General features: G+C 60.8%; 82 protein-coding genes and 1 other RNA gene (2 of these 83 cut by a window edge). 29 read left to right on the top strand and 54 right to left on the bottom strand.

Annotation, left to right across the window (positions count from 1 at the left end):
• Positions 1 to 3853, top strand: the 3' portion of a protein-coding gene (locus tag U1A53_RS09230) for a PVC-type heme-binding CxxCH protein (protein ID WP_322280371.1). Its footprint begins 302 nt before the window's first position; 3853 of the gene's 4155 nt are visible here — the last part of the coding sequence; its start codon lies off the left edge, out of view; the stop codon is at positions 3851 to 3853.
• 25 nt (positions 3854 to 3878) lie between these two features.
• Entirely contained in the window at positions 3879 to 4394 is a 516-nt protein-coding gene (locus tag U1A53_RS09225; RefSeq protein ID WP_322280370.1) for a hypothetical protein, read from the top strand.
• A 106-nt stretch (positions 4395 to 4500) separates the two neighbouring features.
• Here the strand turns inward: U1A53_RS09225 and U1A53_RS09220 are convergent, their stop codons facing one another.
• The 3 genes from U1A53_RS09220 to U1A53_RS09210 all read right to left on the bottom strand — a co-directional run bounded on the left by U1A53_RS09220 (position 4501) and on the right by U1A53_RS09210 (position 9632).
• On the bottom strand, positions 4501 to 6528 hold the full coding sequence (locus U1A53_RS09220) for a hypothetical protein (protein WP_322280369.1): 2028 nt from the start codon (positions 6526 to 6528) through the stop codon (positions 4501 to 4503).
• 93 nt (positions 6529 to 6621) lie between these two features.
• Entirely contained in the window at positions 6622 to 8817 is a 2196-nt protein-coding gene (locus tag U1A53_RS09215) for a DUF1549 domain-containing protein (RefSeq protein ID WP_322280368.1), read from the bottom strand.
• Positions 8818 to 8921: 104 nt separating this feature from the next.
• Positions 8922 to 9632: a hypothetical protein gene (locus U1A53_RS09210; protein WP_322280367.1), complete on the bottom strand. Its 711-nt coding sequence runs from the start codon at positions 9630 to 9632 to the stop codon at positions 8922 to 8924.
• Here U1A53_RS09210 and U1A53_RS09205 point away from each other — a divergent pair.
• Positions 9625 to 9777 (top strand): hypothetical protein, encoded by a 153-nt coding sequence (locus U1A53_RS09205; RefSeq protein ID WP_322280366.1) that lies wholly within the window; start codon positions 9625 to 9627, stop codon positions 9775 to 9777. The genes U1A53_RS09210 and U1A53_RS09205 overlap by 8 nt on opposite strands.
• Positions 9778 to 9804: 27 nt before the next feature.
• Here the strand turns inward: U1A53_RS09205 and U1A53_RS09200 are convergent, their stop codons facing one another.
• Positions 9805 to 11145 carry a DUF1501 domain-containing protein gene (locus tag U1A53_RS09200; RefSeq protein ID WP_322280365.1) on the bottom strand — a complete coding sequence of 447 codons (1341 nt, stop codon included), beginning with the start codon at positions 11143 to 11145 and terminating at the stop codon, positions 9805 to 9807.
• Between the two features lie 73 nt (positions 11146 to 11218).
• Here U1A53_RS09200 and U1A53_RS09195 point away from each other — a divergent pair, with 73 nt between their 5' ends.
• Positions 11219 to 12235 (top strand): hypothetical protein, encoded by a 1017-nt coding sequence (locus U1A53_RS09195; protein WP_322280364.1) that lies wholly within the window; start codon positions 11219 to 11221, stop codon positions 12233 to 12235.
• 104 nt (positions 12236 to 12339) lie between these two features.
• Here the strand turns inward: U1A53_RS09195 and U1A53_RS09190 are convergent, their stop codons facing one another.
• Genes U1A53_RS09190 through U1A53_RS09180 form a run of 3 tightly spaced genes read right to left on the bottom strand, consistent with a single transcriptional unit; the run spans position 12340 to position 15415 of the window.
• Positions 12340 to 13779, bottom strand: a complete 1440-nt coding sequence (locus U1A53_RS09190) for a DUF1501 domain-containing protein (protein WP_322280363.1) — start codon at positions 13777 to 13779, stop codon at positions 12340 to 12342.
• Positions 13780 to 13824: 45 nt separating this feature from the next.
• The gene (locus U1A53_RS09185) at positions 13825 to 14004 is read right to left on the bottom strand and encodes a hypothetical protein (RefSeq protein WP_322280362.1); all 180 of its coding nucleotides are present in this window, start codon (positions 14002 to 14004) and stop codon (positions 13825 to 13827) included.
• Between the two features lie 49 nt (positions 14005 to 14053).
• Positions 14054 to 15415 carry a DUF1501 domain-containing protein gene (locus U1A53_RS09180; RefSeq protein ID WP_322280361.1) on the bottom strand — a complete coding sequence of 454 codons (1362 nt, stop codon included), beginning with the start codon at positions 15413 to 15415 and terminating at the stop codon, positions 14054 to 14056.
• Between the two features lie 64 nt (positions 15416 to 15479).
• Here U1A53_RS09180 and U1A53_RS09175 point away from each other — a divergent pair, with 64 nt between their 5' ends.
• From U1A53_RS09175 to U1A53_RS09155, 5 genes are read left to right on the top strand one after another with little or no spacing between them, the layout of a single operon-like run.
• Positions 15480 to 16499: a hypothetical protein gene (locus U1A53_RS09175; protein ID WP_322280360.1), complete on the top strand. Its 1020-nt coding sequence runs from the start codon at positions 15480 to 15482 to the stop codon at positions 16497 to 16499.
• Between the two features lie 24 nt (positions 16500 to 16523).
• Positions 16524 to 17252 carry an SDR family NAD(P)-dependent oxidoreductase gene (locus U1A53_RS09170; RefSeq protein ID WP_322280359.1) on the top strand — a complete coding sequence of 243 codons (729 nt, stop codon included), beginning with the start codon at positions 16524 to 16526 and terminating at the stop codon, positions 17250 to 17252.
• Between the two features lie 36 nt (positions 17253 to 17288).
• Entirely contained in the window at positions 17289 to 17543 is a 255-nt protein-coding gene (locus U1A53_RS09165) for a phosphopantetheine-binding protein (RefSeq protein ID WP_322280358.1), read from the top strand.
• An 18-nt stretch (positions 17544 to 17561) separates the two neighbouring features.
• On the top strand, positions 17562 to 18572 hold the full coding sequence (locus tag U1A53_RS09160; protein ID WP_322280357.1) for a lysylphosphatidylglycerol synthase transmembrane domain-containing protein: 1011 nt from the start codon (positions 17562 to 17564) through the stop codon (positions 18570 to 18572).
• Positions 18569 to 19411, top strand: a complete 843-nt coding sequence (locus tag U1A53_RS09155) for a patatin-like phospholipase family protein (protein WP_322280356.1) — start codon at positions 18569 to 18571, stop codon at positions 19409 to 19411. The genes U1A53_RS09160 and U1A53_RS09155 overlap by 4 nt, the downstream gene beginning before the upstream one ends.
• On the opposite strand, the gene mfd is transcribed toward U1A53_RS09155, so the two are convergent.
• Positions 19412 to 22621 (bottom strand): transcription-repair coupling factor, encoded by a 3210-nt coding sequence (gene mfd, locus U1A53_RS09150; RefSeq protein ID WP_322280355.1) that lies wholly within the window; start codon positions 22619 to 22621, stop codon positions 19412 to 19414.
• A gap of 113 nt (positions 22622 to 22734) precedes the next feature.
• Positions 22735 to 23442, bottom strand: coding sequence for a hypothetical protein (locus tag U1A53_RS09145; RefSeq protein WP_322280354.1), 708 nt, complete (start codon positions 23440 to 23442; stop codon positions 22735 to 22737).
• Between the two features lie 213 nt (positions 23443 to 23655).
• Between U1A53_RS09145 and U1A53_RS09140 the strand changes: the two genes are divergently transcribed.
• Both U1A53_RS09140 and U1A53_RS09135 read left to right on the top strand, forming a co-directional pair.
• Complete coding sequence (locus U1A53_RS09140) at positions 23656 to 24393, top strand: sigma-70 family RNA polymerase sigma factor (protein ID WP_322280353.1); 738 nt, start codon at positions 23656 to 23658, stop codon at positions 24391 to 24393.
• Positions 24394 to 24446: 53 nt separating this feature from the next.
• Positions 24447 to 29285: a serine/threonine-protein kinase gene (locus U1A53_RS09135; protein WP_322280352.1), complete on the top strand. Its 4839-nt coding sequence runs from the start codon at positions 24447 to 24449 to the stop codon at positions 29283 to 29285.
• Positions 29286 to 29331: 46 nt separating this feature from the next.
• On the opposite strand, the gene U1A53_RS09130 is transcribed toward U1A53_RS09135, so the two are convergent.
• The 7 genes from U1A53_RS09130 to U1A53_RS09100 form a co-directional block, all read right to left on the bottom strand.
• Positions 29332 to 29586 (bottom strand): hypothetical protein, encoded by a 255-nt coding sequence (locus U1A53_RS09130; RefSeq protein ID WP_322280351.1) that lies wholly within the window; start codon positions 29584 to 29586, stop codon positions 29332 to 29334.
• A 48-nt stretch (positions 29587 to 29634) separates the two neighbouring features.
• Positions 29635 to 30015, bottom strand: a complete 381-nt coding sequence (locus tag U1A53_RS09125; RefSeq protein ID WP_322280350.1) for a hypothetical protein — start codon at positions 30013 to 30015, stop codon at positions 29635 to 29637.
• Between the two features lie 32 nt (positions 30016 to 30047).
• Positions 30048 to 30803 (bottom strand): sulfite exporter TauE/SafE family protein, encoded by a 756-nt coding sequence (locus tag U1A53_RS09120; RefSeq protein ID WP_322280349.1) that lies wholly within the window; start codon positions 30801 to 30803, stop codon positions 30048 to 30050.
• A gap of 64 nt (positions 30804 to 30867) precedes the next feature.
• Positions 30868 to 32799, bottom strand: a complete 1932-nt coding sequence (locus tag U1A53_RS09115) for a VCBS repeat-containing protein (RefSeq protein ID WP_322280348.1) — start codon at positions 32797 to 32799, stop codon at positions 30868 to 30870.
• Positions 32800 to 32898: 99 nt separating this feature from the next.
• Positions 32899 to 34503: a fucose isomerase gene (locus tag U1A53_RS09110; RefSeq protein WP_345786484.1), complete on the bottom strand. Its 1605-nt coding sequence runs from the start codon at positions 34501 to 34503 to the stop codon at positions 32899 to 32901.
• Positions 34504 to 34606: 103 nt separating this feature from the next.
• On the bottom strand, positions 34607 to 36721 hold the full coding sequence (locus U1A53_RS09105; protein ID WP_322280346.1) for a beta-galactosidase: 2115 nt from the start codon (positions 36719 to 36721) through the stop codon (positions 34607 to 34609).
• A 59-nt stretch (positions 36722 to 36780) separates the two neighbouring features.
• The gene (locus U1A53_RS09100) at positions 36781 to 38643 is read right to left on the bottom strand and encodes an FAD-dependent oxidoreductase (RefSeq protein WP_322280345.1); all 1863 of its coding nucleotides are present in this window, start codon (positions 38641 to 38643) and stop codon (positions 36781 to 36783) included.
• Positions 38644 to 38751: 108 nt separating this feature from the next.
• Here U1A53_RS09100 and U1A53_RS09095 point away from each other — a divergent pair, with 108 nt between their 5' ends.
• The gene (locus U1A53_RS09095) at positions 38752 to 40614 is read left to right on the top strand and encodes an acetylxylan esterase (RefSeq protein ID WP_322280344.1); all 1863 of its coding nucleotides are present in this window, start codon (positions 38752 to 38754) and stop codon (positions 40612 to 40614) included.
• A 168-nt stretch (positions 40615 to 40782) separates the two neighbouring features.
• Positions 40783 to 42324, top strand: a complete 1542-nt coding sequence (locus U1A53_RS09090; protein WP_322280343.1) for a sialidase family protein — start codon at positions 40783 to 40785, stop codon at positions 42322 to 42324.
• A 5-nt stretch (positions 42325 to 42329) separates the two neighbouring features.
• Here U1A53_RS09090 and U1A53_RS09085 read toward each other — a convergent pair whose 3' ends face one another.
• Genes U1A53_RS09085 through U1A53_RS09060 form a run of 6 tightly spaced genes read right to left on the bottom strand, consistent with a single transcriptional unit; the run spans position 42330 to position 49721 of the window.
• Positions 42330 to 43598, bottom strand: coding sequence for a hypothetical protein (locus U1A53_RS09085; RefSeq protein WP_322280342.1), 1269 nt, complete (start codon positions 43596 to 43598; stop codon positions 42330 to 42332).
• A 16-nt stretch (positions 43599 to 43614) separates the two neighbouring features.
• Positions 43615 to 45021, bottom strand: a complete 1407-nt coding sequence (locus U1A53_RS09080; protein WP_322280341.1) for an MATE family efflux transporter — start codon at positions 45019 to 45021, stop codon at positions 43615 to 43617.
• Positions 45022 to 45459: a DUF5069 domain-containing protein gene (locus tag U1A53_RS09075; RefSeq protein ID WP_322280340.1), complete on the bottom strand. Its 438-nt coding sequence runs from the start codon at positions 45457 to 45459 to the stop codon at positions 45022 to 45024.
• A 31-nt stretch (positions 45460 to 45490) separates the two neighbouring features.
• The gene (locus U1A53_RS09070) at positions 45491 to 46921 is read right to left on the bottom strand and encodes a DUF1080 domain-containing protein (RefSeq protein WP_322280339.1); all 1431 of its coding nucleotides are present in this window, start codon (positions 46919 to 46921) and stop codon (positions 45491 to 45493) included.
• Positions 46918 to 47790, bottom strand: a complete 873-nt coding sequence (locus U1A53_RS09065) for a metallophosphoesterase (RefSeq protein ID WP_322280338.1) — start codon at positions 47788 to 47790, stop codon at positions 46918 to 46920. The genes U1A53_RS09070 and U1A53_RS09065 overlap by 4 nt, the downstream gene beginning before the upstream one ends.
• Positions 47790 to 49721, bottom strand: coding sequence for a DUF4838 domain-containing protein (locus tag U1A53_RS09060; RefSeq protein WP_322280337.1), 1932 nt, complete (start codon positions 49719 to 49721; stop codon positions 47790 to 47792). Before U1A53_RS09060 ends, U1A53_RS09065 begins: the two co-directional genes overlap by 1 nt.
• 310 nt (positions 49722 to 50031) lie before the next feature.
• Here U1A53_RS09060 and U1A53_RS09055 point away from each other — a divergent pair, with 310 nt between their 5' ends.
• Positions 50032 to 51474 carry a hypothetical protein gene (locus tag U1A53_RS09055; protein ID WP_322280336.1) on the top strand — a complete coding sequence of 481 codons (1443 nt, stop codon included), beginning with the start codon at positions 50032 to 50034 and terminating at the stop codon, positions 51472 to 51474.
• A gap of 50 nt (positions 51475 to 51524) precedes the next feature.
• Here the strand turns inward: U1A53_RS09055 and U1A53_RS09050 are convergent, their stop codons facing one another.
• The 10 genes from U1A53_RS09050 to U1A53_RS09005 form a co-directional block, all read right to left on the bottom strand.
• Positions 51525 to 52793, bottom strand: coding sequence for a polysaccharide pyruvyl transferase family protein (locus U1A53_RS09050; protein ID WP_322280335.1), 1269 nt, complete (start codon positions 52791 to 52793; stop codon positions 51525 to 51527).
• Between the two features lie 88 nt (positions 52794 to 52881).
• The gene (locus U1A53_RS09045) at positions 52882 to 53775 is read right to left on the bottom strand and encodes an alpha/beta hydrolase (RefSeq protein ID WP_322280334.1); all 894 of its coding nucleotides are present in this window, start codon (positions 53773 to 53775) and stop codon (positions 52882 to 52884) included.
• A gap of 203 nt (positions 53776 to 53978) precedes the next feature.
• Positions 53979 to 55004 (bottom strand): glycosyl hydrolase, encoded by a 1026-nt coding sequence (locus U1A53_RS09040; RefSeq protein WP_322280333.1) that lies wholly within the window; start codon positions 55002 to 55004, stop codon positions 53979 to 53981.
• A gap of 7 nt (positions 55005 to 55011) precedes the next feature.
• On the bottom strand, positions 55012 to 57057 hold the full coding sequence (locus U1A53_RS09035) for an FAD-dependent oxidoreductase (RefSeq protein WP_322280332.1): 2046 nt from the start codon (positions 57055 to 57057) through the stop codon (positions 55012 to 55014).
• Between the two features lie 36 nt (positions 57058 to 57093).
• Positions 57094 to 57996, bottom strand: a complete 903-nt coding sequence (locus U1A53_RS09030) for a DUF4886 domain-containing protein (protein WP_322280331.1) — start codon at positions 57994 to 57996, stop codon at positions 57094 to 57096.
• 13 nt (positions 57997 to 58009) lie between these two features.
• Positions 58010 to 58411 carry a YlbF family regulator gene (locus U1A53_RS09025; RefSeq protein WP_322280330.1) on the bottom strand — a complete coding sequence of 134 codons (402 nt, stop codon included), beginning with the start codon at positions 58409 to 58411 and terminating at the stop codon, positions 58010 to 58012.
• Between the two features lie 49 nt (positions 58412 to 58460).
• Positions 58461 to 59171, bottom strand: coding sequence for an aldolase/citrate lyase family protein (locus U1A53_RS09020; protein WP_322280329.1), 711 nt, complete (start codon positions 59169 to 59171; stop codon positions 58461 to 58463).
• The gene (locus U1A53_RS09015; RefSeq protein ID WP_322280328.1) at positions 59168 to 60286 is read right to left on the bottom strand and encodes a phosphotransferase; all 1119 of its coding nucleotides are present in this window, start codon (positions 60284 to 60286) and stop codon (positions 59168 to 59170) included. Before U1A53_RS09015 ends, U1A53_RS09020 begins: the two co-directional genes overlap by 4 nt.
• The gene (locus tag U1A53_RS09010; RefSeq protein WP_322280327.1) at positions 60283 to 61215 is read right to left on the bottom strand and encodes a bile acid:sodium symporter family protein; all 933 of its coding nucleotides are present in this window, start codon (positions 61213 to 61215) and stop codon (positions 60283 to 60285) included. Before U1A53_RS09010 ends, U1A53_RS09015 begins: the two co-directional genes overlap by 4 nt.
• Positions 61216 to 61219: 4 nt before the next feature.
• Positions 61220 to 65443: a sialidase family protein gene (locus U1A53_RS09005; protein WP_322280326.1), complete on the bottom strand. Its 4224-nt coding sequence runs from the start codon at positions 65441 to 65443 to the stop codon at positions 61220 to 61222.
• Between the two features lie 71 nt (positions 65444 to 65514).
• On the opposite strand from U1A53_RS09005, the gene U1A53_RS09000 reads away from it, so the two are divergent.
• Both U1A53_RS09000 and U1A53_RS08995 read left to right on the top strand, forming a co-directional pair.
• Positions 65515 to 66552 carry a LacI family DNA-binding transcriptional regulator gene (locus U1A53_RS09000; RefSeq protein ID WP_322280325.1) on the top strand — a complete coding sequence of 346 codons (1038 nt, stop codon included), beginning with the start codon at positions 65515 to 65517 and terminating at the stop codon, positions 66550 to 66552.
• A 64-nt stretch (positions 66553 to 66616) separates the two neighbouring features.
• The gene (locus U1A53_RS08995) at positions 66617 to 68083 is read left to right on the top strand and encodes an aminoacyl-histidine dipeptidase (RefSeq protein ID WP_322280324.1); all 1467 of its coding nucleotides are present in this window, start codon (positions 66617 to 66619) and stop codon (positions 68081 to 68083) included.
• 71 nt (positions 68084 to 68154) lie between these two features.
• On the opposite strand, the gene U1A53_RS08990 is transcribed toward U1A53_RS08995, so the two are convergent.
• The 7 genes from U1A53_RS08990 to U1A53_RS08960 form a co-directional block, all read right to left on the bottom strand.
• A complete protein-coding gene (locus U1A53_RS08990; protein ID WP_322280323.1) occupies positions 68155 to 68703 on the bottom strand; it encodes a hypothetical protein in 549 nt (182 codons plus the stop codon).
• 189 nt (positions 68704 to 68892) lie between these two features.
• Positions 68893 to 70626 carry a LamG-like jellyroll fold domain-containing protein gene (locus tag U1A53_RS08985; protein ID WP_322280322.1) on the bottom strand — a complete coding sequence of 578 codons (1734 nt, stop codon included), beginning with the start codon at positions 70624 to 70626 and terminating at the stop codon, positions 68893 to 68895.
• An 11-nt stretch (positions 70627 to 70637) separates the two neighbouring features.
• Positions 70638 to 72050: an FAD-dependent oxidoreductase gene (locus U1A53_RS08980; protein WP_322280321.1), complete on the bottom strand. Its 1413-nt coding sequence runs from the start codon at positions 72048 to 72050 to the stop codon at positions 70638 to 70640.
• Positions 72051 to 72086: 36 nt separating this feature from the next.
• Positions 72087 to 73493 (bottom strand): right-handed parallel beta-helix repeat-containing protein, encoded by a 1407-nt coding sequence (locus tag U1A53_RS08975; protein ID WP_322280320.1) that lies wholly within the window; start codon positions 73491 to 73493, stop codon positions 72087 to 72089.
• 16 nt (positions 73494 to 73509) lie between these two features.
• Positions 73510 to 74355 (bottom strand): hypothetical protein, encoded by an 846-nt coding sequence (locus tag U1A53_RS08970; RefSeq protein WP_322280319.1) that lies wholly within the window; start codon positions 74353 to 74355, stop codon positions 73510 to 73512.
• 35 nt (positions 74356 to 74390) lie between these two features.
• Positions 74391 to 75299 (bottom strand): alpha/beta hydrolase, encoded by a 909-nt coding sequence (locus U1A53_RS08965; RefSeq protein WP_322280318.1) that lies wholly within the window; start codon positions 75297 to 75299, stop codon positions 74391 to 74393.
• 17 nt (positions 75300 to 75316) lie between these two features.
• The gene (locus U1A53_RS08960) at positions 75317 to 77485 is read right to left on the bottom strand and encodes a DUF1549 domain-containing protein (protein WP_322280317.1); all 2169 of its coding nucleotides are present in this window, start codon (positions 77483 to 77485) and stop codon (positions 75317 to 75319) included.
• 120 nt (positions 77486 to 77605) lie between these two features.
• Between U1A53_RS08960 and U1A53_RS08955 the strand changes: the two genes are divergently transcribed.
• Genes U1A53_RS08955 through U1A53_RS08940 form a run of 4 tightly spaced genes read left to right on the top strand, consistent with a single transcriptional unit; the run spans position 77606 to position 83078 of the window.
• The gene (locus tag U1A53_RS08955; protein ID WP_322280316.1) at positions 77606 to 80332 is read left to right on the top strand and encodes a PQQ-dependent sugar dehydrogenase; all 2727 of its coding nucleotides are present in this window, start codon (positions 77606 to 77608) and stop codon (positions 80330 to 80332) included.
• Positions 80333 to 80368: 36 nt separating this feature from the next.
• Positions 80369 to 80998 (top strand): SHD1 domain-containing protein, encoded by a 630-nt coding sequence (locus U1A53_RS08950; RefSeq protein WP_322280315.1) that lies wholly within the window; start codon positions 80369 to 80371, stop codon positions 80996 to 80998.
• Positions 80999 to 81015: 17 nt separating this feature from the next.
• Positions 81016 to 81687: a response regulator transcription factor gene (locus U1A53_RS08945; RefSeq protein WP_322280314.1), complete on the top strand. Its 672-nt coding sequence runs from the start codon at positions 81016 to 81018 to the stop codon at positions 81685 to 81687.
• Positions 81684 to 83078, top strand: a complete 1395-nt coding sequence (locus U1A53_RS08940) for a heavy metal sensor histidine kinase (protein ID WP_322280313.1) — start codon at positions 81684 to 81686, stop codon at positions 83076 to 83078. Before U1A53_RS08945 ends, U1A53_RS08940 begins: the two co-directional genes overlap by 4 nt.
• A gap of 53 nt (positions 83079 to 83131) precedes the next feature.
• Here U1A53_RS08940 and U1A53_RS08935 read toward each other — a convergent pair whose 3' ends face one another.
• Positions 83132 to 84928 carry a M3 family oligoendopeptidase gene (locus U1A53_RS08935; RefSeq protein ID WP_322280312.1) on the bottom strand — a complete coding sequence of 599 codons (1797 nt, stop codon included), beginning with the start codon at positions 84926 to 84928 and terminating at the stop codon, positions 83132 to 83134.
• A 70-nt stretch (positions 84929 to 84998) separates the two neighbouring features.
• Between U1A53_RS08935 and U1A53_RS08930 the strand changes: the two genes are divergently transcribed.
• Entirely contained in the window at positions 84999 to 85820 is an 822-nt protein-coding gene (locus U1A53_RS08930) for a dimethylarginine dimethylaminohydrolase family protein (protein WP_322280311.1), read from the top strand.
• A gap of 105 nt (positions 85821 to 85925) precedes the next feature.
• Positions 85926 to 86387: a YbaK/EbsC family protein gene (locus tag U1A53_RS08925; RefSeq protein ID WP_322280310.1), complete on the top strand. Its 462-nt coding sequence runs from the start codon at positions 85926 to 85928 to the stop codon at positions 86385 to 86387.
• 21 nt (positions 86388 to 86408) lie between these two features.
• Here U1A53_RS08925 and U1A53_RS08920 read toward each other — a convergent pair whose 3' ends face one another.
• From U1A53_RS08920 to U1A53_RS08890, 7 genes are all read right to left on the bottom strand, one after another.
• Positions 86409 to 87782, bottom strand: a complete 1374-nt coding sequence (locus U1A53_RS08920; RefSeq protein ID WP_322280309.1) for a hypothetical protein — start codon at positions 87780 to 87782, stop codon at positions 86409 to 86411.
• A gap of 6 nt (positions 87783 to 87788) precedes the next feature.
• The gene (locus U1A53_RS08915; protein ID WP_322280308.1) at positions 87789 to 89396 is read right to left on the bottom strand and encodes an aldehyde dehydrogenase family protein; all 1608 of its coding nucleotides are present in this window, start codon (positions 89394 to 89396) and stop codon (positions 87789 to 87791) included.
• Positions 89397 to 89408: 12 nt separating this feature from the next.
• Positions 89409 to 90746, bottom strand: a complete 1338-nt coding sequence (gene lat, locus U1A53_RS08910) for an L-lysine 6-transaminase (RefSeq protein ID WP_322280307.1) — start codon at positions 90744 to 90746, stop codon at positions 89409 to 89411.
• Between the two features lie 79 nt (positions 90747 to 90825).
• A complete protein-coding gene (locus U1A53_RS08905) occupies positions 90826 to 91857 on the bottom strand; it encodes a sugar kinase (protein ID WP_322280306.1) in 1032 nt (343 codons plus the stop codon).
• Positions 91854 to 92513 carry a bifunctional 4-hydroxy-2-oxoglutarate aldolase/2-dehydro-3-deoxy-phosphogluconate aldolase gene (gene eda / locus U1A53_RS08900; protein ID WP_322280305.1) on the bottom strand — a complete coding sequence of 220 codons (660 nt, stop codon included), beginning with the start codon at positions 92511 to 92513 and terminating at the stop codon, positions 91854 to 91856. Before eda ends, U1A53_RS08905 begins: the two co-directional genes overlap by 4 nt.
• 53 nt (positions 92514 to 92566) lie before the next feature.
• The gene (locus U1A53_RS08895; RefSeq protein WP_322280304.1) at positions 92567 to 93949 is read right to left on the bottom strand and encodes an SGNH/GDSL hydrolase family protein; all 1383 of its coding nucleotides are present in this window, start codon (positions 93947 to 93949) and stop codon (positions 92567 to 92569) included.
• Positions 93946 to 95838, bottom strand: a complete 1893-nt coding sequence (locus U1A53_RS08890; RefSeq protein WP_322280303.1) for a sulfatase-like hydrolase/transferase — start codon at positions 95836 to 95838, stop codon at positions 93946 to 93948. Before U1A53_RS08890 ends, U1A53_RS08895 begins: the two co-directional genes overlap by 4 nt.
• A gap of 114 nt (positions 95839 to 95952) precedes the next feature.
• Here U1A53_RS08890 and U1A53_RS08885 point away from each other — a divergent pair, with 114 nt between their 5' ends.
• Together U1A53_RS08885 and U1A53_RS08880 are read left to right on the top strand one after the other, a co-directional pair.
• Positions 95953 to 97257, top strand: coding sequence for an ATP-dependent 6-phosphofructokinase (locus U1A53_RS08885; protein ID WP_322280302.1), 1305 nt, complete (start codon positions 95953 to 95955; stop codon positions 97255 to 97257).
• 8 nt (positions 97258 to 97265) lie between these two features.
• Positions 97266 to 97910, top strand: a complete 645-nt coding sequence (locus tag U1A53_RS08880; protein ID WP_322280301.1) for a DUF2490 domain-containing protein — start codon at positions 97266 to 97268, stop codon at positions 97908 to 97910.
• 3 nt (positions 97911 to 97913) lie between these two features.
• Here the strand turns inward: U1A53_RS08880 and U1A53_RS08875 are convergent, their stop codons facing one another.
• Positions 97914 to 100355, bottom strand: a complete 2442-nt coding sequence (locus U1A53_RS08875) for a sialidase family protein (protein ID WP_322280300.1) — start codon at positions 100353 to 100355, stop codon at positions 97914 to 97916.
• 203 nt (positions 100356 to 100558) lie between these two features.
• Between U1A53_RS08875 and U1A53_RS08870 the strand changes: the two genes are divergently transcribed.
• The 4 genes from U1A53_RS08870 to ssrS all read left to right on the top strand — a co-directional run bounded on the left by U1A53_RS08870 (position 100559) and on the right by ssrS (position 104786).
• Complete coding sequence (locus U1A53_RS08870) at positions 100559 to 101305, top strand: sigma-70 family RNA polymerase sigma factor (RefSeq protein WP_322280299.1); 747 nt, start codon at positions 100559 to 100561, stop codon at positions 101303 to 101305.
• Positions 101306 to 101391: 86 nt separating this feature from the next.
• Entirely contained in the window at positions 101392 to 102141 is a 750-nt protein-coding gene (locus U1A53_RS08865; protein ID WP_322280298.1) for a PEP-CTERM sorting domain-containing protein, read from the top strand.
• A gap of 60 nt (positions 102142 to 102201) precedes the next feature.
• The gene (locus U1A53_RS08860; RefSeq protein WP_322280297.1) at positions 102202 to 104463 is read left to right on the top strand and encodes a serine/threonine-protein kinase; all 2262 of its coding nucleotides are present in this window, start codon (positions 102202 to 102204) and stop codon (positions 104461 to 104463) included.
• A gap of 141 nt (positions 104464 to 104604) precedes the next feature.
• A non-coding RNA gene (gene ssrS, locus U1A53_RS08855) (6S RNA) lies at positions 104605 to 104786 on the top strand.
• A gap of 54 nt (positions 104787 to 104840) precedes the next feature.
• On the opposite strand, the gene U1A53_RS08850 is transcribed toward ssrS, so the two are convergent.
• From U1A53_RS08850 to U1A53_RS08830, 5 genes are all read right to left on the bottom strand, one after another.
• Entirely contained in the window at positions 104841 to 105740 is a 900-nt protein-coding gene (locus U1A53_RS08850) for a polysaccharide deacetylase family protein (protein WP_322280296.1), read from the bottom strand.
• Between the two features lie 84 nt (positions 105741 to 105824).
• Positions 105825 to 106529 carry a pseudouridine synthase gene (locus U1A53_RS08845; protein ID WP_322280295.1) on the bottom strand — a complete coding sequence of 235 codons (705 nt, stop codon included), beginning with the start codon at positions 106527 to 106529 and terminating at the stop codon, positions 105825 to 105827.
• A 33-nt stretch (positions 106530 to 106562) separates the two neighbouring features.
• Positions 106563 to 106889 (bottom strand): hypothetical protein, encoded by a 327-nt coding sequence (locus tag U1A53_RS08840; RefSeq protein ID WP_322280294.1) that lies wholly within the window; start codon positions 106887 to 106889, stop codon positions 106563 to 106565.
• Between the two features lie 31 nt (positions 106890 to 106920).
• Positions 106921 to 108411, bottom strand: a complete 1491-nt coding sequence (locus U1A53_RS08835; protein WP_322280293.1) for an Hsp70 family protein — start codon at positions 108409 to 108411, stop codon at positions 106921 to 106923.
• A gap of 37 nt (positions 108412 to 108448) precedes the next feature.
• Complete coding sequence (locus U1A53_RS08830) at positions 108449 to 113995, bottom strand: FHA domain-containing protein (protein ID WP_322280292.1); 5547 nt, start codon at positions 113993 to 113995, stop codon at positions 108449 to 108451.
• Between the two features lie 278 nt (positions 113996 to 114273).
• Here U1A53_RS08830 and U1A53_RS08825 point away from each other — a divergent pair, with 278 nt between their 5' ends.
• The gene (locus U1A53_RS08825) at positions 114274 to 114975 is read left to right on the top strand and encodes a hypothetical protein (protein WP_322281233.1); all 702 of its coding nucleotides are present in this window, start codon (positions 114274 to 114276) and stop codon (positions 114973 to 114975) included.
• A 6-nt stretch (positions 114976 to 114981) separates the two neighbouring features.
• On the opposite strand, the gene U1A53_RS08820 is transcribed toward U1A53_RS08825, so the two are convergent.
• Positions 114982 to 115343, bottom strand: the 3' portion of a protein-coding gene (locus U1A53_RS08820) for an FHA domain-containing protein (protein ID WP_322280291.1). It continues 286 nt past the right edge of the window; 362 of the gene's 648 nt are visible here — the last part of the coding sequence; its start codon lies off the right edge, out of view — the gene reads right to left on this strand; its stop codon occupies positions 114982 to 114984.

Raw genomic sequence — 115343 nt, 5'->3', positions numbered from 1 at the left:
CGGCACGCGCTTCCGTCAGCTCCCGGACGAGCATCTGGCGAACTTTGCGAAGTTTCTCAATGCCGGGAAGTCGGTGATCGGCTTCCGCACGGCCACGCATGCCTTCAGCGGCGGCGCGAAGACGGGCGACTTCAAGTGGAGCGAGTTCGGGTTGAAAATCCTCGGTGAGAAGTGGGTGGCGCATCACGGCGCGCACAAAAAGGAAGGCACGCGCAGTGTCTTTGAGACCGCGAACATGAAGCATCCGGTGCTGCGCGGTGTGGAGGAGATTTTTGGCACCACGGATGTCTATGCGGTGAAAAATCTGGACCTGAGCAAAGCGACCGTCCTGCTGCGTGGCGCGGTGACCGAGAGCCTGCATGACCGCTCCTACCCCGTCAAAGGACCGAAGAACGATCCCATGCAGGCGCTGGCCTGGTTGTTCGAGTACATCGCGCCAGATGGCAAAACGACGGGCAAATCCTTCTGCACCACCTTGGGTGCGTCCGTGGACTTCGTGGATGAAGACCTGCGTCGCCTCATCGTGAACGCCGCGCATCAACTCCTGGGCTTGGAAGTGCCCGCCAAGGCGGATGTGGCCTTTGTCGATCCCTTCAAGCCGACGAACTACTCGGCGCTCAAGAGCGATTACTACAAGCAGATCAATCTCAAGCCCGGCGACTTTGCCACGGGCAAGAGTCCGTCCACCGGCTTGCCCGGAGACAAAAAACCAGCCGCTGCTGCCAGCGAGCAGCCACCGCATGCGCCGAACGCCGAACCTCCTGCCGCGACGACCGCTCGCGCGCAAAACGTCGCGCCGCCGAGCAAGGGCGAGCGCATCGTGCTAGTGGGCAATGGCCTGGCCGAGCGTGACACCTGGTACAGCCGCATCGAGACGGAGCTGCAGCTTCGTTATCCGAGCCAAGACCTGTTCTTCCGCAACATGGGCCATGTGGGCGACACGCCGGGCTTCAGGCCGCATCCGGCACGCGTTTCGCAGTGGGCCTTCCCTGGCGCGGAGAAATTTCATCCCGACAAGCAGATCCACAACGGCAAGGGCTTCTACCCCACGCCCGACCAGTGGCTCACACATCTGAAGGCGGACACGATTGTCGGCTTCTTCGGCTACAACGAGTCTTTCGACGGCGCGAGCAAGGTGGGTAACTTTGAGGCTGAACTCGACGCCTGGGTCACGCACACGCTCAGCAAAGCCTACAACGGCAAGACCGCGCCGCGTGTCGTGCTCGTCAGCCCCATCGCGTATGAAGATCAGAGCGCGAAACGCGATCTGCCGAAGGGTGACAACGAAAACGCGAACCTGCTGCTCTACGCGGCCTCCATCGAGAAGGTCGCGAAGAAGCACAACCTCACATACATCGACCTCTTTTCGCCGACGAAGGCGTTTTATGCCAAGGGCGGCGACGCCTTCACCACGGGCGGTTTTGTGCCGACGGACGCTGGTTACGCTGAAGTCGCCAAAATGCTCGCCACCGGCATCTATGGCCACGCCAGCTATGAATCGAAGGCTGATCCGAAGCTTGTCCACGAGGCAGTGAAGGCGAAGGACTGGTTCTGGAACAACGACTACAACATCCTCAACGGCGTCCACACCCACGGCCAGCGCTACAATCCATATGGCCCGCAGAATTACCCGGATGAAGTGAAGAAGACCCGCGAGATGGCCGCGCTGCGCGATGATCTCGTCCGCGCGGTCGCCAGCGGCAAAACGACCGAATTGAAGGTCGATGACAGCAAGACGCACCCGCTTCCCGCCGTGCCGACGAATTACCAGCCGAGCGTGAAGAACGGCAGCGAGAAGTATCTGTATGGTGAGGAGGCGCTGAAGTCTCTCAGCGTGCCGGAAGGCTACAAAGTGGAGATGTTTGCCAGCGAGAAGGAATTCCCAAACCTCGCGAACCCGATGCAGATGAGCTTTGACAACAAGGGCCGCCTGTGGGTCGCCACGATGCCAACGTATCCGCACTATCGCCCCGGCGATGCATTGCCGAATGACATGCTGCTCATTTATGAAGACACGAATGGCGACGGCAAAGCGGACAAGGAAACCGTCTTTGCTGACAAGCTGCATCTGCCCATCGGCTTCGAGTTCGCGCCGGAGGGAGTCTATGTCTCGCAGGAGCCGAATCTCGTGCTCATCCGCGATACGAACGGCGACGACAAGGCCGACAGCACGGAGATCGTCCTCGGCGGCTTCGACACGCATGACACGCATCACGCCATCAGCGCCTACACCGCTGATCCGAGTGGTGCCTTTATGTTGTGCGAGGGCGTCTTCCTTCACACCAATGTCGAGACGCCCTACGGCCCCGTGCGCTGCGTGGATGGCGGCTTCTACCGCTACAGCCCGCAACGCGGCCACCTGGAGCGCACCATCCAGATGAGCATCCCGAATCCATGGGGCTTCGTGTTTGACCAGTGGGGTCAGGATTTCTTCCTCCACACCTCCGGCACCAGCATGAACTGGGGCCTGCCCGTCTCCGTGAAGCCCACCTTCGGCAGCAAGACGCCCTCCACCGCCGATCTCGTGCCGAAAGACCACAACGTGCGTCCGACGAGCGGCCTCGAAATCGTGAGCAGCCGCCATTTCCCCGACGAGGTGCAAGGCGACATCATTTATGCCAACGCCATCGGCTTCCTCGGCATCAAGCAGGTGAAAATCGAAGACGAAGGCACCGGCTGGAAGACCGCGCATCGCCACGATCTGCTCAAGAGCACCGACGGCAACTTCCGCCCCGTCGATCTCGAATTCGCGCCCGATGGCAGCCTCTACGTCATCGACTGGCACAACGTGCTCATCGGCCACATGCAGCACAACGCCCGTGATCCTCTGCGCGATCATGTGCATGGCCGCATCTACCGCATCACCTACCCGAGCCGTCCGCTCGTGAAAGCCGCGCCCGTCGCCGGAGCACCTGTGGCGGCTCTTTTGGAAAACCTCAAAGCTCCTGAGTTGCGCCAGCGCTACCGTACGCGTCGTGAGCTGCGCGCTCATCCAGCCAGCGAAGTCCTGCCCGCCGTCAAAGCCTGGGCCGCTGAACAAAAAGACACGCACGCCAAACTCGAAGCCCTCTGGACCACCTGGGGCCTCAATCAGACCGACGAAGGCCTGCTGCGTGAAATGCTCGCCTCCAGCGACTTCCACGCCCGCGCCGCCGCCGTGCGTGTGCTGCGCTACAACACGCACCGCATCGCCGATCACGTCGCCTTGCTGGAAAAGGCCGCGCAGGACGAACACGGTCGCGTGCGCCTCGAAGCCATCGTCGCCGCCTCATGGCTGCCAAACATCCCCGCCGCGAAAAACATCGTCGCCATCGCCTCGAAGCTCCCGCTCGACGATTGGAACACGAACGCCGCCAAAACGGCCGCTGACCGCCTCGCCGGCATCGCCGAAATCGTGAAGCCCGAGCATCCCGTCGTCCCCGCGCCCGCTCATCTGAGCGCCGAGGCGAAAAAACAGTTCACCGCAGGACAAGAAGTCTATTTCCGCGAAGGCCACTGCGTCACCTGCCATCAACCGAACGGTGCTGGCATCGATCCTGCCTTCCCGAGCATCGTGAGCAGCCCCTGGGTCACCGACGACCGCGACCGCCTCATCAAGATCGTCATGTACGGCCTCATGGGCCCCATCAAAGTCGGCGGCAAAGAATACAACGGCCAAGTGCCGATGACACCCTTCGCCGGCATGCTCAAAGATGACGAAATCGCCAACGTCCTCACCTTCGTCCGCAACCACTTCGGCAACAAAGCCGACCCCGTGACTCCCGCGCACATCAAGGCTATCCGCGATGCGAATCCGGGCCGCATGATGCTTTACACAACGGACCAGCTCCTCAAGGAGCATCCGATGAAGTAGAAAGACCACACAACGAACTTTCTGCATGCTGAAACTCGATGATCCACGTTGGGATACCCTTGAAGGTGGCTACCACATTCCCTACAACCCGGTGCCTGCACTGAAACGGCTCCAAGTTGCCAAATCTGCTGCGGCACAAAGCAAGGTGTACAAAGAGTTCTGGGAGGAACTACATCACCAGGGTGATCTGGGGGTTTGCTCATACGCATGCGTTCCTCAGCTAGTTCGAATAGCGCGGGTGAATCCGCCGAAGACATACGACTTCTTTGCTTTGATCACCGTGATCGAAGTCGAACGCCACGAGAAGGGCAACCCACGTATGCCCAGCTACCTCAAAGCGGAATACACGGAGGCGTGGAGCATTGTGTCCCAGTTGATCTCTTCCACGCCAGCATCGAGTTGGGATGTCACGGTTACACAAACAGCCTGCGCTGCATTGGCGGCCTCAAAAGGGCAACGAATTCTCGCCCGTGCTTATCTGGAGATGAATACAGATGGAGCTCTCCGTTTTCTCCGTGAGGAAACCGGATACGAGCCTTAGCCGGCCGCATGATGCTGACCATCTCCTCAAGGAGCATCCGATGAAGAAGCTTCCTGCGCATTTGCTTCAGGCGGAACTCACATGAGTTCCGCCACGAGAATCCGAATCACTTCTTTGCCACTTCCTTCACGCGAATGCGAATGGGGTTGGAATAGACGGCGAAGATGGCTTCTTTGGGAGCAGCCTTGGCCGTGAGGTCTTTGACGAGCTTGTCTGCGGCAGCTTTGGCGGCATCGGCAGCTTTGAGAGCAGTCGTAGCAGTTTTAACAAGCTCGGCCTTTTTCGGTGTGGCGTCGGCGTTGGCAACGTCGAGCTGCTTTTTGGCAACTGCTTGGGCTTCGATAGCTTTTTTGGCATCGGACTCAGCAGTGGTGAGCTCTTCGACGTTACGACGGACTTTCATCTTCGCGGGGCCTTGGAGGATGAAGCCGTAGTCGCCGGGGGCGAGCTTGAGGGCTTTCACATCGAGCGTGAATTTGCCTGCGACGGCTTTGGCGGCGATGTCGGCCTCGGGGGCTTTGGTGGCGTCTGCGATGAGGCCGAGGGCTTTGAACTTGAGCGCATCGGTGAACTCGGCGTGGCGGGTGACTTTGAGAGGGATCTCGAGTTTGGCGTCGGCAGCGACTTCGAGGATGTCGGTTTTCTCGGTCTGGACGAACGCGGGGGCGGTTTGCGCGCTCACACCGAGGGCGGGAGCGCCGGTGATGCGGTAGAGCGGGCTTTCCTTGGTCATGTCAGTCACGTTGTAGCTGACGAACTGGCTCTTGGTGATGCCGCTGAGCACACTGGCACCTGCTGGAGCATCGGCGGCAGCTTGAAACGCGATGTAGCCGAGTGACTGGCCTTTGCCGATGAAGCCGCCGAGGCAGGTGACGCCTGCGGGAAGGTTTTCGGCCTTCAATTCGATGGGTTCACTCAAGGCGTTGCGATTCGGCGCGACGACTTCGAGCGCGGCGATGCCGTTGCGCGGGACGTTGGAGCTGCCGGACTCGGCGGTCTTGGTTTTGGCTCCGGGCAGCACGGGATTGATGGCGATGAGCGCCGGAGGTTTCGGTGCTTCCTTGAGGATGCGCAGCTCAAACGGATGCGTGGTGCCGAAGGCGTCGTTCACTGTGAGGCGGAAGGTGCCGTCGGCCTTGGCCTCGTAAGCGTAGGAGGGATCGCGGTTGAGCACGGTGAGACTCGGCGCGGGTGTGATGGCGGGCGCGTCGGCCACCTCGGCTTGCGCGGTGAGTGTGCCGTCGGCCTTGAGGTTTTCGATGACGAGTTGCGGATCGGTGGGATGGCCGAGCTGATGCGAATGGACCTCGATGATGAACTTCTCGCCGGTTTTGAAGGCGAGATCGAAGCTGTGAGCAGCACCGAGCGGCAGGAAGGCGTCTTGAATGGTCTGGCCAATCTGAACGGGACGCACGGGGCCTGCTTTGCTGGCGAGACGAGCCGGAGGCGGCGTGGTGCTGAGCGTGACGCGATAGCTGTAGTCATCGCCGGGACGGAACATGAGTTCGTTCAAGCGGAGGCGGTAGGTTGAATCGGCCTTGGCGGTGAAAGTGAGCACGCCATCGCGCATGCGGGCGAGTTCACGGCCGGTGGGAGCGCTGACGGCGGCGAGAAGCTCCGTGCGCGTGTCGAAGCGGCGACCGCTGAAGGTGGCGGTGATCGTCTGGCCGTTTTTCGCGTCGAAGGTGAACCAATGCGGCGCGGCGGACTTGAAGACGCCTTGGATAACCGAGTTTAGAGCGACCTTGTGCGCCTTGTCGGCCTTGGTGTTCGTGCCGGGTGATTCGATGGTGTCGAGCGTGCTGATTTCAAACACGCGCGGATTGGAGACGCCGTAGCGACCGACGAAACGAAGATCGTAGAGCGCGGGCTTCAGATCGGCAGGCAGCGCGAGGCTGATGACGTTTGGCTTGGGGCTTTTGACGGGAATCGAGCGCTCATTGAGCAGAACGGCGATGGGCGCATCGAGATCCGTGCCGCGAAGCGTGAGTTCGACGGTCGTTCCGGCTTTGGAGCCGAGTGGAGCGATGCCGATGAGCGCGGGCGTGGGGAATGTGGCCTGGGAGAACGCTGAAGCAGCGCAAGCGACGAGGATGAACGGAACGATATGAAATGCAGAATGGCAGCGAGACATGGAACGAGTGTTCATGGGCATTTGGCAGGTCCTGAGTTGGATTTTGGAAGGCGGATGAGGGCATCCGCGCTCCGCATGAAGAAGCGCTCTCGATCAATGATTGAAGAGGAACTCCTTCGTGTTCAGCAGCGCCCACAAGATGTCCTCATAAGCCTCTTTTTTGCCTTTAAAGGCTTCGTCGCCGGTTTTGCCGGTGGTTTTCTTGTCGAGATGCGCATGGGCGAATTTCACTTCGTCAGCGTTGGGTTCGCGGCTGAGGGCGATGTGGTAGAGATCGGTGATCTTGTCGTCGTCGGGGCGGGCGTCCTTCGTCAGCATGTCGGCGCGGCCATTGCCACGAGAGAGCTGGGTTTGGATGTCCGCGGCATTCAGCAGGTGGAGGCTCTGCGCGAGGCTGGCCTCTTGTGTGCGCTCGCATTCGCAGGCGCTGGATGAATCGGGGCGACCGAAGACGCTGAGGAAGTAGGTGCTTTGGTTGTAGCTGTTGTCAGGCAGCGCGACGGCGCGGGTTCCAGGAGCCTGACCGGCGAAATTGCTTTCGACATCAAGCAGCGTGTTGACAGCGTCGTAGAGGACCTCGGCATTGAGACGCTTCGGATAGTAGCGGCTGAAATTTTGACGGTCCTTGGCGTTGTGCGTGTTCGGCACGGCGCTGAGCTGATACGTCGTGCTCGTGACGATGGTGCGAATGAGTTTTTTCATGTCGTAGCCGCTTTTCACGAAGTCGGCGGCGAGGGCGCTGAGCAGCTCAGGATTCACAGGCGGATTCGTTTCACGCATGTCGTCCTCGGGCTCGACGAGGCCGCGATTGAAGAAGTGCTTCCAGTAACGGTTCACCAGCGTGTGGGCGAAGAAGGGATTGTCCTTCGCGCTCATCCACTCGGCGAGGGCGTGACGCGGATCTTGCTCGGGTTTCAGCTTCAAAGCGCTGCCGCCGAGGCTGGTGGGCATGACATTTTCCTTCGTGCGGATGTTCTGCGTCTGCGCGATGCCGCGTTTGTGGAAGATGGTCTCCTCGCCGATGAAGGTGGAGGGCTTGCGTGACACGTTGCTGAAGAAGGCGGCGAAGCCGTAGTAGTCCTGCTGGCTCCATTTCTCGAAGGGATGATGGTGGCACTGGGCACACTGCATGCGCGTGCCGAGGAAGAGCTGCGCCACGTCCTCCATCTGCTGCTTCTGCTCCTTCACCTGACGATACCAAGCAACGGGCGGGTTCTGTTCGAGATCGCCTGCGGCGGCGACGACTTCGCGCACGAACTGGTCGTAGGGTTTGTTGTCCGCGATGCTATCGCGAATCCACGAGTAGAAGAGGTAACTGCCACGCGCAAAGGTGGGCTGCGTGCGCTGGTTGCGCAGCAGGGCGCTCCACTTGTTGGCGAAGTATTCGGCGTATTCCGGGCTGTCGAGCAGGCGGTCGGTGAGCGCGGCACGCTTGTTGGCATCTTTGGAGGCCATGAAGTCCTTCATCTCTGCGGCGGTGGGCAGACGGCCGGTGAGATCGAGCGTGAGGCGGCGGACGAAAGTGCCGTCATCGGCGATGTCGGACGGCGGCATGCCGATGGTCTTCAGCTTCGCGAAGACGAGATCGTCCACGAAATTGCTGACTGCGGGAAGTTGATCGACTGGAGCACCGAGCGGCACCGTCGCGCGGAAGGTTGAGACTTTGCCCTGATAGCGCACCATCACGGCGACATCGCCCGGCAGATCAAAGAGCTGCACGCGGCCGGTTTCGGTCGTCTCGGCCATCGCTTTTTCGTTCGCCTCATACAGGGCGCGTTTGGTGACATCGCGCGTGCTGCCGTCGGTGTAATGGGCGGTCACTTTGAGCTGCTGCGCGCCTTTGAGCGGCATGGTGAGCTTTGAGGGTTCGACGCTGATGCTGGCCATCTTCGGATCGGTGTCCTTGCCATAGGGCATGCCCTCGCGAATCCAGCGGGTGATGTCGGCGTAGTCCTCGGAGTTCGGATCGAGCTTCTTGCCGCCGCCGTGGGGCAACTGAGCGGTGCCTTTGGTCAAAAGCAGGCTCTGCTCCGGCGATCCCGGAAACACACGACGGCCACGCGCTTCCTTCACGATGTGCTCATAGTCTTCCTGCGGCTCAAAGCCGAGCAGCGAGAGCTTGAAGCCATTCTGCCCGCCCGATTTGCCATGGCAGCCGCCCGAGTTGCAACTGCCCTTCGTGAGGATGGGAACGATGTCGTTCGCGAAATTCAGCGGACGCGGTGCATCGGCAGCAAAAGCCGAGGAAGACGCGAGGGCGGCGAGGAGGGTGAGGCGTGGCAGGTTCATGACGGCGAGAACCTACGGGCTGAGAATGGGAATCTTGTCGGCGGAAGAACAGTCCTGTGTTCAGTCTGAGGAATGTTTGAGTTTGTTTGGACGGCTCAACCCGGTCACGAGTCGAATGTAGCCGTGCGCTCCCAAGACAACGCGGCAAGGAAGGCCTCCACGGAATCTGCCAGGATCACGATTCGTTCTGGCTCCTCGGGGTCCGCCATGAGCACCTGATTTGTCTCGTTCTCACCCGGTTTCAGGAAGACCCAGCTTTCATCATCGGCGGTGGCAAAAGGCACAATGTCGTAAGGCAGGTCGCTCTTCCCGGCTGGCACCAGGTAGTCGCGTTGCAAAGGTTCTAAGCATTGGAGCTCCGCGACGGCATCCTTCTCCGGAAAATCAGCAATAGCCTGCACCCTCTGCTCATCCTGGTAGAGCTTTTGCAGTGCGTCAGGAACCGGGCGGCGCAGATGCTCCGCGTAAAACGCCCAGTCTGGATGCAGCAGTGCTTCTTGACGGGCCTGCTCGGCTTTCTCGATTTCACGCCTCGTCTGTCCCTCGCCCATCAGCGCCTGTCGCAGGACGAACACTCCAAAAGCGGTCATTCCCGCAAAGACCAGCAGTCCCGGCACATTCTTGAGCATGGCGAAGTCCGCTTTCACCACGGCTGACCAGACCGCCAGCGCGATCACAGCCAGGCCGGTGACCATACAGAGAATGCCAAAACAACCCAGAGGAGAGATCACCAGCACGCGCACCACCATGCCGATGATGCCACGCGGATTTTCAAAATGGATCTCCTCACGCGCAAGCCTCGCGGTGATGAACAACGCCACCGGTCCGATCAGAAACATCCAAGCGCAGGCCGCGATGGACAGCCATTCGGGGAAGGCCTTGCCGAAACGGAACCACAGGGCCGAGATCGTGATGAACAGCGTCAAAACGCCGAGAAATGCTTTGGTGCGTGGCATGTAGGCCTCGGTAGCACATGCGCAAGTCTGGTCAAACCAGCTCCGCCATCGGCAGATTGCCATCCACGAGATACTGCGGCCGGCCGGTCAGATCGGTAAGCGTGGCTTTCGTCACGTCGATGCCCATCTGCTTGTACAGCGTGGCGAAGACCTCGCCGAAGGCGACGGGACGGTCGGTGGGTTCGCCGGCGTGCTTGTCGGTTGCGCCAATGACTTGTCCGTGGCGCATGCCGCCGCAAGCGAGCAGCGCGGAGGCGACACGCGGCCAGTGATCGCGGCCGCCTTTGTCGTTGATCTTCGGTGTGCGGCCGAATTCGCCCCAAACGACGACAGAGACATCTTTGTCGAGGCCGCGCTCGTGCAGATCGGTGATGAGTGCGGTAAGCCCGGCGTCGAGCAGCGGCAGATCTTCGCGAAGCTGGCCGAAGTTGTTCGAATGATAGTCCCAGCGGCTGAAAGCGAGCGTCACGACGCGTGCACCGGCTTCCACAAGGCGACGCGCCATCAAGAAGTGGCTGGTGAGGCGCGGGCCGCCGTCGTCGCGGTTGCGGTTCTCGCCCTTCCCGTAGCGCTCGACGATGCGCGGGTCTTCGCGGCTCAAATCGAGGGCGTGGAGCAGCTTGGGACTCGTGAGTACATTGAGCGCCTGCTCATTGAAGACATCCACGCCGCCCATGAGGCCGGTGGCGTCGAGATCGCGGCGCAGATTGTCGAAACTGCTCAGTAGTGTCTTGCGATCGCCAAGGCGGTCGAGCGTGATGCCATTGAGCGACATGTCCTCCGTGCCGCCGCCGCGATTCGGCTGGAAAGGCGCGTGCGCGACGCCGAGGTAACCCGGCTCGCCGGTGCGTGCCCAAGGCATGTGACCCATCTTGGGCGCGAGGCCGACAAACGCGGGCATCGCGGGATTCACGCTGCCTTCGAGCTTGGAGACGATGGAACCCATCGACGGCCAGCCACCGGGCGGCTGACGTTTCGCACTGCGGCCGGTGAGACACTGGAAGGCATCATGACCACTGTCGCAGTCGGCCAGCGAGCGGATGAGCGTGCATTTGTCCATCATCTTGGCGAGACGCGGCAGGTGCTCACAAATTTGGATGCCAGGGACGTTGGTGGAGATGGGTTTGAACTCGCCGCGAATCTCGCTCGGCGCGTCCGGCTTCAAATCAAACATGTCCTGGTGCGACGGGCCGCCCGGCAGGAAGACCATGATCACCGCCTTGTGCGACTTGCCCGCCTTCTGCGCCGCTTCGGCACGCAGCACATCATTCAACGACATCCCGCCCATGGCGAGTCCGCCGATCTTGAGGAAGTTTCGACGCGACACGCCATCGCAGAAACCGCCGCTGGATTTGGAATAGATGGAGAGCATGGCCGCTAACCTACGGCGGCAGGGTCACGTCTCTTGCCAGACCGGTGACATGGCCCGCGTTTGCTCCCGAGTCATGAGCGGACTGATCGGACACACCATGTATGGCATCCTCGCGGCGAAAGCGGCGAAGGGTCGCGGGCTGCCGATCACACCGATCATCGAGCGGCATCTGCCGAGCTTCCTGTGCGGTGCCTATCTTGGTTGTGACATCCAAGTGATGCCAGAAGCCGTCTGTGTCGATACCGGCCGTGAAGTTGGCTTTGGCACCGTTCCTCTGGAGAAAAGTCCGCTCACTGGCGGTGTGGTGAGGCCGTGGGTGCTCGTGCAGGACGGGCAAATGTATCGACCCAAGCAGATCCACGAGCTGTTCTATGGCCGTGCGCATCTCGTCTTCGGCTGGGCCAAGCCAGACGTAAGCCTGCGCGTGCCGTGGGATCATCTCGCGGACTACTGCGCGCTCGCGATTCGCGATGACATGACCTCCGAGCGTGGTCTCGCGTATGCCTTGGGCTGGATGGTTCACATCGTCGGCGATTCGCTCATCAAATCGGTCCAGCCCGGCATTCGCATGCATTTGCTCGACGGCGTTTACACACCGCGAAACCGCATCGTTCAGGACCAGTTCACGTTTCACACGATTGGCGGTGAACTGGGTGTCGATTGGCCCAAAACTTTCCGTGACATGGCCGCGACGCCCGTGGAGGCGATCCAGCCGCACTACATGCGCATCGGCGAGAAGCTTGGAGATCTCGGCAAACTGTTCGATGAGGGCTGGAAGCCCGAGTTGCAGCCGCTGCTGGCCGCCGTGCTGACCGAGAACCGCCGCTGGCTGCAGCATCACACCGAAGATGTGCTGCGTGTGGCGCAGCGTGACAGTGAAGAGGCAAAACGCGTCAGCGGTGGCCTGGATCATGCAAAAATGATCCAAATCGCCGAAGCAGCGGGCATGCGCCGCACGTTGGTAACGATTGCCGAGCAGTGCGCTGATTTGATCGAGCAGGTGGTGATGCAGGTGCCGGAATGGCGTGGACTGCCGCGCAAGCCGTCGAACGAATGGAGCGAGTTGAAAAGCCAATGGCGTGTCGAATGAGCGCGGCAGCGGCTTGGAGTGCTCCAGCCCTCTGGAGCTTTTCGCAGGCCATGAGGCGCTCGAAAGCGGCGGAGGGCCGCCGCACTCCAAAACGCTGCCGCGAATCAGGTCAGCCCGTTGATCGGCGAGCCCATGTAGAGCGTGTGCGGCCGGCCGGTGAAGTCTTTCCAGATCGTCTCGCGGGGCAGGCCGAGGGCTTCGTAGATGGTGGCGGCGAAGTTTTCGGGCGTCTGGGCGTCGCTGATGGGATAGCCGCCGATTTTGTCGGTCTCGCCGATGACGCGGCCTCCTTGGATGCCGCCCCCCGCGAGCAAGATGCTCTGCGCGTGGCCCCAGTGATCCCGCCCTGGCAGCGCGGTGGCGGAGATGCTCTTGATTTTCGGCGTGCGGCCAAATTCGCCGCCCATGACGATGAGTGTTTCATCAAGCTGGCCGCTGGCGTCGAGATCTTCGATCAAGGCGCTCACGGCCTGGTCCATCGGAGGCAGCAGGTAGTTCTTGAGGTTGCCCCATGCGGCCTGATGCGTGTCCCAAGTCTCGTTGTTGCCCAGATTCACCTGCACCATGCGCACACCGCTCTGCACGAGATTTTTGGCCATGAGCAGCGACCAGCCGTAGCTGTGGCGACCATAACGGTCGAGCAGCTTGGGATCGACTTTCTCCAGACTGAAGGCGTCATGCACCTTGCGATTACTCAGCAGGCCGATGGCGGCCTGGCGTGTGGAATCAAAGGCTTCATCGCCCGCCAGCTCGGTGAGGTTCTGCGTCTGCTTTTCGAGCGAGTCTCGCAGCGAAACTCGATCCATCACACGGTCGAGTGTCAAACCCTGTGGCAGGGAGAGATGCGGCGCTTGAAAGCGCAGCTTGTCGTCGGTTTCAAAGCCACGCTCATGATGAAACAGATACTGCGGATAGGCCCCATAGTGCTTTGGATGATACGGCGACATTTCCAAGAACCACGGATCATGCTGCGCACCGAGCGTGCCTGCAAACTGACCTGCGAGCGTGCGTCCTTCGCGATGCACGAGTTTATCCGGCAGCACGATGGCGGGCGGAAGGTTGTCTCGGCGTTTCGGCAGCAGTGCCGTGGCGAGCGCGGCGATGCTCGGGTGATCCGATTTTTGCGGCTTGGCAGGACTGAAGCCCAGCGGCGCGTCCGTGCGGCCTGTGAGCATGATGTGATGCCCAAGCGAGTGATCGCTGCTGCCATGCGTGAGCGAGCGCACGAGGGACCACTTTTTTGAAATCCGTGCGAGATTCGGCATGTGCTCGCAGATGTGCAGGCCTGGCGTGCGCGTGCGGATGGGTTTGAACTCACCGCGATACTCCATGGGCGCGTCCGGCTTCATGTCGAAGCTGTCCTGCTGCGCCAGGCCACCGCTGAGGAAGATGTAAATCACTGACTTGGCCCGCGCAGGCTGCGTCGCCGCAGTCATGGCCTGCAAAGCCGTGAGATGATTCATCCCGAGGCCCAGCAAACCGACCGCGCCAGCCTGAATCATATCACGGCGGCTGACGGGATGGGCTGGATGCGGGAATGACATGCGCATCGAAATACGCCCGGCTTCCGCCCAGCCTTTCCGAGCACGTTACTTTCGGTTCCACGCACCCAGCTTGACCTTGTAGTCGGCAGCAGAGGATTCCGCGCTCTTTTGCCGCAAAATCTTGGTCACCACAATCACGCCGTCTTGAATGACCACTCGAAGATCGGCTTCATCGCCTTCTTTGAGCGCCAATCCTTCTGGGATGGTCGTTTTGATCGGATACATGCAACATTCATAAGCCCTGCAAACGTCGCGGGCAAGCCACGTCTCCGCCTCAAATCAGCTCCGGCATCGGCTGCCAGCCATCGACGAGATACTGCGGACGACCGGTCAGGTCGTTGAGCGTGGTCTTCACGGTGTCGATGCCCATGTGCTTGTAGAGCGTGGCGAAAACCTCGCCGAAATGCACGGGGCGCTCGGTGGGTTCGCCGCCGAGTTTGTCGGTGGCACCGATGACCTGGCCGGTGCGCAAACCGCCACCGGCAAGCAACGCGCCGCCGACACGCGGCCAGTGATCACGACCGCCGTCTTTGTTCACGATTGGCGTGCGGCCAAACTCGCCCCAGGCGACGACGGCCACGTCTTTGTCGAGTCCGCGCTCGTGCAGATCCTCAACGAGGGCACTCATGCCTTGATCGAAGAGCGGCAGGTGGCGAAGGAGCTGCGGGTAATTGTTGTCGTGGAAGTCCCAGCGGCCGAAATTCAGCGTCACCACACGCGCACCGGCTTCGACGAGGCGGCGGGCGAGAAGGAAGTGCTCCAGATTCATCGGCGCACCGTCGCCGTAGTTTTTCGGATCGCCTTTGCCGTAACGTTCGCGCGTTTTGACGGTCTCCTTGCTCAAATCGAGCGCGTTGAGCAGCTTGCTACTGGTGAGAACGTTCAACGCCTGCTGGTTGAAGGCGTCCATGCTGCTCACGAGTCCGCTGGCGTCGATTTCGCGACGGAATTGGTCAAAACCCATGAGCAGCGAGCGGCGGTCCTCGAGGCGGTCGAGCGTGATGCCGTTGAGCTGGAGATCCTCCACACCCGCACCATTCGGACGGAAGGCGGAGTGCGTGTTGCCGCAGTAACCTGGATGCCCCGGCGAGCCGTAGGGCGGATGACCGGCCTTGGGCGCGAGGCCGACGAAGGCAGGGATCGCGGGATCAGCCTGGCCATTGAGCTTGGAAATGACTGAGCCGAAGGAAGGCGGATCGGAAAGGCGGCCGGTGGGAGCATTGCCACCGTTCGGAGGCGGCGCTTTGCCGGTGTAGCAGATGAAGCTGTCATGCGCGCCATTCGGCGAGCCCCACATGCTGCGGATCGGCACCAGCTTGTCCATGATCTTCGCCAGACGCGGCGCGTGCTCGGAGATGTGGATGCCGGGGACGGCGGTCTTGATGGGTTTGTAGGGGCCGCGAATCTCCAGCGGCGCGTCCATCTTCAAATCATACATGTCCTGATGCGGTGGAGCGCCGCACATGTAAATCATGATCACGGACTTGAAACTGCGTCCGGTACGTGCCTCCGCCTCGGCCTTGAGCAACTCCGGCAACGACAAGCCGCCCATGGCGAGACCACCGATGCGCAGGAAGTCGCGACGCGAGACGCCGTCGCAGAGTTTGCCGTGGGATTTGCCGGAGAGGGTGAGCATGGGGACGCCAAAATAAGCACCGAACGTGCCGGAACTATCAGCAAAACCGCGTTAAGTGCCGGTCATGCGCCGCACGCTTCTTTTCTTCATGTTTCTCACCGTTGCCGCCTCCGCCACTGATTTGAAATGGTCACAACTGCCGCCGCTGCCTGATGAACGAGGCTTCGCGGGTTCCTTCGCCGGTGTGAGCGGCGGATCGCTCATCGTGGCCGGGGGCACGCATTTCATCGACAAAATGCCGTGGGAAGGCGGAACGAAGCTCTGGTATGACACCGTCTTCGCACTCGACAAACCAGACGGCTCATGGCGCATCCTCGGCAAGCTGCCGAAACCGAATGGCTATGGTGTGAGCATCACCACGCCGGAAGGACTCGTCATCGCGGGCGGTGGGAATGCGACGGAGCATTTTCGCGAGGTGTTCTGGCTCGACAACAACGTGGCGCTACCACCCCTGCCGAAGCCTTGCGCGTTCATGGCGGGCGGCGTGCTGGATGATGTGATCTACATCGCCGGTGGCATCGAAACACCCACGGCAACGAGTGCGCTGAACACATTCTGGTCGCTGCATTTGAAGAAACTCGGCGCCCAATGGCAGGAACTGCTCCCCTGCCCCGGCAAACCGCGCATTTTGAGCTGCATGGCCGCTGCGAACGGCGCGGTGCATCTGTTTAGCGGCGCGGCACTGAAGCCCGGACCTGACGGCAAACCGGAGCGCGAGTGGCTGAACGATGCGTGGGCCTACAAACCGGACGCAGGCTGGAAAAAACTGCCCGACATGCCCCGCGTGGCCGTGGCCGCGCCGAATCCAGCTCCGGTGGTCGATGACAAAATTCTGATCATCGGCGGTGATGATGGCGCGAACGTGAATTTCGAGCCGAAATCGAAGCATCCGGGCTTTCCGCGTGATGTGTTGGTTTTTGACCTGAAAACGCATTCCTGGTCAAAATCGGCCCAAGTGCCGTTCTCGCTCGTCACCACGAATGCCGTGCTCTGGAACGATCAAATCGTGATTCCAGGCGGCGAAGCGCGGCCGGGGGTTAGATCGCCGCAGGTTTGGGGCGCATCTCTTCGCTTGAAACCTTGAGCGTGAAACTCCAATGCAAGAAGCATGAGCCGCAACATCCTGATCACTGGCGCGAATGGGGCGCTGGGCCTCGCCATCGCTGAATATTTCCTCACGAAGGAGGCGGACTGCCGCGTGTTTTTGGGCGTGCGTGAGCGCCGTGAGAAGGCGCAGGAGCTTGCCGGGCGATTTCCGGGACGTACGGATCTGATCACGCTCGAAATCACCTCACCGGAAGCGTGGCAGGCTGCCCTGACAGAAATCGAGGGCAAAGGAGCGCCGCTCGGCGTTTTGATCAACAACGCCGGCTTCCACGAAGACGCGCTGCTGGCGAACATGTCGCAAGATCAATGGTCGCGCGTGCTGGATGCGAACCTGAACGCGGTCTTTCACGGCTGCCAGGCGGTGCTGCCGGGGATGATGCGCCAGCGGCAGGGGCGCATCGTCAACATCGCCTCGCTCAGCGCCATCTCCTCACCTGCCGGGCAGACAAACTACGCGGCGGCGAAGGCAGGTGTGATCGGCCTGACGCAAAGTTTGGCGAAGGAATCCGCCCGCATGGGCATCACGGTGAACGCGGTCTGCCCAGGCTACATTGAGGGGGGCCTGCCCGCCGACTGGACGCCGGAGCACCTGAAAGCGCTCAAAATGCAGCTCCCGATGCGCCGTTTTGCGAAACCTGCCGAGGTGGCGGCGGCGGTTTTCTTTCTTGCCAGCGCAGAGGCGAGCTATATCACTGGAACAAGCCTCAAAATCGACGGCGGCATGCTTTAAGCTCTCCCCGTCGCCTCCCAAAACGTAATCCCCAGCATGCCCACCCGCCAGCGCCTCAAGGAACTCATGATCAGCGAGCTGATGCTCGACATGTCGGCAGATGACATCGGCGATGACACCCCGCTCTTCGGCCCTGCGGGAGTCGGGTTGGACTCCGTGGATGCCCTTCAGCTCGTGGTGATGATCGAGAAGCACTTCGGTTTCAAAATGGCCGACCAGGAGCAGGCGAAGCGCATCCTGCACAGTGTGAACACGATCGCCGAGGCCGTGGACCAGAAAGCGGCGGCCTGATTTCCCTGCCCCAGCTTTTTGAAACGCCTGATCTCCATCTCCCTTCGTCTGCTCATCAGCGGCGTGCTGCTCGCGCTGTTGTTTCGCGAGCATGATCTCATCGCCGACATAGCGCCGCGTTTTCGCGCCCTGCTGACAAACTGGCCGTGGATGCTCGCCGGGATCGTGTTCGCGTTCCTTTCGCTCTTTCTGACCGCCACGCGCTGGCACATTCTCCTGCGCGGCCTGGTACCGCATCTGCCGTTTGGCATGGTCTTGCGCGCGGAGATCGTCAGCGCCTTTTTCAACATCAGCTCCGTCGGCGTGGTCGGCGGGGACACTTACAAGATCATGTCTCTCTCGCGGCGTCTGCCGGGAAAAGCGATACCGGTGAGCGTGTCGCTGGTGCTGGATCATCTCGCGGGGCTGGTCTCTGTGGCGCTGCTCTTTCTCGGTTGCATGCTGGCGGTGCATTCACGCTGGCAGGAGTTCGGCCAGGATGTGCGGCTGCTTTTCACGGGCTATGGCATGTATGTCGGCGGTGGGGTCGGCGGGATGGCGCTCACGTGGATTTCCTTCAAACCAAACGTGCTCGCCTGGGGAAAACGCACCTTCCCCCGCACGTTCGGCCATCCCAAGTTTGCCCGCATCCTCACCCGCATGGGGCAGGTGAACGAGGTCTTCACGCTGCTCTGGCGGCGCATGCTCTCCGCCACGGTGGTTTCCACCGGCATGCATGTGGCGTTTTTCATGAGCTTCTACTGCGGCCTGCGTGCCGTCGGAGGCGCGGCTCCGCTTCTCGATGTGCTCACCGCGATGCCGATTGTGGACGCGGCCGCGTCGTTGCCGGTCTCCATCTCGGGCCTCGGTGTGCGCGAGCGCACCTTCGAGGCGCTGCTCGCAGGACTGGCGGGCGTGCCCGAAGCGGTGGGCATTTCCGCCTCGCTCGCCGGCTGGATGTTCAATCTGTTCTGGGGAGTCGTGGGTGGAGTGCTGTTCCTGCGTTCCAAGCACACGCAAATCATCGCACCTGAGGCGCGAACTGCATGAGTTCACCACCGCGCATCGCCATCTCACTCGGCGCGTCCTTCATGGGCTACGCCACGCATGCGGGGTTCATGGCGCGTCTCCATGCTCTCGGGGTGCGTCCTGTCGCCCTGGCAGGGGCTTCCGCAGGCGCGATCACCAGCGGCCTGTATGCCGCAGGACTGGAGCAGGAGGCGATCCGGCAGACGGTGCTCAGCCCGCGTCTGTATCTCGCCTTTGCCAGCCGCACCAAATGGATCTGGCATCAGTTCGTGAATGTGTTCAAGCATCGCCATCCCGGCTTTCTCGATCCCAAAGGCGCCATCGCCCATTTTGAATCGCTCGTCGGCACGCGAAGCATCGAATCGCTCACCGATCCGAAGCTCATGATCACCCTCAGCGACCTCTCCAAGAACGAGACCCTCTTCGCCAGCCGCGGACCGCTCGCCACCGCCATGGCCGCCAGCTCATGTGTGCCCATGCTTTTTTCTCCGTTGGAGTTCGATGGTCGCATGTGTACTGACGGCGGCGTGGCCCATGAAACACCGGTCGATCCGTGGTTCAAAGATGAATCCATCGATCACATCGTCATGCACCGCATCACACAGCCTCAGGGAAAGCCTCCACTGATGCTCCCCGGGCGTCTGCTTGACACCATTGCCGCCTCCCATGAGTCCATGACCCGTCAAATCCTGGCCGACCGCATCGAGCTTGCCCGCCTGCACGGCAAGAAGCTCACGCTCATCACCACCACGCATCCACGCCCGTCACCGCTGTTTCCGGGTCGATTGAAAAACTGCTACCAGTTGGGCGAGGACACGGCGCAGAAGCTGTTCGACACGGAGCTGTCCCAACTCCTCTGATTAAAGCGTGCGCAGCATCGCCAGCGTTTCGGCGAGCTGCTTGTGGCCTTCCTTGGCACTGAGGCGCGGAAACTTGCCCTGGATCATGACGAACTTGCCGTTGCGCGTGAGCATGAGCTTGCGGTCCTTGATTTCGATCTCGCTGATGCCGGCGTGCGCGGCGGCGAGGCGCATGGAGGCGCAGGTGAGGAGGTTCTGCACGGCGTGGGGCAGTTTTTCGCCAAACTGATCGCGCCATTGCGCTTCGAGCTCGTCGAGTTCTTTGCGCGTCATGATCTCGCCAAGCTGGCGATACGCGGTGATGCGCAGTTTGAGATCCTCGATGAAGGATGAAGGCAGGAAGGCGGGCGTAGCCGTTTTTTCGGCCTGGAGCATCAAGGCCTCGCTCATCACGAGGAAATCAGCGCGCAGGCCGACCTCGACAGGACGCGCCACGCGGCGTCCCTGCATGCGAGCAACGCTTTGCTTGAGCATCTGGCAGTACAGATCAAATCCGACGGCGGCGATGTGCCCGCTCTGCTCGGTGCCGAGCAGATTGCCCGCACCTCGAATCTCCAGGTCACGCAACGCGATCTTGAAGCCGCTACCAAGGCCGGCGTATTGCTTGATCGCGTTCACACGCTTGCGCGCATCACCCGCGGTCACGGCGTCGCGTGGAAGAAGCAAATAGGCGTGTGCTTGAACACCGCCACGGCCCACACGACCGCGAAGCTGATACAAATCGGCCAGGCCGAAGCGATCCGCGCGGTCGATGATGATCGTGTTCGCGTTCGGGATATCGACGCCGCTCTCGATGATGGTGGTGCAGACGAGCACATCCGCGTCGCCATCAACAAAGGTGTGCATCACGTCTTCGAGCATCTCCTCGTGCATCTGGCCGTGGCCGACGATCACGCGCGCGCGCGGACACAGCTCGCGAATGCGTTGTGCCGTCTTCTCGATGGTCATCACACGGTTGTGAAGGAAGAAAACCTGCCCGCCGCGGTCGATTTCGATCTCGACGGCCTCTTTAATGATACGGTCGTCATACGGACAGATCATTGTCTGCACGGCCTGCTTGTTCGGCGGCGGCGTCTCGATGGTGCTCATGTCACGCATGCCCATGAGAGCGAGATACAGCGTGCGTGGAATCGGCGTGGCGCTGAGCGTGAGCACATCGACGAGGCGGAACAGGTCTTTGAATCGCTCCTTGTGCTTCACACCGAAGCGCTGCTCCTCGTCGATCACCGCGAGGCCCAGGTTCTTGAACTGAACGTCTTTGGAGATCACACGATGCGTGCCGATGACGATATCGACCGTGCCTTCGGCGATTCCGCGCACAATTTCGCGTTCGCGGTTGGCCGGTGTGAGACGGCAGAGCATTTCCACGGTCACGGGGAACTCGCTCATGCGCTGGCGGATGTTTTCCGTGTGCTGGCGGGCCAGCACGGTTGTGGGCACGAGGATCGCCACCTGACGACCGCCCATCACAGCTTTGAACGCGGCACGGATCGCCACTTCCGTCTTGCCAAAGCCGACATCGGCGCACAGCAGGCGGTCCATCGGCTTCTCCGCCTCCATGTCGCGTTTGATCTCCTCCGCGCAGTGGAGCTGGTCCGGTGTTTCGCGGTAGAGGAATGATTCCTCGAACTCGACCTGCCATTTCGTGTCCGGCGGATGCGAGTACGCCTTCAGCGTCTGCCGCTCCGCCGCCACGCTGAGCATGCGTGCGGCGAAATCTTCCACGCTCTTCTCCGCGTTCTTGCGCGTCTTCTGCCAGCGTGCCTCGCTGAGCTTGCTCAAGGCCGGCGCCTTGCCGCCGACACCCACGTAACGCGTGACCATGTGCGCATGCGCCACCGGCACAAACAGCTTCGCACTATCCGCGTAATGCAGCACGAGCACTTCCTCCCGCTTGCCCGAATCACGCACTTCGACACCGCCGTAGCGCGCCACACCGTGCTCCGAATGCACCACGGTGTCGCCTTCACGCAGATCGCGCATGACATCCCGCGCTTTGCGCAGCACCTCGGCCTCATCCAACTTCGAGCCACGCACGCGGCGGATCTGCTGATGCCTTCCAAAAATCTCCGCGCCGGTCAGGACGGCCAGTTTTACCGCTGGAACAGTGAAACCGCGATAGAGCAGGCCCAGCTTTGTCTCCAACGAGGACGGCAGCCCGCTTTGCAACTCGGCGAAACGCTCACGCTCAGCCTCGTTGTGGAAGAAAATCACCGAGCGCCAGCCCGCCTCGTGCCATTCGCGAATCTGCCGGGAGAAATGCTCTCGCCTCGCTTCATGCAGAACGAAATCAGACGCATCGAAGACGCCGAGCGGATTCTCGTGAATCGCCGTGGAGAAGTCCTCCAGCCCCTCCACTGGCGCGGCGGAGCTGAGAATGCTCGCATGCACCGTCACATCGCCCTCGCAGTCGATGGTGACGATGAAATCGTCCTGCCGCAGATGCTCGCGCACCAGCGCCGCATCCTCCGCATTCTCATTCATCTGCACCATCACCCCCACACGGTCGAGACGCTTGATGGAGGATTGATTGTGCAGGTCAAAGGCACGGATGGATTCGATCTCGTCATCGAAAAACTCCAGCCGCAGTGGCTCCTCCGCCTGCCAGGTGAAAAAATCCACGATGCCGCCGCGCCGGGCGAATTGACCGCGTTCGGTCACCACAGGCACACGTTCGTAACCAGCCTCACCCAATTGACGTAGCAGCGCCTCCACATCGAGCTTGGCACCGACCTCCAGCGTCTGGCGCTGCGTCTCGATCTCCGCCAGCGCAGGCACCTGCTCGTCGAGACTGTCGGCGCACAACACCATCACAGGCGAATCGCCCTCCATCATGCGCCCCAGCACCCCCGCACGCTCCGCCAGCAGTTCGGGATCTGCCAGAGCGTCATTCACGACATGCCCGAGACGCGGAAAATATAACGCCGGGCACTGCCACACACCGAGCTCGGCATGCACATGATCCTGCGTCTTCACATCCGCGCAGAGAATCCACACGCGGCGGCCAGGGTGCGCCTTTTCCGCATGCCGCACCATCAACGCAGCCGCAAAGCCGAAGGCCTGCGGCGTCACATGATCCAGAACAAGTTTTTCCTCACCCAGCCTGCGCTGAAACTCCGCCACAGCCAGTGTCATATCCACGAGGCCGAGCGCATCCCCCCGCGCACGCCCGGACGGGGGTGGTGGTTGACGATTCGCAGCCTTCTTCACGCCGCGGGGTTTGGGGGCACGCTTGACGGGATCCAAAACAAAGCGCCGGGTGGTGACACCCGGCGCTGCAATCAGCGGATAATGCTGGAAAGATCAATCGCGAAGAAGCGCGGCTATTTGTTGTTCGTGCTGGAGCCATTCGCACTCGGTTTGCCCACGGCTGCGGCTAGGAGGTCGTCCTTGGTGGCGTATTTGTGTACTTCGCGGTCATTCTTGTCAAAGATGCGCACCACGAGGCCGCCCATGCCATCCGCCTGCCGGTTCTTGTTGCCGCCGATATAGTAGTAATCACCTCGGAGCTCTTCTTTGTGGAGCACGATCTCGGTCGTATCCACCGTGGCGCTTGAGGAGCCAGGAATGGCGCTCACTTTGGAACTGCCGGAGGTTTCAATGCGTGCGCCACCTTTGCCCGTACCGCCGTCTTCTCTGCGGAAACACCAGTAGTCCACACGCAGGTCACCGACAGCCACGGGCATCCGGTTCTTGATCTCGATTTTGTAAATCCAACGCTCATCCTCCACCGTGACGACACCCTGCTTCTGCTTGGTCTCGCCCATTTTCTTCTTCGTGTACTTCACTTCAAAATTGTACTTGGCGTTTTGATCGGCCCAGTCCTTCATGAATTTCTGGTCGTCCGCCGAGAAGGAGGCGGCCGGGACGGTAAAGCTGCGTCCATCACTGGCACGCTTCAAAGTGGCCTGGCCTCCAGCAACGGCCACCAGCTCGGCATCGAGCTTGCGCCCCTGCAGGTCGGTGAATTCGCGGGCGGAGAGAGTGGTGGCAGCAATCAGGCACAGACTGGCGAGGAGGTGTGTTTTCATGGCGCGTTTTTTGATTTGGTGTGATAAACGGACGCAGGCTAGTATTTTTTGCCAGTCAACGTCAAGAATGATTTTCAGCCCAAGGCTCAACTATTCCGTGACATGATGGGCGAAAGGCTCTGTTCGAGCGCGATGCGTCCCAGGCGCGGATCGTGGCAGTTGGTGTGATTCCGGTGTAACAGGCGGCAGCGTTCCTTGAAGAAACAGCACCACATGTCTCGAAACGACTCCTCCGCAGCGCCAGCACCGCTTTTCGCGACCACGCGGTGGTCCATCGTACTGGCGGCGAAGCACGAGAATGCACCGGAATCGAAACAGGCGATGGAAACGCTGTGCCGGGCCTACTGGTATCCGCTCTACGCGTATGTGCGGCGTGACGGGCATGCGCCGCATGACGCGCAGGATCTGACGCAGGAGTTTTTTGCGCGATTGCTGGAAAAGGACTGGCTCCAGGCGGCAGGGCCAGAGCACGGCCGCTTCCGCACCTTCCTGCTCGTGGCGATGAAGCGCTTCCTGATTAACGAGTGGCACAAGAATGCCTCGCTGAAACGCGGCGGGCACATCACGCATGTGCCGCTCGACGCAGAAGATGCGGAACGCCGGTTTGCCAACGAACCTGAACTCGCGCCGGATGCGATGTTTGAGCGAAGATGGGCCATGACGCTGCTGGAGCAGACGTTGGCGACTTTGGAGGCCGAGTTCACCTCCGCAGGCAAAGCGGATGATTTTCAGGCCATGAAACACTGCCTCACACTGGATCGCGGCAGCATCTCGTATGCGGAACTGGCGGCAAAAACGAACTCCAGTGAAGGCGCTGCACGCGTGGCGGTGCATCGGCTGCGAAAGCGCTTCCGCGAGCTGTTTCGCGCAAACATCGCCGCGACGCTGGCGGAAGGTGAGGACGTGGAAACGGAAATGCGGCACATCGTGACGGTGCTGGGCGGAGATTGATGGGAAATCGCTTGTAACAGACCTGCGAAATCCCTGAACTACCCGTGGAAGCGATGAATTCCGAATCCACCCCATGCCCCAAATGCGGCTGCGAGCTGCCGAGTGATGCGCCGCAAGGTTTGTGCCCGCGTTGTCTCGCCGCGTTGAACTTCGCGACCGAAACGATGCCGCCGGATGCCGCGCCGGTCGCTACACAAACGCCGTTAACGCCGGAGGAACTAGCTCCGCACTTCCCGCAGCTCGAAATTCTGGAGTGCCTTGGTCGTGGCGGCATGGGCGTGGTCTATAAAGCACGGCAGAAGTCCCTGAACCGTCTTGTGGCGTTGAAGCTGCTCGCGCCGGAGCGTGCGGACGATGCGAAATTCGCCGCGCGCTTTGAAAAGGAGGCGCAGGCGCTCGCGGCGCTGAATCATCCCCACATCGTCACGATTCACGACTTCGGCCAGGCAGGCGGCTTCTATTTCCTGCTGATGGAATTCATCGACGGTGTGAATCTGCGCCAGGCGATGACGGCGGGACGTTTCACGCCGGAGCAGGCGCTGGCCATCGTGCCGCCAGTCTGCGAGGCGCTGCAATACGCGCACGAGCACGGCATCGTGCATCGTGACATCAAGCCGGAGAATCTGCTGATGGACAAGGAGGGACGCGTGAAGATCGCGGACTTTGGCATCGCGAAGATCGTAGCCCGCGAGTCCTCTCGCGGATCAGGGGACGAAGAGCCGCGAGAAGACTCGCGGACTACGGCTCTCGGCACACCGACGTATGCCGCGCCGGAGCAGCAGAGCGATCCGCGCCACGCGGATCATCGCGTGGACATATATTCACTCGGCGTGGTGCTGTATGAACTGCTGACTGGCGAACTGCCGCAGACGAATCTCGAACCGCCGTCGAAGCGTGTGCAGATCGACGTGCGGCTCGATGAGATCGTGCTGCGCGCGCTGGAAACGAAGCCGGAGATGCGTTTTGCGACAGCGGCGGAGTTTCGCACACAGGTGGAGGCGGCGATTGGAACTTCCGGCAACAGCCGACGTGAGGAGGCTCACGTTGGAACCCCGTCGCGCTTCCTCAAAATCGGCACCAGCACCCTCGTCACCCCGGAGAAGATCGCCACCGCAAGCGGACAGTTCTCGTGCCACCGCACGCGCGGGCAGCTCATCCTCGACGACCACCAGCTCACGCACTCGCGCGCCGGGACGACCACCGTCATCCCGCTCACCGCCATCCGTGACCTGAGCATCGGCCGGTATCCGCGCACGATGAATCCGGTGGGCCTCGACCTCCTCAGCGTGACTTACGAGGAGGACGCTCAGTGCAAACAAGTCCTGCTGTCGCCGATGGAAGGCATCTTCGACTTCCCCTCCATCTGGAACGCGCGCGTCGCCGAGTGGTTCACCGCGATCCGCGATGCCGTCACCGCCGCCACGGGCCGTGCGCCGGGGAACACGCCCGCCGAACGACTCGGCGTGCCCTCTGGTTCCAAGTTGATTTACGCCTTGTATCTGCTCCCGGTGGTCATCGGCATCACAATTGTACTGGTGTTGGCAATGCCTCTGATCGGCGGGAGCACCAGCGGCGGGGGCGGAGACGTGCTCGTGTTTGCCCTCGGCCTGCTGCTGCTGATTTTCGCGTTGCCTTTCATCATCGGCCGGCTGTTCCGTCGCCGGAGCAGCCCGGTTGAGCCGCAGGGTGCCCTGCGCCGCCCGTGGCGGTGGGCGGGTGTGGCTGGACTCAGCCTCGGCACCGCCCTGCTGCTGGGCGCGCCGGTGTTGAACGAGATCGTGGATGATTTTGGCCTCACGGTGACGGCGAGAAAGCACCTTGTCGCCCGCCAGCGTGCCGGGCAGCAGGCCATCGAAGCGAGGAGGATGGCAGCAGACAAACAGGCGGAATTGAACACCGTTCGTACCAAGCAACAAGCCGCCACTGAGCCGGAGCAGCAGGAACGGATTCGTCTTGAAGCTGCGACACTGACGAAAGACTCGCAGCGTCTTCAACTGCGGGCGATGCAGGCGGATTTGGCGCTGAATCACGCCGCGCTCGCCAAAGAACGCACGGAGCAGCAGCGCATAGCCCTCTTCTATCTGATCGCCGGTGCGCTGCTGATGGCTGGAGTGGTGGCGCTCTTTCACCGTGCCCGTGACGGCGATGGCTCTGCGCAGCCTCGGCGGCGTGGCGCAGCCATCGTGATTCTTGGACTCCTGGCTGTCGGGGGAGCAGCGGTGATGCTGGCGGTCTGGAGCTATCGTCTGGTTGGCCATTTCGGTGGCGGGCAGATCATGGTGAAGAGCGCGGCGGCGCAACTGGTCGGCGTGGAGGGGAACGTAGTGACGGTGGATCTGCACGTTCAGGTGGAAGGCGGCATCGCTGAAGTGCGGACCGAACTCACAGGCCATTACCCGCCGGCTGACAAGCGGCGCAAGCTGGTCGATGCGGACCGCAACACGGGACAAAGCTCGCTCGTGATGCCAGGCGCTCCCGCAGGCAACCAGCCGTGGCGCGCTTTCCCGCCCGGGCTGCACGCGTGGCGGCTGAATTTTGTGCTGCCCACACCCGAGCTCGCCCAGCAGGCCTCGAAGAACTTGCGCCCGATTGGCGAGCTGCCCGTCATCGCTGGAAAAACCTACGCTGGCACCATCTTTGACCTGGAAGACACGGGCAGCACGGAGCAGCGAGCTTCCCTCAAGGTCTCCGAGGTCATGACCTCGGCCCATCCGCGCTGGGTGAGCCTCTACGGACAGCGCTCTTGGAACGAATCGCACACGGAGGCCGTCTGGTTCGTCAGCGCCAGCCAGCCGGGCATGGTGCATCTGGGCGACGACGAGGGAAATCAACGCACGTCACTCCAACGCGATGCCAAAACGAAACTGCATGCGGTCAAAGCGCGAATCGAACTCTCCAAGGTCGGCGCTGACCGTGTGCGCATCGTCCGCGCCATCGGCGGCGCAACGGCGACGAGCGAAATCACAGGCGACTATCTGCTGCTGCGTGATGAACTGCTCGACACCGCCCTCAACTCCGCTAAAACCGAGCAGGGCGCGCGCGTGGAGCTGTGCCGTCTGAACGGCAGGCCGTTGCTGTTGGAAGTGCCGGTGATTCAGCAGACGCCCCATGAGCAGACACAGCCAGCCGCCGTCAGGAATGAGCATGTGACGCTTTTCCCCTTCATCGCGCTGGCCGTTGTGGCGATCATCGTCGGGGGTCTGATATTGCTCATTCTCTCGGCTCGCAAGAAAGGGAACACGGGCTGCATGGTGGTTTTGCTCATCCTTCTGGTCGGCGGTCTCCTGTTCGTCACTGCCGCCGCTGTTTACATGCTCAGCTATCGCGCGGTTGCACCTCGGTCCGCTGCGAGCATGTCCAGTCAGGTGGAATTGAGTTCGAACGGCAGCCATCGCGAATACCCAGGCGGCCTGGTGCATCAGGCATCCAATTTTCTGAACGTCCGCGTGCCTGAGGACCAGCTCGCCGTGCTGGAGGTCTTCATGCGTCAGGGCGACGACAGCCGCGTGCTGGTGCCGGAGCTTTCCGCCATCATCGGCGCAGGAAAAAACGCCGCCTACAACGGCGAGGTGTTCTGGACGGCCAAACGTGATGATGATAATGCAGCGGCCGACCAGCTCTGGTTCTGGGCCGTCAACGCATCCAAACCGGACGGCACCCGCACCGTGCCAAACCGCGACGTGGAGGCGCACTTTAGCCACCACATCGAGCATGATGAGCTGCTGAACTGGTGGCCGCTCGAAACACCCGCGCAAACCTTCCTTCCCCCGGGTTCCATGCGTGAAATCACCCTCTTCCGCACCCATGGCAGTGCCACCATCCACCCGGAGCATCCGAAGGAGATGATTCTACGTGTGCGCACGATGAAACTGCCCCCAGGCATCACCATCCTGCCCGGACAAGCTCTGTCTCAGGCAGGAACCGCCGCAGACACGCTGATCCAGGCGCTGCCGCAACCCGCGGCGTCCACAGCGCCGCAGATCCCGATGGCGATCGACTTCAACATGCTACGCGTCGAAAACCCGCCTGGCAGCCGCGACATCTGCGTCTTCTTTGAGCGCGACTCGAACCATGGCCTCGGCATCGAGCTCTGGCAGGATGTGACACGCGCTCCCGATGGCAAAGTGCCTGCCGCTGATGATCCCTTCTGGCTGCGCAAGCACTGGATCGGCCTGCATGACACGCGTGTGCTGAACTGGACGCTGCCGGATGATTTCACACCGGCGGAAGTGAGTGTAGCCACCCGGCAAATCGAACAGGAACTGATGCAAAGGCCTCGGTTGTCGCTGCCCGACGGCGCTGTCCCGGAGATCGGCCACATAAAGCACCGCGACGGCTGGACGTACACCATGGCATTGCGGATTCTGCGCGAACCGGGAGTGCCGCGTCCGCCAGCGCCGGAGGGCGCGCTGTTCACCTGCGAGAAGGACATCGTGCTGCCCGACCACGCCGTCATGCGCGTGCAGTTGCAGAAATCAGCCAAAGACGGCAGGAGAATCGCGGACGGCGAACCGCTGACCTTCCAAACAGCCAACACCGCCAAAGGCTTCGTCCTGCGCTGGCACGCGTACAAGCCAACTCTGCCGAACGGCGGCCCGAACTACCTGCTCGACTTCGTCGATCCTAACACGGGTGCCATTTTCCACCGGATTGAAGGCGGCTTTCCTCCTGGCACCGATTTGAGTTCGCCAGACGTCGTCCCACTCCCTGATACGCGGAAGAATATCCAGTTCACGGATCCTGGCATCACCACCCACCTCCGACTTCTGCGCGCCAGCATGCGGGCCGCCCCGGGTGCTGTGGTCTCTGCGTGGTGGGATGTGTATCTCGAGGTGGCGTATCTCAGCCCGAAAGACAAACCTGTGCCTCAGTTCCAATTGCCAGAGCTTTGAGGCGGCGGCCCGGTGGCATCAATGACGCCGCCAGGCACCGCAGGATTCACCGCTGCACAGGCTCCGCAGGTCGCACCTCGAGATAGGAGGTCGGAGGCTTTTGCAATTCCTCCTCTTTTTTTGCATCAGGTTCGGATGCCTCCCTGCTCCTGCCCACCGCATCAAACGGTGCCGTCACGATGTCACCGGTCGTTTTGACGGTCGTCGTCACGATGCTGCCGGCTGTTTTCACCGGCACGGTGATGAGGGAGCAGCCTGTGGCTGCAAAGGATGCGAGAAGCAGAACAAGGCTAGTTTTCATGGATGAAATTTTAGACCGTGTGGAGAATTTGTCATCCGAACCGATGGCTCATCTCACCGGCTGCGGTGGGTAGGGATACCAGCGTCCTTGATACCACTGGCCCTGCGGCTGCTGAGGCGGATACGGGTAAGCCTGCGGCTGTTGGGGATAAACAGGAGCGTATGGCTGCTGCGTATAACCCTGCTGAGGTGGATAATACTGCGCTGGGTAAGGGTGCTGAGGGTAACCTTGGGGTGGATAATACGGCTGCTGGGGCTGTGGTGCAGGCTGACGATGGCTGCCCATCGCCTGCACGCCCGCTTTGGCGACTCCGCCCGTGGCTTTGACCGTGGCACCCGCCACCGTGCCAGCCGCTCCCAGCGGCACGGTGATCAGCGAACAACTGGCAAGACCGCAACTGAGCAAGATGGAAGCGAGGAGGAAACGCATGTGGCGGCAGATAGCCGTGATCCGTCCCTTTGTCATGCAAACTGCCGCCAGAACATCACGATGGAGATGACCAGCCCAATCGCTGTGATCAAATGCCGCACACGCCTCGGCTCGATGCGCTGCGAGTAGTGGGCGCCGAAATAGTAGCCGACCAGTGCTCCGCCAGTCAGTGCCAGCGCCTGCGGCCAGTTCACCATGCCTGCGGCGATGAACCACACGGCTGCCACGACATTGATGAGCGAGCCGAGCAGGTTCTTGAGCGCGTTCATCTCATGAATGTTCGTCATGCCCATGAATCCAAACGACGCCAGCATCAGAATGCCGATGCCCGCGCCGAAAAATGCGCCGTAGATCGCCACCGGCAGTTGCAGAGCCAGCGAGAACCAGAGCGTATTCCGCCGTGATGTTGCGTGCGGCTTGCGCAGGAATCCCTGAAGAAAAAACAGCACCGTGGCGAACAGCACGAGGAACGGCACCAGTTTCGAGAACTGGTCATCGCTCGTCTGCGTCAGCAGCCAGCTCCCGATGCCTGCGCCGAGCACACCCACCGGGATGAACCACGCCAGCCAGTGACGGATCGCCTTCAAATGACCACGAAAGCTCACGATGCTCCCCGCCGTGCCGATCACGAGCCCCACGGTGCTCGTTGCATTCGCCAGCACCGGTGGCGTGCCAAACATCAGCAGCACCGGAAACGTCACCAGCGTCCCGCCACCCGCGATGGCATTGATCGCGCCAGCGGTGCAGCCTGCGGCGCTAAGGACGAGGATTTCAAGGGTGGTCATCATGTGCCACTAAAGTAGTCCTGTTGCTGTGCAACAGGCTTGTGGCTCCAGTTGCACAGCAACTGGGCTACTTCGCCTGCGGATTCTTCAGGAAATACAGGCGGCCATCCTCGGCACCGATGAGTAGATCGGGCAATTCATTCGCATCCCAATCCACTGGCGTAGGACTGGTGTCGTGGCCTTCGATGTTGCGGTCGCTGACGTTGCCGCTGTCGGTGAAGAGGATGATGCCGTCTTTTTCGCCGGACTGGCGCAGGTACTGGGCGTTCTGGCTGTTGAGGAGGATGTCAAGCTTGCCGTCGCCATCCCAATCCATGAGGCAGAGTTTGCGGCGGCCGCTCTTGCCGGCGGTGCTGGCGTTGAGTTGGAGAAGTTTACCGTCTTTGTCGGCAAAGATGCGCTGCGGCGGCTGGAGGCCGGTTTTGGTGCGCTGGAAAAAGCTCAGAAAGCCTTCGTGGTCGAGCATGACGAGGTCGGTGAGGCCGTCCTTGTTCCAATCAATCGCGACAGGCGTGGTGCGCCATTGGGTGAGCAGGCCTTTGCCTTCGGGACGCAGCCAGCCCCACGCGAGCTTGGGTTGTTCGCCGTTCCATTCGACTTCCACGGGTTTTTCAGCGGCGAGTTCGGGCTTCGTTTTGTTGCCGGTGTTTTCAAACCACACCACTTTGCCGAGGATGCTGTTCGCCACGATGTCGAGATCTCCATCGTGATCCCAATCAGCGACGGTTTGTGTGGTGTAGCCCCACTTGGCCTCGGCAGGTCCTTGAATGCTGCCGTTTTTGCCTGCCATGATGCGCAGCGTCTTGCCACCGGCTTTGAGCTTCGCGGGTGCGGCCCACTTCGGCTCGGCGACACCGGGGCCGCTGAGGTTTTCGATGAAGGCGATGTAACCGGCGGTGTTCCCCGCGATGACATCAGTGTCCTTGTCGCCATCCCAATCGCAGCCAAAGAGCGTGACGAGCGCGCCGAAATTGATCTCGTCGGCCTCCTGCTTGAAGTAGCGTGGCTTTTCAAACACGGGCGATTTGTTGATGCTGAGCTTGCCGGTGTTTTCGATAAAAGCGACGCGGCCATCCTCATCACCGCAGATGAGATCGAAGTCGCCGTCCTTGTCCCAATCGAAGGCCACGGGGTCGATCATCTCGAGATCCATGCGAAGAAACTTCCCGGCAGGATCGAACACACGGCGGCCCTTGGCATATTTCGGCTCGGTGCGCGTGCCGATGTTTTCAAAGTAGGTGAACTTGTCGAGGAACTCGCCGCACAGCAGGTCGAGATCACCGTCCTTGTCGAAATCCTCAAAGTTCGGAGACGGGCAGCCAAAGGTATCCACCGGTTGCACGCGGAACTCCTTGTCATACTTCGGCTCCGCGTCCGTTCCGTTGTTGCGGAAGATGAAGACGAAGCCGTGCAGCGGGCCGTTCATCCACTCGCCTTTTTCGTTCCAGGCGTCGTCCCAGCCATAGTAGCTCCAGTCTTCGATGCCTACACAGAGGTCGGTTTTGCCGTCGCCATCGTAATCCACGTAGCGCCATTGGTTGTGCCGCACCTTCGGGCCTTTCGGCTGCGTGCCCTTCGGCTTGTACCATTTCGCAGCGATGGGCAGTTTCACTTTTTCATCAAGGCCGGTCTTGAGGAAGTTCGGATGTTCAGTGCCGGGCGTGAGCACACGAAGCTGGCCGTTCACATAGCTGGGCAGGACGTAGTGCGCGGTCTTGCTGATGAACTTGCCCGGTTTGAAGACGGGCATCTTGTTCTTCGCGGTGTCACCGGTCGTATTCTCGAAGAGATAGACGCCGTTGTGCGGCTTGTCCGGGCAGGAGATCATCAAATCGAAATCGCCGTCACCATCCGCATCACAGGGCACCGGCCAGGCCCACAAACCAACCTCCAGATCGACGACAAGGCCGGGATGATTGTATTTGATGGGATGCAGGCCCTCGGCGGCGAGGAGATGACCGCAAAAAGACGCAAACAGGAGGAGGTTGGAAAGCTTCATGATGAACGAATGAGTTAACGCGTGGCGGACATGGATGCTTCGACGTATGGCGGCGCTTTCTTGCCCTATCTTTGACGATCTCTGACCTCAGAACAGCGATCAACGCGACAGCGTGCCGCACACATTCACCTGCATGCCAAGTCCACGCGCCATGGCCGCTTTGGCGAACATGCATTCGTCCGCTGCCTTGGCGTCCAAAGCGTAGGCAACCTGGATGTGATTGGCCTGATGCTTCGCCATGAGCTGATCACGGCTCACACCATACGTCACCGCGCTCATGATCGGCCACTGCGGCGTGGTTAGCTGCCAGCGGCGCTCCGTTTCCTCACGCGGCAGATCGACAACACCGCCGCGACCGATGTCCATGTGCAGCGCTTCATCCTGCACGTAGATGCGCGACCAGACGATCTCGCCCGGCTTGGAAATACCCCGCAGTGTAGAGCCGCCGCTCGGGAAATACATCGGCGGCTGCCGGAAGCCTTCGGCGCTCTTCCAGCCTTCGACAAAATGCGCCGGAGGAGCCGCGCCGCTGATGAGAAACACCCAGACGTAGTCCTTGCCAAATTTTTCGCCCCAGCGCACGTCATGCAGCGTCGTTTCAACCGGCTGTTGCAACGCGCGATGCACGCGGTGCGTGAGCATGCCGTCCAGACCGGCGCATTCATCGACTTCGTTGAAATGCAGCATCGGCAGGCCTTCAAACAACGTGCGCTTGCGATCTCGTGACTTCACCGGCGGACGGTCCGTGTTGTTGAGCATGCCTTCGACGAGATCACTCGCCGGCAGCAGATCCTTCAGGCCCTGCTGATACTGGATGCCGATGGCATCGCAGCCAAAATCATCTGCGATGCGCAGAGCCGCCGCGTACATTTTGCACTGAAGCCGCACCTGATCGCGCGTGAGCTGCATCGCGTGATTGTCGCCAAGCTGGAAGGTCATGCCGTGCTTCACCAGCCAGGTATGAATCGCCAGCGCGTCCGAATCGCTCACCTGCATCGCTTCATGATACAGCGCCGACTGGCTCAGCCGCTCCTTGAACACACCGCAGGCATGCAGTGCATGGTCAGGGATGATCGCGTTGAACATGCCCATGCAGCCTTCATCAAAGATGCCCATGATCGCCTTGTCGGTGACAAGCTGTGCCGCCAGTTCCTTGCCCAGCGCTGCCGCCTTCGTCGGCACCTTCACCTTCTCCAGCGGCTTCACATGACTGAGGTCATGCGTGATGCTGCCCGACTTCAGCCACTGCTTCAGCTTGGTCTTGAAAAACGTGTCTGTGAAGTCGTCGCTCCACAGCGTCGAGTATTTTACACCTGCCTTCGTGAGCGAGCCGTTCAGATTCAGCATGCCCACCAGACCCGGCCACTGGCCGCTCCAGTTCGCCACTGTCAAAATCGGTCCGCGATGCGTGGTCAACCCGGCCAGCACATGATGCGAATACTGCCACACCGCCTCCGCCACGATCAGTGGTGCCTCGGGATCAATGCCACGAAACACCTCGATGCCCATTTTCTGTGAGTCGATGAAGCCATGCTTCTTCGCGGGATCGACCGCGTGCGCACGTTTGACCTGCCAGTCCTCGGCTTTGAGCGCGGCCTCCAGCGCCGCCTCCATGGACTGCTGAGCCGGCCAGCACGTTTGGTTGGCGGACAGGCGCAAATCTCCACTGGCAACGAGCTGAACGATTTTTTGTTTGGAAGGCATAAACCGCACCATAGCGGGGAGTTTCATAGACCGCCAGCACGAGTCACAAACTTACGCCTGATGCGCATCCTTGGCATGGGGCTGACGATTCTTGATCTTGCCGCTACTTCGCGGACGGCACTATGAGCAGCGAACCGTCCCACTTGAACGGGGGACGTTTGCCAAGCAGGAGGTCGTAGATCGTGTGATTGGTCTTCATCATCTCGGCCAGCATATCCTTCCATGGACGATCCGCCACGCTGATAAGACCGGTGTTGTAGCTCTCACCGTTGTATTTGCTGAACCAGCGGCCCGTGGTGGCCTGATCGATGAGTGTGAACCATTCGATTCCGACGACAAAACCCAGCGCTGCGCTTTGCTCGACATAGTTGCGATACGCGAGGCCGCGTTCCTGCTGGCTGCTTAACGCGCGGCCGCCGATGAGACCGCTGTCCCTCGGCGAGGACCAGAAAAACTCGCTCAGCATCATCGGTTTGCCGCCGGTCCATTCGTGGTAACGCTTCAACGCCGCCGTATCGACGTCGAAGGTGTAGTAGTTGTAGCTCACCACATCGAGGTGCTTGCCCATGATGCGGCAGAGCAGCTCGTCCTTGATCGTGATCGGCTGGAGGCGGCTGCCGATGAGCATGTGGTTCGTGTCGTGCTGACGGAACGCTTTTTCGATCTGCGCGAAATACGTCTCCATGAATTCGCCGACAAAGGCTTTCACGTCCGCCTTGGCCGTGTCGGTGATCACGGCGAGTCCGGGCTCGACCAAATCATCAAATGAAGCGGCTTTCGCCTGCCACGCAGCGTTGAAAGCATCGGCAGTCTTGTATCTCTCCTTCAAGAACGCCACGAGACGCTGCTTGCACGCATGCTTGCCGGGCAGTGACGGAATCACACGTGGCAGTTCGTCGTAGCGCGGCTCGTTGACGATGAAATAGCCGATGAGCAGCGGATCATTCGCGCGCGCAGGCAGTCCGGCGGCGAGTTTCGCGGCGATCATCTTTTCTGTGGCGGCATCATACGGATCCCACACCTCATGCGCACCGGGAATGCGCGGCACGCCTTCCCATTCGTTGATCGGCAGATGTGCCACATACGGAAAATCGGCCTTCACATGCGCAGTCTCCGGCACGGGGCTGAACGCGCCGATGGAGTTGAAGCCCCACTTGCGCACCCGCTCGATCATACGTGTGGCGTGTGATTCGTAATCGTAGGCCGCGCCAAACTTCCGGATCACGTTCGCGAGGTAGAACGAGAAATGCGCGTCGCCATCACCGGGGCGAAACGCGCTGGCGAACTCGCCCTCCGCCTTCGGCAGCCATTCGTAGATGCCTTCGCGGCCTTTGACATAGGTGTAGTCGTCGCTCGGCGCAAAACCGCACAGGCCGAAATGGAAGAACGCATTGCCATCGGGATCGACGAGCCACCACTTGTCCTGCTTTTGCTCGACATGGAAGAAGCCCGTTTTTTTCAGTCCCTGCGATTCACCGCTGCCCGGCAGGCCGCCAAAGCGGTCGAGTTTCGGCGTCTCGATGCCTGCATAGTAGGTTTTGTCAGCCTTCACATCCGCTTTGAGGTCTTCGAGGCTTTTTAGCTTGTTTGGAAACGCGTCTTTGATGCTCTGACCGAAGGGATCGATCAGTTTCCTCACCGAGGCGAGATCCGTGGTGATCTTGATCTTCGCGTCCGCTCTGTCCGCAGCATACGGCACGATGAACATCCAGTGGTAGATAGCCCAGTCCCACGTGCGATTGTCCGTGAGCTGCTGAAACGCGTAATCCGGCGTCGTGACGCTCAAGCTCTGCCCCTGCGCGTTTTTGAGCATGAAGCTCGTGCCGTTCAAACTCGCGATGTGCGGTGGCGTCGCCTTCTCGGCGGGAAAAGCCCCTTCCTTCTCCGCGATCTTCCACGATCCACCTTTGGCAAAGCCGATGTCGATCAGCACCGACATCTTCCACGACTTCACATCGGCCGTCACACCGCGAAAACTCACCCCGACCTCATCTTTCGCCACCGAAACGACGCACTCTGTCCCGCCTTCATAGCGTAGCATCGCACTCGCGGCCACGGGCTTCACCTCGATGATTTTGTGCGGCGGCTCAAACTCCGGGTAAGTCAGTGTGAAACTGCCGAGGCTACCAGCGGTGATCTCGATGCCCGTGCTCGTGGCTTTGAAGTCGGCGGCAAAGGCGGTGAAGCTGGCGAGAAGAAGCAAAAACAGGGATTTCATGCGATCCTTGGTTCATCGCATTTCCCGGCGCTGATGCACGCGTCAATTGAGCCGCACATTTACTTCTTCAACTCCTCGCGGAGACGCTTCTGCCAGTCGGGATGCTGCTTTTTGTAGTCTTGAAAGGCGGTGTGCTCGGTGAGGGCGATCTTGCCATCCTTGTTGGTGTCGATGAAGGGGAAAAGCCACTCCCAGCCGGGTTTGGCGTCATTCCATGCCTGCTGGGAGGCCCATTCGCCGGTCTCGATGCCGGTTTTGCGATGCTGCTTGGCCTGCTGCGCGAGTTCATCGGTCCATTCGAGAATCTGGCCGCGTTCGAGAAGGCGTCGGCGTAGTTGGGCAGCGTCCACGTTCTGCACGGAGGTGTTGGCGTGGATGGCTTGCGCGGCAGCGACGCCTGCGGACTCGCCGAGCACGCAGAAGACCGGCTCCATGCGTGCCGAAGCATACGCGATGTAGCTGGCGGAGAAGCACACGGGCACGAGGAGGTTGGTGCATTCGTCCGCCTTCGGCGTGATGGCGCGATACGGGATCGGATACGGATGCCCGGTGCCCTGCGAACCGCCGACGAACATGTTTCCCTCAGTGGCGACGCCGATCTGGCCGCTCTCATTCGCGACGACGTAGCGGCGCACCGGATAGATGTCCACGCCGTAAAGCGCGAGTCCCACGCCGTCCTCGGCCTTCGTTTGATTCCACACATCTGCAAGCGTGAGGATGTAAGGCCCTTTCATGCGCCGCGTGAGGCGCACATAGAGCTGGTTCGGCCAGCCTTCGGTGTCGGCGTGCATGGTTTGATCGAGGCCGAGTTCGGCGGTCTCATTGCGAAACGCCTCCGGCACGCGTGCATCGGTGCTGAGGAAGTGATGCAGGCCTCTGAGGTAATCCTGGTGCTGCCGCCACACCTTCGAGCGCGCCTCCCAGGTACCGTCTTGATAAAAGCGGCTCAGGCCCAGCGGCGCCATCGTGATCAAGGAGTCGCGCTTGTAGTTGTATTCGCCGCTGTTCAGCCAGCCGGGAAAGATGTCGCGCAGGCGCTTCGTGAGCTTGGCGGTGTCGTCGATAGTGCGCACGAGATGCTCGACGTAGCGACCGACGAGTTCGAACTCCTGCGCGTTGTAGTTCGCGGGCTCAAAGGGCACGCGCTTCTGCGGATCACGCGTGACGTAGAAGCGGAAGTTGTAGGCCTGCGTGTAATCATCCGCCGCGCCCTTGGGCAAACTATGGTCCGCTTCGACCCATGGCAGCAATCCGCTCTTCGGATCACCCGCGACCACATACGGATCAATCGGCGTCCAGTTCGTCGTCGGTCCCACGCCCGCGAGTTCCTCGTGGTAAGTCTCGGCCGATTCGCGACCCACGGCATACTTCACCCCCACAGCGGCCATCACGTCACCCTCGTAACTCGCGTCGATGAAAACCTTCGCCTCGATCACCCTGACATCCTTTTTGGTCGCCGTCGGAGCCGGAATCCCATGCTTGTCCGGCGGCGCGAGTTCCAGAACGAGCTTTGTGATGCTCGCGCCCGCTTTCTCCACACGCTGCACCCGCTGCTCATAGATCACCGGGATCTTCTCCTCGGCCAGCCAGTCGGCGAAGTCTTTGCGCAACACATTCGGCTTCTTGCCCAGCTTGAAAACACGCGTCGCCGTCAACCCGCCCACCGCCGCCGGTTCCGCGCAATCCTGCAGCGGTTTGATCCCCGCGCCAAGAATGCCGCCCACCCATCGACTCGGTTCCACGATGAGCACCGAGCAACCCTCCTGCTTCGCCGTGACCGCCGCGACGATGCCCGACGGCGTGGCGCCATACACGCACACGTCCACGCGCTGAGTTGGTTCGGCGGCGTGGGTGAGGCTTGCGAACCAGGCTAGCAAAGGCAAGGTGAAGCGTTTCACAGGGGAGGCAGCGAATTGAGTCATGGGTCGTAGCATAGGCTTTCTAGCCTGTGTTCCAAGGGAAGAGACACAGCCTAGAAAGGCTATGCTACTGTCTCCCAAATCGCACGAGTCCCTATCTTCATTCGTACCATGTCCACCCGTCGCCAATTTCTCCAAAACACCTCGCTGCTCGCCAGCGCACCCTGGCTTGCCTCGCAGGCCGTTTTTGCCGCTGAAGGCATCCCGCAGTCGGTGCAAGAGCTGTGGGCAGATTTTGATCCGCGCAAAGACCCGCTCGAAGTCGAAGTCATCCGCGAATGGAAGGAAGACGGCGGCGTATTCCGGCATGTGCGGTATTTCATCGGCAGCTTCAAAGGCAAGCCCGCGCGAATGGCGGCGGTGTATGGCTTTCCGGAGAACGCCAAAGACAAACTCCCGGCGGTGATGCACATCCACGGTGGCGGTCAGCGTGGCTCGGTGAGCGAGGTGAAACTGCTCGTCGCGCGAGGTTACGCGGCGCTTTCCGTGAACTGGGGCGGCAGCGGCACGGGCAAGGCACCGTTCAACACCTGCGAGAAGTCCGAGCCCGGCGATCCCAACACCGACTGGGGCGCGGCCGATCCCTCGCAGCTCAATGTGCAGGGCTACAGCACCATGCTGCCCGGACCGGGGCAGCTCTTAGAGGACCGCGAGCATCCGAAGAACAACAACTGGTATCTCCTCACGCTTGGTTGCCGTCGCGGGCTCACGTTTCTCGAACAGCAGCCGCAGGTCGATCCGCAGCGTCTCGGCGTGCATGGCTACTCGATGGGCGGCAATCTCACGATGTATGTCGCTGGCACCGATCGCCGGGTGAAGGCCGCCGTTCCCGGCGTCGGCGGCCAGGGCTGGCGCTGGCAGGCGCATTCGTTCATCGGCGGCACGGACCAGCAGGACCGGATCAAAGGCGATATCGAGGTCTTCAAGCGCACGCTTAGCTTTGAAAGCTACGCGCCGCTCATTCAGTGCCCGGTGTTGCATCGCAGCGCCACAAACGACTTCCACGGCTGGATGGACGACGTGTATCGCACCAACGCACTCATTCAAAACCAGCCCACGCGCTTCAGTTGGGTGCCGCACATGAACCACCGCCTCACCCCTGAGGTCGCCATCACGATGCCGCTGTGGTTTGATCAGCATCTCAAAGGCGGTCCCGCCTTGCCGGACACGCCGCAGAGCGAGCTGCGCCTGAAATCGAACGACGACGTGCCACTTCTGCGCGTGCGGCCGGATGCGAAAACGCTGCCCGTCGCCCGCGTTGAGATCTACTACAGCACCGATCCCGATCCCCGCGCCCGCTTCTGGCGCAGCGCCGACGTGCATCATGAACCCGAAGGCTACATTGCCCAACTGCCGATCCACACGCACGACCTGCCGCTCTTCGCCTTCGCGAACGTTTACCACACGCTGCCAAAGCCCGAATCGCTCGCGCAGATGCCCGGCAACGCCAAGCCGATCACCGAGCTCTGCCTCAGCAGCCTCCTCCACTCGCACAGCGCCGACGAGGTCAAGCAAGCGAACCCGAAGCTCACCGCGAAACCTTCCACGCTCATCGACGACTTCACTCACGGCACCCGTGATTGGTATGCACTCAATGCCGGCAACGCCACGCATCAGCAACTCTGGACCCGCAAAGTCACCGATCCCCTCTGGCGCGGTCCTGAAAGCTCCAAGCTGCACGTCACGCTCAAACTCCCGCAAACCAACCACCTCAGCATCGTCCTACAGCAAAACGAATGGCGCAGCTACCGTGGCCCACGCCGCACCTTCGTCTGCCAGCGCGAAATCCCAAGCTCCGACGCCCCGCAAACTCTCACGCTCGCCCTGAGCGACTTCACCTCCGCCGAAGGCTCACCCACAAGCTGGTCCGAAATCGATCAACTCGGCCTCTGCGCCAGCCACGGCCTCCCAGCCAACGAAGTCCCGCTCTGGAAAGGCCCCGCGCCGGAGTTTTTGCGGGTGGCGTGGGAGTGAGGCGCGAGACAGAGGTCATTCTCTGCAATTCAATCAGGGTGATGGCGACTTCCTTGGAACGATTCAGCTCGTCGAGCCCAACGACGGTTTTGTTTACACTGAAATACACCACCAAGCGATCTTGCCGCGCTTGAGATGGACTTATTGCTGAGCAAACCTCGACCACACATGCGAATCACCACCCGACATCAGAGAAGTCTTCTTTCGTCCCTCGCGCTGCTTGGATTCTCCGTCACCAGCTTCAGCGCGGAACCGACTTCCATCGGCCTGAATGCAAACCAGATGTCCATTGCCACGGGCCAGCCTTCGTTGGTGCTCATGTCGAGCGGCTCCACGCACATCCCCGTGTGGTCATTGTCGGGTGGGACGGTGGGGCAATCGGTGGCGGGGGTGGTGACGGGGCTGCCGGGGGATTGCGTGGCGGTGAAGGTCGAGATTGTCGTGACGACGACGGATGAGACGACGAGTCCAGAGTTTCAGGATGTCTATCGCGTGCATCTTTCGCAGATGGTGGAGGGCGCGCCGTTCACAGAACGTTATGCGCTGGGCAAGCCCGTGCGCACGGCGCTGCCCGACGCGCCGTTTCATTCGCGGACCATCGTCTTGGAATCCTGTTACGAAGTCGTGCCCGGTGCGCCACTCACCGTGCGCATCCAGCGGGAACCTGGTGATTCTGGCGACACCTTCACCAAGCCCACCGGTCTGGCCGCGGTGAAGGTGACGCCTTTGCAAGTCCTCCCGAAGCCCCACGTCGTGCAGGACGTGCCTGGCTACAATTCGTGGCCCATGCTTCAGGCCATCGGCGAGAAATTGGTGTGCGTTTATGGTCGCGGCAAAGGGCACACCATCGCCAGCGACGACCGCGCCGTTTATGCCCGCACCTCGACCGACAGCGGCAAAACCTGGACCGCAGAAACAGTGGTCGCCGACGCAAAGGACTACGGCGAGGTCGCGGTAGGCAAAGGTCTCGATGCCACCGGCGCGATGCTGCTCTGGGTGCGCCGCATCGGCAAAAACGAATGGCACCACGATCTCTACCGCACCACCGACGGGATCACCTTCACACTCGTCGCAACGCCGATGCTCGCCGTGCGCCCAATGCAGATCACCGATGTCTTCAGCGTCCCGAAAGTCGGGCTCATGGCCCTGTGGTTCGGGGGAGATTACAGCGACAAGCCCACGCAATCGTGGGGCATGCTGACCAGCAGTGATGACGGCAAAACGTGGACGCAAACACCTGTCGAATCCGGCTTGCTGAAAGCGGACTGGCCGACCGAACCCGCCGCGGTTTACCTCGGCGATGGCAAAATCCTCGCCATCGCACGAACGGAAACCGGTCCGTCGCAATTCCAGATGATCTCGACGGACAACGGAGCCACATGGACCCGCGCTCGCACCAACATCAGCGATGTCTCGGCCTCTACGCCGAGCCTGGTCCTCGACGCCAAAACCGGGCTGATGAGCAATTACTACTATGAGCGAGGGCGCGGCATTCTCCGGCGTCGCGTCGTCGATCCGGGCAGCGTGTTTGACCATCCGCTCAGTTGGCCCGGTTCCGAAGCCATCGCCACTGGGAGCAAGATTTCCTACGACGCAGGCAACGCGAACGCCACCGTGATCGGGGACACCCACCACGTCTCCTTTTACTCCGGCAAGGCACCTGACACCGCAGTGTTCGTCACGGAGATCGCATCGCCGACGGCGCGGTGACTCATTCACTTCAACAACTGCATTCGCCACCACGCGGACTCGACGGGGAAGAACTGGCTCAAATACACGCGGCTGAAATCATAGTGCGTGATGACCTTTTCGATGGCGGCGCGTTGAGACATTACAAACTCACGATCAGGACAAAGCGTGACGACCCACGCGGCGAAGCAGGGCTCGCGGAGATAATCCTTCTCGATGTGCATGCGCGGTGAAGCGGCGTGCTGGAGCTTCAGACCGGCGAGGGCCACCTCGACGGCTTCCGCCTCGCTGTGTTGCGGCTTCCAGGCGGCGTTCATCACGCGCCAATCCACGTTGAAAGGCTCCGTGCCGTTCACGTCGAACTTGTCGATCAAGCCGAGGCTTTGCGCGGCCACCTCGGCGCTGTGACGCAAGCCCTCGGCATACACGTTTTTCAAAGTGGTGTTCGTTTCCATCTCCCAGAGGCCGCGCAGGCAGATGACACACTCGCTGCCGGTCCACGTATGACGCTCGCCCTGGCTGGGATCGAAGACCATGCCGATGCGGCAGATCTCCAAACGCTCGCGCTGGCCTTTGCCTACCTTTTCATGTGCGGCAGCGAGGTAGCGCTCCTGCCACGATGCGTCGCCCGTGAAGGCGTGCATCGCTTTCATGATGAAAAGGAGCCTTGGCACGGCCTCCCACGTCGGTTTCGCAAAATCACCGCGATACTTCGACGGCGGCCCGTCGGTGGGAACCTTCCACCCGTGGCTGTCGAGCACCTTCACCTGCTCGATGAAGCGCTTCACGAGGTCTCGCCGCTCCACGTCGTCTTTTGGCAAGCCATCGGTCACATAACGCCAGATGCCATACAGCCACGGCGTGGTCTGATCATTCGAGCCCATCGGATACGTCGTCTTGCCATCGGTGGCGATGCCACGCGCGATGAAGCCCGGCGTCTTGCCGATGGTCGAGACCTTGATGAGTCCGTCGATGAGTCGGCGTGCCTTTGTGCGATCCTCGTTCTTCTGCGTGATCAGCCAGCGATTGCACGCCGCATCGAGATACAGCCCGTTGAACATTGGCCCATCCTCATTCGGCACGCCCCAGCTCAGGGCGCTTGGCTTCATCTCGCGGCAATCTTCCGCCGTAGGCCGCACGATCTCACTTTTCAAGCCGACGTAATCGAGGATGAGATCGTGCTCATCGACAAACCGCCGCCACAGCTCGTTGTGCGCTTTTTCGACGGCTTGCTCCGGCGTGTCGGCGGAGAGCAGACCGGTGACAACAAGGAAGATGAGGCTGCGGGTGATCATGGATGAAAGTTTACGCTCAAACCTTCTGCGACTTCCACTTCCCACGTTTGAACAGGAACCAGCTCCAGATGGCGAGCAGCGAGAAGGCGACTGGAACAGAGATGAACACGCCCACAGGGCCGAAGCCGAGTGATTTCGACAAGATCCAGGCAATGGGAATCTGCCCGATCCACAGGCACATGAAGTTCAGCCGTGCTGGCGTCCAGGTGTCGCCGGAGCCGTTGAAAGCGGCCTCAAAGCACATCCCGGCGGCATAGAGCGGGAACGCGAGGCTCACGATCCAGAGCGACTGCGTGCCAAAGGCCAGCACCTCCGGCTCCGTGGTGAACAAACACAGTAGCGGCCCCGCAAACAGCACGAAACCGATACCGACGACGCTCAGCACGATAATGTTGAACTTGGTGGCGATCTTCACCGCCTCCTCGGCACGCTCCGGCTTGCCTGCACCCAGGTTTTGGCCCACCAGCGTCGCGCCAGCATTCGCCAAACCCCACGCGGGCATCAAGGCAAACATCACCAGACGCACCGCGATGGTATAACCTGCCAGCGCCGTGCTGCCAAACATGGCGAGAATCTTGAACAGGCCCACCCAGCTCGTCGTACTGATGAGCAACTGCGCGATGCCGCTGCCAGACTTGCTCAAGACCGCGCCGATGATCTCGCGCTCGGGTTTGAAATGGCACCAGCGCACCTTCACGCGGCTGTGATGGCCTGCGAGATGCCAGAGCTGATACAGCACGCCCACGCCACGTCCGATGTTCGTCGCCACCGCCGCGCCAGTGACGCCCATCTCGGGAAAAATCCACCAACCAAAGATGAAACAGGGCCCCAGGGCGATGTTCAGCGCGTTCGCGAGCCAAAGCGTCCGCATCGCGATCACCGCATCGCCCGCTCCGCGAAAGATGGCGTTGATGAGGAAGATCATGAACACCGTCACATTGCCGCCGAGCATCACGCGCGTGAAATCGGCGCCGAGCGTCACGATCTCCTCGCCCGCGCCCATGAACCGCAAAATGTCCGGCGCAAAGATGCCCAGCACGATGCCGATGCCCGCCGAGACGAGCACGCCGAGCAACACGATCTGCCCTGCGACCTGCGCCGCGAGTTCGGGCTTTTTTTCGCCGATGCGACGCGATACAATCGCCGTGGCGGCAATCGAGATGCCAATCGCCACCGCATAGATCAGCGTCATGATCGACTCCGTGATGCCCACGACGGCCACCGCTTCTTTGCCAAGCCGCGACACCCAAAACACATCCGCCACCGCGAACAACGACTCCATGATCATCTCCAGCACCATCGGCACCGCGAGCAGGATCACCGCGCGATTCAGCGGCAGCGAGGTGTAATCATGCTCCTCCCCGCGCAGCGACTGTCTCACGCTGCGCCAGAGCGAAACTGGCTGGGAAGCCTCCTGACTCATTCACAGCAGCCTTCCTTCATCCACGTCGATGTAATGAGCGATGGTTTGGATGTCGTCGCGATCACCGAGACCTCCATCGGCCTTCCGCTTCGCCAAAATGGCCGTGATGTGGTCATTCCAGCCGAGTGTTTTGACATAATGATTCCAGATCAGCTTCTCGTTGTCGTTCAGCGTCCGACTGCGCTGCTGGCACCATTGCAGGATGTCATCATCGGTGCCGCCTTCCAGCACGCGGGTCTTCAGGTCGTCGTAGTTGATATGCAGGAAGTCCAACAGCGCACCGTCGCTGCCTTTGCCGAGATTGGCGTGCAGGTCCTCCCACAACCGACCGGCGGAATGCAGGCGAATTTTGCCAATCATGCGCGGGAAGTATTTCAGACCGGCAGTTTCATCGAGAGGACTGCAAGGAAGCGTGGCGGGATCGGGTTTGGCGGACATGCCGCATGTCATCCACCGGGCCGCCGTCTTGTCAATCACCCGTGACTCGCGAAACAATCACCTCGCGCTTCTTCCGGTCGATGGAGTACAAAACGCCACCTGCGCTCCGGTCCCATGCAAAGGCTTGACCACGAGCGCTGATCGAAATCATCGTTTTCCAAGTCCAGACATCGCCTGTCACGGGCAGGTCCATCACATACAGTTCCGACGCATCGTGCCCGGTGATGAAGAGATGGCGATCTGGTCCAAAGCTGCCGCCAGAGCTGCTATTCTTGCCAAACTTCGCCACCGCCTCGGGCGGAAAGCGAATCTCACCTGCCGTCTTCCAGTTCAGATCGAAGCGTACGACACGCGTGCGCGCTGGGTTGCCCGTCTTGGCATACTGCGCGAAGCAGGCATACCACCAGCCATCGCGCCGATCCACCCACGTCAGCGAACCGCCCACGCTCGTGAGGTCGATGCTTTCGAGATGCTGCATCGTTTGCGGATCAAAGACCTCCACGGAGCTCTTCATCGGCATTTCGGGGTAGTTCGAGTGCGCACACCAGAGTTTGCCATCCAGCACGACACCGGCGTTCAGATGCTTGATGTGACCTCCTGCGGCCGGATTCCAGCCTCCGACGCGCTCGCCCGTGTCTTTGCGGTATTTGCCGATGGCGGCGTTCGTGATCGCATAAAAGTGCTCCGCATCCACGGCCACGCCTTGATGCGCTTCTTCTGCTTTGAAGCGTTTGCCCTCTTCGTGCCGCCAGTCGCCCTTTTTGCCCGCCAGCATCTTGTTCACCCGCTCCTGCTCTTTGCGCAAAGCACCATCGGAGATCGGCATTGGCGTTAAATTTTCGGACACGACCTTCTCGTCTGCCGGGATCGTCCGCCAGCGCAGATTTTTGAACCACACGTCCGCTCCGTGGTATTGGAGCGAGAGGTTCGCGCCGCGTTTCGTCAAGTCACCTCCACGGATGCGAAGCACCTCAATCTCATTGTGCCAGCGCGGGTCGGTGTAGTCGAAGTCGATCACCTTTTCGCCATTGAGCCAGTGCTGGATCACCGTGCCTTTGCAAACAATGCGCCCCTCATTCCATTCGCCAAACGGTTTCACGACATCCTTCGTTGGTGCCATGCCGAAGAAGAGCGAAGCCGCCGCCTGACGCGGATTCTCGCCGTAGGGGCTGTTCGCGTTGTCGAGCAGTTGATACTCATACTGCGTGGGACGGTAATACACGCCGCTGTTGCAGCCCTTGGCGACTTTCCAGTCGAAGCGCAGCTCAAAGTCATCCGGCACCTTGGCCTTCTCATACACCAGCGATCCGCCTTTCTTGATGCAGGCCATCTCGCCATTCACCACCGACCAGTTGCCGCCGTGCTTCCAGCCATCGAGCGTCTTGCCGTCAAAGATCGGCTCGAAGCCGGGTTCCACTGCCAAAGCAGTGCTTGCCAGTGCCAAAAGAAGGAGATGTTTCATGCGTGATTCAAAGTGCGGTTCATCTGCCTGCGAAAGCCGTTCAAACGCAGCGAGCTGTCTGACATCACATCCAGCATCGTGTAGCCGCTGTTTTCCACGCCGCTGCCCTCCACCATCGCCACCAGCGTGGTGTAGTGGATGCCGCTGATCTGTTGATAGTCGTTCTTGTGCGAGTGTCCCTGGAAGACGGCGAGCACCTTGCCGGACTTTTCGAGCAACGACCTCACCTCGGCGGCATTGCGCACGGCATGAGCCTTGTCCAGATCGAGCCGCTGATGAGCCAGCACGATCACCGGGCCGCTGGCCTTGCTCAATTCAGCTTCCAGCCATGCCAGCTCGGCTTTGGGAAGGTTCGCATCCTGCCAGTTGAAGTTCTTCCGTTCATACGGAGTCCCGTCCTCGCGAAAACAGGCGTCCAGGATCAAGAAGGTCACACCACTGCTCTCAAAGGCCGCATGACCTCCCGCCGCCTTCGTGTGCTGCGCGAACTCATGCTTCGTGAGCGTGCCGACGCAGTGATTGCCCATAACGTAGTGCCTCGGCATCTCCAGCTTGGCGAAGTGCGACTCCATGACTTTCAGCCACTCGATCTCCCGCTCCACCGAATCCGCCTGATCGATGAAGTCGCCAAGCTCGATCACCAGCGCAGGTTTTTCGCGGTTCATGACCTCAACAGCCTCGTCGAGCTTCGCCAGCGCCTCGCGGTAAAAGCGCGTCTTGGTCGGATTTTTGTCCGCGTAATGCAGATCCGTCATCAAACCGACCCGCAGCAGCGGCTTGGCATCGTTTTCGGCGGCTAGCACCTTCCCCGCGCCGAATCCGGCGAGGCAAAGCGTGCTGTGTTGGAGAAAAGCGCGGCGTGTGGGCATCACGGATACAAATCGGGGGTCTGGCGGGATTCTTCGGACAATTTCCAGCTCAGCTCCTCCACCCAAGCGAGGTGGTTGAAGTTGCCGATGCCAGAGCGCTCGTTCGCCCGGCGGAAGACGAGCAGTTCATCGACAGCGATCTTAATTTCACCTTTCGATGCTGTGGAGCTGGCGAGTGAGAGCTGCGCGGACACGCGGGCGCAGAGTTTCGCATGCTGAAGACCGAGCTGGAGGAATTTCACTCTCGCGGCGGCTTCCGAATCGGAACGTGCAGCCTTCGCTGCCTCTTCGAGAATCGTTTCAGCGGGCGTGAAGCATTCAGGCGGATACAACACATGTGCGGCTTTGGCCCAGTTCCGCCAGCGGGAGGTTTGCAGTGCCTCCATCGTCTGGTTGATCTTCTCACGGCTGTTCGTGGTGAAATTTTCCCAGTGGTCGAAGTAGCGTTTCACCTGCTCGGAAGCGGCAGCGAACGCGGAAAAGTATTCGGCGAGCAATTCATTCGCCGAAGCCTCATGTCGCACATGCAGACGGGAGGCGACGTACAAATTCGGCCCCTGCGTGGCCCAGTGACCGGTCAATGAGTCGTAATCCGTGGCGACCATGCCGTGCTTCACCGCATGATGAAACTCGTCGGCGAACTGATGCGCGAAGATGAAGGGCATGCAGTAGCCGTCGAGCAGGTGATTCGTGCGCATGAAGAGCCGCGCGCCTGTCTCGCGCCAGCCGGTCCATTGCCGCTTCATCCACACATGCTCCTCCTCGGAGCGAGGGAACCATCCCGCGGACGGGCAGTAGCCGATGAGGATGTTCGGATTGAGTTTGATACCACTCGTGGGGGCCGAGAAGTAATTGAAGTAGGCATAACCGACCACCGTGGTGCCTGCGGGAGCCTGCCGTTGCACGCCCAGCCAAAATTTCGCATAACGATCCGAGACAAAGCGCGAGCCCGCTACCTTCGAGTCCGGCGGATAAAATGTGAGATAATCCGCAGGCGCGGGACCATCGAGCGCGCGGCAGTTTTCGCAGATGCAGAGGCCGAGGATGTCATTCTCACAGGCGTTGATAAATCCGGGTGTTTTCGCATCCGGCGGCCGTTTTGTGGTCCAGCGATTCACGATCTCGCGCTGGAGATCGGGATTCGAGACACACATGGAAAAGCGTCCGTCTTTCTTCTTCGGACCGCGCTTGCCGCCCTCCAGAAGCTGAAACCACTCCGGGTGTGCCTTGCCGTCCTTCTGCCACCAATCAACAAAAGCATGGCCGTAACTCACCGGATAACTCCGTCCCATGCGATGCCGCCGCAGAAACACGGCTTGTTCGTCACTGAACTGCTTCGCCGCCGCCGTGGTGAAGCCCAGCGCGGGATGGGTGCTTTCAAAACCAAGTCCTGGACGGATGCGGCGCTGGAAGAAACGCGGCGCGATGGTCTCGTCGCATGACTTGGCGGTAACGGTCTTTGTTTTCGGCACATGCGTCCCGAGTTCGCCCGGCCAAAGCCAGCGCACATTCAAATCACGGTCGAGCCATTCATAAACGCCCCAAAGTGTTCCTGCGCTGGTGCTGGCATCGAGCGGATCACCACCGCCGTCGTTTCCAGCGATGAAAACCGCCAAATCAGTGACCCGCAGCGCGAACGCCTCGGCAGCCAACCTGCCGACATCGGCACCCATCTCACGGCAGGCACCCAGATAAATGCGCGGGCGTGAATCCGCTTTGACCGCGCTTTCTGCGATCACCTCCAGCCGCGCACCACAGGCTTTCTCAACATGGTCCCTGAGTTCTTTCGCCGCGTAAACCACAACGCGTGTGGGACGGTCCGGTGTGACGATCACCGTCAGCGGCCTGCCTTCACTGACGAGCGTGACATCTCCTCGCGTTGGAAGATCTCCCATCAGAAACAGACAGGCAAAGAGGCTGCGGAAAGACATGGGCGCTCATAACGCATTCCGCCCGAAAATGCTTCAAACTGCGGTGAAAATGCCCGTCTCCGGCCGCACCGAGTCCGCAAAGCCTTGGCTCTTTTGGGGCATTTACACTCTCGCCCGAAATTTTGAGCACCCAGCTCTCCCGTGAGCGGAACTCAGACAGGCGAGGATGATCGGCGTGCAGTCTCATGATCCATCCCTGACGATGCATCTGCGGCATCGGTTTAGGCTAAACCGCCCGAGAAAAAAGATTGCCAGCCAGGCGCGCATTGGGTAAAAAATTGAAATGCCGTCTTTCCGCCACCTACACCGCATGGCCGCGCTCGTTGCTGTGTTCTTCGTGCTCCCTGTGGCAGCGCAGACCAGCAGCCCTGACAACGGGGCCACAGGAAGCCCCCCTTCGACCACTGAGAATTCCGTCAGCAGCAGTTCCGGTGCCACGCTCACCCTCACCGGAGCCACGACTAGCAGTTTAAGTGTGTCGATTATCACGTCGAACCTTAGCCTCAACACCGGCTCTCTTATCATCGGCTCGACGCCGCCGCTCACTAATGCGTCCAGTGGTGCCACAACTATTGTGCAGAATTCAGCGTCAGTCACAAATCCGATCAGCCTGAACAATACATTCAACTCAGATGTGCTCACAGGCTCCTTGGCGGGAGCCACTCTTGCCAACCAAACCAGCTTGGGGACCATCAACACCATCGGCGGTAATTCTATTGTCTTGGGCGAAACAACCGCTCCCACACTCGGCACGGCCCCGCTCACCCTATCTACCGCTGACACCTCGTCTTTAACATTGTCGAATATCACGCTTGCCACCCTAGGCAGTATAGCCATCAACACACCAGGGAGCAATCCCGTCAGCCTGAGCGGATCATCTGTCCTTGGCCTTCACGCCACCTCGCTCAACTTCTCAACCTCCGTCTCCCAGAACCTTGTGCTTGGCAGCACGGTTAACACCGTTAACACGGTTGCCGGACAGCTCAACACTCAGACCGCACCCGTCACCATCAGCAGCGGAACATTTGCTGTCCAGGGGGTGACGACGATCAACAACAACCTCAGCCTGCAAAGCAGCGCCCTTCTAAGGATGCGCCTCAACAACACGACCCCGGGAGACGGATATGACCAGCTCAATGTCTCCGGTGACGTCGCCCTCCATGGAGACTTGGCCATCACCGCCGCCCCCAGTCTCTCTGCGGGAGCCTCTTTCACCATCCTGAACAAGACCAGCGCCGGTCCCATCAGCGGCACGTTCGCAGGAAGACCCCAGGGCAGCGTCGTCATCGTCAACAACAATGATTTTGTCATCAGTTACACCGGAGGGGACGGCAATGACATCACCCTCACCACCCTGTCCCGTGCGCAGGCATGGCGGCACCGCCACTTTGGCACCACCGCCAACACGGGCACCACTGCGGATGATGCCGACTTCGATGGCGACGGCATCCCCAATCTCATTGAAAAAGCCTGCAATCTGGACCCGACCAAAGGCAATGCCCTGCCCGTCACCACGGCGGTCAAAGGCTCCAGTCTGGAGTACACCTACACCCGAAGTGTCGCGGCTGTGAGCGCCGGAGACATTTTCACAGTGGAATGGAACGACACCCTAGGAGCGACCGGCTGGAGCAACACAGGCGTGACCGAGGAGGTGCAGAGCGATGACGGCACCACCCAGATCGTCAAAGCCCTCGTGCCCGCCGGCAGCAGCGGTCATCGCTTCATGCGGTTGAAAGTAACACCGGCTCCGTAAAACGTGTGCGGAGCCAGTCCTCCCGAGCTTTTTTCGTGGCCTTCGCAGGCTTACTGCTCTGCCAGCACGCTCTTCACATGCTTCATCGAGCCAGCGAAGCACTCATGCACATAGGCCATGGCCCTTTTCACTTTCGCCTGAGCAGCGGGATAGTCGGCATCAATGGCTAACAGCGTCTCAGCCATCTTCTCGACAGGAGTTTCGTCCATTTCGAGCAGCCATTCGGGCAGGCCGATGTCCTGGAACATCCAGCACTTCGGCGAGTGGAACTCGGAGTAGGTGTGGATGATCGGCGTGCCGTTCGCCAGCGCGATGATCGGTGAATGCGGCTCGTGGCAGACGATGGTGTGCGCTCGCGCGAAGATGGAAGCGGCCTCGTCGGCGTTCCAGAAATACTCCAGGTTCACGACGTGCTTTTGAATCTCCGGCGGCAGCAGATCGTGGATAAGACGCTTGTTGTGCTCCATCTCCTTCTTCACTTCCGGCGCGATGAGCACCTTGTGGCCGGTTTTTTTCACCCACAGTGTGATCAGCTCGCGATACTTCGCGGCGCGACGCTCGTCATCGGCGATCTGCTCGGGCGTGGGGTGCAGCGGGTTGAGCTTCGGCGTGCGTGTGTCATCCACGCCGGGGAGTTTGGCGGTGTTGGTGCGCAGTTGGATGGTAATGAACTTCCGGTCTTCCAGACCGAGCTTCTTCATCGTCGCGAGTCCGCGTTCGTCATCACGCACGTCGATACCGAAGCAGCCATCGGGGCCGAACTGCAACGCGGCGGCCTTGATGCCCGCGCCCTGGAGAATTTTCAGTGTCTTCGTCTCGCGGGTGTAGATGAAGGACGCGCCATTCAGCAGCGCGATGCGCTCCTCCGCGCCCTTGCCTTCGACCATGCTGGGGAAGAAGGACTGACCAAACAGGCCGTAGGGCTTGCCGTGCTTTTGGCAAAACTGCATGTGGGTGATGTCCTGGCCCATGCCGGAGTTGCGGATGAAGAAGTCGCAATCTTTGACAGCTTGCTTCAGCACTTCGTCTTTCTCGCCATCTTTGAGGAGGCTGCCTTGGAGGATGGTCACTTTGGGGAAGCGCGCCTTCAGCATCGCGGTGACACGATCATCGAGCTTCATCGCCCACAGCACGATCTTCACCTCGGGCAGATGCTGCTCGATCACTCGCAGCGTGCCCGGCGTGTGGCCGATGTCGCCGATGTTCACCGTATCCCACGCGGATTGCAGCACGATGGTCTTGGGCTTGCCATTCGCGGCAAAAACGGAACCGCCAAGCGCGGCGGTGATGGCGGAGATGAAGTGGCGGCGGGTGTGCATGGTTGGGAAAGCTTCTTCAGGTTGCTGCAACGACCATTTGGACACGATCTGGCCGCTTTTCCTTCTATTACATGATTCGCGTCCGCTTTCACTTCGCAAACACGCGTTCCAGCCACTCGTCCACGACCGGAGTCGCGGCATAGGCAGGGTCGCCGAGGCGGCGATTAATCTCGGCGTGACCTCTGAGACCCACACCGTCAAAGCCGCGCACCTCGGCGGGCGTTCCTGCCTTTTGCAAGGCCTCGCCAAGCGCCCGCGATTGCGCCGTGCCATCGACCCGCTGCACATGCAGGATCAGAAACGCGGGAGCGTTTGGAGCGGCGGCCTGCGCCGTGGGTGATAGCGCAAGCTGCCGTTCCTTTTCGCTGCCAAATGCCTGAATGTAGGTGTCATGCATGAAATCACCGCCCTGCGCGATCTGGCGTGGCACATCGTAGCACGCGCCATCGAGCGGGATCACGCCGCGCAACGACTGAGGCCGCAGCCCGGCCTTTTTCAGATACTGCATGTCCGTGCCGACGAGCGCTGACAGGTGCGCCCCGGCGCTGTGTCCCATCAGCACGACCCGAGTAGCGTCAAAGCCAAGTGACTCCGCACGACCGATGAGATGCGCGATGGCATCCGCCACATCCTGCGCCTGCTGCTCCACCGTGGCGGCGGGCACGAGGCGATAGTTGATCGAGGCAAAGGCATAGCCCTGCTGGAGATAATGCCCCGGCTTTTCCTCGCCTGTGGCGTTCCTTTTGTCACCCCTCTTCCAGCCGCCGCCATGCACAAAGATCACCAGTGGCGATCCGGCCTTCATCGGCTTCCAATAATCGAGCTTTTGCAGCGGGTCTTTGCCGTAGCTCAGTTCGACCGAGTCAACCGAGCCTTTTCGTGCCGCCATGCGTTCACGCAGCCGTTCGATCAGCGGTCCTTGGCCGAAGGTGGAACTCGTCAGGCAGGTGATGGCGACGAGAAGGGTGAGCGTTTTGAGCATGGGGTGTTTCATTTGGGCGAGGGAGCGCGTCGCCTCATGAAATGCCGACCAGAGGCATCGGTTACACAAAATCTTGCCCATTTTGCCATCAAGGCGCGGGCAGCAGTTGCAGCGCATCCAGGATGATGAAGCCATCTGTCTCTTTGTTCGTGAACGATGATCTTCCTCAGGACGCTCAAACGAGCGTTTGGACATGATCGGCCTTATTTTTGCGACTGAATGACCTCACGCAGCTTCTCAAAGGCCAGTTTCTTCCCGCTGTCTTTCCAGCCGGAGCCGCCTTCGCGCGAGATTTTAACGAGTCCGTAGTCGGACTCGCCATCCGCGCCGAAATACGGCTCATCGAGCAGTTCATAGACGAAGAATGCCTCGACAGCGGGATGCTCGCGAAGCTGTTTCGCTGTCGCTGCCAGATAATCCGCCGCTTCCTGCTCCTGCCCGCCTTTGCTGCCATCACGACGGTTGATCTCGGTGATCCAGAGCGGTTTGCCGTAGCCTTTCAGCAGCGCGATGAGATCGAGCGTGCCGCGCACTTTTGTCATGTCACCCATTTCGGAATACCAGTGCCAGGCCAGGATGTCGAAGGGCACGCGATTCTCATTCACCAGCCGCTCGATGAAGCCGTGGTGCAGCCAGCCCGCCGTGTCCACGAGCGTGAGCGCGGCAGGATCAGCGTTCTTCACACCTCCCTGCAAACCTTGGATGAAGGCGCGGGCGCGTTCATAGCGGCCATGATGATAATCATCCGCGCTGCTGCCATCCGGAGCGCCGTCCCATTCCCACAGCTTCCCGCCGCGTGTGGTCTCGCCCTTCCTGATGAGGGCGAAGAGATCGAGCTCGTTCCCCAGCTCCCAATGGGTGATGCGACCTCGGTAGCGGCTGACGATGGCACGGGCAAACTCAGATGCAGCGGCCTGGAGCTGTGGCAGCGATGTCTTTTCAGACATCAACTCCGCACCGGGCACGAGCACCGGCAGCAGCCTGATCCCGCGCTTCTCCGCCTCGGCCAGCAGTTCGTCGATCCGCGCCGTGTTCGCCTGAAACGAGGCCGCACTGATGTCGCAGCGATACCATCCGGCACCCAGTTCCTTCACCCAATCCAACTGCGTCGTCAGCGGCACCTGCCAGTAGCCTTCCTGCGACACGGGATGACCGTTGACGCCCCACGCGAAGGGCTGGGCACGAACGGCGGTGCAAAACAGGACGAGAGCGAAAACGAAACGAGTCATGCGGCGCTCAATCCTTGGCGGGATTGAGTTGCAGCGCATCCAAAATCACAAAGCCGTCCGTTCCCGTGTTGCTGACGGTGATCTTCGTTTCAGAACCAGCATCGAGTTCGACAGTGCCGATGCTTCGGAAGGCTTCGCCAGCGGGGAGCGGCTGTGTTTGATCGACTTTGATCTCGGTTTTGCGGCCCCCGCTTTCAATCGTCACCGGCACTTTCGTGGCGCGGGTTTCATGGGCAGAGTAGGCCATGCGGAGGTCGTATTTTCCTCGCTTCGGGGCTTTGAAGCGGAAGATGGCGATGGACTGGCCGTCACCGCGCTTGTCGTCATGCAGGTAGCCTGTGCCGATGTGCGGCTTGAAGCCGGAGGAGTGGCTCCATTCGCCTTTCAGCTCGGCCTGCTTGTCGTCGAGCACGATGCCGGGAAGCGTCTTGGGGTCGATGTTCACCGCGCCTTTCGGTTCGGGTGGCAGATCGGCGAGGACAGGTAAGTCGAGCACCTGCTTTTGTGCGAGCAGTCGCTCACGCAAAGCCGGATACGGCAGCTTTTGGACCGCGAGGTTTTGTTTGGCGCTCATCGCCGCCGCAATGCCGGCGCTCTGGCCGAGGATCATCCACGTCGGCTCCACACGGATCGAGGAGATGCCAACGTGGGTGCAGGAGAGCGCCACAGGCACGAGCAAGTTCGAGCATTCGGCCGCCTTCGGCGTGATGGCGCGATACGGGATGTGATACGCATAACCGTGTCTGCGGCCTGGAATGCGCACTGGCATGATGGTGCCTTCATTGACGACCATTTCTCCCGTTCCGACGCGCTGGCAGTCGTGCGAGTCGATAGGGAAGGATGACACAACGATGGCATCGTCCTTTTTCGGCTCATCCATGATGTCTTTCTGCGAGACGACGTATTCGCCGATCATGCGGCGGCCTTCGCGGACGTAGAGCTGCGGGGACCAGTGGCCGTATTCGGGAAATTCATCGCGGCAGAGGCCGATCTGCGCGTATTCCTCGCGAATCGCGACCGGCACGGCGGGATCGGTGCTGAGGAAGTGATGCATCTCCAACGTGTATTGCTTGTGCGCCTCCCAGATCTTCGCGCGACCCGCCTCATCCGCCTCGCTCCAGCCATTGCAGGCACCAACGAGCCCCATGGAGAACTGTTTCCCGATGCCGTTGTTCGCGTCGAACTTGTTCCCCGGCAGCGGATACAGGTCCCACAGCTGATGCGGTCGCTTTTCCTGCGCAAAGTAATGCCTCACGACCTCAAATCGTGCCGGATCGTAGTTCGCGGGCTTCGGAAACGGCACGCGGTTCGCCGGGTCTTTCGTCACACAGAGACGGAAGCTATAGACCATCACGTTTTTGTCGCCTGCCTCGTCGGGGCCGGCATCCGTCGTGGTGACGAGCGGCAGCGGCTTGCCATCGGTTCCGAGGCCCGAAATCGCCATCTTCGCCTTCGGGTACTGCTTCCCGGCCAGCGACTCACCGAACTCTTTTCGCCCCTCGCGGCCAATCGTCCAGTTCACGCCGGCTGCGGCCATAAAATCGCCCTCGTAGGTGCCGTCGATGAAGACTTTGGCCGCGAAGTCGCCCTCACTCGTCGTGAGCTTCGTGATGTGTGCGCCGTCTTTGATCACTGACTTGAGCACGCGCTTCGTCAGCACCTTCACGCCAGCTTCATCAAGCATCTCCTTCGTGATCTTTGCCGCGACGTGAGGCTCATAGGTCCAGTGCTTGTGATCCTTCTCGCTTACCTTGTAAGGCAGTTCGACGCCTCGCCGCTGGTAGTCCTTTTCGACACGAGAGTGCCATTCATCAAACAAACCCAGCACCGTGCTGCGCACCGTTTGATTCGAGTCGCTGAAGCAAAGCCCTCCTGTATTCACGCCCCCGACATGAGCCGTCGGCTCCAGCAGGATCACGGACGCTCCCTCACGCGCCGCGGCAATGGCGGCACAAAACCCGCCCGGCGTGGCTCCATAAACAATCACATCCGCCTCCGTGGCGGCATGCGCGCAGAGACTGAGGGCGAAGAACAGGATGGCAAAACGTGTCATGGCTTTCAATAGGACACCGCCGCGCTGTTTTGGACATCATTTCGCCCGCGCCTGCACGGCCTTGTGTGCCGTTTCCTGCAAAAAACGGGCGTAGGTGGCATCGAAGCCTTTCGGGATGTAGCTGTTGCCGACAGCGCTCTCTCCAAACAGCACCTCATACCAGACACAGGCGCCGAGATATTCGCCCGCCGTGTTCGCGTGATGCCCGTCCATGCCGAGCGTGATCTTCTTGCCATCCTTCGACTTCGCCCAGCGCCAGCCGACGTGTAGCGAATGCGTCTGATTCGGCAACGCGGGCTGTTTCGCGGTCTTGGGATCAAAGGACGTGTCGGTTTGATAGCCCCAGGTCGCATCCGTATCGGCCATGAAAAGCGCATCGCCCACCGGAATCACCTTCCCGCCGAGTTCAGCGGCGATCTTGTCGTAGGCGGCGGTCAAACCACGATACATCTCCTCCTGCGTCTTCGGCTCACCCGCTTTGTCCGATGGCTTCGTAAAACGCGGATCATCTTTCCGATACACCCACGTTTGATGAATCAGCAGCTTCGCCTGCGGCGCACGCTTGGTGATGTAATCGCGCAGGATGCCCGCATACGGCTGGTAGGTGGCAAAATCGTGGCTCTTGATGCTCGCCTGCTGGATCGTGACGTAGTCCCACTTCTCTGCCGTGAGATTCGCGACCAAATCACGCCCATTCGTGTACAGCCGCGCCTTGCCCTCCGCCTTCGCTTTGTCCGCATGCACCTGGAACGACGCGCCACCGATCACCAGCGGCGTGTGAATCAACGTGTGTCCGCCCGCCAACGCGAGATCATCGAGATGATTGGTCGCGTTGCGGGAGAAACTGTTCCCGATGGTGAGGATGCGGACCGTCTTCGCCTCGCCCGCGAAGGCTGAGGCGCAAAACAGCAGCGAGGCGAGCAGGGCGAGCGCTTTCATCACACGCGATGGTTTAGTGGCAACCGCAGCCTTCGCCACAGCCCTTGGAGAAGATTTCCGCCTCAGTCGGCACCTGTCCGCGCTCCAGGCTCTTGCCGACAAAACTCGTCACCACCTCGGCGATGCCGCGCAGCACGTCCTGTGCCTCGATGAAGCTCAGGATGGCCGGATTCGCATCGCAACTGTCCTGCAGATCGGTGAAGCGGCTGATTTCCTCGCCGGTGGGTTCTTCGCCATTGTGCTGCTTCTGGTGCAGGGCACGGCCCATCGTCGCCATCTCGCGGTAGAGCGACACGGCCTCTTCATTGGCGAGGAAGGCCTCGGCCTTCTCGCGGGCGCTTTGCACGTCGCTGTCGGCCACGAGGGTTTCGCACAGTTCGACGATCTTGGATTTGATTTGGGGGGATGCGGTCATGGGGCCGCGAGGGTAGGCAAAAAAGCCTGCCGTGCAGAAAAAAGTCCGACTATTTCCGCGCCGCTGCCAGATTCCGTTTGAAGCCCTCTCGCACGAGCGACAGATCAGAATCCATCGCCAGCCAAGTAAAGCCCATTTCGAGCAGCTTCGCCTGATCATCCGCATGCCGCACGAGGATGCCGCAGCCTTTGCCGTGAACCTTCGTGGCTTTCACGATGGTGTTCACGCAGTCATCATAAGGCAGCGGTGAGTTCCGGGCCTTCAAGTCGTAGCTCAAATCTGCCGGGCCAATGAACAGAGCATCAATGCCCTCCACCGCAGCGATTTGATCCGCATTTGCCACCGCATCGGCTGTTTCGATTTGAGCGAGGATGATCGGCTTCGGCATCGCACCCGCCGGAAGTCTCATGCCGTAGCCATAAGCTCGAACGGTGCGTGAGACGCCACGATGGCCTTTCGGCGGATAGTAGGCGGCATCAACGCAATGCTGCGCTTCCGCGACGGTGTTCACATGCGGCACCATGATGCCGTCCGCGCCCCAGTCGAGCACTCGGCTGATCAAATCAGGATGCGGAGCACTCACGCGCACAATCGCCAGCGTCTGGCTGCCACGCAGGGCGCGCAGTTGGTTTGGTAATGCTGCTTCGGATTCACAGCCGTGCTCCAAGTCGATGAGAACCCAGTCAAAGCCGCATTCCGCTGCGAGTTCCGTAACCGCAGGTGATCCGATGGAGAGAAAGGTGCCGATGTGAGTTTTCATGGTGATAGAATGTCGAGGCCGCTGCCCTCGCGCAAGCCGCGCAAGGCTAATGCGAGCCGTGATTGCGTCATTTCGCGCAGACTTGAACCGGATGAGCCACTGCTGATGAGGAAAAAGCCGTCGTCACGATCAAAATAGCCCGCGCCGACGCGGATAACGGCCTTCACGATCATGTTCCGCAGCAGATGCAGCCAGAAGCGACGCATGTGATGCTCTGGCAAGACGTGGATGCTTTGATAGCCCTCGAAGGCTCTCTGAAGAAACGCGGCATCGTGGAAGCAGGCGAGCAGTGAGAGATCATCCATCGGATCGCCACTGATCGCGTCGTCGAAGTCGATGAAGGCGGCGATTTGATCGCGTGTGCCGAGGATGTTCCAGAGCGCGAGGTCTTTGTGGACAAGGCAGCCTTGCGGCAGATCGAGCAAGGCTCGGTGGTTTTCGATCTCGGTCATGATCTCCTCCGCACTGGTCAGAAAGTCGCGCGAAACGAGAAAGCTCAAATGCTCCTCCAGCCGCAAATGGAAGTAGTCGGCGTAAGCCCAATGTGGTCCGCACAGTCCTCTGTGCGGTTCGAGCGTCGCTTGGCCTTCGTTCCGCACAGAGGACTGTCCGGACCACTCTAGAACACCAAACCCCTCCAGCGTGATCGCTTGCCACTTCGCCACCGCCACGCCGATCTCGAACGCGATCTTCGGCACCTCCAGCGTCCCTTGCTTGAACCACTGATTCAAATCCGGTGCCTCGATCCGCTCCAAAGCCTGCCACGCGAATGAAACGCGGCTTCGTGAAGCATCGCAGCCGAAAACTCGCGGCGTAACCACACCCGCCACACGCACCCGATCGAGCAAAGCCGACTCCACGGCCAGATGCGCGTCTTTTTCGGGCCCATTCTCCACGCGGATGAAAAGCGGCTTTCCATCCACGTCGGCATTCCAGGTGAGATGATTGCCCTGACCGGCTCCGGGGCTCAAAATGACGTTTTGCGTGTCGAAGTGCCTTTGAAGCTCTGTTTCGAGTTGGGATGCTAGATTCGCATCCACCTCGCCACGCGACTGCGTGCCGTGAAAGGCTGCCGGACGGTCGCATTTCCAATAATAGATGTCGCGGCGGCTCATGCGTCAGGTGTGCGTCGTTTCCACCATGACGCCAGCAGGCCGCCGATGATGTTTTGCAGCACACCGCTGAAGACACCTGCCGCAGCCGCGAGCGGCATCGCAGCAAAGTGCTCACGGGCGAGTGACGCTGCCATGCCGCCGTTTTGCATGCCGACCTCGATGCTGACCGTGCGGGCCACGGACTCAGGATAACGCAGCACCTTTGATATGGCATAGCCCACACCAAAACCCAGCACATGCAGCACGAAGGCTGCGAGCGCCAGCTTGCCAAAATTCGCCTCGATGGCGTCCGCGCTTGCGGCCACGATGCCGCCGCTCACGAGCGTGAAGGCCAGCACGGCCACCGTCGGCCCGCAGGCCCCGATTTGATCCGCCGTGCGCGGCAATTTCCATCGGATGAGCACGCCGAGCACCACGGGCGCGATGGTGAGCTGAAAAGCGGACACACAGAGCCCCCACGCGTCCACCGGCACATACTTGCCCGCCAGCAGACTCGTCCACATTGGTGTGAAGAAGAACGCGAGCATCGTCGAGGCCATCGTGAGCACCACGGACAGCGCCACGTTCGCTTTGGCGAGGTAGCTGATCATGTTCGACGCCATGCCGCCGGGGCAGCTCGCCACCAGAATGATGCCCACGGCGAGGCCCGGCTCCAGCTTCAGCGCCGTCGCCACCATCCAGCCTGACAGCGGCATGATCGTGTATTGCGCGATGAATCCCAGCGCGACACTCCCCGGCATGCGGCCGATGGCTTTGAAGTCGTCCAGACTCAAGGTGAGCCCCATGCCGAGCATCGACGCCGCCAGCGACCAGAAGATCCACGGCTTGTCGAACCACAGCATCGTCTGTGGCTTGAAAAACGCGATGACCGCCAGCGTGACGAGCCACACGGGGTAGAGATTGTTGAACCAGTCGAAGAAGCGTTTCATGAAGTTATTGGGAGATGTCTCTCACGCCGCCAAAGTCCGGCCCGCCTGCGCCGACGTAGCCGTTGCTGTTGCCTTTTTCGTCCGGCGTGACCCAAAAGGCATACAACGAGCCCTTCGTCTGATGGAAGCGCAATTTCACATTTCGCCCGGCCATGTCCGACAAGTCCGCGCCGTCGGTCCATTCGATCTTGAGCTTGGTTTGGTCACCCACCGCCGGTTTGGAGCTTCGCAGCACCTTTCCAGCCTCATCGAGCACTTCCACACGCACTTCTCCATTCACGTTCACGAAGAGATGCTTGCCTTTGAACTTCACCGGACGCGTCGTCAGCTCACCAGAGCCATCCATGCTCGCAAAGCCATCGCGTCGCAGCGTGGCGAGGCCGATGCTGCCGCCGGTATACATGCCGCGATGACCGCTCGGTGCGATGCCGCTGGTGCCCATATAGGGGAAGACGAGCTGGTCGTCGAGCACCACGAAGACGCCCGCCGCGCCATGCAGATAAGCGCGATCCCACGAGCCTTCGGTGCGTGAACCAACGATGAAGCCTCGGCGATCCGGTCGATCCCAGTGGAAGCCATCGCGGCTGAAGCCGAGTTCGAGATCGAGCAGCTTCGGGAACTTGCCCTTCTCACAGATGTCATTCTTTGGGCCGCGATGGATGTAGTGCATGCCGACCATGAGGCTCTCATACGCCACGGCATTCAGGCTGTAGAGCTGCGCCTGCTCACCTGCGCCAGTATAGCGGTCTTTCGGCTCGGGAAGATCGAGTTTGTCGGCACAGGTCCAATACACGCCTTTGCCCCAGTCAGCGCCTTTGAGGAACTCGTCACTCTCATGGTAGTAACGGCTGCGGCCACGCGACGTGCCGCGCTTGATGCTAAAGCACCACTTCTCACGGAATGGATTGTAGAAGAAGGAGCAGTAATCATCTGCCGCAATTGTGGTGGGCGCGGCGTCGGACCACGTTTTGCCATCGGAGACATGCAGCGAGTGCATGAAGCCATCGGGCCGCTGCTCCTTCGGCACATGCAGCCAGCAGGTCAGATACTTGATGCGCTCGGCGGGGCTTTTTGCGTTCAAATCGAGCCACACGCAGTTGTCGGAGCCACCGGTGGCGAGCTTCGGGCCGGTCCAGCGCAAGCCTTCGGGCAAAAGCTGGCCGTGACGTGTCCAAGTCTTCATGTCAGGACTCGTGGCGAGCGAGAGGGGTCCGCGCCAACCGGCGACGTAGAACATCTTGAAGAGCTTTTCCGCCGGATCGTAAAACACGCCGCCTTGTCCGGTGAAGGTGGTGGCTTCCTCGCCCTTCTCACCCTCTGTGGACTTACCGAGTTCGCGCTCGGTCTCGGCTTTGAAGACGGGATTGCCCTCGAACTTTTTCGCCTGATGAAAGGTGCGTTTGAGCGTGGTTTTCTCGATGAGGAAGTCGTCCACGAAAAGCTGGCGACCCACATCAATCGGGATCGACTTGAGTGGACGCTTCAAATACGGCACTTCCATCGGCTCGGCAGAGTTCGGATCGCGAAAGGGCGGCGGCCATGGCAGCGACAGCTCGATGCCGTTGTAGAGCTTCTCGGGCTTCGGGCCGGTGGCTTTGTTCACGAGCATGAGCAGCTTCGCGTCTTTCGACACGACCTTGCCCGCGAGCACATCGTCCTCGCGGAACTTCGCCATGAGGATCTCGGCATCGCTGTGGCGGTTCCAATCATAGAGGATGTGGATGAGGCCATCGGGCGACTCAAAGCCATCGGGGTAGGACACTGCGTTGCGTTCATCGAGCAACAGGCCGCCTTTCCATGTCTGGCCTTCGTCGTCAGAGAGATAGGCGGACATGTGCGTGCGCTTTGGCAGGCGCTCGGCAGGCGAGCCGTTTTTCACGAGGAGGATGCGGCCGGATTTGAGCCGACGCAGAAAGAAGCGTGAGCTGACATTCTGCACCGTCGCGGCTTGCTTCGGTGCGCTCCATGTCGCGCCGCCATCGGTGGAAAAACTCTCGTGCGGCTGACCACTTGTGCGAGCGAGCATCCACAGACGGCCGTCGCGCAGCTCGACGGTCATGTGCTCGTCGAACTGCCAGTCAGGAAACTGCAAGCTGCCGCGCTCCTTCCACGTTGCGCCTTCATCGGTTGAGGCAAACACACGCGCTGTTTTCTTCTGCCAATCCGACACCGGCAGCAGCCAGTCGCCGTTTTTGAGCACCGTCGGTTTGTTCAGTGTGCAGCCTTCCGCAAACTTCACCGGCTCTGACCACTCGGGCGCGTCGGCATCCGGGTTGTCGCAGCGGATGAACCAGTTGCTGATGCGTCCTGCGGCATCGCCGAGCTGCTGATCGAAAAACAACCACAAGCGGCCCTTTGGATCGGTCCACAGATTGCCCACCAGCGCCCCGCTGAGCTTCTGCGTGAACTCGGTGCGTGCGCCGACCGCCAGACGCGGCTTCGACCACGTCGTGCCATCGTCATCGCTCGTCGCCAGCAGGAAGTAGCCGTCCTTCTTGTCGCCCGTGCCCGTCCAGCAGCCCCAGATCCTACCCTTCGGCGTGCGATCCATGCCGATGATCATCGCGCCCGGCCGCGCCTCATCCTGAAACTCCGCCCCCGGATTCATGAGGATCAGCGGCTCATCGGGATTCAGCGCCCCGAGCTTCACGCCCTGGCCCATGATGAGCAGCACCATCTTCTTGAATTGCAGCCGCTCGCCGGTCTTCACCTCCTTGCGGTAAAGGCTCACGCGATTGATCTCACCGGGAAAAAGCTGCACCTCGGGCACTTCGACTTTGCTGAAGCCTGCCTTGATCAGCGCGTCATGCTGACAGGCCGCTTTCGGGCGGTTCGTCGGTGTCAGGGCGTAGAGCGTGCCCGCCTTGCTGACTCTCACATCGGTCTTCTCGATGCTGGTGCGCAGGAAGGGCATGTCGCGCACCTGATCAGGCAATTGGTCGATCACATACTCGCGATCTGTGAACAGCTTCTCGCCGCGCTTCATGGTGCCCTGATCCGCGCGCAGTGGCGCAGGCCAGGAAATGCGCTTTTTGCCAGCAAGGGATTCGAACTGGCCCACATCCTCCAGCTTGCCGAACATGATGCGGTCCTTCAACGTTCCTTGGGTGACGCTGAGCCAGATCACGCCCTGATGCTCATGCAGCGTGGGATACTGGAATGAATACGGTGTCACGAAGCGGTATTTGCGCTCCCAGGTTTTGCCATCGCGGGAGATGTCGATGTTGAAGATGGTGCGGCGGTCGCGGTTGATCAGTTCGGCATCCTGCCAGCCGAGATAGTAGATGCCGCCAAACTTGTCGAAAGTGGGTTTCGAGTTTGAGCCATTCACGAAAGGCATCTCCGTGCCGACGCTCCAGGTTTTGCCATCGGCACTCGTGGTGAAGTGGTAGTTGCCCTTGTCGTTGCGGCAGATCGCCATCCAGGTGCCGTCGGGCAGTTTGTTCACGGCGGATTCGCTGAGCTGCTGCGATTGCGGCTCGTTGTAATGGCCGACGACTTCAAAGGTGACGAGGTCGTCGTGGACTAGCGCGAGCGCGTTCTGCCCGACGGGGAAGTTGTTCAGCGCGACGTAGGTCTTGCCGTCGAATTGCTTGAACGAATCGAAAATGAACAAGCCCGCGTCCCTGGCCGGCCGCTTGAAGCCCTGCGCCGCCGCATCCGCATGAAAATACTGCGGCTGCATGTCGAAGGTGCCAGCCGCCGTTTTGAGCTTCGCACGAAAAATGCGGTTCTCGAACGCCGCGCGTTCCAGATCGAAGTCGATATACCACATCTGCGACTGCCGCTTGCCGGGATCCTGACTGGTGAAATAACAACGCAGCGTCTTCGCATCCTTCTGAAGAATCCGCGGCACGAAGCACTGCCCGAACGGCAGCGTCTCGTTTTCAAAGACCTGCTCGCTGCGGGCGAAGTCGATGACCCTTTCCAGCGCGAGCGTCTTCAGATTCACGATGGACATCGTGACGTAGATGAAAGGCCAGCCCGAGCTTTCCCCCGCGCGCCGATCATTCGCCTCGGTCACGAGATAACCGCGGTCGCCGATGCAGATAAACTCCGCATCGTGCGTGCCTTTCACGCGAGGCGCGGAGGTGTTCACGAGGCGCTGCATCACGATGTCTCCAGCGAGCGCCGGGTCCCAGTTCGCGGGAACGAGACTCTGAGCCAGGCTTTGGACGCAAAGAAGTGCCGAGATCGCAAGGAGGCAGAAAAGAGGTCGGAAGGTCATGATGGGTTAAAACGCGCTCAGCGAATGCATTTCACAGATGGACAGGCGTCTTCGCATGTTATGCTAACACCATGCCCGAAACCACCTCCGCCACGCTCAAAGACATCGCCCGCGCCGCTGGCGTGTCGATGATGACGGTGTCGCGGGTGCTGCGTGGAGCGCCAAAGGTTTCGGCGGAGAAGCGGGAGCTGGTGCTGCGTGAGGCAAAGCGGCTCGATTACCAGCCGGACCCGCATCTGGCGCGGATGATGCAGGTGGTGCGGGGCAAGAAGGAGACGCGGGTGCGGGCGGTGATCGCGGTGATCCGTGAGCATGTGCCGCAGGACGGGTTGCTGAGCCCGTCGTATCAATATGTGCCCATCGAGGACATCCGCCGACGTGCGCACGGGCATGGTTATGCGGTGGCGGAGTTTTATCTGGGCAAGGACGGCCTGACGCCGAAGCGGCTGCAAAAGATCCTGCACGCGCGAGGCATTGAGGGCGTGATCGTTTCGCCGCAGAGCATGCAGCTTCCATGCAGCAAGCTGGACTACTCGCCCTTCGCGGCGGTGACGTTTGGGAATGCGATGAGCACGCCCGCGCTGCACATGTGCGCAGGAAACATGACGCTGGGCATCCACACGGCGGCGGAGCAACTCCATGCGCGTGGCTACCGGCGCATCGGCGTGGCGGTGACGAAGTGGATCGTGAACCGCTCGCAGTTCGGCTACAGCGGCGGCTTGTTTCACTGGCAGCACGGTTTGTCAGCGGAAGATCGCGTGCCGCTGCTGCTGTTCCCGAGCAACGACATCAGCAAGGGCTTCGAGGCTTTTGCGAAATGGATGCGCGAGCACCAGCCGGACGCGCTGATCACGTTCGACACTCATATTCCAGGCTGGCTGAAGCGCCTCGGCCTGCGCATTCCACAGGACATCGGCTTCGTAGTGCATGACTGGACGCCCAAGATGACGGACTTCGCGGGGATTTATCAGCAACGCGATCATCTCGCCGCTGCAGCGGTCGATTTGATCGTCACGCAGCTCTCGCAGCATGAGCACGGCGTGCCCGAGGTGCCACGCCAGATCATGATCCCGCCGCAGTGGGTGGATGGGCCGAGTGTCGTAGCATAGCCTTTCTAGGCTGTGTCGATGTTCGTGTTGATCATCACAGGCTAGAAAGCCTATGCTACAAGCCATGTCCGACATCCGCGCCCTCGAACCCAACACTCTCTGGAACTGCTTCGCCGATCTCAATGCCGTGCCGCGGCCTTCGAAGCGCGAGGAACGCGTGGTGGCCTTTGTGCGTGAGTTTGCGGAGCGCCACGGCCTCACATCGATGCTCGACAGCGCTGGCAATGTCATCGTGAAGAAGCCTGCGACGCCGGATCGTCAGGGCAGGCCTGCGGTCATCATGCAGGCGCATCTCGACATGGTTCACAAGGCCGCTGACGGACTGAACTTCGAGTTTGATAAGCAAGGCATCGACATGTGGGTCGATGACGATTGGGTGCGGGCACGCGGCACCACGCTCGGCGCGGACAACGGCCTCGGCGTGGCCGCGATCCTCGCGGTGCTGGCTTCCAAAGACCTTTCGCATCCGCCCATCGAGGCGTTGTTCACGCTGGATGAGGAGCAGGGCATGGGTGGCGCGCTGGGGCTGCAACCCGGGCTGCTCACGGGCAAAACGATGCTCAATCTCGACTCCGAAGAGGACGACACCTTCACCATCGGCTGCGCGGGCGGTGTCGATACGCTAGCGAGCCTCGACTACACCGAAGCGGCGCACGGCCCCGACGAGCCTTACCTCGCCGTCCACATCACCGGCCTGCGTGGCGGTCACTCCGGCCTGCAAATCCACGAAGGCCGTGCGAATGCCATCAAGCTCATGGCCCGCATCCTCTGCGCCTGCGGCGTGGAAGTCGTCGCGCTCGCCACTATGCGCGGCGGCAGTGCCCGGAACGCGATTCCGGCTCAATGCACCGCGCAGGTCGTCATTCTCGATCAGCCGCGTTTTGATGAAATCTTCGCCAACGAGGTCGAAGGCATCCGCGAGGAGTTCCGTCTCATTGAGCCACATCTGAGCATCACGACGCAGCCGGTGAAGCCCGAGCACGGCTACATCCCGACGATGGCCGATCATGTGCAAAGGCCCTTCGTTCTCGCTCTCCAGGCCGTGGTGAACGGCGTTTATCGCATGAGCCCAGTCGTTCCCGATTTGGTTGAGGCTTCATCGAATCTCTCGCTCATCTCGCTTGGTGAGGGCCACGCCGAATGGAGCGGTCTTCAGCGTAGTTCGGTCGATTCGAGCAAGGCAGATGTCGCCCGGGCCTTCGCCGCGCCGTTTCAGATCATGGGAGCGGATGAGATGAACCGCCCTGAGGTCTGCCATGACGCAGGCTATCCCGGCTGGAGTCCCAGCGCCGAATCGCCCATCTTGGAGAAGATGAAGACGCTGTATCGCGACCTCTTCGGCCACGACGCGAAGGTCAGCGCCTGCCACGCCGGTCTCGAATGCGGCGTCATCGCCATCGCCTATCCCGATCTCGACATGATCTCCTTCGGCCCAAACATCCACGAAGCGCACTCCGAGAAAGAATGCTGCAGTATCTCCTCTGTGCAGAAGTTCTGGAAGCTGCTCACCGCGACGCTGGCGGCGATGTAGCATAGGCTTTCTAGCCTGTGTCTTCCGCGATCCATTGAGCACGGGCTAGAAAGGGGCAGCGCCGAACTAGATCAATGCGGATGAGCATCGTTCTTGGGATCATATATGCCATCATAGATACGCCACCCGCAAACAGGATGTGAAGTCCAACACGGCTTGGTCAGACGCTCGTAAATATGAAAAGCAATCCACAACGGAGCCATTGCCAAGATAAACCCTAGCACCAATCCGAGCCGTGAGGCGAAAATCCAAATGGCACCATGATCACGAATTGCGGTTAACACGATAGTAGAAAAGTGGAACTCCAGCGCCACCAACAGGGACATAAGCAAAAACAAACCCAAAGTCGAAACGACCTTGCGACGTCGCGACCAACTAACTGTGGCAATATCGGAATACTCGAAGGTGAACAACAAAACGACAGCGGGAAGAAAGAACAAGATGCCACCGGTTCGATGCCCAAACCACATGAGTCCACCAATAACACCAATCGCTAGCATCACTCGAACCCACCCATTCACCTGTTCGCGCAAAGTCGGCTTCGGAGGTGGTGGAGCAAGAAGTTGCTGCCGACGATACGAGCTATCTTGAAGAAGCTGCTTGATGATGTTATCGGACATGGCCGTTCGGAATTAAACAACCGATACGCTTTGAAACAAAGTCGGGTGTGACACGGAGCTGGTTGATAGGCGACATTTTCAGACTCCTGCTCAGTTCGTCGAGAGAAATGTGGCTTGGCCTGAATCTTTTGGGCGGTGATGTAGCCTGTGTCTTCCGCGATTCATTGAGCACGGGCTAGAAAGCCCATGCTACTTCAGCCGCTCAATCGGAATCACGGCCATCTCGGCGCTGTTATGATTGCCGCCTCGGCCGCCGTTGTTGGAGAAGCCGACGTAGAGCTTGCCTTCGTGCTCGGTGGCGCAGGGATAGCTCAAAGCGGCCTTCGGATTCGACTCACCAGGGCCGCTGTGCTCGGCGTGTCGGATGACGAAGACTTGGCTGAGCAGCGATGATCCAGGTTTGCTGACGGCGATGGTGAGCGGGAAGCGTTTGCCGCCGTTGTTCGCGGCGGTGGTGCAGACGAGGTAGCGCTGGCCGGTGCTGAGCATGCCTGCGGCGGGCTTGGAGGTGGTCATGGGCAGGTTGCTTTCGCCCATCGTGCTCCAGGTGCGGCCGTAGTCGGTGCTCTTTGAAATCAAGGCGAGCGGTTTGGCTGCGTAGCGGGCGATGTTGAGCACGTTGGAGCCGTCCACGATGATGCTCGACTCGCCCCACATCTTCAGGCCTTCGTGAACGGGGATGCTGACGAAATCCCACTTGGTAAAGTCATCGCCATGACTGATCGCCACCGCAGCGGGGAAGGTGCCTTTGTTGGAGTAAGGCCCGGCGCTGATGCCGGGCATGATCCATTTGCCATCGCTCATCTTCACCGGCTGATTCAACGCCCAGAAGCCGTTTTCAAGCACGACGCCATGCTTGGTCCATTGGCCGGTCGTTTCATCGAGCGAGTAAGCGCGGGTATGGATGCGCTCCATCTTGTTGTAGTAGGCTCCGTGGAAGGCCCAGAGCTTTCCGTCATGTGAAAGGAACACGCCATGGCTGATCGCGAGGTCTTTCTCCTCGCCTGCGTCGATGACACCAAGTTCGCTCCACGTTTTGCCGCCGTCCTCGCTCACGCGATACTGCGCTTCTTCACTGACGGTGTTCTCCGCGCCTTTGTTGTGGCCGATGGAGGCATAGAACCTGCCCTTGTGCCAAGCGAGGCCGACGCCGTGGAGGAAGGTGTAACCATCCGCTGCCTTGTCCCACTTTTTGATGACGTGAAACTCCACGCCGTCGAGCAGAGGCAAATCCTTGGTCTCGCCGAGCTTCTGCGAGTCGTCCCAGAGCGGGAAATCGGCGGTCTTGGATTTTGGAAGCTCATGCGTTGCCGTGATGGGGCGATAACTCGCGGCGATCTCTTCCGCGCTCATCACGCGAGGCTCGAAGCGTGCTTCATCGAGCGCGCCATGGAACTGTTGCCGCTTCTTTTCATCATCCAAGATGCCCCCGAGTGTGATCGGTGCCTTCGTGGCCGGAATCGGCTTATTGAGCTTCACCTCGCCCACGGGCTTCCCATTCAAAAACAGCGCTGCTTTGCCGGAATCGACCGTCAGTGTCGCCAGATGCCAATGACCGGCCTTCAGTGGCTCCGCACAGGTGATTTCACTCCAGCCGTCCTGACGCAAGTGCGCCTTCATCTTGCCATCCGGCTCGATGGTGACGCCCCACTGGCGTTCGTTGAGCGAGTAACGATTTTTGCCAATGATCATCTGCTGCGAGCCTTCAAGCACATACGGATTGAACCACACGGAGACGGTGAAGCTTCCGTTGAGCTTCGCGGTGTCCTTCAATTCGATGACGGAGCTGCCATCAAGCACAAGACTGCCCGTGAGCGAGCGTGCGTGACCATGAAGCGAGAGGGAAGCATCCACGGCATCCAGCGGCCAGTTTTCTGCGGAGGCTAACGTGGCGATGAGGAACAGAGAGAGCAGGGCTTTCATGAGACAATGCATCACACGCGCTGTCCCATCGCCTTCAGCTTCGCCTCGCTCTCGCTCCACGCGACCTCGTGCGGCATGCGTTTCGACAAAGCAGCCAGAGCAGCAGTGACACCGGCTGCCTCACCCATGCCGACTGCATTACCGGTGACGCGGTAGCTGGAGTGGGCGATGAAGTCGCCACTGATGCAGCGTCCAGCCATCATGAGTCCATCGACATCTTTGGCGATCAAGGCGCGCAGCGGGATGTCGTAGGGTTTCATGTCGATGGGCTTCGGCATGATGGCGTGGTTCTTGTTGTGGTCGGAGCTGAGGGCATGCACGTCGATGCCGAAGGTCACGCGCACGACGGCGTCGTCATGACGCACGCCTTTGGCGAGATCGTCCTGCACGACGACATAGCGCCCCTTGATGCGCCGTCCATCGCGCACGCCGATCTGCTCGGCGGTGGCGACGATCTGGATGCCTTCCCACGGTCCGCCGAGCGCGCGCAGGCCGTTGACCATCTTGTTCATCTCGGCGCGCGCACGTACCGTGGCGGCGGTGACTTCAGCGGCATCCCAGGGCTTGATGCCGTATTCGTGGTTCATCATGGCAAAGATCAGATTGCCGCTGACGTGCCACATGGTTGGCCCGGCATAAGACGGAAAGTGGCCGGTGCTGACGAGCACATCTTTGATGCGCTTCTTCTTCTCGCTGTCGGTGTTCTCACCGGGCTTCGACTGGCCGAAACGCACAAACTCCCGCAGCGCCTCGACATCCTTCACGACGAGCAGCGCATTGAGCGACATCGGCTGGCAGGGGCAGTCCTCCGCCATCCCAATTTCAAACGCGCAGCCTGCTTGCACGCCGAGATCACCATCGCCGGTCGTGTCGATGAAAACGGGTGCGCGCCATGCCTGTCGCCCCGATTTGGACTCCGTCACGATGGTGGTGAGCTTGTTGCCTTCCTTGAAAGCGGCGGAGACTTTGGTGTGATACTGAAACTTCACGCCAGCCTCCACGCACAGTTCTTCGAGCAGCAGCTTGAGTGCTTCAGGATCGTAGCAAAAACGGCTCGTGCTGGTCGAGTTCGCACGCGCACCGCGTGCATCCAGCTTGTCGCGCAGTTCTTTGGCGAAGCCGGGCTTGTTGAAGTCGAGGAAGTAACCCAGCAACCCAGCCGTCCAGATGCCACCGAGGCACCCGCGCCATTCAAAGAGACGAACCTTGGCACCGGCACGCGCGGCCGTGATTGCCGCAGTCACACCGGCTGGCCCGGCACCACACACGATCACGTCCGCATCCTCGGCGAGCGGTATATCATGCGCAGGCTCGTTGAACTGGCCTTCTTTGACCTCAGCAGCGGAAATCGAGGCCTGACTAACAGCGCCACCAGCGAGTGCGGCGGAGATGAAATGGCGACGAGAGACGGGAGCGGGTTTCATGGGGCCAATCATCACGGCAGGCGTGGATAAAAACTATCAGAACTTCGGCTTCGAGGCCGATGGCGGCTTGATGCTGCCTTGAAGCATCCAGCCCGTCTTTGTCGCCGGACTGGCATACGCTCCTCGAATGCGCCGCTCACCCTTGGCAGCTCCGCTGAAATCCAGGTCGAACGCTGTCTGATCAGCAAAAGAGGAAAGGTCGAGTGGCGTGCCTTCACAGCTCCCAAGCTTCGGATGGAGGTCCAAGGAGCCCAATGTCATTTGAGGGTTCGCCAGATGCAGCGCGGCATCGGCAACAGGCCCGGTGACGTTTTCGCGCACATTAGTAATGGTGTTGTGCAAAGACAACGGCTCTCCAGCGAACACCACATTGCCGATGATAGCAGCACCGTCCGTCGCGGCGCTGGCGATGCGGATGCCACGAGCGGCGGCGTAGATGGTGTTGTTGTAGATATGGGCGAGCTTCACCGGCAGATCGTGATTGCGCACGGTGATGGCGGCGTTGGCTGGGCAGTCGGCAAAGACATTGTCATGGATCGAGACGCGACCCGAAGCTTGCAGCAGCGATTCACGCGGATTGTGCCAGAGAAAGTTGCCGTAGATCTCATACAGGTCGTCGGAGCCGGGGCCGCTGTCAGGAAAGCCGCCGACGAGCAAATTTGCACGGTCGCCATCGGGGCTGGGCGCGTCGTTTTTGATGAAGACATTGTGCCGGATGATCGTGCGGCTGGCGGTGGTCGGCATCCCGTCGATCACAGGCCGCGTTTTCTGAAACTTGATCTCCATGCAGTAGCCGATCGGGTCTTGAACGAGGTTGTGCTCGATGACACCTCGAATGAAGGGATCAGCGCCGTTCGAGTTGCCGAGGTAGAGGCCCGTGCCGCAATTGCGGATGATGTTTCGCCGGATGGTCCAATCCCACGTCGGTGTCTTCGTGGAAATGCCGACGGCCTGCTGCGAGGTATTCCAATCGCTGATGATGCAGTCTTCGATGAGGATGTGGTGCACCGAGTTTTTCAGCCCGCCCTGGGCGCTGATGCCAAACAGGCCGGAAATGCCCTGCGGACCGCCACCGAGGATGGAGAGCTTCTTCAAGGCCACATGGCTGCACTGTTTCAACTCGACACAATTCGCCACCTGAGTCTGTCGAATCTCCGCCACACCTTCCTCCGGTCCTTGAATCGTGATCCACGCCTCGGGCGTGCCATGGCTGTCGCTGACCGGCAATCCCCGCTCATACACACCGGCTGCGAGCACGAGCGTGTCTCCAGGCTTCAGCGTGGTCAGCAAGCGACGGTAATTTTCGGGCTGCGCGTGCTTCACTGTAGCGGCTGCCGAGCCACTGACGAGCAGCAGGAACACGAAGCCACGGCACATGAACTGACTCAGAGCCACAAGCGCATGGCGGAGGAAATGACGAGGGAAGCCCGGCGTGAATTTCATAGCGCAACTCACTGATTTACTTCAACCATTCAAGCCACACTGGCAGGGCATGGAGTTGGTCCACATGGTCCGGCGCGGAGTTCCCTGCCAGGCCCACGAGGTGAAATGAGCCTTGCTTCGCCTCGCTGAGTTGCTGTGTCTTCATCGGCCCCCATTCGAGGATGGGGCGGCGTTTCACACCGAGTTCACGCAGCAGCCAGTCCGCGGTCTCCGTCGTGCTGGCGAAGGTGCCGGGAAAAATCTCGCTGTGGGTGATGAGCAGCCGTTTTTTCCCCGACATGGCCTCACGCGCATAGTCAGCGATGGGTTTCAGAGCTTCGGTGTCGATCTCCGACTCCAGCGGCCCAGGCTTGCCGTCAACGTAGCTCGTGTGCATGCCATCAATCATCAACACGCGATCGAGCATCTTCGCGGCAGAAGCAGATTTCAGCATCGCACGGATTCCCTGACAACCCGCGCTCCAGCCACCAACGGTGATCTGCGTCCAGCGCATGCCCGATTTGTCCGCCGCAGTGGCCAGCAAGGACTCGAACGCATCTTCCTTCTCAAACAGCACCTTGTAGCCGTCGCCGCGCTGAATCACGAGCGCAGCCATGCCGTGCTTTGCTGCGGCGACTTCGGGAATCCAGGTGCCGCCGTGCATGAAGATGAGCAGCGGCGCTTCTTTTTGGGCTGCGATGTCTTGCGGAATGAAAAGCGTGTCCGCCTCCAGCTTCACGCGCCTGCCCGCCGGATGCTCCTCCTTCAAGCGCGGATGCTCGCGCGTGTGCTCGACCATCGGCGATGGATTCTGCGGCTCCGCCGACGAAGCCGACGACAATACGCAAAGGCTGCAGAGGAACAGGATCGCGCGCGTGGACATAACCAGCCATCAACGGGGCGGCAGGCCGCTGTTTCTCACCTCAACTTCTCCGTCAGCCACCCCGCGAACAGATGCGCATCCCAGATCATTGTGGACCAGCCATGTTTCTGGCCGGGCCGGATCGTCAGTGCGACCTCGCGGCCGAGTTCGGCGGCGCGTTGCTTGAAGCGCGTGGACTGCTCCAGCGGCACCAGCGTGTCGGCATCACCGTGGGCGATTAAAACGGGCGGCAGGCTCTTGGTGATGTGAAAGATCGGCGAGAGATCGCGACCGATGACCTTCCATTCGTTCAGATCGGTGGCTTTCGGACCGAAGGAGTTGCGGAAGCTCTTGGGCGGACCGCCATCACCGAGATTTTCGGTGGATGGGCCGAGATTCAGCAGGTCCGTCACCGGATAAAACACCGTCACGGCCTGCACCGCGCTGTTTTCACGGTCCACCGGATCTGAGGCGTTCGGATCACCCGGCCCACCGCGCGTGGCGAGCATCAGGCTCAAATGCCCGCCAGAACTGCCGCCGAAGACGCCGAGGCGGTTCGGATCGATGCCGTATTCATGCGCATGATGCCGCACAAACCGGGCAGCACGTTCCACATCATCGACGATCTCCATGATGTTGGCTTCTGGCTGCGACAGATGCGAGACGGCGACGAGGGTATGCCCCTGGCGTAAAAAGGATGAAGCCGCCCAAGGCTGAAACTTATTCGGGTCCGACTTCCACCTTCCGCTGATCATGACCAGGATGCCGATGCCATTGGGATTCGCCGGGCGTATCACATCAAGTGTCAGGGCATGTCCATGCCGCTGCGTGTAAACAATGCCGCGTGTTTCGGTGAACTCCGGATGAAAATACCACCAACCTCCGCCGAACAACAGCAGAACGAGCAGAATGAGGGCGAGAACGAGCCGGAGAAAGAAACGTAAGGAACGGCGAAACAGGTTCATGAAACAAACAGCCGGTTTCAGCGCACGAAGATAAACTGCTGCGTGTTGATGAGGGCGAAGACGAGGTCTTCGATGCTGTTGAGGCCGGATTTGGCCCAAGCGGCTTTTTCGGCCTCAGTCGGGTGGCGGGAAAGCACGGTCAGATAAACTGCGGCAAGCTGATCATCGGGATATTTCGCGGCGGCGAGATTCACGCGAAGCTGAGTGTGCGGTTTGAGGATGGCTTCAAACAGCTCGCTGTTCATCAAGACGAGCGCCTGGGGCATGGAGGCGTCGGCGTTGGCGTTTTCGATAAGATCGCGGTCGCTCTGACCGAACTCACGGAGGTAGTGGCCGCGCGGGGCTGGGGATTCGAGGTCGGCGGCGCGGGGCCAGTCCCGGGCTTGGGCTTGGCGTGATTTGAGATAGGAGTCGATTTCGGTGACGCCTAGTTGTTTGGCTTCATCGCGGAAGACGATGTCGCGGGCGTCTGCGGCGGTTTTTTCCTCGTGCGGGATGGCTTGGTCGATGTCGTAGCCGGGCACCTCAATGTAAGCGCGGTTTTGCCCGGCCTTCTTGAGTTCTTCGAGATCTGGTTTGACGACGGGAATCGGCGACGGCGCGGCTTTGCCGGTCTTCTTCGTGTAAAGCCGCGCCACGGCGGGAACGACGACGTGATCGTGGATGCCGGTGCGCGCGATGAACTCGACGGAGCGGATTTCGAGGTTCAGTTTTTCGATCCGTTCCTTGTCCTTGGCCTTCTGCGCGGCGGTGTAGGCCTCGCGCAGAGGTTTCGATCGTGCGGAGACGGTTTCGTAAACCTCGGAGGCCTTCATGGCGCCATCGAAAACTTCCTGCGGCGTCATCAAATCGAGCGCGTCGCTGAGCTTCCCGCGATAGACGAGCTTCTGCGCCATGTCAGAGTCGATACCCTTGCGACGCGGCAGATCGGGTGTGGGATGGATGAGCGTGACAAAGCTGTCGTAGATCTGTTCCGCTGTCATGCGGCGCAACAGCGGACCGGTGAAGTGATAAACCTCGCCAGCAAACAGCTCGGTCTTTGTCGCTTCGTTTTGATAGGCCTGCGTGTTGTAGAGCACGCGGAGGAAGGCTTTCACATCGTAGTGGCTGGCGATCATGAACTGCTCCAGGTGCTTCATGAGCGCCGGATTCATCGCCACGGTGTTGTCCATGAGTTCATCGACCGGTTCGATCAATCCGAGGCCGAAGACCTTCTTCCATAAGCGGTTCGCTATCACTTTGGTAAAGCGCGGATTCTCCGGCGAGGTCATCCAGTCTGCGAAAGTTTGCAAATCGCCCGTGAGCGGCTTTCCGAGCATCGTGGCGGAATTGACGGCATCCTTCGGCTTCGCGTCGGTGTATTGGTAATCGTGGGGCAGCCTCAGCACACGCGTGGGCAGTGTCTGAACTTTGCTGTAGCGCACGAAGTCGCCGAGGTTCTCAAACACGCGGCCGATGTGGCGGGTTTGCACAGCCAGTTCGGGCTTTTTGTCAGCGGCACGCTTCAAATCCATCAACGGTCCTTTTTCAGCCACGCCGGTGAAATTCGTCTCCAGCGGATAGGTGAACGCGGCCATCTGGTAGAACTGCATCTGCGTCCATTTGTCGAACGGATGATTGTGGCATTGCGCACACTCGATGCGTGTGCCGAGGAAGATGCGTGTGGTGTTCGACAAATTGTCGAGCGGCATGCCGAGATCGCGCATGTAGTAGCCGATGGCGGGGTTGTCCCACACCTTGCCCTGCGCGGTGAGCAGCTCGCGAACGAAGGCGTCATACGGCTTGTTTTCGCGAATGCGCTGCTTCACATGCTCCAGGTAGGGCTTCGAGGTCATCTCCCCCTGCCCGCCGTTCGCCCGCGACTGCACACGGAGCAGATCGGCCCAGAAATGAAACATGTGCTGGTTGTATCCCTCGCTGGCGAGGAGCTGGTCGATCAGCTTCGCACGCTTGCCCTTGTCGGGGCTGTGCAGAAACGACAGTGTTTCCTGCGCGGTCGGGATGCGACCGATGATGTCGAGATGGACGCGGCGGACGAAGGTTTCATCGCTGGCGGGTGGATTCGGCGTGAGCTGGTGCTGCTGCCAGTCTTTAGCGAGCAGGGTGTCGATCTGTTGGGATGTCTCGCCCGCATCCGCCGTGGCGGCAGTGCAGAGCATGATGAGAAGTGTGCGCGTGAACTTCATGGCTGGGCAGGCAAACGGGAAGGCCCTGGGTATTCTAGCAGGCGAAGCAGGTCTAAAGATGAACTGATTTTCATTTTTGTTTTCTGACCAAGGGAGCCAGCATTGGGCAGGTTCCAACCCATGAAAGCTGCCTCAATACTCTGCCTGGCCGTCCTCGGCATGACGGGTGAGTGTTTGCACGCGCAGCTCGTGCGGCAGCCAAACACCACGCTCAATCTGCCTGCCACGCTGCCTGCGGCGACGGGCTACACGACGACGAACGCGATCACCTTTGCCGGTGGCGGCGGGATGACTTTCACGAATCCAATGTGCACGGCCTTCCCGAATGGCGAGACGAACCGCCTCTATGTGGCCCAACGTGCGGGCGTGGTGCGGGTGGTGAACAATTTGAGCGCGGCAACACCCTCCCAGGCCATCTTCATGGATCTGGCCAGTTATTTGACCAGCATCGGTCAGTCGCTCCCGTTTGCGGACGAGAACGGCCTGCTCAGCATGGTTTTCCATCCGGACTACAACGACAACGGCTGCTTCTACCTCTATTTCAGCATCACCCTCAGCGGCCAGCTTCATCAGCGGCTGGCGCGTTTCCAGGCCACAGGGACACCGGGCAGCTACAATGCCGCCGCGAGCGCTGATCCGGCCACGATGACGCCGCTGCTGACGATCTATGATCAGGCGATCAACCATAACGGCGGCGATCTCGCCTTCGGTGCCGATGGCTATCTTTACCTCTCGCTCGGTGACGAGGGCGGCGGCGGCGATTTCTACAACAACGCACGTTTCATCAACAAGGACTTCTGGGGCCAGATGATCCGCCTCGACGTGGACAACCGGCCGGAAAATCTAACGCCCAACGCACATGCACAGCCAGGCCCCGTGTCCTCCGCCATTCATGCGGGCACCTACAAAGTACCGGCGGACAACCCGTTCATCGCTTTCACGAGCTGGCACGGACAGACGATTGTTCCCGCGACGGTGCGCACGGAGATTTTCGCCACAGGCTTCCGCAATCCGTTCCGCTTCACCATCGATCCGCCGACGGGGCGCATCTTTCTTGGCGATGTCGGCCAACTCAACTGGGAGGAGGTGGACATCGTGGTAAAGGGCGGTGACTACGGCTGGAGCTGGCGCGAGGGCTTTCATGAGTTCTTCCAGTCCGCCACCGTGCCACCGCGCTTTCCGGACAACTCCGGAGGCAACACGAACGCGCCACCCGTCAACGGCTTCACGCCTATCGACCCCATTTTCGAGTATGTGAGCGACCTTTCCGCCGGCGGCACCATCTACGGCCCCTCCGTGTGCGGCGGCATCGTGTATCGCGGCAATCAGCTCACCGAGCTGCAGGGCAAATACATCTTCGGTGATGTTTACGGTGGCGGCGGCATCATCGCGGCGCTCACGGAGACGAGTCCGGGCGTCTGGACCGCTCAGCAGCTCACCACCCGGCAGCAGATCGTCGATTTCGGCACCGATCCACGCAATGGCGAGCCGCTGCTGTGCAGCCTGCAAGGCACGATTTACAGGCTCGTGCGCAATGGCATCACGGGCACGGAGCCACCGGCCACGCTCTCGGCCACGGGCGCGTTTTCAAACCTCGCCACGCTCACGCCGGGCGCGGGCATCGTGGCCTACGATCCAAATGTGAACTTCTGGAGCGACTACGCGATCAAGAGCCGCTGGTTCAGCATTCCAAACACCACGGACACGATCACCTTCAGTGCCACGGGCAACTGGACCTTTCCAACTGGCACGGTTTGGATCAAGCACTTCGACTTCGAGACGACACGCGGTGTCCCGGCAACACGGCGAAAGCTGGAGACGCGTTTCCTCGTCAAAACAGCGACGGATGTCTATGGCCTGAGCTACAAATGGCGCGCGGATCAAAGCGACGCCGATCTGGTGGCCGAGGCCGGACTTACGGAGGAAATTTCGAGCAGTTTGCCTTCCCAAACATGGCGTTATCCGAGCCGTGGAGAGTGCGTGACCTGCCACACTCCTGTTGGCGGCCACGCACTGAGCTTCAACACGCCGCAGCTCAACCGTGCCCGCGACTACGGCACCGGCTTGCAAAACCAACTCCAGGCCCTGAGCGACGCGGGCTATTTCAGCGCCGCCGTGACAGGTGTGAACAATCTTGCCGCCTTCGCGGCGGCTAATGACACATCGCAGTCGCTCGAATGGCGTGTGCGCTCGTATCTCGCGGTGAACTGCGTGCAGTGTCATCAGCCAGGCGGTGCCTCGCAGGGAAGCTGGGACGCGCGCATCACCACCAAGACCGACGCGGCCAACCTGATCAATGGCCTGCTCGTCAACAACGATGGTGACACCGCGAATCGCTTCATCGTACCGGGTGACACGACGCATTCGATACTTCTGCGCCGTCAGCAGGGCAATGGCATCACACGCATGCCGCCGCTAGGCACGTTTGAGCGTGATCTAGTGAACGAACAGCTCGTGAGCGACTGGATCGCCGCTCTGAGCACACGGCAGAACTTCACTCAATGGCAGACGGCACAAAGCCCGCCCGTGGGAGATGTCGGCGATGATCCCGATCACGACGGCCGCAGCAATCTGCTGGAATTCCTCACTGGCACGAATCCGCATGCCTCCTCCAGCGGCTGGAGTTACGGCGTGATGCAGTCCGGCGGCGGTGTGGCGCAGTTTCAGTTCACGCATCCGGCGAACCGCGCCGCCATCATTGAGGTGAGCAGCGATTTGATCACCTGGCGCACCTGGGATGCGCCGGGCAATCTGCCCTTCTATCCCGCCGCTGACACCACCCGTACCATCACCGCCTCGCTCGGCAGCCCGGACCGCTTCTTCCGCGTGCGTTTTGAAGAACTGTGAACGACTGATCCTCCGCAATGCGGTTTCATCATCTCTATGAAAACGAAAACCAACCTCCTGCACGTCTGCCTCGTCTTCTGCGTCATATCCACCCTTCAGGCCCGAACCTGGACCGAGGCCCAGACGGGCCGTACCATGGAAGGTGAGTTTGTGAAGGTTCTCGACAACGCCGTGGTGATCCGCAGTGCCAACGGTTCCACCGTCCAGCTACCGTTGGCACGCTTGAGCGAGGCTGATCAGACTTTCGTCAAAGAGCAGGCGGAAGCCGCCCCGAAGGCCACCGCCGCGAAAGCGGACGAAAAGAGCGCGGGCAAGGACGACGTGAAGAAGCAACTGCTCGGCACTTGGGACGGCTACATGGCCGACAGCGATGGCTCACGGCATGGCGACATCCGCCTGGAGATCACCGAGGAAAAGATCACCGCCTCCAATCCACGCGGTAATTCCGTCATGGGCGCGGGCACGTACCGGATTTCGGGCAAGCGAATCGACGCCACCGGCACGGAAGGTCAGTTCGCTGGCAAGAAATATGAGGGCATCTTCGATCTCGACAGCAAGACCTTGAAATGGTGCTCAGCGAATGACAATCCGAACTCCAACCGCCCCAGCAAACTGCAAACCAACACGCAGGCCGGCCAGTTTCTCATGGTGCTGGAGAAGAAATAGCGCATTCCATTGCCTCCATGCGTCTCCTTGTCGTCGAAGATGAAATCAAGGTGGCCCGCTTCATTGAGCGCGGACTGCGGGAGGAGGGTTTTGTCGTTGAAACGGCCTCAGATGGTGAATCAGGCCTTCAGAAGGCCCGAGGCGGCAGTTTTGATCTGGTCATTCTCGATGTGATGCTGCCGGAACGCGATGGCTTCTCCGTGCTGCGCGAGCTGCGTGCCTCCGGCATGCCCGCCCGCGTGCTGATGCTCACCGCACGCGATGGCGTGGGTGACCGCGTGCACGGGCTGGATCTCGGCGCGGATGATTATCTCGTGAAGCCCTTCGCTTTCGCCGAATTGCTTGCCCGCGTGCGCGCGTTGCTGCGCCGTGGAGTTTCGGAGGAGCCGGCGCTGCTTCGCGCGGCGGATTTGCAGGTGGATTTGCGGGCGCGTCGTGTCACACGCGGCGGCCAGCTCGTGGTGCTCTCGGCCAAGGAGTTCGGCGTGCTGGCGCATCTGCTCCGCCGCGCTGGAAACGTGGTGACACGCGCTGAGCTGGCGGAGCAGGTATGGGAAGACCTGCCAAACACACCGAGCAATGTGATCGAGGTCACGGTTTACCATCTGCGTGAGAAGGTTGATCGTGGTTTCTCGCCAGCGCTGATTCAAACCGTGCGTGGCGCGGGCTACCTGCTGCAAGAGTCATGAAATCCCTCCGTGCCCGTCTTTTCATCAGCTTCACCGCGCTGCTTGCGGCGGCGTTGATGATGTTCGGCGTCATCGTGTGGCTCGTGGCGCGGGAGGCGATGACGAATGACATGGACGATTTTCTGCGCGGCAAGGCGATGCTGCTCTCGCGCCTCATGCCGGCGGAGCGCCTGCGTGTGGAGCCATGGATGGAGCAGGACTTGCAGGTGCAGGAGCGGCAGTTTGGCGTGCAGGTTTTCGATGTGAATGGCACACCGGGAGGCAAATCGAGCACTTTGGCCATCGAAGTGCCGCTGACGGACAAAGTGCGCCGCTCCGAGCATCCCGCCGGTGGCGTGATTTTGGAAACCCTTGTGATCGGCGGAAAAAATTACCGTGTCGCCACGCATCCACGGCGTGACCGCTGGGGCGAGCCAGTCGTGATGTATGCGCAGGCCGTGATCTCATTTGATGCGCTGCAGGCCCGGCAGGCCCGGTTGCTTGCCTGGCTGGTGAGCTGCGGCACAGCCATGCTCGCCGCAGGCGCGGCCGCTTCGTGGTATTTAAGCCGGCAATGGCTGCGCTCTGTTTCCAGTCTGGAGGAGGCCGCGCGCGGGCTCAGCAGCTCCGAACTCGGCCTGCGTCGTCTGTTTGCACCCTCTGATGACGCTGAACTCGCCGCGCTGGCCAATTCATTCAATCACCTGCTCGACCGCCTCGAAGCCGCGTACAAAACACAGCAGCGTTTCACCGCCGATGCTTCCCACGAACTGCGCACGCCGCTCACCGTGCTGCGCGGCGAGATCGAGGTGGCGCTGCGCAGGCCCCGTAGCGCCGAAGAATACCGTGAGGTGCTCGTCAGCAACAAGGAGGAGATCGAACGCCTCTCCCGTCTCACCGAAAACATGCTCGCGCTGGCCCATGTCGATGTCGGCGACGCCATCACACAGCGCGAACTGGTGAACGTGAGCGAACTCTGCGCCGGCGTGACCGCCAGATTGCAAAACTTGGCAACTGAGCGTCAGATCACGCTCCACCACGAAGACACCACGGATGAACCGCTCAGTGTGAACGGTGATCGCATTGCTTTGGAGCGTGTGATGACGAACCTCGTCGAAAATGCCGTGCGTTACTCGCCTGGGGGCGAAAGCGTCACTGTGCGGATCTGCAAATCACCGCCATGCATCGAGATTCAGGTCATCGATACCGGCGGCGGCATCGCACCCGAGCATCTGCCGCATCTGTTCGAGCGCTTCTACCGTGTGGACAAGGCACGCTCACGCGCCAACGGCGGCAGCGGCCTCGGTTTGTCGATTGTGAAGGCGCTCGTCGAAGCTCACGGTGGCGGCGTGAGCGTGATGAGCGAGGTAGGACACGGTAGCACCTTCACCGTGCGGTTGCCCGCGGCTTGATCCTCACACCCTGCATTCGCGGTCTGTGTTCGTGCATGTCCTCCACCGCGGTTTCACTGCAGCTTCTCATAAGCCGTTAACGTCGGTTCGATGGCTCGCAGCGCCGTGGCCCAGAACTCGGGATTGGTGAGGTCTTCGCCGAGCGTTTGTTTCACGACTTCCTCGCAGGTGGCACTGCCAGTCATGGAGAGGAAGGCCTCGTAGCGTGGCAGGAAAGCCGCGCCTTCGGCTTTGAAGCGTGCGAACAGCGCCTGGCTGAGCAGATAGCCGAAGACGTAGGGGAAGTTGTAGAAGGAGACGCCGGTGATGAAGAAATGCATCTTATAGGCCCAGAACATCGGGTCGGTGCCGTCGTCGAGCAGCGTGTCGCCGTAGAGCTTGCGTTGTGCCTCGCTCATGAGTTCGCTGAGCCGAGACACGGAGACTTCGCCGGACGCACGTTCGGCATAGAAGGCCTTCTCGAACTCGTAGCGCATGGGGATGTTGATGAGGTAGGCGTGTGCGCGGAGCATCTCCTGGTCGAGCAGGTAGGCTTTGGTGGCCTCGGTGATGCCGGGATCGTTCATGAGGCCGCTGAGCAGGATCATCTCGCCGAAATTCGACGCCGTCTCGGCAAGCGTCATCGGATAGCTCGCCGCAAAGGAACGCGCAGGGCGGAGCACACACGAATGCCACGCATGACCAACCTCATGGGCGAGCGTGACCATGTCATGCACGGTGCTGTGGAAGGTCATGTACACACGCTCCTCGTGCTTGAGCTGCGATCCGGTGCAAAACGCGCCTGGACGCTTCCCCGCACGCGGTTGAGCCTCGATCCAGCGCTGTGCAAGCATCTCGCGGAAGTACGAGCCGAGCTTCGGATACGCGGCGCTGAAGGCTTGATCAACCGTCTTGCAGGCTTCGTCCCATGAGAGCGGTTTTTCCTCCGGCGCTGCGATTTGAGGCGCTTCGAGGTCGAAGTAGTGCAGCGCGGGCGTGCCTTGCAGCTTCGCCGCTTTGCGCAACGCACGACGCGGCAGCTCGATGTGCGTGTGAATGGCCTCCAGCATCGCATCGAGCGACTTGCGGCTCATCGCACCGTCAAAGAGCGGCGTGTCAAGGAAGTGCGGGATGCCACGATGGCCGTACAAACTCAGCCGCGTGCCAGCGATGCCGTTCAAACCGGCAGCGAGGGTGACAGCGTGATCATTCCATGGCTTCTGCCCGTCATGAAATGCTGCTTCACGCAGCTTGCGGTCCGGTTCAGACATCAAGGCACGGCGGCGTGACATCGGCACGGTTTCCTTGTGCCCGTCCGGGAAGGTCATCTCAAACTCCATCTTGCCCGTGAGGGTGTCATACAGCCGCCCCCAGGCATGGAGGCCGTTCACATTCAGATCGGCTGCCAGCGCTTCCATCTCCGACTTCATCTGATGCTGGCCTTCGTAGCGCATCCGCTGCACAGCGTGTTCGGCATTTTTCAACGAGGCATCGGTGAGCATCGTCGCGAATGCTGCATCGCTCAAAGCGGCCAGCGCTGAGCGCAGGGATGCCTGGAGCTTTGTGCTCTCGGCTTCCAGTGTCGAAATCCACGCCTCATCGGCCTTCACCGCCTCATCATTGGCGTCGTCCGCCGACAAGCAGCCGAGATAGGCGGAGAGATGGCCGAGACGGTCGCCGAGAGACTCCAGGGCATTGATGACGCGAATGATCTCAGTCGTGTCACTGCCCAAAGCGGCGGCTTGGGTCTTCAGAGACTCGACATCGCGCACGAGCACGGCTTTGAAGTCAGTGTAGTCGGGTTTGCCGAAGCCGGTGAACCAGGATTCGAGGGACCAGCGGTCGGGGGTCTGAGGTGAAGCGGAAGTCATGCCGCCTGTTAGCGCATTTTTTTGCAAGCTGCAAAGTGCATGCTGTCCAGGTTGTGGTAGAGTTTGAAGCATGAACCGGGTGCTGCTATGCCCGCCGGATTTTTTCTCGATCCGCTACGAGATCAATCCGTGGATGAGCCTGTCGCGGGATGTGAATCCCGAGACTGCGGCGGCACAGTGGCGACAATTGCACGAAACACTGCGATCGCTCGATTGCGAGGTGGAGGTGCTGCCACCCGAACCCGACTGGCCGGACATGGTCTTCACTGCGAACGCGGGGCTGGTGGCGGGATCGCGGTTCCTCCTGGGGAATTTCCGCCATCCGAAACGCCAGGGCGAAACTCCCGCCTACGAGCGATGGTTCGCGGATCACGGCTTTGAAATCGTACCTTTGCCCAAGATCCATGTCTTCGAGGGCGAGGGTGATGCTCTGTGGTTTGGCGACACGCTGTTCTGCGGTCACGGTTTCCGCACGGATCGCGAGATCGCCGGCTGGCTCGCGGAGGAGCTTCGCTGTGCGGTGGTGGACTTTGCGCTGAATGATCCCCATTTCTACCATCTGGACACCTGCTTCTGTCCTCTGCGCGGCGGGGAAGCGCTCTGGCATCCGCCCGCCTTCAGCGAAGCAAGCCGGCGCATGATGCGGGATCATGTGCTGGATCTCATCACCGTTCCACCGGAGGAGGCGCTGCGCTTCGCCTGCAATGCCGTCGTGCTCGACCGTCATGTGCTGATCCCCGCTGGCTGCCCGGAAACCTCCCGGATGCTGGTGGATCGCGGTTACGAGTGCCATCCACTGCCCATGAGCGAGTTCATCAAGTCGGGCGGCGCGTGCAAGTGCCTCGTGCTGCGTTTGTCCGCAGATCCATGGCATCACCACGGGTCTGGGTGACGTATCTTTTGAGAACTGGATTGCCCCGGGGCGATCTGAATCAATCAACCCATGGAGGCCGGCCTTCCAAGACCGGCTTCCCTCATCCAAGAAAGCGAGGTTCCAATGATTGCCAGAAAACTGAAAACCTTCCTCGATGAACGGAGGGTCAAATACTACACTCTCGTCCACTCACCCGCCTACACCGCCGCAGAAGTCGCCGCCGCAGCGCATATCTCCGGTCGTGTGCTGGCGAAAACGGTGATGGTGATCGTCGATGGCGCGATGGCGATGGCCGTGCTGCCATCCAACCATCGTGTGCTGCTGGACGATCTTTGCGAACTGACCGGCACGGAAGATGTGCGGCTGGCCCGTGAAGAAGAATTCAAAGATCTGTTCCCCGACTGCGAGGCCGGAGCGATGCCACCCTTCGGAAATCTCTACGACATGTCCGTCTATGTCTCCACCGACCTGGCCGAGGAGGCGGAGATCGCCTTCAACGCCGGCACGCACACGGAGATCATTAGCATGGGCTGGCACGACTTCGAGCGTCTGGTCAACCCGCGTGTGGCCAGTTTCACCACCTGACCCTCGCCATCTCCATTTCCTTCAGTGCGCCATCTGCTTCCGCGGGTCTGTCGCAGAGATGATGGCGCTGACGGATTTTTGATTGAAGCCTTTGAAGCCGCCCTTGCGTTGCAGATTCTCCAAATGGCTGCCGATCGCGCCTTCCTGCATGAACTGGCGGAGCTGCGCATCATCAATCAGGCCCGCCTCGTGCAGGCGTTGCGCACGTTCGTGTTTCACCGGCCAGCGTTCGCCTTCGGTGAAGGCCTGCCAGAGAAACGGCAGATCGGAGAAGGGTTTCATCGTCTTGACGCCCTCGCGTTCCAGTTGTTCCTGCAGCAGCTCATGATCAAAGCGGCACTCCAGATGATGCATGCCCGCCTGGACGAAGCTTTCGCCGTGCAGGCCGACCCACAGGCCGATGGTTCCGAGCTTCGATGACGGTGGTAACTGCTCGCGTGAAAAATCCAGCTCCGTTTCCTCCGGCAGCAGGTCCACATCGCAAAACGCCACGATGCCTTCATGGGCCTGTTCCAAAATCTGTGCGCCCCATCCTGCCTCCTTGCCGGTGTAGTAGCGTTCGCGGCGTTCAAAGCCGAGTTTTTCCAGCGCACGCATCAGATCCACGAAATGCCTTCGTGAGGAGCGAAACGTGTGATGATCATGGTTCGCCCAGCCGAGCCCGAGCCGGTCCTGCCGGGCCTTTTGAACGCATGCGGCGCGATTGCGGCTCTGCCAGAACGTCCGTTCCTCAGCGAAGACGATGTGACAGGCAAGATCGCGACCGGTGAGCGCAATCAACCGGTCGAGCAGTTCGTGCGTGTGCCGCCAGCCCTCGGCATCATCCGCAAACTGGCGCTGTCGATGCCGCCACCATTCCTGGGCATCAAGCTGTGCTTCCAGCGCGTTCGCGGCATGACCTGCATGCACAAAGCCGCGATAGCCTCGACGCTCCACCACATCAAGACGCGCCCCTTTCTCCTCGGTGATGCACGCCCAACGATAACGCGAGAGCGGCACGCCTTTGATGGCCAGGCTCAGGCCATGCGCGAATAGAAACACGGAAACGCTCTCCACACGCAGTGCCAACACCATGGGACCGGCATCTTGAGCCAACAGGATGCGCGGCAGCATCGCCTCCGGGTGCCAGAGCGCGTGCTGTCCGGCCGGCGCATCGGCCAGCAGATCGTCGGTGTAGCCCGCGGCTCGAAACGGCTTCTCATCCGACGCAGGCAGCACCAGATGATCGACCCAGTCGATCAGCAGCGTGCCCGTTTCATCGCGCATCCGATGGAACAGCGAACGCGCGAAGGCATTGCGTTCGACGAAGGACTCCAGCCGCTGCAGCACGAGTTCCTCCGCCAACTGGCACAACGGCCAGTCGAAGCGTTGTTCGTGGGAAGGAGCTGTTTCCATGATCTTTTAACCTCCAAATTCGATTCCCTGCGCGAGCGGCAGATCGTTGCCATAGTTGATCGTGTTGGTCTGCCTGCGCATGTAGTTCTTCCAGGAATCCGAGCCGCTTTCTCGGCCGCCGCCGGTGTCTTTTTCTCCGCCGAACGCACCACCAATTTCAGCCCCGCTGGTGCCTGCGTTCACGTTCGCGATGCCGCAGTCACTGCCGCACACGCTGAGGAATTGTTCCGCCTCACGGAAGTCATTGGTGAAGATGCCGGAGCTGAGGCCCTGCGGCACGGCATTGTGCATCGCGATGGCGTCGTCGAAATCACGATATGTCATGAGGTAGAGCAACGGCGCGAAAGTCTCCTCCTGCACGATGGGCATGTCGGCGCGGACTTCGGCGAGACAGGGCGCGACATAGCAGTCGTTTGGAAAAAGGTCCGTTTGCAGTTTCTCTTCGTCATCCGGCAGCACGAGGCCGCCTTCCTCTTGCTCATGTTCAATCGCCAGCACCGTGTCCAATTCACCGGGCAGACGTCCGCCACCGTGGAGAATCCGTCCGCCCTCGTGTTTCAGCCGTTCGATGGCTTTCATCATCGCGGTGACCGCATCACGGCTGACGAGCGGCCCCATCAGCGTGGTGCGCTCCAGCGGATTGCCGATACGCACCGTGTGAAAGGCGGCGATGAGACGCTCTTTGAGATTTTCCGCCACGGACTCATGCACAATCACCCTCCGTGTCGAAGTACAACGTTGCCCGGCGGTGCCGATGGCACCAAACACAATCGCCCGAGTGGCTAGATCGAGGTTCGCGCTGGGAGCGACGATCACGGCGTTGTTGCCACCGAGTTCGAGCAATGTGCGGCCCAGTCTGGCATGAACCTTTTGTGCAATCACACGGCCCATCGCGCAGGAGCCGGTGGCGGAGATCAAGGGCACACGGCGATCTGACACAAGCTGCTCGCCGACGGATGTTGAATCGCCGCACACGAGAGTGAAGATCGCCGGATCGGCGCCTGTGTCCTGGCAGACCCGTTCGGCGATGCGTGTGGCCGCGATCGCACACAGTTGTGTTTTGTGCGAGGGCTTCCACACCACACTGTCACCGCACACGGCGGCGATGGCGCTGTTCCAGGCCCAGACGGCGACGGGAAAATTGAAGGCGGAGATCACGCCGACGACGCCAACCGGATGCCATTGCTCCATCAGCCGGTGATGCGGCCGCTCCGAGGGCAGCGTCAGGCCATGAAACTGGCGCGACAAGCCGAGCGCGTAATCACAGATGTCGATCATCTCCTGCACCTCGCCTTCCGCCTCGGCGATGATCTTGCCCATCTCCAGCGTGACCAGTTTCGCTAGATCGGGCTTCGCCTGGCGCAACGCATCACCAAAACGTCTGATCGTTTCGCCTCGAACTGGTGCCGGCACGGTTCGCCATTTCAAGAAAGCCACATGCGCGCGTCCGATGGCCGCCTCACATTCCGCCGCCGTCGCCTGACGCACCCGGGCGATCACGGTTTCATCAATGGGTGAGATCGAATCGACAAGCGGCCCACCTCCCCACCACCCGCCATCGAAGACACCGGGATTTTCATCGGTGATGCCAAGTTGTTGGAGCCAGTCTTGCATGATGAGAATAGATCAACCATGCGATGCCATCCGCTGGCATTGTTTTTTCAGAATCTCGACGGCCTGCCCCACCGCCTCCTCAGGCAGGTCGAGCGCTGGCCTGAAACGGATGGAGCGCGTACCCGCACGCAGGGCCAGCAGTCCCAGGTCGAACAGTCCGCAGAGGAACTTCTCTCGCAGTTCCGTTGTCGGCAGATCGAAGGCGATCATGAAACCACGACCACGTACGGCGCTCAAAAAATGGCTTTCATCGGCGATATGCTCCAGTTCCTCCACCAGCAGCGCCCCGACGCGGGCCGCATGTTCCAGCAGCCGCTCCTCATGGATCAGCCGCAGGCAATGCGTGGCGCGCACCATGTCCACGAGATTGCCACCCCAGGTGGAGTTGATGCGGCCCGGCAGGCGGAAGACATTGTCTTTCACTTCGTCGAGCCGTGGTCCGGCCATGACACCGCATGCCTGGATCTTTTTGCCGAACGCGAGCAGATCCGGCTGCACATCAAAATGTTCGCAGCACCACATCTTTCCCGTCGTGCCGCCGCCGCACTGCACTTCATCAAAGATTAGCAGCACATCATGCTCATCACAGACGCGCCGCAGCGTCCGCAGCCACTCGCCACGGAAATGGCGGTCGCCACCCTCGCCTTGAATGGGCTCGATGATGATCGCGGCGATGTCGTCCTTCTGCCGGTCGATGAAACTCATCAGCAGCTCCTCGCACAGCCGTTCTTTCTCCATCGCATCAAGCTCACGCTCTTCTGGCGGCAACGAGAAATCGAGATACGGAGCCGGAAGGCGCGGCCAGGGAAACTTCGCGTAGTGCGCGATCTTGAGCGGGTCCGTGTTCGTCAGGCTCAGCGTGTAACCGCTGCGGCCATGAAACGCTCCCTCGAAGTGCATGATGGCCGTGCCCCACTCGCCACGGCCCGCGGCCAGGTTTTTACGCACCTTCCAGTCCATCGCCGCCTTCAACGCGTTCTCCACCCCCATCGAGCCGCCCTCGATGAAAAAGAAGCGCTCCAGCGGCGCCAGTCCGGCCAGTTGATGAAACGTCCGCACAAAGTCCGCGTAGAGCGTGCAATAGACATCCGAGTTTGCCACCTTTGAGCGTGACGCGGCCAGCAGATCACGCTGAACCTCCGGCTCGCCGAAGCGCGGATGATTATACCCCACCGGCATCGACGCAAAGCAGCCGTAAAGATCCAGCAGCGTTCGTCCGGTGGACGCATCCACCAGTCGGCTGCCATGGCTCTTTTTCAAATCGAGCACCAGCTTGAAACCATCGACAAGGACATGCCTGCCGAGTTCGGCCAGCACCTCCCGAGGCTTGATGGATTGCCGCGCGCTCACATCCTTGAATACGCCGGGACACGCTGCCACCGACGCAGCAAACCGGCGCTTTTGGGGCCGCCAGGGGGCTGTCTGCGACTTACCGGCTCACTCTTCCGCCGCCATCCCCTTGCATGAGTGATTCGATCTCCTCACGCGTGCTGTAATTGTAATCACCTTCGATGGAATGCGCGAGGCAACCTGCGGCGGTGGCGAAGGAGATGGCGGTTGGAGTGGTGGAGTTTTGGAGGAATGAAAACACCAAGCCCGCCGTGAACGCATCGCCTGCGCCGAGGCGGTCGATGATTTGAGTGATGGTGTAACTCGGCGCGGTGTGGAGCGTGCCGGTGGCGGCTTCGTAAAGCGCGCCGCTGAAGCATTGCGCGGCAGAGGTGCTGCCATCGCGCAGGGTGAAGGCGGTGTGGGTGAGGTTTGGGAATTGGGAGACGATTTGCCGCGCCAATTCATGCAAATCGTCATTGTGCTCGATGCCGAGCATCGCCGTGGCATCGCTGATGCCGCCGACGAAGACGGTGACGTGCGGCAGGAGCGTTTTCATCGTGCGCGTGGCGAGTTCGCGGGCAGAGAGCGGCGGCTCCCAGCGCCAGAGCTTGGTGCGGTAGTTCATGTCGCACACAACTTTGATCTGGCGACGTGCCGCCTCCTGCACGGCGATGAACGAGACCTCGGCGGCATTGCGTGAGATGGCGGGCGTGATGCCGGAGATGACAAACCATTCGCAACCGGTGAAGATCGCGTCCCAATCGTAAGCGGACGCGGGCGTGATCGCCACGGAGGAGCCGTCGCGGTCGTAAATGACATTGCCGCCGCGCTGGTTCGCGCCGTGTTCGAGGAAGTAGATACCTAGGCGGCCCTCAGGCGTGCGCAGGATGTGTTTCGTCTCCACACCGAGGCTGCGCAGATCGGCGATGCAGGCATCGGCGATGGCGTGCTGAGGCAAGGCGGTCACAAAGGCCGCGTCGATGCCGAGATAGGCCAGCGAGGCCGCGATGCTGGCCTCCGCTCCTGCAAAGGTGACATTCACGCCGCCCGGCATCGCCTGCTGAAACCGCGCAAAGCCCGGCGTGGCGATGCGGGCCATGATTTCGCCCAACGTGACGACGCGGCTCATGGACGGACCTGTTTCACGATGTCGCTGGCCTCACGCGCGAGAGTGGTGATGGCCTGCCAGCCGCTTCTGATGATCAAGTCCTTCGGCGCGAGCCATGAGCCACCGAGCGCGAGCACGGACGGCTCCTTCAAATAATTCGCCGCATTCGCCGCGCTTACACCGCCGAGCGGAATGAATTGCACGCCGAGATGAGCGAAGGGTGCCACGATGCTGCGCAGGTAGATCAGGCCGCCGCTCGGCTCCGAGGGGAAAAACTTCAGCACCTTGCAGCCCGCTTCGAGAGCAAGTTCGATGTCCGTCGGCGTGCAAACGCCCGGCGCGAAGGGAAGCCCAATGCGCTGCGCCTCGGCGACGACGCGCGGATTCATCCCCGGAGCGACGCCGAAGCTCGCACCAGCCTCCTTGGCATCGTTCGCCTGCTTTGGCGTCAAAATCGTGCCCACGCCGACGGTCATCTCCGGCACCTCGGCACGGATGCGCCGCAGCGATTCGAGTGCGGCATCGGTGCGCAGCGTGAGTTCGATGCAATCCACACCGCCCGCGAGCAAAGCCCGCGCCAGCGGCACGGCGTCCTCGACACGGTCGATCATCAAAACGGCAATGACGCCGGTGCGGTTGAGTTGGAGGCGGAGATCTTCGGGAAAGGCGTTGTTCATCGGCGAAAGCAGGACGGGACGGCTGCTTTTGCAACCGGCATGTGACGATACGCTCACTTCATCGGCGGCTCGAAGACGTCGAAGCCCGCGATGCTGCCCTCTCCGGTCGGCACGAGTTTCAGTGTGTGCTTGGTGTTCGGCAGAGATTGCGCCAGCCGCACCACGAAAGTCTCGCTCGCCGCGCCTTTGAAGGAAATCTCGCCCACGCATGCGCGGCGCACGTCCCAAATGAAACGGTCGCCGGTGCGGTTCCGCTCGGCGCGACGCCAGAGTTCGGGCTCGACGAGGATCTGGCCGCTGGTGCTGGTGAAGGGTTTGAAGGCGTTGCCTTTGCCATCCGGGCCGGTGACGCTGCCGGTGAGATCGTAGTCACCCGTGTCGCTGGTCATGATGAGCGTCCAGGACTGCGGGACCACGTTTTTCCCGAGCGTGACGGCGTGCGGAGACTGGTCGCGTGGTGTCGCACCTTTGCCTTCCTTGTGGTTCTTCGTGTTAGGCTGGACGTAGCTCATGAGGAAGGCGTCGAGCTGGTCGGCGGGCTTGCCGTCGATCCAAACGCGGGCGCTGCCGCCGGTGGGTGACTTTTGGCCGATGAGATCAATGCGGTTGCCGGTGAAGCTGAGTTTGATGATGCCATCCTTCGCGGCAGGCGCGGTGATGCGACGCTCGCGGGATTCAGGCTTGTAGCTGAAGGCCTCCGGGCGGCGCAGGTGGGCGAGGATGTTCGAGTTGATGATCTTCGCGCCGTAGTCGCTCTGATGCACGGCATCCTTGAGCAGCGAGGAGACGGGCAGCTTGTTCGCGGTGAGATAGGCGGCCCAATCGCGGCGGCTTTCGATGAATTCGACAGCGTGTTTGCGGCAAACCTCGCGCACGGCTGCCACGTCCTGATCCATGGCGTTCTCGGACTTGCCCCAGAGCTCCTGATCACGCTCGCGCCAGTGCAGGCTCGGCACGATGATGTCGGCGGTGGTGTGCTGGCGGACTTCGACGATGAGTTTCTCCAGATCCGCCGGATTGCCATTCGTGTAGGTGATGACGAGGTCCGGCTGCTCCGGGATGACGAGATGCCGCAGCCAGCCACGCGCATACTGCCAGGGGCAGGAGTTGCCGACCATCTTCTTGTATTCGATGGGCGGAGCTTTCGGGAACCGTTGCGGAATCTCCACCTTCCACGCTTCGCCGTTGCCAAGCATGTTTGTGTAGCTGGAGCCGATGGCCCAGATGAGGAAGGGGCGCACGGGTGTGAGGCCGTTTTCGAGCTTGTGTATCGTCAGCGCCAGATGCTGGCCGTCATGCGGCTCCGCCTTGGCAATGTAGTCAGCAGCGCCGTCCGGCTTGCCCTTCGGAGCGCGTGGCTCGTCAGTGGTGAGGTTGCGCTTCTCCTGCGCGAACAGGATGAAGGGGAGGAGCAGAGTGAGAAGGAGGTGTTTCATGGCGTGGTGATTTTCAAGATGGTGATGCTCCCCTCAAACTTCCCCTTCGCTGTGTAAGCCGCCACGGGCTTCACGTTGTCATGCCCGACGCAGAAATCCTCCTGCGGCTGGCGGTTGATGAAGTTCCTGGCTTTGCCGGTGGCGATGATTTGATCGTTCACGGTGAGGGTCATGGTGCGGTCTTGGGCAAGAGTGGCGAGGATGCGAGTCGAGCCGCTGATGGTGCTCGGTGACTGGATTTCATCAAAGGCATCAGCGCCGCCGGTGCGGACCATGAAGACAAGATGACCGCCGCGCAGATGCAGCGCGTAACCGGCGGAGAGACCACCGTGGGCGATGAGGATGGCGTCGGGTTGCGTGGTTTCGACGGTACAACTCAGAGTGAACCCAGTTTGAGCGACTTGCGGGGCGGCGTTGGCTTTGAGGACATCGCCGGGCTTCAGGGCTTCGAGTGACACGGGTTTTCCTGCGGCTTTTTCCGGCGTGTCCTTCTTCTTGCCGCGTGGGGCGTCGCTGGTGGGATAAAGCGTCTGCGGATGGGCGACTTCACCGGCGGAACGGCGGGCTGTCGGCTGCTTGCCGCCCAGTTCGGCGTTCATCTTGTCGGCGAGTGTCTGGAGCTTGGCGACGATGTCGGGATGTTGATCGGCGAGGTTGGTTTGCTCGCCGATTTCAGTGTCGAGATTGTAGAGGCGCGGGTTCTTGCTGGCATCATTGGCAGCGCCTTTGCCCATGGTCTCGGGCTGCGTGGCGATGGCAAGCTTCCACGGGCCTTGGCGCACGGCTTGGAGGTTGTAACCGGCGAAGTAGTAGTGCGCCTCGCGTTGTGACTCGGTCGTTTTGCCAAGCAGCAGCGGCGAGAGGTCGCGACCATCGATGACGGGCTCTGCGGGCACTTTTCCTCCGGCGATGCTGACGCAGGTGGGCAGGAGGTCGATGGTGCCAGCGACGGCATCGCACACGCTGCCGGGCGCGATCTTGCCGGGCCAGCGGGCGATGGTGGGCACGCGCACGCCGCCTTCCCAGGTGCTGCCTTTGCCGCCGCGCAGCGGGAGGGCGCTGCCACCGTCTGCGCCTTTGATGAGCCAGGGGCCGTTGTCGCTGGTGAAGATGACGAGCGTGTTTTCATCGAGCTTCAGTTCGCGCAGCGTGTCGAGCACACGACCGACGCTCCAGTCCACCTCCTCCACCCAGTCACCGAAGCGGCCGTTTTGTGATTTGCCGCGAAATTTCTCGCCGGGCCAAATGGGTGTGTGGACAGCGCTGTGTGGGAAGTAGAGGAAGAAGGGCTGGTCTTTGCTGGCACGGATGAAACCGACCGCCTCCTCGGTATAGCGCTCGACGATGCGGCTCTGGGCCTCGTCGGTGAGGAGTTCGGCGACTTTGTCATCACGCAGTAGTGGCACGACCTTCGCGCCCGTTTCCTTCGCGGTCTTCTGCATGTCGTTCGAGTAAGGGATGCCGAAGTAGTGGTCGAAGCCCTGTTTCGTGGGCAGGAACTCTGGTTGATCACCCAGATGCCACTTGCCGACGCATTGCGTGGCATAACCCTGCTGCTTCAAATGCTCGGCGATGGTCGTTTCGGCGGGATTCAGGCCATTGGCGTGACCGGGGAAATAAACACCAGGCACGGAGATGCGCGCACCATAGCAGCCGCTCATCATTTGCGCCCGTGACACGCTGCAAACAGGCGCGGCATAGAATGAGGTGAGCTTCATGCCCTCCTTCGCCATCTTGTCGAGATTCGGCGTCTTCTGCTTCGTCGCGCCGAAGGGGCCGATGTCGGCGTAGCCGAGATCATCGATGAAGATGATGACGACGTTCGGCGGGGCCGAAAATGACGCATTCAGAATGAGAAATGACGAAAGGATGAGGAGCAGGGGCTTCATGGCTGGCTGAGGTGTCTTGGAACGTGGTAAAACGAGCTTTGTGTCACCTCAACACGTCTGGGACACCGTAATGGCATTGCTCCTGCTTTGCAGGAAGGCGTCCCGCCAGCCGCCATGACTCCCGCCCCGCCCGACACGAGCATTCCCACGCTCGGCCCCTGTCTGTTTCCCTCGCCCTTGCACCGCATTGGCGGGGTGGATGCCCCGTTCAAGACAGATGCGGCGGACCGCATTCTCTACCACAGCCATTTGCTCGAAGATGGACGCGATGCATCAACACCGAGCTATGAAGAGGCAGGAGCGAGAGAGAGGATTTATTTCGATCCGGCACGCACCACGGCGGGCATCGTGACCTGCGGCGGCCTTTGCCCTGGGCTGAACGACATCATCCGGGGTCTCGTGAACCAGTGCAACCAGCAGTACGGAATATCCCGTGTCTATGGCTTCCGCTACGGTTACGAGGGGCTGGTGCAGCGCTACGGGCACACGCCGCTGATGCTCAAGCCGTCCTCCGTTGAGCAAGCGCATCACTTTGGCGGCACGCTGCTCGGCAGCTCGCGCGGGCAGCAGGACATCGGCGAGATGGTGGACACGCTGGAGGACATGAAGGTGGACATTCTCTTCGTCATCGGCGGTGACGGCACGCTGCGCGGCGCGGCGGAGATCGTGAAGGAAATCGAGCGGCGCGGACTCAAAAAAGCCGTGGTCGGCATCCCGAAGACGATCGACAACGACATCCGCTACCTCGACAAGAGCTTCGGCTTCGAGACGGCCTTTGCGGCGGCGGTGCAGGCGGTGAAATGTGCCTACGTCGAGGCCACCGGCACGGTGAATGGCGTGGGACTGGTGAAGCTCATGGGGCGCGATTCCGGCTTCATCGCCTGCTATGCGGCGCTGGCGGGCAGCAATGTCGATTTCGTGCTCATTCCCGAGGTGGCGTTTGAGCTGGAAGGCGACGGCGGACTGCTGGAGAGCCTGCGCTACCGTTTGAACAAACGCGGCAGCGCCGTGGTCGTCGTGGCCGAAGGAGCGGGACAGCACCTCATGCAAACCAACAGTGCCACCGACGCCAGCGGCAATCAGCGCTATGGCGACATCGGCTTGTTCTTGAAGGACCGCATCAACACTTTCTTCAAGGAACGCCGAACGGAGGTGAACCTCAAATACATCGATCCCAGCTACATCGTGCGCAGCGTGCCCGCGAACGCCGCGGACAACGTGTACTGCTCACGCCTGGCCCAGTCCGCCGTGCATGCCGCGATGGCCGGCAAGACCGGCATGCTGGTGGGTCGCTGGCACGGCTCCTTCGTGCATCTGCCGCTCGAACTCGTCATTCACGGCCGCCGCAAGGTCGATGCCACGCAGGAGTTGTGGCGCTCCGTGCTGGAATGCACGGGACAACCGGCGCTGATGCGCTAGGCAAGGTCATGCGGATTTTACTTTTGCTCGTCTGCCTCGCGCCTGCCTGCCTGCAAGCCGACGAATGGTGGGCGTGGACGATGCTGGACCTGTGGCGTGCCCCGCCGTGGAGCGCCGGAGTGTTTCTGGGCAATCGTCTCGACACGGAAGACGGTTCTTATGTGCAGATCATCAGTCCGCGCGTGAAATACCAACTGCTGCCCTGGCTCGAGACCGGCATCGGCCTCTCCACGCTGAGCATTGAAAACACCAGGACCCACGTCCGCTACTGGCAGGAACGGCCCGAACTCGAATTGAACCCCAAATTCGACCTCACGCGCCAGCTCCGCCTCGAAAACCGCAATCGCATGGAATGGCGCTGGAACGAGGGCGAACCGTTCACCACCCATCGTTCACGTCACCGTCTGCAACTCGGCTGGACACTGCCTCAGCCTCTTGGACCGCTGACGCGGATCTTTGCCAGCAACGAGTGGCTCATTGACCTTCATCGCCAGAACTGGACGGAGAACCGCCTCGTGCCGCTCGGCCTCACCTTCAAGCTCACGGAAAACACGGATCTGGATGTGTTTCACATGATCGTCTCGCAGCGCGCCAGAGGCTCGGGTTGGGATGCGGAATCGGTGTTGGGAACCTATCTGCGCCTGCGATTTTGAGGATCACTTCAACGGCGGCAGCTTCGCGCTGTAATGCACCGCGCGATGACGATTGTCGTCGAAGGCGAAGTGGAGCCACTGACCGTCTTTGCTGACGAAGCCGTCGGGGTAGTTCATGCGGCCTTTGGGGCCATCGACGGACTCTTGCTGGAGCACACGCTGGTAGGGCCAGGTCTTCATGCCGTCAAAGCTGATCCAGAGGGCCATGGGGCTGCGGTGCTTGCTGTTGGGATTGTGCAGGATGGCGACGGCGTCATGCACCGGAGTTTCCTGATTTTGAACAGGAGATAACGAAGGCAACGGAGATTCTGAATCCTTCGTTTGCTCCGTTATCTTCTGTGAAAGCTTTCTGGGGCCGAGGTTGTAGAGCGTGGTTTTGCTGCCGGGGTTCGGGATGCTGGTGACGCTGGCGAACTCAGGCCAGGTTTTGCCTCCGTCTTTTGATTCGGCTTTGTAAAGCAGTCCGCCGAGGCCATCCGCGCGGATGACCATGGTAATGCGGCCATCAGGATGCTCGAAGAGATCGTTCTCCGCCCAGCCGAAGTAGCGGCTGTTCGGCGTGAGGCGGATGTTGCCGTGCTCGCTCCATGTTTTGCCGCCATCACTGCTGATGAGGACGCCGTTGCGCGGGTTGGTGAAGGAGCGGTCGAGCGGTGCCTTTTTCTGTTCGTCATCGGGACCGATGTAATGCTGGAAGGGGATCATGATGCGCCCGTCTTTGCAGACGATGTGCTTGCGGATGAAGGTGCGCTCCTTGAGGCGTCCGGGCACTTCCATCGGCTTGCTCCAGGTCTTGAACGAGTCGTCGCTGGTGAGATACCACGAGCGCCAGTCATTGGCCCAGTGCTTCGAGTGCGTGGAGAAGAACAGCGTGCTGCGCTGGCCGAGGATCATGAGTTCCGTCGGTCCCTGGCCGATGGTCTTGCCCTCACGTGGGAAACCGACATCGAAGGGTGCCAGCGGCGTCCAGGTTTTGCCCTGATCCGTGCTGCGCGTGACGCCGGTGTAGTTCAGCGGCGACGGCTCAGTGTCGCCACCGGCCAGGATGAATAGAATCCATGATCCATCTGGCAGCTCACGCAGGGTGGTATCACAAACCATCTTATTCGGCGTGATGCCGTCATACGGGATGCTCTTGAAGTCCTGCTTCGCGTCTTCGGCGGCCTGCGCGGCCCATTTGGGATCAGGCTTGATGTCCTTCGGCAAATGTGGCGCGTGAGCTTTATTGACGACCGTCTTCTTGGGGATCCAAACGGGTGCGGCGTTGGTGGCGCGTGGTTTGTTATGATCCAGCGGAGTCACCGGGGCCGGTTTGCGCGGAGCAAAGTCTGCTTCGGTAAACTTCGTGTGCAGGATCTCGGCGTCGGTGTGGCGGTTCCAATCATAGAGGATGTGGATGTCGCCATTCGGTGCCTGGAAGCCATCGGGATACGAGACGGAGGCACGATCATCAATGAGCAGCCCCTTGCCCCAAGTCTTGCCATCGTCATCCGACAAGAACGCCTTCAAGTTCGTGCGGTTCGGCAGGCGCACATTGATCGGCCCATTCTTAACTAGAATGAGCTTTCCGCTGGCGAGACGGCGGATGAAAAAGCGTGCGCTGGGATTCTGAATCGTGCTCGGCTGCGGCTCGCTCCACGTCATTCCCTTGTCCGAGGAAGTGCTCTCGCTGATGCCGTCCTTCGTGCGGGCGAGCATCCAGAGGCTGCCGTCCTTGCGCTCGACGATCATGTGCTCGTCGAAATCGGTGCGCGGGAATGCCACGCCACTGCGTCGCGCCCACGTTTTGCCTTGGTCGGTGCTGGCGAAGACGTTCGCCATGCGGATCACATCGAGATCCTTGTGTGCCTCCTTGTCCACGCCGGGGCCGTGCATGCGGTCGCGAGTCCAGAGCGCCACTGGCAACAGCCAGTCGCCGTTGCTGAGCACGGTGGGCTTGTTCAGTGTGCAACCATCGGCGAAACGCACTGGCGCGGTCCATTTAGGCTCGGCGGCATCAGGATCATCGCAGCGGATATACCAGTCACCACAGCGCCCGTCGAAGTAGCCGAGGCTTTGATCAAAAAAGCACCACAAGCGGCCCAAAGGATCAGTCCAGAGGTTGCCGACGAGCGCACGGCGCTCATAGCGCACGCCATTCAGCTCTCCATCCTGCGGATCAATCACGACGCGCGGCTTTGACCACGACTTCCCATCGTCATCACTCGTCGCCAGCATGAAGAAGCCGTTCGGCGAGTCGCCATTGCCGACCCACGCAGCCCACAGGCGGCCCTTCGGTGTGCGGTCGATGCCGATGATCATGTTTCCGGGGCGCTTGTCCGCATCGTATTCAGGGCCGGGCGCAGTATTGATGACTGGCGGCTCCAGCGCGAGGTCGAGCAACGCCTTGTCCTGAGCGGCAGCATCCAGAACGAGCAGAGAGAGGAGCAGGAGCGTGTGTTTCATGGTTGAGCGCGAAGAGAACGGACGATGAACGAGGATTCGCGGCTTCGAGGGGCAAATCGTCGTGTTATGTTAACAACACCGGCTTTCCAAGCTCAAGCCATCCGTGGGTCGCGGCAGCGGCGGTGGAAAAAGCGGCATACTTTTGGTTGCTGTCGGACTGCCTGCGGCCTTCTTCCCGCCCGCAGCAGAGATTCATGGCCGTCATGCTCCCGGAACCCACAACGACTCATTCAGCCCTGTTCCCCACCACGGACTGGGGCGCGTTGCAGCAGCAGGAGACAGGGCCGTGGACGGAGGCGCAGGAGGAGGCGATGGCGCATCTGTTCCGCGCTTATGCCGGACCGCTGCGCGTGTTTCTGCTGCAGCGCGGCCGCAGCGTGCAGGATGCGGAGGACTTGGTGCAGGATTTTTTCGGCCACGCGGTGTCGCGCGGTATCCTGCGGCAGGTGGAGCGGCGGGAGTCGCGTTTCCGCTCGTTTTTGCTGGCGGTGTTCACACGCTGGCTGACCGATCAGCACCGGCACAGGACGGCGGCAAAGCGCGGCGGTGAACTGCCACATCAGCCGATCAGCACTGACACCATGAGCGGCTTGGAGATCGTGGAGGAAGGCAGCGACGAGGCCGCCTGCCAGGCCTATGACCGTGAATGGGCGTGGGCCGTAGTGCGCTGCGCGATGCGCAATCTGCGCGACACGTATGAAAAGCGCGGACGGCTGGCTCTGTATGAGGCGCTGGAAGGCATCCTGCCCGGTGGATCAGTGGTGCGCCCGTATGCCGAGATCGCGGCGGACCTGGGCATGGAGGAGCCGGCGGTGCGAAAGGCGGCACATCAACTACGCGCCTCCTGCGCAGAGTTTTTGCGCACCGAGGTGGCCCGCACGCTGGCGGAGCCGGGCATGGTGGATGAGGAGCTGCGGTATTTGCTGCGGCTGCTGCGCGGTGATCGGTAAGCCAGTGGGCGGTGACCCCGCCTTTGGAATTTTTTTGACTTTCCGGGGAACGTTTCGCGGCGCTTTGCGTGAATCCCGCTGAAGCCATGACTCTGCACCCGTCCCTTCTCCTCCACTGTGGCCTCTGCCTGCTGCTGCCCTGCGCTCCTGCCTCCGCGGCCACCCTGGTCTTCGGCGATTCGGTGTACCACCTCGCCACCACGGAGGGGAGTTTCACCGCCAGCTTTTTGGCCAACAACACCAATACTGGTCAGATGCAAATCGCAGCCTCCGATCTGGTGGCACAGGGCCTACAGGCCGGGAACCTCCTCACCGGCGTCCGCGCCCGCCTCAACGGCATAACCACGATGATCGGTGACCGCACCAGCAGCGACTTCGAGATCACCCTGGCTCAGGCGGCCTTTGATCTGGCCAACATGTCCACCACCTTCGCCACCAACATGATCGATCCCGTGCTGGTGCGTGACGGACCGCTGACTATTTACGACGCGCTGATGCCGGAAAGCGGCGTGCCGAGAGCCTTCGGCCAGTTGATCTCCTTTGACACTCCCTACACCTACCAAGGCGGGGATCTGATCTTCATGTTCAGGAAAAGGGGATTCTCGGATTTCACATCCGTCGATGGGGAGACAACCGACAGCTCAATCATACGAAACCTCAACAGCAGTGGGTTTGGGGCGACCAGCGGCAACTTCCAAACCAGCTTCCCGGTGCTCCAGTTCGAGTTCACCTCCTCCGCGCCGGAGCCGTCACGCGCACTGCTGCTGCTGGCTGGGCTGCTGGGGGTGGCGCGGCGGCGCAGGCGGCGCAGGCGGCGCAGGCGGCGTGACTTCTGATGATGAAAGGGGGATATTTTTTTCTTCTACCTGCGCGGATGCCGTGGAAAAATGCACGCCATGACCGCCGCTGACCTGCCCACCACGCGCTGCCCGCAGTGTGGAACGTCGTTGCGCGCCGGGGAGACCTGCGCCGGTTGCGCGCTGGAACTGGCGCTGGTGGGAGTGGATGATTTTGAGGCGAGACACGATGACGTGACGCTGATCGTGCCGGAACCGCTGCCGGGATTTGAGGCACTGGCGGAGTGGACGCTGCCACGGCTGCTGGCGGGCTACGAACTGCGCAAGGTAGTGGGACGCGGCGGCATGGGCATCGTGTTTGACGCGCATGACCCGCGTCTGGACCGCCGCGTGGCGATCAAGGTGCTACACGGCCGCGCCGCCGCCTCGGAGCGGGCGCAAAAGCTGTTCCAGCAGGAGATGTGCGCCATCGCGAAGCTGACGCATCCGCACATCATCACCGTGCATCATGCGGACGAGGCGGAGGGCGTGCCGTTCTTTGTGATGGAGTTCGTGGCGGGACAGGATCTGGCCCGCAAGGTGCGTGATCACGGCCCGCTGGAGCCGGTGGCGGCGCTGCGGCTGCTCATTCCCGCCGCCGAGGCGCTGGCGGCGGCGCACGCGATCGGCATCATCCACCGTGATGTGAAGCCCTCGAACATTCTGGCCACGACTGGCGGTGAGGTGAAGGTGGCGGACTTCGGCATCTCGCGACTGTTGCAGGAGGTGGAGCCAGGAACGGAGGAGCCGCAAGGAAACAACCACCTGCTGGGCACGGCGGACTTCATGGCGCCGGAGCAGGCGGCGAATCCGGAGGCGGTAGATGCACGCGCGGACATCTATGCGCTGGGCTGCACGTTGTTTTACCTGCTGACCGGACATGAGCCGTGCTTTGAGTTCACCACGCGTGCGGAAAAGCTCGCGGCGCATGCCAGCGCCGCATTGCCCGATCTTGCAGCGCTGCGACCCGGGCTGCCGGGCGAAATCATGGCCTTGTGGCTGAAAATGACCGCCCGCGATCCAGCGGCCCGTTTTCAAACGACGGACGAGGCTCTCGCGACCCTGCGTCGTTGCGAGGACATCGTGAGCGGGAACCGCGCGCGACGTCAAGCACGGCAACGACGTGCGCTGATGGTGGCGGGAAGCTTCAGCGTGGCGGCTCTCGTCATCGGCGCGGCCCTTGCCTTGTGGCAGGCGCGCGAAGCGCGGCACCAAGCCAGCGAGGCTCAACGTCAGGCCCGGGACGCGGACGCTGCGTTGGAAGTGCTGCTCGACACACTGGCCGAAACGAAAGCGCCGCGCGCAGATGAACCTCTGGCGGCGAAGGACCTCATCGACCGTGCGGCGCAGAAGGCAGCGTCATTTCATGGCGATGCCCTTCGGAGGGCGAGGCTACAGCTCGCACTGGGGCATGCCTACCGCGGGTTGAACGAGGACGAACCGGCGTGCCGGCACTTCCGGCTGGCGATGGAGGCTTCTCATGAGACGAAGTTGCCCGACCTGCTTGCAGAGGGCATCACCCGCAGCCTGGCCATCGCCCTCTTCGACTATGGTGATGGCCAGGAAGCCCTGCCGCTGCTCAGATTGTCCCTGGCGCACATGGATGCGCGGCATGGACCCCATCACTTCCGCGCCATCACCATGCACCCGGCCATCGGCGTGACGCTGATGCGCGAAGGCAAGGCTGACAAGGCGGTGCAGGTGTTTGATGAGATGCTGCGCCGCATCCCCCTGGCCGAGCCGCCGCTCAGTCCTCTACAGGTGGCGAGGCTGCGGCGCAATTACGGTGAAGTGCTGCTGGATGCCGGACAGAAGGACAAGGCGCTCGCGGCAGGCCGCGAGAACATCCGCATCGCCGAGACGGCGGAAGGACCGGGCGGCATCAGCGTGGTGGAGGCGCTGGAGTGGCATGGGCGGTGTTGCCTGCGCGCCCACGAATTCCAAGAAGCACACGATGCTTCGAAGCGAGCCTTGGAATTCTGCGTGGGTTTGCAGGGTGCCACTGGCGCGAGATGCATCCAGATCAAGGACATGCTCATCCGGGCCAAGCAAGGGCTGGCGCGGCATGACGAGGCGGTGGCCGTCCGCCGTGATTTCCTGGAGAAGCTGCGGCAGCTTCACGGCGTCAAACACCCAGGCACCGTCCGCGAGGCGGCGGAACTCGTGGCAGACTTGGCAATCGCCCGGCAATGGCCCGAGGCGAAGGCGGAACTGGATCGCTGGCTTGACCTGCTGAAACGCGCCGATGGCAGCCTGCCGCCGCTGGCGCAGTCGTTGATCAAGGCCGGGGAGACCTTGGAGAAGGCGCAAAAGAGCGAGTAGCATCGGCAGACAGCAACTCCCTGCGGTAAACGTCTGCGCTGTTGATCAAACGCGGGACAGGGCCTAGCATCCCCTCATTCCGGCCGGAAGTGTGTTTTTTGGCCTGCTCTTTGAAATTTCCGCCGCCTCGTGCGGCCTCTTAACTTCCTGCGGTGTTCGTCATCGAGCTTTGCGGCCCGGCCCGATTCATCAACTGCGGGGGCTACGCGCTGAAGTGACATGTCATGCCTTCACTGGAAGACAGAGCTTCATCACGCGGGTTCCCACCTGGTCTCATGGGATACGTGAGCCCTTTGTATTCGGACGGCACAGGCGGGTTTGAAAGCGTCCCGGCTCCGCCCGGGGCGCTTTCTCTATTTTCAGGCACAGCGCTGGGATCAAGCCTTCGGCTTGATCTGTGGCAGCGGCTGCGGATCTTTATCGTCAACCGGAGCGGCAGGACGAATGATCACACCGACGGGCATCGAGGCTTTCTCCATATTGAGAAGCTGGCTGACGGTGACGAATTGATAACCCTTCGCGAGGAGCTGGTCGAACATCGCGGGCATGGCGGTGATGGTGGGCGGATGGATGTCATGCGAGAGCATGATGGCCCCCGGATGCGCGCCATTGACGAGACGGCTGGTCACGGCGGCGACGCCCGGACGACGCCAGTCCTGCGGATCGACCGACCACATGATGGTGGAGTAGCCGAACTCGGTGAACATGAGGTCTTTGATGCGTGAATTGATCGCGCCATACGGCGGGCGCACGAGGTGCGGACGCACGCCGGCCACTTCATAGACGGCGTCCTCGGATTTTTTGAGCTCGGTACGAATCTGCGCATCCGAACGGCTGGTAAGGCTGCAATGCGACCAGGTATGGTTCCCGATCTCATGCCCTTCCGCGATGATGCGGCGCACGATGTCGGGATAGGTCTTCACCAGATTGCCGATGAGGAAAAAGGTGCATTTGATGTTCCGCTCCTTGAGGAGGTCGAGCAGCTTCGGCGTGAGGCTCGGGTGCGGGCCGTCGTCAAAGGTCATCGCCAGGGTCTGTTGCGTGATTTTGACGGAGGAATACGAGGTGCGCGCACCAGCAGGTGGCACGACGGGCATGGAGGAGGGATTGTTCAGCCGCTTCACGAGCGGATTCTCCGTGTCATCGAACGGCAGCGCCTTGCGCGCCTCCTCAGTGGCGAGTTTGTCCGGCTTTGCGGCCTTTTGCGTTGTGCAGCCGGAGTCGGCCGCCAACATGATGCCTAACCAAATGCTGAGATACATGCGCGGGGGGGTCACAAGGCGCGGAGAATAGCGGCTGAAATTCATCTGCGAAAGCCGGAATTGCTGAAAAAACGGGGAATCACCAGATGCGGGACGGGCTCAAGCGCTTTCAGTGGCAGCCTTGATTTCCTGGGCGCTGAGCTGCCGCCATTGTCCCGGCACGAGATCGTCCGGCAAGGCAATCAAACCGATGCTCTCGCGGTGCAGACGCACCACGCGGTTGTTCACGCGATGAAACATGCGCTTCACCTGATGATAGCGGCCCTCATGCAACGTGAGACGGGCGCTACGTTCGCCTAAGATGACCAGTTCGGCGGGCAGCGTGGTGATGTCCTCGGTGTGGAAATAAAAGCCGCGTGCAAAAGCCTCCACCGCAGCGGGAGCAATGGGATCAAGCGTCTCCACGAGATAGACCTTCGGCACTTTTTCCTCTGCCGCCATCAGGCGTTTCGACCAGCGGCCGTCATTCGTCAGCAGCACCAGCCCCGAGGTACCGCGGTCCAGGCGTCCGGCGATGTGCAGCGTGTGTTTGTCGGGATCGTCGATTAAATCGATCAAAGTGGGATGTTGAGCATCCTTGGTGGCGCTGAGAATGCCCGCCGGCTTGTTCAGCATGAGGTAAAGCGCACGTTCCGGCTGCTGGATGACCGCTTCATCCAGTTCGACAAGGGTGAAGCGATCCACCGGATGGTGGCTGTCGGTCACGACCGCGCTGTCCACCCGCACACGCCTTGCCGCGATGGCAAGATGCGCCGCCTGCCGCCCCATGGCGTTGTGGCTGGCGATGAGCCGGTCCAGTTTCATGCCAGCAGCCCGCTCCTCGTGGCGCAGAAAGGATCAAATCTCCCCAAAGTTCTTTTCACGCACCTGCACGATGGCATCGAGCATCTGGTCGGCCTCGCCGCGCATTTTGGCATCCAGGCTGGAGGCGCTGCGGTTGTAGCGGCGGAACAGCAGCTTCAACTGCGCCTTGATTTCATCCTTGGCCATCTTGGGCGTGATGCCGCAGAGTTCTTCGGCGCTCTTCGGTGGCTCCACCTTGGCGGAGACGGGCGCTCCCTTGTTGACCTTGTCGAGCAGGCTGCCCGGTTTGGCGGTGGATTTCGGTTCGGCAGACTTGCCGCCACCGAGGGACTTGGAGAGGTTTTTGAGGATCTTGAACATGGCGTTTGGTTCCTTCAGATGCTGTGGCGGTTTATTCGATGCGCATGGCGCGAAGATGGTGGCTGCGACGCTTCAATTCTTCGTCTGAAAGTACGCCCGCGCCCTTGTAGGTCACGGCGACTTCCTTGCTACGGCCGGATTGTTTATCGACCACCAGCGCGCGCACGCGCTGATTCTCGTCGTAACTGAACGTCACGGCCACCTCGCAGCCCTTGGGGCGGTTCGCCGGCACATCCAGGGTGATGCGACCGATGACATCGACGAACTTCGCGTCCTCGTCCTCGCCCTGCGTGATGTCCACCTCGATGACACGCTCGTTGTCCTCGGATGTTTGATACACCTGCGTGCGCGAGCACGGGATCGGCGTGTTCTTGGGGATCACGATGGAGTTCATCAGCTTCTCCTCGTTCGTCTTCGCGTTGTAGATCATCGCCAGTGTGCCGTAGCTCGCGTTGCAGACTTCCTGAATGCGCGCCGACTTTTTCGCGAACAAGGCCGCGCCGAGGGCAACACACTCGTCCACGTTGCCGCAGGACTTCGGCGTCTTGCCAAACATCTTTTCCAGCATGGTTTTCACCTTCGGAATGCGCGTCGAGCCGCCCACCAGCACGACATGGTCGATGTCGGAAGGCCTCAGCTTCGCGGAATCCAGCGCCTGCTCGACGAGAAAGACCGTGCGGGTGAGCATGTGACGGATCAGCTTCTCGAAACCATCGCGGGTCAGGTCGATGCGCGCGATGCCGCTGTTCTGGTCGTTCGCCACGGTGTCGTTCACGCGCTGGAGTTTCGAGAGCATCTTTTTCGCGTCCTCGGTGGCATGCAGCACGCGGCGGCGATGGCGTTCGTCGCTGTAAAGCGTCGCGCCGGTCTGCTTCTTGTATTGCTCGGCGTAGGCTTCGAGCAGGATGTCATCGAAGTTGCTCCCGCCGAGATGGCGCGCACCCTCGGAGGTGAGAATTCTGATGTTGTCGCCCTCCACTTCGAGGATCGTTGTGTCCAGCGTGCCGCCGCCAAGGTCATAGACCAGAATGCGGCCCTTCACGCCTTGCGAATGCGCGTAGTAAACCGCCGCCGCCGTCGGTTCGTTCACCAGACGCTTCACTTTCATGCCCGCCATCTCCGCGGCGGCGATGGTGCTCTTGCGCGCGAGTTCATTGAAGTTCGCCGGCACGGTGATGACCACCTCGGTGATGTCTCCGCAGATTTTCGAGCATTCGCGCTTCAGTTTCGACAGGATCAGCGCGGAAATCTCCGACGGCGTCCATTTCTTGCCGTCGATCTCCACCAGATGCTCCGGGTCGTCCATGTAGCGTTTGATCTGGAAGATGGTGCGGTCGGGTTCACCGCCGTCGCGGGCGGCGCTGCCGACGAGTTTCACATCCTCGTGCGATTCGAAGAACACCACGGAAGGCGTCAGACGCTCACCATCGGCATTTGGCACGATCTCAGGATTGCCATCAGGTTTCAGATAGGCCAGCCCGGAGAGGGTGGTGCCAAGGTCGATTCCAACGTATTCAGCCATAACAATGTGTGGGTAAAAAAATGCTCCGGAGGCGGTGCTACTGACTGGAGGTCCGAACCTCCACTTTGCGCAGGATAATCTCGTGCCCCTCTCCACGCGAGAAGATAAAACCAGAACGGCAGCTTTCCGTCACGCGCGGCTTGGCCTTGCCTGGAAGCGAATCCACGACGGCGATGCGTTTGCGCAACTCGAGATCAACCTCCGTGCCAGAAGGCACGCTGAATTCCGTCACGCCGTGCTGGTGCAGGATGTCCTCGAATGAGGCGCGCAGCGTGATGAGTTGCTGCGGCACATCACTGCCGTTCGCCCCGGCATAGCGGGCGATCAGGGCGTCGATGAGGTCGATGCGCTTGATGATGTCGTTGGCAAACATGACCACCGTGCTTTCCTCCGTCGGCAGGCCACGGCGCATGATTTCATGTTTTTCTTCCAGCTCCTCAAGCTGGCCGCGCAGACGTTTTTCGATGTCCTGCCATTGCTTGAGCTGCGCCTCCGCCTGCGCGAACTCGTGTTTCCGGCCTTCAAGACGCGCCAGCTCGGCCTTGGTCTCATCAATCTGGCCCACGGCACGCTGCTGCGTGGTGCCGAGGTCGGCGATGCGCTTTTCCAGCTCGGTGATGCGCTTCTTCTGCTCCAGCTCGTAGTTTTGCAGCGCGGTGGCCTGCTTCTGGATGTCGGTGCTGAATTTCTTGAACTCGGCGTCGGCGGCCTCGCGATCCTTGCGTGCCTGCTCGGCACGGGCCGCCTCGCGGTTGAGGGTCTCCTGCGCCGCGTTCAGCTTCACTTGGATCGCCAGATCCTCCTCCGAAGCCTTGCGCAGGGATTTGTTGATCTCCGTCTGGCGTGATTCCAAGCCCGCCAGCGCCTGGCCGAGACCGAGAATTTTGCCGCCGACGTTGATGAACTCACCCAGCTCGAATTGCCGCGCGCTGATCTTTGACTGCAACTCCTTGAGAGCCGCGTCAGCGCCCTGCAGGTCTTGCTTCTGGCTGTCGAGGGTTTTGATGAGGCGCTCCTCGTCGGCTTTCAGGTTCTGCACGCGGTCGAGTCGCTGGCGCAGCTCGCCCTCGATCGTGTTGGTCTCTTTTTTGGCGGCGTCGGCCTTCGCCTTCGTTTCCTTGACCTCTTTTTCGAGTTCGGCGAGCTGGGCCTCCGCCGCGCGCGACTGTTCCTGCGCTGCTTTGAGACGCGCGGATTCCTTGTCCACGTCCGCCTGCGCCTTCATCACGCGTTCTTCGCGCAGTTTGTGCGCCTGCTCGAGCTGCGTGATCTGCTGCTGCAACTCGCTGAGCTTCTTGTTCTGGGTGTCGGTGGTGACATTGAGGCGCGTGACGAACTGCGAGGCTTCCTCGCGTTCCTTCGTCAATCCGGTCAGCATCGCCTGGATGCCCGCCAGTTCGGTGTTCAACGCGGGAATCTGTTTGCGGAGGATCTTCTCTTCCGCACGGGCTTTTTCGGCGGCGGCATCAGCTTCGGTGCGTTTCTGATCGGCGGTTTGTTGGGCGGCCAGGGCCTTCTCGGCACGCTTCTCGGCATCCGCAGCCTTCGCCTCGGCGGTTTTGACCGCCTTCGTGAGATCCGCAAGCTGCGTGTTCTCCGCTTTGAGGCTGACTTCGAGCGTGGCGATCTCCTTCTTCAGCTTCTCCTGGTTGCGGGCCAGCTCTGCGAGCGTCTTGTCCTCGGCCTGACGCTGCGTTTCGGTGTCCTTGAGCGCTTTGGTGGCCGTGGTGAGGCGCGCATCGACATCCGCCAGTTCAGCCAGGCGCTTTTCAGCGGCGGCAATGCGCTCCAGCACACCCTTGAGCCGTGTTTCGGCGGCGTTGGCCTCCGCCAGCTTCGCTTTGGTCTCCGCTTCGAGGTTGGTGCGCTTGTCGCCGAGAATCTTGTCGAGATTGACCGACTCGATGCGCAGCGCCTCGACAGCGGCATCGGATTCTTTGCGCTGCGCGAGAGATTCCTTCAGCGCGGCGGCGGCGGCATCACGATCCTTGATCAATCCGGCGAGCTCGGCCTTCAGATTGTCCGCCTCGGCGCGGGTTTGCGTCACGCTGGCGCGCAGATCCGGCAGCACGGCATCCAGTTCGCCGCGTTCCTTGGTGAGACGCTGCGTCTCGGCCAGCAGCTTGTCGCGTTCCTGCGTGGCAGTGGTGATGGTGCCGCTGAGCACGGCGTGCTGCTGGTTCGCGGCGGCCAGTTCCTTCACGCGGTCGTCAAGACCGGCGGTCTGCTGCGTCAGTTCGGCAACACGCGTTTCGGCGGCGGCGATTTCCTTCTGCCGCTCGGCGAGGCGGTCCTGCAAATTCTGATGATCCGACTCGGCGGCGGAAATCTTCTGCTGCGTGCTGGCATGCGTCGTCGTGAGCGTGGAGATGACCGCCTCCATGCCGCTGATCTTTTCCGCCAGCGTGAGCTGCTGCTGCGAGCTTTTCTCCGCCGCCGCCGCGGATGTCGCCGCTTCCTTCTTTCTCTCGATGGCCGCCGCCGTGGCCTGGTCCAGATCGATTTTGGCCTGCGCAAGCTGCTCGCTGAGCTTCTTGTGCCCGCTCTGCAAGGATTTGAACTGCTGGTCGGCGGTGGCGGCGAGTTCTTCGAGATTCTTGGTGCGCTGCTCGGTGGCGGCGACCTGCGATTCGCGCTCTTTAAGGTCCGATTCGGCCAGACGAAGCTCCTCGCGCACCTTGCCCATTGCCTGAGAAAGCTGCGTCTGCTGCTCCTCGATGTGATGAACTTCTTTTTCCGCCACCTCACGGCGTTGCGTGAGTGTTTGCGTGAGCAGTGCCTGGGCGCGGCCATGCTCGGTGGCGGCAAGCAACTCGCGCGTGCGCTCATCGCGATCCTTCACCAAAGCGGCGACGGCGGCCACGACCTCGGCTTTGTGCGATTCGACAGCCTTGAGCGCCTCACTGACGTCATTGAGCTTCGTGTCGGTCGAGGCGAGGTCATCAAGTTTGTTATTGAGGTCGGCGGCCTTGTCCTCAAGGGCTTTCACCTCCGCCTGAAGCCCGGCGAGGCGTGTCTCATGCTGCGCGATCTGCGCATGGATGTCCGCCAGACGTTTCTCGGCCTGCTCCCGCTCGGAATCGTCCATTGCCCGCGCGTCGCGGGCGTGCTTGTCGATTTCAGCCAGCCTGGCCTGCGCTTCTTTCTGCTGCTCGGCAAAGGCGGACTCCGCGTCCGATTTCTGCGTGTTGAGATTCGCGATCTGCTGCTCGGCGACGAGATGCTGCTGCTCCAGATCAGCAAGCTGGCCGCGAATCGCGGTCATGCGCTGTTCAGCGACGGTTGTATCGGCCTCGTGAGACTGCTGTCTGCCGAGAAGAGCGCCAATGGCGGCATCCAGCATGCCGCGCTGGTTTTCCATCTGGCCGAGCGTCTGCGTCAAGGCGGTGAGCCGGTCCTCGTTGCCACGCAGCTCATTCACACGAGCGGAGACAGCTTTTTCCTCGCCACCAAGCTGGGCAATCTGCGACTGCGCGTGCTGCACCTGCTCCTGCGCCTTCGCGAGCGAGGCGTTGACTGCTTCGAGCTCGCTTTGCTTCGTCTCGCGCTGGGATTCGAGTTTCGCGAGATCGGCGCGGCGTGCGTCGAGCTGTTTGTCGAGATCCTGCAGCTCCGTGCTGCGCTTGGAACGCTGCTCGGCTTCGGATTTCTGCGCGTCCGCATGCAAGGCGGCAAGGCGCTTCACCTCAGCATCCGCGTCGGCGATCTGTTTTTGCAGCGCGGTGAGTTTCTGCGACGTGGTCTTCTCGTCTGCGGTGAGCTTGGTGACGGCGGCTTCGCGTGATTTGAACTCGTCCGTGGTCTTTTTGAGCGAATCCTGCTGCGAAGTCAGTTCGCCCTGCACTTTCGTCAGTTCCGCCTGCGTCTTCGTCAGATCCGCACGACGGGTTTCAAGCTGCTTGTCGAGATCCTGCAGCTCCGTGCTGCGTTTGGAGCGTTGCTCGGCCTCGGATTTCTGCGCGTCGGCCTGCAAGGCGGCAAGGCGCTTCACCTCAGCATCGGAGGTGGCAACTTGTTTCTGCAAATCGGCCAGTTGTTTCGACGTGGTGGCCTCTTCCGAGGTCAGTTTGGCAACAGCGACTTCGCGTGACTTCGCTTCTTCACTGGCTTTGGCGAGCGTGGCCTGCTGCGAGGTGAGATCAGCCTGCGCTTTCGCCAAATCGGCCTGCGTCTTGCCAAGGTCGGCGGTTTTGGCGGTGATCTGGGTTTCGAGGCCTTGAAGTTCCGCGCTGCGTTTCGATTTGAGCTCGGCCTCGGATTTCTGCGCGTCAACCTGGAGCTGGGCGATTTCCTTGAGCTTCGACTCACCGGCGGTGATCTGCGCCTGCAAGGCGGTGAGTTTTTCGCTGGCCGCCGCGACCTCGGCGGCGGCTTTGGCAGCAGCGTTCTCCTTCGTTTTGGCCTCCTCACTGGTTTTGGCGAGAGAGGCAGTGATTTGATCGAGCGTGGCACCTTTGGCGGCGACATCGGCCTCCAGCTTCTGCAACTCGGCGCTGCGCTGGGATTTCAGCTCGGCCTCGGATTTCTGCGCCGTGGCAAGAAGCAGGTTGATGGCGGTGACTTTGTCCTTCGCGGCGGTTTCCTCGGCCACGAGCTTCGCAATCGTGGTTTCGCGGTCCTTGCGCTGCTGGTCGGCCTCGGCGTGCAGCGTCTGCAAGCCTTTCTGCGCGGTGACCAGATCGGCCTCGGCCTTGGCGACGAGGGTGCGGGTGGATTCGAGTTTGCTCTCGATGTTGCCGAGATCGCGGCGCTTGACGTCGAGCTTGCCGGCCTCGGTTTTGGAGTTTTCCACATCGGCACGGGCGCTTTGCACCTGGCCGCGAATTTTTTCGACCTCACTCTTGAATCCGGTGATCTCGGCCTGGGTCTGGCCAAGCTCCTTTTTGCGCGCCTCGATCGTGGCATCAAGAGAGCGTATTTCATCGCGTCGTTTCTGCTCGATGGCGTTTTCGGAGCGGAGAGCGTCGCGCTGACGGGTCAGCTTTTCGATCTCATCACGCACCTCGGCGGCCTGTTTGGCGGCGGCAGGATCAGGTGCTGCGGCAGCGCCTGGCTTGGGCAGAAACGAAACAGGCGGCGTGACCGAGGGCGGCCGGGACACATCAGTGGGAGCACGCTGCACGACCGGTTTAGTGACCTCAATCTTGCCGGTTTCAGGGGCCGGCTTTGGCAGCTCATCCTTGTCTCGTGCCGGAATGCTTTCGGTGTCGCCTTTTTTGCCATCCTCACGGGTGGGCTGGCCTTTGGGGGTGGAGACGGACTTGGAACCGCCGTCAGAAGCGAGGCCTTTGGGCGCTCGCTCGCGGAACCGGCTCTCAAGCTGGCCGAACATGATGCGATCGCCACCCTTCACACGGGCACGCTCGACACGCTTGCCATTGACGAAGGTGCCGTTGGAGGACTTTAGATCGACGATTTCGTAACCCCCGTCCGGCTGACGCAGGAATTCAGCGTGAAACGTGGAGATGAAGGTGTTGTCGATAACGATGTCATTGCTGGCGTCACGCCCGATGGAGAGCCGTTCTTCGAGGATATCGAAGACGAACTCATTTCCATCGTTGAGATTGAAGGCCAGATATGGCATGCAGAACGCGCAAAGAAGACTGAAGAGCCGGGAGAATAAGGGTGGAAAATCAGTGAATCAAACTTAATGAAATTGGGTGCACAGGGAGGGAGACGGTGAATCTATTGTTTCAAAAACCAGTTCACTTATACAGCATCACTTAAGATTTCTAAAATATGAAGGCCTGGCGATTCCTCAAGTCTTTCAGACTCCTGGCTCTGGTTTTGGTCAGTTTGAACGGCTGTGCGGCGGCTCCAGTCCCGGCCAGCAACGGCGGAGGTCGGCTTTCGCCCGCTCAGATGGATCGCGTGGGAAACCGTATCTGGCAGAATGAGTGCGGCGGCAGCGTGGCGGGACTAACGAGCTGGAATGCGGGGGAGGCTTTCGCCTCCTTGGGCATCGGGCATTTCATCTGGTATCCGAAGGGTCAGGGCGGGCCCTTTGAGGAGAGTTTCCCGCCGTTGGTGGCTTTCTTGGAGTCACGCGGCCTTTCGACGCCCGGTTGGATGAAAGAAACCTGCCCGTGGCCAACCAAGGCAGCATTCGAGGCAGATAAGAACGGCGCACGGCAAAAGGAACTGCGAACCCTGCTCAGCCGGACGGTGCGGCAGCAGACGGAGTTCATCATGGCCCGGATGGAACGTGCTCTGCCCAAGATGCTGGCGGCGGCTCCTGCCGGGCAGCGTGATTGGGTTAAAGTTGCCTTTGAATCCCTGAAGACCACGCCGGAAGGCACTTTCTGCCTGATCGACTACGTGAATTTCAAAGGCGAGGGCACCAGCCCGAAGGAACGTTACAACGGGCAAGGCTGGGGGCTGCTGCAGGTTCTTCAGGCCATGGGGGAGACGCCAGGCAGTTACACCGCTTGGAATGTGCAGTTCGCCGAAGCCGCCAAACGCGTACTGGGCCGTCGTGTGTCGAACGCACCGCCTGAGCGCAACGAAAAGCGCTGGCTGGCCGGCTGGCACAACCGCTGCGACGGCTACAAAAAGACTCTCTGAACGCGGCTACTCCTCCTTCCGCTCGATCTTGATCTTCGGCATGGTACCAAAGACCTTATCGATTGTGTCGGTGAGAATATTGCCATTCATCTCCTTCGAATGGCGCATGCCAAGACCGACGAGGAAGGCGATCACAAACAAGCCGGTGACGATGATGGCCGTCATGCAGCCGCTTTCCGTCGTGTCCGGGTAGTTGCTGGCGGATGATTTGCCATAAGCACGGCGCACGGGACTGAGCGCACGTCCCGAAGCGGCCGGTCGGGAGCCAGGAAGCGACGACTCGTCAATGACATTGGCGGCTGGCGCTGGCAGCGATTTGGAGAAACGGGGCGTGGCGAGGGGCTTATCCTCCAGCACCTTGGGCGGAT

Source organism: Prosthecobacter sp. (assembly GCF_034366625.1).
Taxonomy (GTDB): Bacteria; Verrucomicrobiota; Verrucomicrobiia; order Verrucomicrobiales; family Verrucomicrobiaceae; genus Prosthecobacter.
The sequence above is the reverse complement of the archived record's forward strand: the minus strand, read 5'-3'. Positions and strand labels throughout refer to the sequence as shown.

Bases quoted from the DNA above. Each gene is read 5' to 3' on its own strand.
- U1A53_RS09015 (WP_322280328.1), bottom strand. From the start codon at position 60,286: ATGAGCCGCCGCGACATCTATTATTGGAAATGCGACCGTCCGGCAGCC.
- U1A53_RS09195 (WP_322280364.1), top strand. From the start codon at position 11,219: ATGAGCGGACTGATCGGACACACCATGTATGGCATCCTCGCGGCGAAA.
- U1A53_RS08950 (WP_322280315.1), top strand. From the start codon at position 80,369: ATGAAAACGAAAACCAACCTCCTGCACGTCTGCCTCGTCTTCTGCGTC.
- U1A53_RS09130 (WP_322280351.1), bottom strand. From the start codon at position 29,586: ATGAAAACTAGCCTTGTTCTGCTTCTCGCATCCTTTGCAGCCACAGGC.
- U1A53_RS09095 (WP_322280344.1), top strand. From the start codon at position 38,752: ATGTCCACCCGTCGCCAATTTCTCCAAAACACCTCGCTGCTCGCCAGC.
- U1A53_RS08860 (WP_322280297.1), top strand. From the start codon at position 102,202: ATGACCGCCGCTGACCTGCCCACCACGCGCTGCCCGCAGTGTGGAACG.
- U1A53_RS09140 (WP_322280353.1), top strand. From the start codon at position 23,656: ATGTCTCGAAACGACTCCTCCGCAGCGCCAGCACCGCTTTTCGCGACC.
- U1A53_RS08890 (WP_322280303.1), bottom strand. From the start codon at position 95,838: ATGAAGCCCCTGCTCCTCATCCTTTCGTCATTTCTCATTCTGAATGCG.
- U1A53_RS09090 (WP_322280343.1), top strand. From the start codon at position 40,783: ATGCGAATCACCACCCGACATCAGAGAAGTCTTCTTTCGTCCCTCGCG.
- U1A53_RS09060 (WP_322280337.1), bottom strand. From the start codon at position 49,721: ATGTCTTTCCGCAGCCTCTTTGCCTGTCTGTTTCTGATGGGAGATCTT.
- U1A53_RS09010 (WP_322280327.1), bottom strand. From the start codon at position 61,215: ATGAAACGCTTCTTCGACTGGTTCAACAATCTCTACCCCGTGTGGCTC.
- U1A53_RS08955 (WP_322280316.1), top strand. From the start codon at position 77,606: ATGAAAGCTGCCTCAATACTCTGCCTGGCCGTCCTCGGCATGACGGGT.
- U1A53_RS09065 (WP_322280338.1), bottom strand. From the start codon at position 47,790: ATGCCCACACGCCGCGCTTTTCTCCAACACAGCACGCTTTGCCTCGCC.
- U1A53_RS09040 (WP_322280333.1), bottom strand. From the start codon at position 55,004: ATGACTCGTTTCGTTTTCGCTCTCGTCCTGTTTTGCACCGCCGTTCGT.
- U1A53_RS09085 (WP_322280342.1), bottom strand. From the start codon at position 43,598: ATGATCACCCGCAGCCTCATCTTCCTTGTTGTCACCGGTCTGCTCTCC.
- U1A53_RS08925 (WP_322280310.1), top strand. From the start codon at position 85,926: ATGATTGCCAGAAAACTGAAAACCTTCCTCGATGAACGGAGGGTCAAA.
- U1A53_RS09120 (WP_322280349.1), bottom strand. From the start codon at position 30,803: ATGATGACCACCCTTGAAATCCTCGTCCTTAGCGCCGCAGGCTGCACC.
- U1A53_RS09115 (WP_322280348.1), bottom strand. From the start codon at position 32,799: ATGAAGCTTTCCAACCTCCTCCTGTTTGCGTCTTTTTGCGGTCATCTC.
- U1A53_RS08885 (WP_322280302.1), top strand. From the start codon at position 95,953: ATGACTCCCGCCCCGCCCGACACGAGCATTCCCACGCTCGGCCCCTGT.
- U1A53_RS09080 (WP_322280341.1), bottom strand. From the start codon at position 45,021: ATGAGTCAGGAGGCTTCCCAGCCAGTTTCGCTCTGGCGCAGCGTGAGA.
- U1A53_RS09045 (WP_322280334.1), bottom strand. From the start codon at position 53,775: ATGCTCAAAACGCTCACCCTTCTCGTCGCCATCACCTGCCTGACGAGT.
- U1A53_RS08825 (WP_322281233.1), top strand. From the start codon at position 114,274: ATGGATCGCGTGGGAAACCGTATCTGGCAGAATGAGTGCGGCGGCAGC.
- U1A53_RS09075 (WP_322280340.1), bottom strand. From the start codon at position 45,459: ATGTCCGCCAAACCCGATCCCGCCACGCTTCCTTGCAGTCCTCTCGAT.
- U1A53_RS09025 (WP_322280330.1), bottom strand. From the start codon at position 58,411: ATGACCGCATCCCCCCAAATCAAATCCAAGATCGTCGAACTGTGCGAA.
- U1A53_RS09135 (WP_322280352.1), top strand. From the start codon at position 24,447: ATGAATTCCGAATCCACCCCATGCCCCAAATGCGGCTGCGAGCTGCCG.
- U1A53_RS08840 (WP_322280294.1), bottom strand. From the start codon at position 106,889: ATGTTCAAGATCCTCAAAAACCTCTCCAAGTCCCTCGGTGGCGGCAAG.
- U1A53_RS09190 (WP_322280363.1), bottom strand. From the start codon at position 13,779: ATGTCATTCCCGCATCCAGCCCATCCCGTCAGCCGCCGTGATATGATT.
- U1A53_RS09200 (WP_322280365.1), bottom strand. From the start codon at position 11,145: ATGCTCTCCATCTATTCCAAATCCAGCGGCGGTTTCTGCGATGGCGTG.
- U1A53_RS08990 (WP_322280323.1), bottom strand. From the start codon at position 68,703: ATGTCCGATAACATCATCAAGCAGCTTCTTCAAGATAGCTCGTATCGT.
- U1A53_RS08970 (WP_322280319.1), bottom strand. From the start codon at position 74,355: ATGTCCACGCGCGCGATCCTGTTCCTCTGCAGCCTTTGCGTATTGTCG.
- U1A53_RS09105 (WP_322280346.1), bottom strand. From the start codon at position 36,721: ATGAAATCCCTGTTTTTGCTTCTTCTCGCCAGCTTCACCGCCTTTGCC.
- U1A53_RS09000 (WP_322280325.1), top strand. From the start codon at position 65,515: ATGCCCGAAACCACCTCCGCCACGCTCAAAGACATCGCCCGCGCCGCT.
- U1A53_RS08975 (WP_322280320.1), bottom strand. From the start codon at position 73,493: ATGAAATTCACGCCGGGCTTCCCTCGTCATTTCCTCCGCCATGCGCTT.
- U1A53_RS08880 (WP_322280301.1), top strand. From the start codon at position 97,266: ATGCGGATTTTACTTTTGCTCGTCTGCCTCGCGCCTGCCTGCCTGCAA.
- U1A53_RS08935 (WP_322280312.1), bottom strand. From the start codon at position 84,928: ATGACTTCCGCTTCACCTCAGACCCCCGACCGCTGGTCCCTCGAATCC.
- U1A53_RS09220 (WP_322280369.1), bottom strand. From the start codon at position 6,528: ATGTCTCGCTGCCATTCTGCATTTCATATCGTTCCGTTCATCCTCGTC.
- U1A53_RS08945 (WP_322280314.1), top strand. From the start codon at position 81,016: ATGCGTCTCCTTGTCGTCGAAGATGAAATCAAGGTGGCCCGCTTCATT.
- U1A53_RS09180 (WP_322280361.1), bottom strand. From the start codon at position 15,415: ATGCTCACCCTCTCCGGCAAATCCCACGGCAAACTCTGCGACGGCGTC.
- U1A53_RS09215 (WP_322280368.1), bottom strand. From the start codon at position 8,817: ATGAACCTGCCACGCCTCACCCTCCTCGCCGCCCTCGCGTCTTCCTCG.
- U1A53_RS09175 (WP_322280360.1), top strand. From the start codon at position 15,480: ATGCGCCGCACGCTTCTTTTCTTCATGTTTCTCACCGTTGCCGCCTCC.
- U1A53_RS08830 (WP_322280292.1), bottom strand. From the start codon at position 113,995: ATGCCATATCTGGCCTTCAATCTCAACGATGGAAATGAGTTCGTCTTC.
- U1A53_RS09155 (WP_322280356.1), top strand. From the start codon at position 18,569: ATGAGTTCACCACCGCGCATCGCCATCTCACTCGGCGCGTCCTTCATG.
- U1A53_RS08920 (WP_322280309.1), bottom strand. From the start codon at position 87,782: ATGGAAACAGCTCCTTCCCACGAACAACGCTTCGACTGGCCGTTGTGC.
- U1A53_RS08845 (WP_322280295.1), bottom strand. From the start codon at position 106,529: ATGAAACTGGACCGGCTCATCGCCAGCCACAACGCCATGGGGCGGCAG.
- U1A53_RS08865 (WP_322280298.1), top strand. From the start codon at position 101,392: ATGACTCTGCACCCGTCCCTTCTCCTCCACTGTGGCCTCTGCCTGCTG.
- U1A53_RS09225 (WP_322280370.1), top strand. From the start codon at position 3,879: ATGCTGAAACTCGATGATCCACGTTGGGATACCCTTGAAGGTGGCTAC.
- U1A53_RS08960 (WP_322280317.1), bottom strand. From the start codon at position 77,485: ATGAAGTTCACGCGCACACTTCTCATCATGCTCTGCACTGCCGCCACG.
- U1A53_RS09185 (WP_322280362.1), bottom strand. From the start codon at position 14,004: ATGTATCCGATCAAAACGACCATCCCAGAAGGATTGGCGCTCAAAGAA.
- U1A53_RS08875 (WP_322280300.1), bottom strand. From the start codon at position 100,355: ATGAAACACACGCTCCTGCTCCTCTCTCTGCTCGTTCTGGATGCTGCC.
- U1A53_RS08965 (WP_322280318.1), bottom strand. From the start codon at position 75,299: ATGAACCTGTTTCGCCGTTCCTTACGTTTCTTTCTCCGGCTCGTTCTC.
- U1A53_RS09035 (WP_322280332.1), bottom strand. From the start codon at position 57,057: ATGACACGTTTTGCCATCCTGTTCTTCGCCCTCAGTCTCTGCGCGCAT.
- U1A53_RS08870 (WP_322280299.1), top strand. From the start codon at position 100,559: ATGCTCCCGGAACCCACAACGACTCATTCAGCCCTGTTCCCCACCACG.
- U1A53_RS09170 (WP_322280359.1), top strand. From the start codon at position 16,524: ATGAGCCGCAACATCCTGATCACTGGCGCGAATGGGGCGCTGGGCCTC.
- U1A53_RS08915 (WP_322280308.1), bottom strand. From the start codon at position 89,396: ATGCAAGACTGGCTCCAACAACTTGGCATCACCGATGAAAATCCCGGT.
- U1A53_RS09145 (WP_322280354.1), bottom strand. From the start codon at position 23,442: ATGAAAACACACCTCCTCGCCAGTCTGTGCCTGATTGCTGCCACCACT.
- U1A53_RS08895 (WP_322280304.1), bottom strand. From the start codon at position 93,949: ATGAAACACCTCCTTCTCACTCTGCTCCTCCCCTTCATCCTGTTCGCG.
- U1A53_RS09205 (WP_322280366.1), top strand. From the start codon at position 9,625: ATGAACAACGCCACCGGTCCGATCAGAAACATCCAAGCGCAGGCCGCG.
- U1A53_RS08985 (WP_322280322.1), bottom strand. From the start codon at position 70,626: ATGAAAGCCCTGCTCTCTCTGTTCCTCATCGCCACGTTAGCCTCCGCA.
- U1A53_RS09125 (WP_322280350.1), bottom strand. From the start codon at position 30,015: ATGCGTTTCCTCCTCGCTTCCATCTTGCTCAGTTGCGGTCTTGCCAGT.
- U1A53_RS09070 (WP_322280339.1), bottom strand. From the start codon at position 46,921: ATGAAACATCTCCTTCTTTTGGCACTGGCAAGCACTGCTTTGGCAGTG.
- U1A53_RS08980 (WP_322280321.1), bottom strand. From the start codon at position 72,050: ATGAAACCCGCTCCCGTCTCTCGTCGCCATTTCATCTCCGCCGCACTC.
- U1A53_RS08835 (WP_322280293.1), bottom strand. From the start codon at position 108,411: ATGGCTGAATACGTTGGAATCGACCTTGGCACCACCCTCTCCGGGCTG.
- U1A53_RS08905 (WP_322280306.1), bottom strand. From the start codon at position 91,857: ATGAGCCGCGTCGTCACGTTGGGCGAAATCATGGCCCGCATCGCCACG.
- U1A53_RS08940 (WP_322280313.1), top strand. From the start codon at position 81,684: ATGAAATCCCTCCGTGCCCGTCTTTTCATCAGCTTCACCGCGCTGCTT.
- U1A53_RS09020 (WP_322280329.1), bottom strand. From the start codon at position 59,171: ATGAAAACTCACATCGGCACCTTTCTCTCCATCGGATCACCTGCGGTT.
- U1A53_RS09055 (WP_322280336.1), top strand. From the start codon at position 50,032: ATGGCCGCGCTCGTTGCTGTGTTCTTCGTGCTCCCTGTGGCAGCGCAG.
- eda (WP_322280305.1), bottom strand. From the start codon at position 92,513: ATGAACAACGCCTTTCCCGAAGATCTCCGCCTCCAACTCAACCGCACC.
- U1A53_RS08995 (WP_322280324.1), top strand. From the start codon at position 66,617: ATGTCCGACATCCGCGCCCTCGAACCCAACACTCTCTGGAACTGCTTC.
- U1A53_RS09100 (WP_322280345.1), bottom strand. From the start codon at position 38,643: ATGACTCAATTCGCTGCCTCCCCTGTGAAACGCTTCACCTTGCCTTTG.
- U1A53_RS09110 (WP_345786484.1), bottom strand. From the start codon at position 34,503: ATGCCTTCCAAACAAAAAATCGTTCAGCTCGTTGCCAGTGGAGATTTG.
- U1A53_RS09005 (WP_322280326.1), bottom strand. From the start codon at position 65,443: ATGACCTTCCGACCTCTTTTCTGCCTCCTTGCGATCTCGGCACTTCTT.
- U1A53_RS09030 (WP_322280331.1), bottom strand. From the start codon at position 57,996: ATGAAAGCGCTCGCCCTGCTCGCCTCGCTGCTGTTTTGCGCCTCAGCC.
- U1A53_RS08930 (WP_322280311.1), top strand. From the start codon at position 84,999: ATGAACCGGGTGCTGCTATGCCCGCCGGATTTTTTCTCGATCCGCTAC.
- U1A53_RS09050 (WP_322280335.1), bottom strand. From the start codon at position 52,793: ATGCACACCCGCCGCCACTTCATCTCCGCCATCACCGCCGCGCTTGGC.
- U1A53_RS09165 (WP_322280358.1), top strand. From the start codon at position 17,289: ATGCCCACCCGCCAGCGCCTCAAGGAACTCATGATCAGCGAGCTGATG.